The organism is Streptomyces sp. NBC_01294, from assembly GCF_035917235.1.
In the GTDB taxonomy this organism is placed as follows: Bacteria; Actinomycetota; Actinomycetes; order Streptomycetales; family Streptomycetaceae; genus Streptomyces; species Streptomyces caledonius.
In genome coordinates this window covers 2,235,001-2,350,343 of record NZ_CP108423.1, presented here as the reverse complement: position 1 = coordinate 2,350,343, position 115,343 = coordinate 2,235,001, and the positions used below count along the sequence as shown (strand labels likewise).

Annotated in this window: 100 protein-coding genes and 1 pseudogene; 70 read left to right on the top strand and 31 right to left on the bottom strand. The window is 71.7% G+C overall.

The features are described from left to right. Positions 1–248 precede the first annotated feature (248 nt). The 16 genes from rpsP to OG534_RS10250 all read left to right on the top strand — a co-directional run bounded on the left by rpsP (position 249) and on the right by OG534_RS10250 (position 12,211). Entirely contained in the window at positions 249–686 is a 438-nt protein-coding gene (gene rpsP, locus OG534_RS10325) for a 30S ribosomal protein S16 (RefSeq protein ID WP_008737511.1), read from the top strand. A gap of 2 nt (positions 687–688) precedes the next feature. Continuing rightward, entirely contained in the window at positions 689–928 is a 240-nt protein-coding gene (locus tag OG534_RS10320; RefSeq protein ID WP_030011889.1) for an RNA-binding protein, read from the top strand. Between the two features lie 125 nt (positions 929–1,053). After that, positions 1,054–1,614, top strand: coding sequence for a ribosome maturation factor RimM (gene rimM, locus OG534_RS10315; RefSeq protein WP_326587793.1), 561 nt, complete (start codon positions 1,054–1,056; stop codon positions 1,612–1,614). After that, positions 1,614–2,435 (top strand): tRNA (guanosine(37)-N1)-methyltransferase TrmD, encoded by an 822-nt coding sequence (trmD, locus tag OG534_RS10310; RefSeq protein ID WP_326587792.1) that lies wholly within the window; start codon positions 1,614–1,616, stop codon positions 2,433–2,435. Before rimM ends, trmD begins: the two co-directional genes overlap by 1 nt. A gap of 133 nt (positions 2,436–2,568) precedes the next feature. Then, complete coding sequence (gene rplS, locus OG534_RS10305) at positions 2,569–2,919, top strand: 50S ribosomal protein L19 (protein ID WP_030823745.1); 351 nt, start codon at positions 2,569–2,571, stop codon at positions 2,917–2,919. Positions 2,920–2,963: 44 nt separating this feature from the next. Further along, positions 2,964–3,707: a signal peptidase I gene (gene lepB, locus OG534_RS10300; RefSeq protein ID WP_326587791.1), complete on the top strand. Its 744-nt coding sequence runs from the start codon at positions 2,964–2,966 to the stop codon at positions 3,705–3,707. Continuing rightward, on the top strand, positions 3,700–4,575 hold the full coding sequence (gene lepB, locus OG534_RS10295) for a signal peptidase I (protein WP_442807054.1): 876 nt from the start codon (positions 3,700–3,702) through the stop codon (positions 4,573–4,575). The genes lepB (OG534_RS10300) and lepB (OG534_RS10295) overlap by 8 nt, the downstream gene beginning before the upstream one ends. A gap of 112 nt (positions 4,576–4,687) precedes the next feature. Continuing rightward, on the top strand, positions 4,688–5,587 hold the full coding sequence (gene lepB / locus OG534_RS10290) for a signal peptidase I (RefSeq protein WP_326587790.1): 900 nt from the start codon (positions 4,688–4,690) through the stop codon (positions 5,585–5,587). Positions 5,588–5,630: 43 nt separating this feature from the next. Next, complete coding sequence (gene lepB / locus OG534_RS10285) at positions 5,631–6,413, top strand: signal peptidase I (protein ID WP_326587789.1); 783 nt, start codon at positions 5,631–5,633, stop codon at positions 6,411–6,413. Further along, the gene (locus OG534_RS10280; protein WP_326587788.1) at positions 6,403–6,948 is read left to right on the top strand and encodes an NUDIX hydrolase; all 546 of its coding nucleotides are present in this window, start codon (positions 6,403–6,405) and stop codon (positions 6,946–6,948) included. The genes lepB (OG534_RS10285) and OG534_RS10280 overlap by 11 nt, the downstream gene beginning before the upstream one ends. A gap of 13 nt (positions 6,949–6,961) precedes the next feature. Next, positions 6,962–7,270, top strand: coding sequence for a DUF2469 domain-containing protein (locus tag OG534_RS10275; RefSeq protein ID WP_005311352.1), 309 nt, complete (start codon positions 6,962–6,964; stop codon positions 7,268–7,270). A gap of 107 nt (positions 7,271–7,377) precedes the next feature. After that, on the top strand, positions 7,378–7,749 hold the full coding sequence (locus OG534_RS10270) for a YraN family protein (RefSeq protein ID WP_326587787.1): 372 nt from the start codon (positions 7,378–7,380) through the stop codon (positions 7,747–7,749). Beyond that, a complete protein-coding gene (locus OG534_RS10265) occupies positions 7,749–9,383 on the top strand; it encodes a YifB family Mg chelatase-like AAA ATPase (protein WP_326587786.1) in 1,635 nt (544 codons plus the stop codon). The genes OG534_RS10270 and OG534_RS10265 overlap by 1 nt, the downstream gene beginning before the upstream one ends. After that, complete coding sequence (gene dprA / locus OG534_RS10260; protein WP_326587785.1) at positions 9,380–10,525, top strand: DNA-processing protein DprA; 1,146 nt, start codon at positions 9,380–9,382, stop codon at positions 10,523–10,525. Before OG534_RS10265 ends, dprA begins: the two co-directional genes overlap by 4 nt. A 239-nt stretch (positions 10,526–10,764) precedes the next feature. Continuing rightward, positions 10,765–11,601, top strand: a complete 837-nt coding sequence (whiG, locus tag OG534_RS10255; RefSeq protein ID WP_326587784.1) for an RNA polymerase sigma factor WhiG — start codon at positions 10,765–10,767, stop codon at positions 11,599–11,601. 52 nt (positions 11,602–11,653) lie between these two features. Beyond that, positions 11,654–12,211, top strand: coding sequence for a TetR/AcrR family transcriptional regulator (locus OG534_RS10250; RefSeq protein WP_326593544.1), 558 nt, complete (start codon positions 11,654–11,656; stop codon positions 12,209–12,211). Between the two features lie 31 nt (positions 12,212–12,242). Here the strand turns inward: OG534_RS10250 and OG534_RS10245 are convergent, their stop codons facing one another. Then, a complete protein-coding gene (locus OG534_RS10245; RefSeq protein ID WP_326587783.1) occupies positions 12,243–12,710 on the bottom strand; it encodes a M23 family metallopeptidase in 468 nt (155 codons plus the stop codon). Between the two features lie 249 nt (positions 12,711–12,959). On the opposite strand from OG534_RS10245, the gene rpsB reads away from it, so the two are divergent. The 9 genes from rpsB to OG534_RS10200 all read left to right on the top strand — a co-directional run bounded on the left by rpsB (position 12,960) and on the right by OG534_RS10200 (position 22,870). Then, positions 12,960–13,850: a 30S ribosomal protein S2 gene (gene rpsB, locus OG534_RS10240; protein ID WP_326587782.1), complete on the top strand. Its 891-nt coding sequence runs from the start codon at positions 12,960–12,962 to the stop codon at positions 13,848–13,850. Positions 13,851–13,985: 135 nt separating this feature from the next. Next, the gene (gene tsf, locus OG534_RS10235; protein WP_326587781.1) at positions 13,986–14,822 is read left to right on the top strand and encodes a translation elongation factor Ts; all 837 of its coding nucleotides are present in this window, start codon (positions 13,986–13,988) and stop codon (positions 14,820–14,822) included. A 162-nt stretch (positions 14,823–14,984) separates the two neighbouring features. Beyond that, a complete protein-coding gene (gene pyrH / locus OG534_RS10230; RefSeq protein ID WP_326587780.1) occupies positions 14,985–15,764 on the top strand; it encodes a UMP kinase in 780 nt (259 codons plus the stop codon). Between the two features lie 84 nt (positions 15,765–15,848). After that, positions 15,849–16,406, top strand: a complete 558-nt coding sequence (gene frr, locus OG534_RS10225; RefSeq protein ID WP_031144133.1) for a ribosome recycling factor — start codon at positions 15,849–15,851, stop codon at positions 16,404–16,406. Beyond that, positions 16,406–17,482 (top strand): phosphatidate cytidylyltransferase, encoded by a 1,077-nt coding sequence (locus OG534_RS10220; protein WP_326587779.1) that lies wholly within the window; start codon positions 16,406–16,408, stop codon positions 17,480–17,482. The genes frr and OG534_RS10220 overlap by 1 nt, the downstream gene beginning before the upstream one ends. Before the next feature lie 75 nt (positions 17,483–17,557). Beyond that, a complete protein-coding gene (rlmN, locus tag OG534_RS10215) occupies positions 17,558–18,670 on the top strand; it encodes a 23S rRNA (adenine(2503)-C(2))-methyltransferase RlmN (RefSeq protein ID WP_326587778.1) in 1,113 nt (370 codons plus the stop codon). A 251-nt stretch (positions 18,671–18,921) separates the two neighbouring features. Continuing rightward, positions 18,922–20,019 carry a thiamine ABC transporter substrate-binding protein gene (locus OG534_RS10210; RefSeq protein WP_326587777.1) on the top strand — a complete coding sequence of 366 codons (1,098 nt, stop codon included), beginning with the start codon at positions 18,922–18,924 and terminating at the stop codon, positions 20,017–20,019. Positions 20,020–20,156: 137 nt separating this feature from the next. Next, positions 20,157–21,773 (top strand): ABC transporter permease, encoded by a 1,617-nt coding sequence (locus OG534_RS10205; protein WP_326593543.1) that lies wholly within the window; start codon positions 20,157–20,159, stop codon positions 21,771–21,773. After that, complete coding sequence (locus tag OG534_RS10200) at positions 21,773–22,870, top strand: ABC transporter ATP-binding protein (RefSeq protein WP_326587776.1); 1,098 nt, start codon at positions 21,773–21,775, stop codon at positions 22,868–22,870. The genes OG534_RS10205 and OG534_RS10200 overlap by 1 nt, the downstream gene beginning before the upstream one ends. A gap of 180 nt (positions 22,871–23,050) precedes the next feature. Here OG534_RS10200 and OG534_RS10195 read toward each other — a convergent pair whose 3' ends face one another. From OG534_RS10195 to OG534_RS10150, 10 genes are all read right to left on the bottom strand, one after another. Further along, entirely contained in the window at positions 23,051–24,307 is a 1,257-nt protein-coding gene (locus OG534_RS10195; RefSeq protein WP_326587775.1) for a cytochrome P450, read from the bottom strand. Positions 24,308–24,368: 61 nt separating this feature from the next. Next, positions 24,369–25,775 (bottom strand): NAD(P)/FAD-dependent oxidoreductase, encoded by a 1,407-nt coding sequence (locus OG534_RS10190; protein ID WP_326587774.1) that lies wholly within the window; start codon positions 25,773–25,775, stop codon positions 24,369–24,371. Next, a complete protein-coding gene (locus OG534_RS10185; protein ID WP_326587773.1) occupies positions 25,772–26,029 on the bottom strand; it encodes a ferredoxin in 258 nt (85 codons plus the stop codon). The genes OG534_RS10190 and OG534_RS10185 overlap by 4 nt, the downstream gene beginning before the upstream one ends. 122 nt (positions 26,030–26,151) lie before the next feature. Then, entirely contained in the window at positions 26,152–26,793 is a 642-nt protein-coding gene (locus OG534_RS10180; protein ID WP_326587772.1) for a hypothetical protein, read from the bottom strand. Positions 26,794–26,891: 98 nt separating this feature from the next. Beyond that, positions 26,892–27,797 (bottom strand): hypothetical protein, encoded by a 906-nt coding sequence (locus OG534_RS10175; RefSeq protein WP_326587771.1) that lies wholly within the window; start codon positions 27,795–27,797, stop codon positions 26,892–26,894. Between the two features lie 80 nt (positions 27,798–27,877). Then, positions 27,878–28,969, bottom strand: a complete 1,092-nt coding sequence (locus OG534_RS10170) for an LOG family protein (protein WP_326587770.1) — start codon at positions 28,967–28,969, stop codon at positions 27,878–27,880. Between the two features lie 26 nt (positions 28,970–28,995). Then, entirely contained in the window at positions 28,996–30,069 is a 1,074-nt protein-coding gene (locus tag OG534_RS10165) for a hypothetical protein (RefSeq protein ID WP_326587769.1), read from the bottom strand. Then, positions 30,051–30,836 (bottom strand): ABC transporter ATP-binding protein, encoded by a 786-nt coding sequence (locus OG534_RS10160; RefSeq protein ID WP_326587768.1) that lies wholly within the window; start codon positions 30,834–30,836, stop codon positions 30,051–30,053. Before OG534_RS10160 ends, OG534_RS10165 begins: the two co-directional genes overlap by 19 nt. A 165-nt stretch (positions 30,837–31,001) precedes the next feature. Then, the gene (locus tag OG534_RS10155) at positions 31,002–32,381 is read right to left on the bottom strand and encodes an aspartate aminotransferase family protein (protein ID WP_326587767.1); all 1,380 of its coding nucleotides are present in this window, start codon (positions 32,379–32,381) and stop codon (positions 31,002–31,004) included. Then, positions 32,366–32,869 carry an Lrp/AsnC family transcriptional regulator gene (locus tag OG534_RS10150; RefSeq protein WP_266605461.1) on the bottom strand — a complete coding sequence of 168 codons (504 nt, stop codon included), beginning with the start codon at positions 32,867–32,869 and terminating at the stop codon, positions 32,366–32,368. Before OG534_RS10150 ends, OG534_RS10155 begins: the two co-directional genes overlap by 16 nt. 168 nt (positions 32,870–33,037) lie before the next feature. On the opposite strand from OG534_RS10150, the gene OG534_RS10145 reads away from it, so the two are divergent. The 3 genes from OG534_RS10145 to OG534_RS10135 all read left to right on the top strand — a co-directional run bounded on the left by OG534_RS10145 (position 33,038) and on the right by OG534_RS10135 (position 36,297). After that, a complete protein-coding gene (locus tag OG534_RS10145) occupies positions 33,038–34,477 on the top strand; it encodes a gamma-aminobutyraldehyde dehydrogenase (RefSeq protein ID WP_326587766.1) in 1,440 nt (479 codons plus the stop codon). Between the two features lie 92 nt (positions 34,478–34,569). Continuing rightward, positions 34,570–35,748: a polyamine ABC transporter substrate-binding protein gene (locus OG534_RS10140; RefSeq protein WP_326587765.1), complete on the top strand. Its 1,179-nt coding sequence runs from the start codon at positions 34,570–34,572 to the stop codon at positions 35,746–35,748. 84 nt (positions 35,749–35,832) lie between these two features. Next, positions 35,833–36,297: a hypothetical protein gene (locus OG534_RS10135; RefSeq protein WP_326587764.1), complete on the top strand. Its 465-nt coding sequence runs from the start codon at positions 35,833–35,835 to the stop codon at positions 36,295–36,297. A 3-nt stretch (positions 36,298–36,300) separates the two neighbouring features. On the opposite strand, the gene OG534_RS10130 is transcribed toward OG534_RS10135, so the two are convergent. From OG534_RS10130 to OG534_RS10110, 5 genes are all read right to left on the bottom strand, one after another. Beyond that, positions 36,301–37,506 carry a serine hydrolase domain-containing protein gene (locus tag OG534_RS10130; RefSeq protein WP_326587763.1) on the bottom strand — a complete coding sequence of 402 codons (1,206 nt, stop codon included), beginning with the start codon at positions 37,504–37,506 and terminating at the stop codon, positions 36,301–36,303. Between the two features lie 150 nt (positions 37,507–37,656). Further along, complete coding sequence (locus OG534_RS10125) at positions 37,657–38,325, bottom strand: response regulator transcription factor (protein ID WP_326587762.1); 669 nt, start codon at positions 38,323–38,325, stop codon at positions 37,657–37,659. Then, positions 38,322–39,503 carry a sensor histidine kinase gene (locus tag OG534_RS10120; RefSeq protein WP_442807053.1) on the bottom strand — a complete coding sequence of 394 codons (1,182 nt, stop codon included), beginning with the start codon at positions 39,501–39,503 and terminating at the stop codon, positions 38,322–38,324. Before OG534_RS10120 ends, OG534_RS10125 begins: the two co-directional genes overlap by 4 nt. Beyond that, on the bottom strand, positions 39,500–40,189 hold the full coding sequence (locus tag OG534_RS10115; protein ID WP_326587761.1) for a glycerophosphodiester phosphodiesterase: 690 nt from the start codon (positions 40,187–40,189) through the stop codon (positions 39,500–39,502). Before OG534_RS10115 ends, OG534_RS10120 begins: the two co-directional genes overlap by 4 nt. 36 nt (positions 40,190–40,225) lie before the next feature. Continuing rightward, the gene (locus OG534_RS10110) at positions 40,226–41,251 is read right to left on the bottom strand and encodes an adenosine deaminase (RefSeq protein WP_326587760.1); all 1,026 of its coding nucleotides are present in this window, start codon (positions 41,249–41,251) and stop codon (positions 40,226–40,228) included. A 111-nt stretch (positions 41,252–41,362) separates the two neighbouring features. Here OG534_RS10110 and OG534_RS10105 point away from each other — a divergent pair, with 111 nt between their 5' ends. Then, positions 41,363–42,058 (top strand): DUF4190 domain-containing protein, encoded by a 696-nt coding sequence (locus OG534_RS10105; RefSeq protein WP_326587759.1) that lies wholly within the window; start codon positions 41,363–41,365, stop codon positions 42,056–42,058. Positions 42,059–42,123: 65 nt separating this feature from the next. On the opposite strand, the gene OG534_RS10100 is transcribed toward OG534_RS10105, so the two are convergent. After that, a complete protein-coding gene (locus OG534_RS10100; RefSeq protein WP_326587758.1) occupies positions 42,124–43,713 on the bottom strand; it encodes a TROVE domain-containing protein in 1,590 nt (529 codons plus the stop codon). A gap of 528 nt (positions 43,714–44,241) precedes the next feature. Beyond that, positions 44,242–44,796 carry an NADAR family protein gene (locus tag OG534_RS10095; RefSeq protein ID WP_326587757.1) on the bottom strand — a complete coding sequence of 185 codons (555 nt, stop codon included), beginning with the start codon at positions 44,794–44,796 and terminating at the stop codon, positions 44,242–44,244. A gap of 194 nt (positions 44,797–44,990) precedes the next feature. Between OG534_RS10095 and OG534_RS10090 the strand changes: the two genes are divergently transcribed. The 8 genes and pseudogenes from OG534_RS10090 (at position 44,991) to OG534_RS10055 (ending at position 54,789) form a co-directional block, all read left to right on the top strand. Then, positions 44,991–46,508, top strand: a complete 1,518-nt coding sequence (locus tag OG534_RS10090; RefSeq protein ID WP_326593541.1) for a gamma-aminobutyraldehyde dehydrogenase — start codon at positions 44,991–44,993, stop codon at positions 46,506–46,508. Between the two features lie 69 nt (positions 46,509–46,577). Beyond that, positions 46,578–47,828: a polyamine ABC transporter substrate-binding protein gene (locus OG534_RS10085; protein WP_326587756.1), complete on the top strand. Its 1,251-nt coding sequence runs from the start codon at positions 46,578–46,580 to the stop codon at positions 47,826–47,828. 127 nt (positions 47,829–47,955) lie between these two features. Further along, on the top strand, positions 47,956–49,113 hold the full coding sequence (locus OG534_RS10080; RefSeq protein WP_326587755.1) for an ABC transporter ATP-binding protein: 1,158 nt from the start codon (positions 47,956–47,958) through the stop codon (positions 49,111–49,113). Beyond that, complete coding sequence (locus tag OG534_RS10075) at positions 49,110–50,039, top strand: ABC transporter permease (protein ID WP_326587754.1); 930 nt, start codon at positions 49,110–49,112, stop codon at positions 50,037–50,039. The genes OG534_RS10080 and OG534_RS10075 overlap by 4 nt, the downstream gene beginning before the upstream one ends. Continuing rightward, a complete protein-coding gene (locus OG534_RS10070) occupies positions 50,039–50,845 on the top strand; it encodes an ABC transporter permease (RefSeq protein ID WP_326587753.1) in 807 nt (268 codons plus the stop codon). The genes OG534_RS10075 and OG534_RS10070 overlap by 1 nt, the downstream gene beginning before the upstream one ends. Positions 50,846–50,868: 23 nt before the next feature. Beyond that, positions 50,869–52,287 carry an NAD(P)/FAD-dependent oxidoreductase gene (locus OG534_RS10065; protein ID WP_326587752.1) on the top strand — a complete coding sequence of 473 codons (1,419 nt, stop codon included), beginning with the start codon at positions 50,869–50,871 and terminating at the stop codon, positions 52,285–52,287. Positions 52,288–52,453: 166 nt separating this feature from the next. After that, positions 52,454–52,913 (top strand): annotated as a pseudogene (locus OG534_RS10060) (hypothetical protein). Positions 52,914–52,983: 70 nt separating this feature from the next. Further along, positions 52,984–54,789, top strand: coding sequence for a chitinase (locus OG534_RS10055; RefSeq protein WP_326587751.1), 1,806 nt, complete (start codon positions 52,984–52,986; stop codon positions 54,787–54,789). Here OG534_RS10055 and OG534_RS10050 read toward each other — a convergent pair. After that, complete coding sequence (locus tag OG534_RS10050; RefSeq protein WP_326587750.1) at positions 54,755–55,552, bottom strand: phosphatase PAP2 family protein; 798 nt, start codon at positions 55,550–55,552, stop codon at positions 54,755–54,757. The two genes, OG534_RS10055 and OG534_RS10050, sit on opposite strands and share 35 nt — an antisense overlap. Positions 55,553–55,706: 154 nt before the next feature. Then, positions 55,707–57,053: a 4-aminobutyrate--2-oxoglutarate transaminase gene (gabT, locus tag OG534_RS10045; protein WP_326587749.1), complete on the bottom strand. Its 1,347-nt coding sequence runs from the start codon at positions 57,051–57,053 to the stop codon at positions 55,707–55,709. Between the two features lie 378 nt (positions 57,054–57,431). Between gabT and OG534_RS10040 the strand changes: the two genes are divergently transcribed. From OG534_RS10040 to OG534_RS09990, 11 genes are all read left to right on the top strand, one after another. Then, complete coding sequence (locus OG534_RS10040; protein ID WP_326587748.1) at positions 57,432–59,741, top strand: ATP/GTP-binding protein; 2,310 nt, start codon at positions 57,432–57,434, stop codon at positions 59,739–59,741. A gap of 213 nt (positions 59,742–59,954) precedes the next feature. Continuing rightward, positions 59,955–61,535 (top strand): PucR family transcriptional regulator, encoded by a 1,581-nt coding sequence (locus OG534_RS10035; protein WP_326587747.1) that lies wholly within the window; start codon positions 59,955–59,957, stop codon positions 61,533–61,535. 155 nt (positions 61,536–61,690) lie between these two features. Next, positions 61,691–63,136, top strand: coding sequence for an aldehyde dehydrogenase family protein (locus OG534_RS10030; protein ID WP_326587746.1), 1,446 nt, complete (start codon positions 61,691–61,693; stop codon positions 63,134–63,136). A gap of 222 nt (positions 63,137–63,358) precedes the next feature. Further along, entirely contained in the window at positions 63,359–65,347 is a 1,989-nt protein-coding gene (locus OG534_RS10025) for an acyl-CoA dehydrogenase family protein (RefSeq protein ID WP_326587745.1), read from the top strand. 105 nt (positions 65,348–65,452) lie between these two features. Beyond that, a complete protein-coding gene (locus OG534_RS10020) occupies positions 65,453–66,778 on the top strand; it encodes a hypothetical protein (RefSeq protein ID WP_326587744.1) in 1,326 nt (441 codons plus the stop codon). Between the two features lie 19 nt (positions 66,779–66,797). Beyond that, entirely contained in the window at positions 66,798–68,051 is a 1,254-nt protein-coding gene (dxr, locus tag OG534_RS10015; RefSeq protein WP_326587743.1) for a 1-deoxy-D-xylulose-5-phosphate reductoisomerase, read from the top strand. Continuing rightward, positions 68,048–69,349, top strand: a complete 1,302-nt coding sequence (locus OG534_RS10010; protein WP_326587742.1) for a M50 family metallopeptidase — start codon at positions 68,048–68,050, stop codon at positions 69,347–69,349. Before dxr ends, OG534_RS10010 begins: the two co-directional genes overlap by 4 nt. Positions 69,350–69,525: 176 nt before the next feature. After that, on the top strand, positions 69,526–70,683 hold the full coding sequence (gene ispG, locus OG534_RS10005; RefSeq protein ID WP_326587741.1) for a flavodoxin-dependent (E)-4-hydroxy-3-methylbut-2-enyl-diphosphate synthase: 1,158 nt from the start codon (positions 69,526–69,528) through the stop codon (positions 70,681–70,683). Between the two features lie 138 nt (positions 70,684–70,821). After that, on the top strand, positions 70,822–71,667 hold the full coding sequence (locus OG534_RS10000; protein ID WP_326587740.1) for a GNAT family N-acetyltransferase: 846 nt from the start codon (positions 70,822–70,824) through the stop codon (positions 71,665–71,667). A gap of 62 nt (positions 71,668–71,729) precedes the next feature. Beyond that, positions 71,730–72,272 carry a GNAT family N-acetyltransferase gene (locus tag OG534_RS09995; protein ID WP_326587739.1) on the top strand — a complete coding sequence of 181 codons (543 nt, stop codon included), beginning with the start codon at positions 71,730–71,732 and terminating at the stop codon, positions 72,270–72,272. Between the two features lie 42 nt (positions 72,273–72,314). Continuing rightward, complete coding sequence (locus OG534_RS09990) at positions 72,315–74,012, top strand: proline--tRNA ligase (RefSeq protein WP_326587738.1); 1,698 nt, start codon at positions 72,315–72,317, stop codon at positions 74,010–74,012. Between the two features lie 155 nt (positions 74,013–74,167). On the opposite strand, the gene OG534_RS09985 is transcribed toward OG534_RS09990, so the two are convergent. Genes OG534_RS09985 through OG534_RS09970 form a run of 4 tightly spaced genes read right to left on the bottom strand, consistent with a single transcriptional unit; the run spans position 74,168 to position 77,119 of the window. After that, positions 74,168–75,133 carry a slipin family protein gene (locus tag OG534_RS09985; protein WP_326587737.1) on the bottom strand — a complete coding sequence of 322 codons (966 nt, stop codon included), beginning with the start codon at positions 75,131–75,133 and terminating at the stop codon, positions 74,168–74,170. A gap of 42 nt (positions 75,134–75,175) precedes the next feature. Further along, positions 75,176–76,078 carry an aminoglycoside phosphotransferase family protein gene (locus OG534_RS09980; RefSeq protein WP_326587736.1) on the bottom strand — a complete coding sequence of 301 codons (903 nt, stop codon included), beginning with the start codon at positions 76,076–76,078 and terminating at the stop codon, positions 75,176–75,178. Positions 76,079–76,094: 16 nt separating this feature from the next. Next, positions 76,095–76,562 carry a DUF4439 domain-containing protein gene (locus OG534_RS09975; RefSeq protein ID WP_326587735.1) on the bottom strand — a complete coding sequence of 156 codons (468 nt, stop codon included), beginning with the start codon at positions 76,560–76,562 and terminating at the stop codon, positions 76,095–76,097. Further along, a complete protein-coding gene (locus OG534_RS09970; RefSeq protein ID WP_326587734.1) occupies positions 76,559–77,119 on the bottom strand; it encodes a hypothetical protein in 561 nt (186 codons plus the stop codon). Before OG534_RS09970 ends, OG534_RS09975 begins: the two co-directional genes overlap by 4 nt. A 167-nt stretch (positions 77,120–77,286) precedes the next feature. Between OG534_RS09970 and rimP the strand changes: the two genes are divergently transcribed. The 9 genes from rimP (at position 77,287) to OG534_RS09925 (ending at position 89,497) form a co-directional block, all read left to right on the top strand. Further along, entirely contained in the window at positions 77,287–77,799 is a 513-nt protein-coding gene (rimP, locus tag OG534_RS09965) for a ribosome maturation factor RimP (protein ID WP_326587733.1), read from the top strand. Positions 77,800–77,801: 2 nt separating this feature from the next. Further along, positions 77,802–78,818: a transcription termination factor NusA gene (gene nusA, locus OG534_RS09960; protein ID WP_326587732.1), complete on the top strand. Its 1,017-nt coding sequence runs from the start codon at positions 77,802–77,804 to the stop codon at positions 78,816–78,818. Between the two features lie 145 nt (positions 78,819–78,963). Further along, positions 78,964–79,251 carry a YlxR family protein gene (locus OG534_RS09955; RefSeq protein WP_326587731.1) on the top strand — a complete coding sequence of 96 codons (288 nt, stop codon included), beginning with the start codon at positions 78,964–78,966 and terminating at the stop codon, positions 79,249–79,251. 148 nt (positions 79,252–79,399) lie between these two features. Continuing rightward, positions 79,400–82,543: a translation initiation factor IF-2 gene (gene infB / locus OG534_RS09950; RefSeq protein ID WP_326587730.1), complete on the top strand. Its 3,144-nt coding sequence runs from the start codon at positions 79,400–79,402 to the stop codon at positions 82,541–82,543. Positions 82,544–82,728: 185 nt separating this feature from the next. Beyond that, positions 82,729–83,022 (top strand): DUF503 domain-containing protein, encoded by a 294-nt coding sequence (locus OG534_RS09945; RefSeq protein WP_030030358.1) that lies wholly within the window; start codon positions 82,729–82,731, stop codon positions 83,020–83,022. 28 nt (positions 83,023–83,050) lie between these two features. Further along, the gene (gene rbfA, locus OG534_RS09940; protein ID WP_326587729.1) at positions 83,051–83,500 is read left to right on the top strand and encodes a 30S ribosome-binding factor RbfA; all 450 of its coding nucleotides are present in this window, start codon (positions 83,051–83,053) and stop codon (positions 83,498–83,500) included. Further along, complete coding sequence (gene truB, locus OG534_RS09935) at positions 83,497–84,405, top strand: tRNA pseudouridine(55) synthase TruB (protein WP_326587728.1); 909 nt, start codon at positions 83,497–83,499, stop codon at positions 84,403–84,405. Before rbfA ends, truB begins: the two co-directional genes overlap by 4 nt. 237 nt (positions 84,406–84,642) lie before the next feature. Continuing rightward, positions 84,643–88,413: a serine protease gene (locus OG534_RS09930; RefSeq protein ID WP_326587727.1), complete on the top strand. Its 3,771-nt coding sequence runs from the start codon at positions 84,643–84,645 to the stop codon at positions 88,411–88,413. Positions 88,414–88,540: 127 nt separating this feature from the next. Beyond that, entirely contained in the window at positions 88,541–89,497 is a 957-nt protein-coding gene (locus OG534_RS09925; protein ID WP_326587726.1) for a bifunctional riboflavin kinase/FAD synthetase, read from the top strand. A 108-nt stretch (positions 89,498–89,605) separates the two neighbouring features. Here OG534_RS09925 and OG534_RS09920 read toward each other — a convergent pair whose 3' ends face one another. From OG534_RS09920 to eccE, 3 genes are all read right to left on the bottom strand, one after another. Continuing rightward, positions 89,606–92,077, bottom strand: coding sequence for an SCO5717 family growth-regulating ATPase (locus OG534_RS09920; protein WP_326587725.1), 2,472 nt, complete (start codon positions 92,075–92,077; stop codon positions 89,606–89,608). 108 nt (positions 92,078–92,185) lie between these two features. Further along, positions 92,186–92,884 (bottom strand): hypothetical protein, encoded by a 699-nt coding sequence (locus OG534_RS09915; protein WP_326587724.1) that lies wholly within the window; start codon positions 92,882–92,884, stop codon positions 92,186–92,188. Continuing rightward, a complete protein-coding gene (gene eccE, locus OG534_RS09910) occupies positions 92,881–94,155 on the bottom strand; it encodes a type VII secretion protein EccE (RefSeq protein ID WP_326587723.1) in 1,275 nt (424 codons plus the stop codon). Before eccE ends, OG534_RS09915 begins: the two co-directional genes overlap by 4 nt. 258 nt (positions 94,156–94,413) lie before the next feature. Between eccE and eccB the strand changes: the two genes are divergently transcribed. The 4 genes from eccB to OG534_RS09890 all read left to right on the top strand — a co-directional run bounded on the left by eccB (position 94,414) and on the right by OG534_RS09890 (position 98,178). Then, positions 94,414–95,991, top strand: a complete 1,578-nt coding sequence (gene eccB, locus OG534_RS09905; RefSeq protein ID WP_326587722.1) for a type VII secretion protein EccB — start codon at positions 94,414–94,416, stop codon at positions 95,989–95,991. 11 nt (positions 95,992–96,002) lie between these two features. Further along, positions 96,003–97,265 carry a type VII secretion-associated serine protease mycosin gene (mycP, locus tag OG534_RS09900; protein ID WP_326587721.1) on the top strand — a complete coding sequence of 421 codons (1,263 nt, stop codon included), beginning with the start codon at positions 96,003–96,005 and terminating at the stop codon, positions 97,263–97,265. Positions 97,266–97,477: 212 nt separating this feature from the next. Continuing rightward, on the top strand, positions 97,478–97,831 hold the full coding sequence (locus tag OG534_RS09895) for a hypothetical protein (protein ID WP_326587720.1): 354 nt from the start codon (positions 97,478–97,480) through the stop codon (positions 97,829–97,831). Positions 97,832–97,872: 41 nt separating this feature from the next. After that, the gene (locus tag OG534_RS09890) at positions 97,873–98,178 is read left to right on the top strand and encodes a WXG100 family type VII secretion target (protein WP_326587719.1); all 306 of its coding nucleotides are present in this window, start codon (positions 97,873–97,875) and stop codon (positions 98,176–98,178) included. A gap of 81 nt (positions 98,179–98,259) precedes the next feature. On the opposite strand, the gene OG534_RS09885 is transcribed toward OG534_RS09890, so the two are convergent. Next, positions 98,260–98,505 carry a DUF397 domain-containing protein gene (locus OG534_RS09885; RefSeq protein ID WP_326587718.1) on the bottom strand — a complete coding sequence of 82 codons (246 nt, stop codon included), beginning with the start codon at positions 98,503–98,505 and terminating at the stop codon, positions 98,260–98,262. Positions 98,506–98,630: 125 nt separating this feature from the next. After that, on the bottom strand, positions 98,631–102,584 hold the full coding sequence (gene eccCa, locus OG534_RS09880) for a type VII secretion protein EccCa (protein WP_326587717.1): 3,954 nt from the start codon (positions 102,582–102,584) through the stop codon (positions 98,631–98,633). A 221-nt stretch (positions 102,585–102,805) separates the two neighbouring features. Here eccCa and eccD point away from each other — a divergent pair, with 221 nt between their 5' ends. The 6 genes from eccD (at position 102,806) to OG534_RS09850 (ending at position 109,958) form a co-directional block, all read left to right on the top strand. Then, positions 102,806–104,311, top strand: coding sequence for a type VII secretion integral membrane protein EccD (gene eccD, locus OG534_RS09875; protein ID WP_326587716.1), 1,506 nt, complete (start codon positions 102,806–102,808; stop codon positions 104,309–104,311). A 184-nt stretch (positions 104,312–104,495) separates the two neighbouring features. Further along, positions 104,496–104,783 (top strand): 30S ribosomal protein S15, encoded by a 288-nt coding sequence (gene rpsO / locus OG534_RS09870; protein WP_007266917.1) that lies wholly within the window; start codon positions 104,496–104,498, stop codon positions 104,781–104,783. Between the two features lie 314 nt (positions 104,784–105,097). After that, the gene (locus OG534_RS09865; RefSeq protein ID WP_326593540.1) at positions 105,098–107,320 is read left to right on the top strand and encodes a polyribonucleotide nucleotidyltransferase; all 2,223 of its coding nucleotides are present in this window, start codon (positions 105,098–105,100) and stop codon (positions 107,318–107,320) included. Continuing rightward, positions 107,317–108,696 (top strand): M16 family metallopeptidase, encoded by a 1,380-nt coding sequence (locus tag OG534_RS09860; RefSeq protein ID WP_326587715.1) that lies wholly within the window; start codon positions 107,317–107,319, stop codon positions 108,694–108,696. The genes OG534_RS09865 and OG534_RS09860 overlap by 4 nt, the downstream gene beginning before the upstream one ends. A 41-nt stretch (positions 108,697–108,737) precedes the next feature. Beyond that, positions 108,738–109,490 carry a 4-hydroxy-tetrahydrodipicolinate reductase gene (gene dapB / locus OG534_RS09855; RefSeq protein WP_326587714.1) on the top strand — a complete coding sequence of 251 codons (753 nt, stop codon included), beginning with the start codon at positions 108,738–108,740 and terminating at the stop codon, positions 109,488–109,490. 15 nt (positions 109,491–109,505) lie between these two features. Continuing rightward, positions 109,506–109,958, top strand: coding sequence for a hypothetical protein (locus tag OG534_RS09850; RefSeq protein ID WP_326587713.1), 453 nt, complete (start codon positions 109,506–109,508; stop codon positions 109,956–109,958). Positions 109,959–110,010: 52 nt separating this feature from the next. Here the strand turns inward: OG534_RS09850 and OG534_RS09845 are convergent, their stop codons facing one another. Together OG534_RS09845 and OG534_RS09840 are read right to left on the bottom strand one after the other, a co-directional pair. After that, positions 110,011–110,577: a PH domain-containing protein gene (locus OG534_RS09845; RefSeq protein ID WP_326587712.1), complete on the bottom strand. Its 567-nt coding sequence runs from the start codon at positions 110,575–110,577 to the stop codon at positions 110,011–110,013. 47 nt (positions 110,578–110,624) lie between these two features. Further along, on the bottom strand, positions 110,625–110,864 hold the full coding sequence (locus OG534_RS09840) for a hypothetical protein (protein WP_326587711.1): 240 nt from the start codon (positions 110,862–110,864) through the stop codon (positions 110,625–110,627). Positions 110,865–111,076: 212 nt separating this feature from the next. On the opposite strand from OG534_RS09840, the gene thyX reads away from it, so the two are divergent. From thyX to OG534_RS09825, 3 genes are all read left to right on the top strand, one after another. After that, a complete protein-coding gene (thyX, locus tag OG534_RS09835; protein WP_326587710.1) occupies positions 111,077–111,817 on the top strand; it encodes an FAD-dependent thymidylate synthase in 741 nt (246 codons plus the stop codon). A 232-nt stretch (positions 111,818–112,049) separates the two neighbouring features. Further along, positions 112,050–112,949: a 4-hydroxy-tetrahydrodipicolinate synthase gene (dapA, locus tag OG534_RS09830; RefSeq protein ID WP_326587709.1), complete on the top strand. Its 900-nt coding sequence runs from the start codon at positions 112,050–112,052 to the stop codon at positions 112,947–112,949. 125 nt (positions 112,950–113,074) lie between these two features. Beyond that, entirely contained in the window at positions 113,075–114,760 is a 1,686-nt protein-coding gene (locus OG534_RS09825) for a ribonuclease J (RefSeq protein ID WP_326587708.1), read from the top strand. Positions 114,761–115,343 lie beyond the last annotated feature (583 nt).

The window sequence follows — 115,343 nt, the reverse complement described above, 5'->3', positions numbered from 1 at the left end:
CGTGCAGCGGCACGCCCCCGTACCGGCGCGCGCACGGCCGCTCCGGCGATGAGTCGCGCCCGCTCGCAGGGAGCGGTCCTCCCCGCGCGGCGGCGCCGCAGGCGTATGGCACAATGGCTAGCTGTACTCGACAGTCGCATAGGACCCCTCTCTCCTCCGGCTGACGCGTCCATCGGGCACCCGAGTACCGCAACCCCACGTGGCATCTCATGTGCCCAACCACGTCAAGTTCAGGAGACACCACTCCAGTGGCAGTCAAGATCAAGCTCAAGCGCCTCGGCAAGATTCGCCAGCCGCACTACCGCATCGTCGTCGCCGACGCCCGCACCCGCCGGGATGGTCGCGCGATCGAAGAGATCGGTATCTACCACCCGACGTACAACCCGTCGCGCATCGAGGTCAACGCCGAGCGTGCGCAGTACTGGCTGTCCGTCGGCGCCCAGCCCACCGAGGCTGTGCTCGCCATCCTGAAGCTGACCGGTGACTGGCAGGCCCACAAGGGTCTCCCCGCCCCCGCGCCGCTCCTGCAGCCGGAGACGAAGGAGAGCAAGCGTCGCTCCTTCGACGAGTTCGCCAAGGCCCTCGAGGGCATCGGCGAGGGCAAGGGCGAGGCCATCACGCAGAAGAAGAAGGCCGACAAGAAGGCGGACGAGGCTGAGGCCACCGCCGAGTCGACCGAGGCCTGAGCATGCTCGAGGAGGCTCTTGAGCACCTCGTGAAGGGCATTGTGGACAACCCCGACGAAGTGCAGGTCGCCTCGCGCAACCTGCGCCGCGGGCAGGTGCTCGAGGTCCGGGTTCACCCCGACGACCTCGGCAAGGTGATCGGCCGCAACGGCCGCACCGCACGTGCTCTGCGTACCGTCGTGGGCGCCATCGGCGGCCGGGGGATCCGCGTCGACCTCGTCGACGTGGACCAGGTCCGCTGAGAAGTTGAATCACCGGCACGGGCCGGGGAGGGCGTTCGTCGCCCGCCCCGGCCCGAGTCGTTTCTGCCCGCGGGCAGGAGCCACCATGGATCTGAGCAACCACGCCGCAGCAAGGGAAGAGCACAGTGGAGTTGGTAGTCGCGCGGATCGGCCGCGCCCACGGCATCAAGGGTGAGGTCACCGTCGAGGTGCGCACGGACGAGCCGGAGCTGCGGCTCAGCCCCGGCGCCGTGCTCAAGACGGAGCCCGCGACGGTGGGACCGCTGACGATCGAGACCGGCCGCGTGCACAGCGGGCGGCTCCTGCTCCGCTTCGCGGGCGTCAAGGACCGCAGCGGCGCCGAGTCGCTGCGCAACACCCTCCTGATCGCCGAGGTGGACCCCGCCGAGCTGCCGGAGGAGGAGGACGAGTACTACGACCACCAGCTGATGGACCTGGACGTGGTCCTCGCCGACGGCACCGAGATCGGCCGGATCACCGAGATCTCCCACCTGCCCTCGCAGGACCTCTTCATCGTCGAGCGGCCCGACGGCTCCGAGGTGATGATCCCCTTCGTGGAGGAGATCGTCGCCGAGATCGACCTCGAGGAGCAGCGCTGCGTCATCACCCCGCCGCCCGGGCTGATCGACGAGCGCGAGGCGATCATCGACTCGACCCGTGACGAGGACGCCGGGGACGAGGCCTGATGCGTCTCGACGTCGTCACGATCTTCCCCGAGTACCTGGAGCCGCTGAACGTCTCCCTCGTCGGCAAGGCCCGCGCCCGCGGACAGCTCGACGTGCACGTCCACGACCTGCGGGACTGGACGTACGACCGGCACAACACGGTCGACGACACCCCGTACGGCGGCGGCCCCGGCATGGTCATGAAGACCGACCCGTGGGGGGAGGCCCTGGACGCGGCCCTGGCCGACGGCTACGAGGCGGGCGCGCACGGACCCGTCATGGTCGTCCCCACGCCCAGCGGCCGGCCCTTCACCCAGGAGCTGGCCGTGGAGCTCTCCGAGCGGCCCTGGCTCATCTTCACGCCGGCCCGGTACGAGGGCATCGACCGCCGGGTCATGGACGAGTACGCCACGCGCATGCCGGTGTACGAGGTCTCCATCGGCGACTACGTCCTGGCCGGCGGCGAGGCCGCCGTCCTGGTGGTCACCGAGGCCGTGGCCCGGCTGCTGCCCGGAGTGCTCGGCAACGCCGAATCGCACCGCGACGACTCCTTCGCGCCCGGCGAGATGGCCAACCTGCTGGAGGGGCCCGTCTACACCAAGCCCCCGGTGTGGCGCGGCCGGGACATCCCCGACGTGCTGCTCAGCGGCCACCACGGGAAGATCGCCCGCTGGCGCCGGGACGAGGCCTTCCGCCGGACCGCGCGCAACCGCCCCGATCTGATCGAGCGCTGCGAGGCCTCCGCCTTCGACAAGAAGGACCGGGAGATCCTCTCCATCCTGGGCTGGAAGCCGTCCGCCGACGGCCGATTTTGGTGCAGGCCGCAAGCCGTGGAAGAATAGGCGGCTGCTGTGTGCTCGCGGACGCCCCTGCCACAGGGGGACCGTCGTCCGCCGGGTCCCACGGCAACCGGATTCTCTACGGAAACCCGCACTGGCGACCTGTGGCGTCATGCGAAGAAAGCAGACGAAGAACATGTCTCACCTGCTCGATGGCGTCAACGCCGCCGCGCTCCGCTCGGACGTCCCGGCCTTCCGCCCGGGTGACACGATCAACGTGCACGTCCGCGTGATCGAGGGCAACCGCTCCCGTATCCAGCAGTTCAAGGGCGTCGTCATCCGTCGCCAGGGCGCCGGCGTCTCCGAGACCTTCACGGTCCGCAAGGTCTCCTTCAGCGTCGGCGTGGAGCGTACCTTCCCGGTCCACTCCCCGATCTTTGAGAAGATCGAGCTCGTCACCCGCGGTGACGTGCGCCGTGCCAAGCTGTACTACCTCCGTGAGCTCCGCGGCAAGGCCGCGAAGATCAAGGAGAAGCGCGACAAGTAAGGTCGCCTCCGGGTTCGGGGGGCGGCCGGATAGGCTCGCTCCCGATGGACACCGAAGCACCTCACACGCAGCGCGGCCACTCTTCCCCCGTCGAGGGGGAAGGGCGGCCGCGTTTTGCGTTCTCCCGGACCGGGCGGCCCGCGACCGGTCGGCCCCGCCCGCTGACCTGGCGCCGGGCCGGAGCGCTCGGTGTGATCTGCACCGTCTTCCTGCTGCTGTTCAGCAACTTCGTGGTCCAGCCCTTCCTGATCCCGAGCCGCTCCATGGAGCCGACGCTCCAGGTCGGGGACCGGGTGCTGGTCAACAAGCTGGCGTACCGTTTCAGCGATCAGCCGGGCCGCGGGGACCTGGTGGTCTTCGACGGCACGGGCTCCTTCGTACGGGAACGCCCCGACGGCAATCCGGTCGGCGCCCTGCTGCACGGCGCGGCCTCGGCGCTCGGGCTCGCCGAGCCGTCCGACACCGACTTCGTGAAGCGGGTGGTGGGCGTGGGCGGTGACGACGTGGTGTGCTGCGACGCGGGCGGGCGGGTCGCGGTCAACGGCGTCCCGCTGGACGAGCCGTACCTGTATCCCGGCGACGCGCCCTCGAAGGTGCCCTTCCGGATCGTCGTTCCGCTGGGAAGCCTGTGGGTGATGGGTGATCACCGCTCGCAGTCCCGGGACTCGCGGGACCACCTGGGAGAACCGGGCGGGGGGATGGTGCCGGTGGAGAAGGTGATCGGGCGGGCCGACTGGATCGGCTGGCCGGTCTCGCGCTGGGGTGCCGTCGGCGGCGGTCATGGGTAGCCGGGGACGGCCCCGGGGCGGACGTGAGCCGGAGCCCGAGCCCGAGCCGGAGCCGGAGCCGGAACCGGAGCCCGTGGTGCAGGGCGGCCGGGCCGAACGGCGCCGGCTGGCCCGCAGGGTGCGGCGGCGCCGCCGCACCCGCAGGGCGGGCGAGCTGCCCCTGCTGGTGGTGGTGGCGCTGTGCATTGCCCTGCTCCTCAAGACCTTCCTCGTACAGGCCTTCTTCATCCCGTCGGGCTCCATGGAGCAGACCATCCGGATCGGCGACCGGGTCCTCGTGGACAAGCTGACCCCGTGGTTCGGCTCCAAGATCGAGCGCGGCGACGTCGTCGTGTTCAAGGACCCCGGCGGCTGGCTCAAGGGCGAGGCGGCCCGCCCGGCCCCGGACCCGGTCGTGGTCAAGCAGATCAAGCAGGCGCTGACCTTCATCGGCCTGCTGCCCTCGGCCGACGAGCAGGACCTGATCAAGCGGGTCATCGGCGTCGGCGGGGACACGGTCAAGTGCTGCGACAGCAGGGGCCGGGTCACCGTCAACGGCTCGCCGCTCGACGAGCCGTACGTGAACCCGGGCAACAACCCGTCGGACATCACCTTCGAGGTGGAGGTCCCGGCGGGCCGGCTCTTCGTGATGGGCGACCACCGGGCGAATTCCGCCGACTCCCGCTTCCACCTCGACGAGGCCTTCCAGGGGACCATCGACGAGAACGGGGTCGTGGGGGAGGCCGTGGTGATCGCCTGGCCGTTCGGGCACTGGGACCGGCTGGAACAGCCCGCGACCTTCCGCATGGTTCCCGATCAGGCACGGCGCGAGGGACGCGGCCGCCAACGCGGCCGCCAACGGCGCCGTCGGGGCGCTCCGTTCGCATAGTGTGTCTTCGGTCTCCCGAGCCTTAGGGAACTCCCGCTCGTTAAGGGAGGGGAGGGCCCGTGTCCGATTCGACGCGGGCGGCGATCGCGAGTGAGGAGTGGATGTGGGGGATGTGGCGGTAGGCGCACGATCCGGGCCCGACGACGGCGGGGAGTGGCCGGACGATGCCGTCGAGGGCGCGGACGGCGCCGACGACGATGCCGAGGCCGGCAAGCACCGCTCGTTCTGGGTGGAGCTCCCGATCCTCATCGGCATCGCCCTGCTGCTGGCCCTGCTGATCAAGACCTTCCTGGTCCAGGCGTTCTCGATCCCGTCCGACTCGATGCAGAACACCCTGCAGCGCGGCGACCGGGTGCTGGTGGACAAGCTCACCCCGTGGTTCGGATCCGAGCCGGAGCGCGGTGAGGTCGTGGTCTTCCACGACCCCGCGGACTGGCTCTCGGGGGAGCCCACCCCGGAGCCGAACCTCGCTCAGCAGATCCTGAGCAAGATCGGCCTGATGCCGGACCCCGCCGAGAAGGACCTGATCAAGCGGACCATCGCCATCGGCGGGGACACGGTCGAGTGCAAGAAGGGGGGACCGGTCGTCGTCAACGGCAAGGAGCTCGACGAGCCGTACATCTACCCCGGCAACACGGCGTGCGACGACGCCCCCTTCGGCCCGATCACCGTGCCCAAGGGCAAGATCTGGGTGATGGGCGACCACCGGCAGAACTCCCAGGACTCCCGCTGGCACATGCAGGACTCCACCCAGGGCTTCGTGCCGGTCGACAAGGTCGTCGGGCGTGCCGTGGTGGTCGCGTGGCCGATCAGCCGCTGGTCCACGCTGCCGATCCCTGAGACCTTCGACCAGCCGGGCATCAACAACCAGGCGGCGGCGACCGCGATCGGCCTCGGGGCCTCCGGACTGGCACCGGTCGGGCTGGGACCGGCCGCGCTGGGGTTCGCGGGCGCGGTTCCGATCGTCATGTGGCGCCGGCGGAAGCTGACCACCGGTCGTACCGCCCGGTAGGGTGCCGCCCAGGTAGACGATCCCGAAGTGTGGGGGCGCTGGCATGGGCGGAACACAAGCAATACGCGGGGGCAAGGACGGCCGCGGCGGTCTCGGCAATGTGCTGTCGGGACTCGCCGTGGCCATCGGTTTTGCGCTCTTCCTCGGAGGCTTCGTGTGGGGGGCGTTCGTCTACCGGCCCTACACGGTGCCGACCGACTCGATGATGCCGACCGTGCGGCCCGGGGACCGGGTGCTGGCGCAGCGCATCGACGGCGGTGAGGTGCGCCGCGGCGACGTGGTCATCTTCACTGATTCCATGTGGAGCGACCTGCCCATGGTCAAGCGGGTCGTCGGCATCGGCGGCGACACCGTGAAGTGCTGCGGCGCGGGCGGCGAGCTGACGGTGAACGGCACCCCCCTGGACGAGCCGTACGCCGACACCACCGGGCCGGAGACGGGCCTGGCCATGCCGCCCGGACAGGCCCCTTCCCCCGGCACGCCCTTCGAGGTGACGGTCCCCGAGGGGAACCTCTTCCTGCTGGGCGACCGGCGCGCCGCCTCGCTGGACTCCCGGGCCCACCTTCAGGAGGCCGGGCAGGGGACGGTGCCCCGGTCGGCCGTCAGTGCCCGCGTCGACGCCCTGGCCTGGCCTTCCGTGACGATGCTGGACCGGCCGGCGACGTACGCCGACCTGCCCGGCGGAACCTCCCGGCCGGGCCCGCTGCGGCTCCAGCTGGCGGCGGTGGTGGCCGGAGCCGCCCTGGTGGTGCTGGGCGCCGCGTACGGGCCACTCGTACGGGCCCTGGGGCGCGGGCGGAAGCAGGAGCGGGCCGGTGTCCGCTGACCCGGCCGGGGCCGGCCGGCGGAAGGTGTCGCGGGTGATCCTGCTGGACCCGGCGGACCGGATCCTGCTGCTGCACGGCTTCGAGCCGGCGGACCCCTCGGACGACTGGTGGTTCACGCCGGGGGGCGGGCTGGAGGGGACGGAGACCCGGGAGCAGGCCGCACTGCGCGAGCTGGCGGAGGAAACGGGGATCACCGAGGTGGAGCTGGGTCCGGTGCTGTGGCACCGCTACTGCTCCTTTCCCTTCGACGGGCGGCGCTGGGAACAGGACGAGTGGTACTTCCTGGCCCGGACCACCCAGACGGAGACCGAGCCGGCCGGGCTCACCGAGCTGGAGCGGCGCAGCGTCAGCGGAGCCAGGTGGTGGACCTCCGAGGAACTTCTCGCGGCCCGTGAGACGGTGTACCCGACCAGACTCGCCGAGCTGCTCCGTACGCTGCTCGACGACGGTCCTCCGGGTGCGCCGGTGGTCCTGGCCCCGGAAATCGTTAAGGGGCGCATGGGCCTGGCGCACAATAGGGGGACGCACGGCTGAAGGGGAACATGCCATGAGCGCCGAGGACCTCGAGAAGTACGAGACCGAGATGGAGCTGAAGCTCTATCGGGAGTACCGCGACGTCGTCGGGCTGTTCAAGTACGTGATCGAGACCGAACGCCGTTTCTACCTCACCAACGACTACGAGATGCAGGTGCACTCGGTCCAGGGGGAGGTGTTCTTCGAGGTCTCGATGGCCGACGCCTGGGTCTGGGACATGTACCGGCCGGCCCGCTTCGTGAAGCAGGTGCGCGTGCTGACCTTCAAGGACGTGAACATCGAGGAGCTCAACAAGAGCGACCTCGAACTGCCCGGGAGCTGACCGTTCACCCGGAAGGGTGACGAGGTTGTCCACAACGGCCGGGTTGTCCACCAAGATCCACAAGGTGGGCGGGCGCGCGGGATCGTCGGTGCCGGAGGTGGTGCCGGATGAACGCGAAGGGCGTGGCACAGCAGGCATTGGGGCGGTACGGCGAGGATCTCGCGGCACGGCGGCTGACCGAGGCCGGCATGACCGTGATCGCGCGGAACTGGCGGTGCCGCAGCGGGGAGATCGACATCGTCGCGCGGGACGGGGACGCCCTCGTCGTGTGCGAGGTCAAGACCCGCCGGGCGGGTGCGTTCGAGCACCCGATGGCCGCCGTGCGGCCCGCCAAGGCCGAGCGATTGCGCGGGCTCGCCGGGCGCTGGCTCGCCGACCACGGCGGGCCACCCGCGGGCGGGGTGCGCATCGACCTCGTCGGAGTCCTGCTGCCCCGGCGCGGCGCGCCCCTGGTGGAACACGTCAGGGGGGTGGCCTGATGGGCTTCGCGCGAGCCTGCTCGGTGGCCCTCGTCGGGGTCGACGGCGTGGTGGTCGAGGTGCAGGCCGACCTGGAGCCCGGGGTCGCGGCCTTCACCCTGGTGGGACTGCCGGACAAGACCCTGGTCGAGAGCCGGGACCGGGTGCGTGCGGCCGTGGTCAACTCGGGGGCGGCCTGGCCGCAGAAGAAGCTCACGGTCGGGCTCAGCCCGGCCTCCGTCCCGAAATCGGGCGCCGGATTCGACCTGGCTGTCGCGGCTGCCGTGCTCGGGGCCGCGGAGGTGGTCGATCCGGGCGCGATCGCCGATCTCGTGCTCATCGGGGAGCTGGGGCTGGACGGCCGGGTGCGTCCGGTCCGCGGCATCCTCCCGGCGGTCCTCGCCGCGGCCGAGGCCGGATACCGGCAGGTGGTGGTGCCGCAGCAGTGTGCCGCCGAGGCCGCGCTCGTGCCGGACGTCTCGGTGCTCGGCGTGCGCAGCCTGCGCCAGCTCATCGCGGTCCTGACCGGCGGGGTGGTGCCCGAGGAGGAGGCCCCCGACCCTCCGGGCCGCCCGGACCCGATACTGGCCGGACTGCTCGTCCCGGGCGCGGGACTGGGCACCGGCCTCGCCCCGGGCCGCCCGGGGGGCGGGGACTGTACGGATTTCCCCGATCTCGCCGACGTGGCCGGGCAGCACACGGCGCGCCGCGCGCTGGAGGTGGCGGCCGCCGGAGGGCACCACCTCTTCCTCAGCGGGCCGCCCGGAGCAGGCAAGACGATGCTGGCCGAGCGGCTGCCCTGGATCCTGCCGCCGCTCACCCGCCAGGACTCCGTGGAGGTCACAGCCGTCCACTCGGTCGCGGGAATCCTCCCGCCCGGTGAACCGCTGGTCTCCAGGCCGCCCTACTGCGCACCGCACCACTCGGCGACGATGCAGTCCCTCGTGGGCGGCGGGACCGGGATCCCCAGGCCGGGAGCGGTCTCCCTGGCGCACCGGGGAATTCTCTTCTTGGACGAGGCCGCGGAGTTCCACAGCCGGGCGCTGGACGCACTGCGGCAGCCCCTCGAATCGGGACACGTGGTCATCGCCCGCGCCGCCGGAGTGGTCAGGCTGCCCGCCCGGTTCCTGATGGTGCTCGCCGCGAACCCGTGCCCGTGCGGCAGACACACCCTGCACGGAGCGGGGTGCGAATGCCCGCCCTCGGTGATCCGGCGCTATCAGGCGCGACTGTCCGGGCCGCTGCTCGACCGGGTGGACCTGAGGGTGGAGGTCGAGCCCGTGACCCGGTCCGATCTGCTGGGTCAGGGTGGCCGGGGGGAGTCCACCGCGGCCGTCGCCGACCGGGTGCGGGAGGCCAGGGAGCGCGCCGCCGTCCGGCTCGCCGACACCCCCTGGCGGCTCAACTCCGAAGTGCCCGGGCAGGAATTGCGGACCCGGTGGCAGGCCGGTCCGGGAGCACTGGCGCAGGCCGAACGCGATCTCGAACGGGGACTGCTCACCGCCCGCGGGCTGGACCGGGTCCTGCGGGTCGCCTGGACCGTGGCCGACCTGCGCGGGCGGGACCGGCCCGAGGCGCTGGACGTGGCCGTGGCGCTGGAGCTGCGGACCGGGATCGCCCGCGGGGCGATGCCGCAGACGGGGGACGGGAGATGACCGGGCCGGAGGAAGCGGACGTGCTGGCGCGGGCCGCGCTGACCCGGGTGCTGGAGCCCGGGGACGCGCACGGCGGGCGGTGGCTGCGGGAGTACGGCGCGGCGGGACTGATACGGCTGCTGACCGCGCCCGAGGACCCGTCGCACGCTCCGGGCGGGGTGCGGCCGGAGCGGCTCGCGGGCTACCGCAGACGGGCGGCCCTGGCCGACCCCCGGCGCGACCTCGCGCTGGCCGCCGAGTCGGGAGGCCGGTTCGTGTGTCCGGGATCGGCGGAGTGGCCGACCCAGCTCGACGACCTCGGCGACGAACGGCCCGTCGGGCTGTGGCTGCGGGGCCGGCCCAACCTGAGGACCTGGGCACTGCGTTCCGTCGCCCTGGTGGGCGCCCGGGCCTGCACCCCGTACGGCGCGCACATGGCCCAGACCCTGGCCGCCGGGCTCGCCGAGCGGGGCTGGGTCGTCGTCTCCGGCGCCGCGTTCGGGATCGACGGCGCCGCCCACCGCGGGGCCCTCGCCGCGGGCGGCGCCACCGCGGCGGTGCTGGCCTGCGGAGTGGACGTCGCCTACCCGCGCGGACACGCCGGGCTGCTCGGCCGGATCGCCGGCCAGGGGCTGGTCCTCGGGGAGCTGCCGCCCGGCAGCCATCCGACGCCGAGCCGGTTCGTGCTGCGCAACCGGGTCATCGCCGCCCTCACCCGGGGCACGGTCGTCGTGGAGGCCGCCCACCGCAGCGGATCCCTGGTCACGGCCCGGCGGGCCCAGCAGCTCGGGCGGTTCACGATGGGCGTCCCGGGACCCGCCACCAGCGGGCTCTCGGCCGGGGTGCACGAACTGCTGCGGGGCGAGGGAGTGCTCGTCACCGACGCGGCGGAGGTGGCGGAACTGGTCGGTTCCATCGGTGAGCTGGCTCCCGAGCGGCGCGGCCCGGTGCTGGCCCGGGACCTGCTGGACCGGGACACCGTGCGCGTGCTCGAAGCACTCCCGGCCGGGCGCCCGGTGGACGCGGCGGAGTTGGCACTTGCCTCCGGCACCGGCGCCGATGAAGTCATCGGCAGACTGTACGAACTTCACTCTCTGGGGTTCGTCGAACGGCAGGGCGACGGTTGGCAGTTGAGCAGACAAACGGCTGGAGGTGGCACATAAACCGATGCCACCCGGCGAGGCGGTCGTTGACCTGGGGTGTTCCGGTGAAAGAGTGAAACCGATGAGAGACGCGGTCTTCCCGGTGGCAGTCGTCGGGACCGTGCGCCAGGCGCCGGTCCCGGGTCGTGCGCGCGAGTCGGGACGCCCTTGTGCCCCCGCGCCATCCCGTACTCTTCGCGCACCGCGACACTTCCGTCACGCTACGCTCCCAAGGAATCCGGCTCCGGCAAAGGCGAAGCATGCCCCAGCACACCCCAGGGTCTGACCGCGCTGCGGTGCCCCCCGCTGCCCGCGGCGGCGTGCGGTCCACCGCGCCCTCGTCCCTGGAGGTGCTGTGGCGCTCGTACAAGGACTCCGGTGACGAACGGCTGCGGGAGCAGCTGATCCTGCACTACTCGCCCCTGGTGAAGTACGTCGCCGGCCGCGTCAGCGTGGGCCTGCCGCCCAATGTGGAGCAGGCCGACTTCGTCTCCTCCGGGGTCTTCGGCCTGATCGACGCCATCGAGAAGTTCGACATCGACCGGTCGATCAAGTTCGAGACGTACGCGATCACCCGGATCCGCGGCGCGATGATCGACGAGCTGCGGGCGCTGGACTGGATCCCCCGCTCGGTCCGGCAGAAGGCACGGGCCGTGGAGCGGGCCTACGCCACGCTGGAGGCCCAGCTGCGGCGCACCCCCACGGAGAGCGAGGTCGCCGGGGAGATGGGGATCGGTGTGGAGGATCTCCACACCGTCTTCAGCCAGTTGTCCCTGGCGAACGTGGTCGCCCTGGAGGAGCTGCTGCACGTCGGCGGGGAGGGCGGCGACCGCCTCTCGCTGATGGACACCCTGGAGGACACCGCCGCCGACAACCCGGTGGAGGTGGCGGAGGACCGCGAACTGCGGCGCTTGCTGGCTCGGGCCATCAACACGCTGCCCGAGCGGGAGAAGACGGTGGTGACCCTCTACTACTACGAGGGCCTCACGCTGGCGGAGATCGGCAACGTGCTGGGCGTCACCGAGAGCCGGGTCAGTCAGATCCACACCAAGTCCGTCCTGCAACTGCGCGCGAAGTTGGCGGATGTGGGGCGGTGAGGTTGCGGTACCTCCGTACAGTGGACGTGTGCCCAGGATTCGAGCGGCCTCCGTGGCCGAGCACCGGTCGATGCAGCGCGGCGCCCTCTTGGACGCTGCGCGTTCCCTGCTGTCCGAAGGCGGGACGGAGGCGCTGACCTTCCCCGCCCTCGCGGAGCGGACCGGCCTCGCCCGGTCCTCCGTGTACGAGTACTTCCGCTCCCGCGCCGCCGTGGTCGAAGAGCTGTGCGCCGTGGACTTCCCCGTGTGGGCCGCCGAGATCGAGGCGGCGATGGAGCAGGCGGAGTCGCCGGAGGCGAAGATCGAGGCCTACGTGCGGAGCCAGTTGGGGCTGGTGGGCGACCGGCGGCACCGGGCCGTGGTGGCGATCTCGGCGAGCGAGCTGGACGCCGGCGCGCGCGAGAAGATCCGCGCGGCCCACGGCGGGCTGGTGGCGATGATCGTCGAGGCGCTGAGTTCGCTGGGGCAGGCGGAGCCGAGGCTGGCCGCGATGCTCTTGCAGGGGGTTGTGGACGCGGCTGTGCGGCGGATCGAGCTCGGGGCCGCGGAGGATCCCGATGTGGTGACGGAGGCTGCCGTCGCCATGGCGCTGCGGGGCGTCCGGGGCTGAGCGCCCCGGGCTCCGCCCCGGACCCCGCGTCTCAAACCCCGGCGGGGCCGGGGTTCGGCAGGAGGCGGGGGGTGGGGCGCGGGAGGAGGGTGAGGGGGTTCAGGTAGACCTCGCCCGCCAGGAGGCCCCAGTGGAGGCACGGCGCCGGGCAGTGGGAGCCCTCCGTCAGGACCGCCACCACCTGGCCCGCCGTGACCTGCTCGCCCTCCGTGACCAGCGGGCGGACCGGCTCGTAGGTCGTGCGCAGCCCGCTCGGCAGGGCGAGCGAGAGGACACCGCGCCCCGCCACCTGGCCGGCGTGGTGGACCCGCCCGGACGCGACCGCCCTGAGCTCCGCGCCCACCGGGGCCGACAGGTCCACCCCGCGGTGGCCGGCCGCGTACGGGGTCGGGGGCGGGTCCCACCAGCGGGCCACCGACAGCGGCGCGGGCAGCGGGCGGATCCCGGGAACGGTCGCCTGGGCCAGGGCCAGGAGCAGGCTGAGCAGCAAGGTCGTCATGGGCCACAGCGTCCCGCGCACCGACCGCCCCGCGACCGGGCCTGTGGACAGTCCCGGCACTGTGGACAACGGCGTCACCCGGCATACCGCCGGGTCCCGTACACTTCTTGTGGCGATCCGGGTCACCGGGTCGACTTCGCACGCCCCGCCACCAGCCCGAAACGGCCAGGTGGCAGCGTCTCTCGGTCCCTCATGGGGCAGGGCGCGATGGGGCGTCAGGAACCAAACCGAGAAACCAAGGAGATGGCCATGGCCGTCGTCACGATGCGGGAGCTGCTGGAAAGCGGCGTCCACTTCGGTCACCAGACCCGTCGTTGGAACCCGAAGATGAAGCGCTTCATCTTCACGGAGCGCAACGGCATCTACATCATCGACCTGCTGCAGTCGCTGTCGTACATCGACCGCGCCTACGAGTTCGTGAAGGAGACCGTCGCGCACGGTGGCTCCATCATGTTCGTCGGTACCAAGAAGCAGGCCCAGGAGGCCATCGCCGAGCAGGCGACGCGCGTTGGTATGCCGTACGTCAACCAGCGGTGGCTGGGTGGCATGCTCACCAACTTCTCCACCGTCTACAAGCGCCTTCAGCGTCTGAAGGAGCTTGAGGCGATCGACTTCGAGGACGTCGCCGCCTCGGGTCTCACCAAGAAGGAGCTCCTGGTCCTCTCCCGCGAGAAGACCAAGCTGGAGAAGACCCTCGGTGGTATCCGCGAGATGTCGAAGGTCCCCAGCGCCGTCTGGATCGTCGACACCAAGAAGGAGCACATCGCCGTCGGTGAGGCGCGCAAGCTCCACATCCCGGTCGTCGCGATCCTCGACACCAACTGCGACCCCGACGAGGTCGACTACAAGATCCCGGGTAACGACGACGCGATCCGTTCCGTCACCCTGCTCACCCGCGTGATCGCCGACGCCGTCGCCGAGGGCCTCATCGCCCGCTCCGGCGCTGCGACCGGCGACTCGAAGCCGGGCGAGAAGGCCGCCGCCGAGCCGCTCGCCGAGTGGGAGCGCGACCTGCTCGAGGGCGACAAGAAGGCCGACGACGCCGCTGAGGCCGCTCCGGCCGAGGCCGTCGCCGCCGAGACCGTCGAGGCCCCGGCCGCCGAGGCTGAGGCCCCGGCCGCCGACGCCGAGCAGGCCTGACCCACTGAGAGCGCCCGGCGTTCACGCGCCGGGCACTCACAGCACGGACGATGACGGCGGGGGAGCCGCGCCACGAGCGCGGCGCCTCCGCCGTTCACCCGTAGATCTACGACTTCGAGAGAGAATCACAGACTCATGGCGAACTACACCGCCGCTGACGTCAAGAAGCTCCGCGAGCTCACCGGCGCCGGCATGCTGGACTGCAAGAACGCGCTCGTGGACGCCGACGGTGACGTCGACAAGGCCATGGAAGCGCTCCGCATCAAGGGTCAGAAGGGCGTCGCCAAGCGCGAGGGCCGCTCTGCCGAGAACGGTGCGGTCGTCACCCTCATCGCCGACGACAACACCTCCGGTGTCATCGTCGAGCTGAAGTGCGAGACCGACTTCGTCGCCAAGGGCGAGAAGTTCCTGGCCGTCGCCAACCAGCTGGCCGCCCACGTGGCCGCCACCTCCCCGGCCGACATCGAGGCGCTGCTCGCGTCCGAGATCGAGCCCGGCAAGACCGTCACCGCTTTCGTCGACGAGGCCAACGCCAACCTCGGTGAGAAGATCGTCCTGGACCGCTTCGCGCAGTTCACCGGCGGTTACGTGACCTCCTACATGCACCGCACGATGCCCGACCTGCCGTTCCAGATCGGTGTCCTGGTCGAGCTCGACAAGGAGAACGCCGACGTCGCCCGCGGTGTCGCGCAGCACATCGCCGCGTTCGCCCCGCAGTGGCTGTCCGCCGACGACGTCCCGGCCGAGAAGGTCGAGTCCGAGCGTCGCATTGCCGAAGAGGTCACCCGCGCGGAGGGCAAGCCCGAGGCCGCCATCGCGAAGATCGTCGAGGGTCGCGTCAACGGTTTCTTCAAGGAGGCCACCCTCCTCGGCCAGCCGTACGCGCTGGACAACAAGAAGTCCGTCCAGAAGGTTCTGGACGAGGCCGGTGTCACCCTGAAGCGCTTCTCGCGCATCAAGGTCGGCATCTGAGTCCGTCCGTACGCGACGGACACCGGACCCCGGTAGGGTCTGAAGCAGTCGTCCGTGCTTGCGCAGGACGACCGCAGATCTGACGAGGAGGCCATTGCCGTAGAGGGAACCGCAAGGACCCACCGGCAATGGCCTTCTTCGTATGTGCACGAGGAGATCTCCATGAATCAGGGCGTGGACCCCCACACCGCATCCGACGACAAGAGCGACCAGAACCAGAAGGGCCGCCGCTTCATGCTGAAGCTGTCGGGCGAGGCCTTCTCCGGTGGCGGAGGACTGGGCGTCGACCCCGACGTCGTCCACGCCATCGCGCGCGAGATCGCCGCGGTGGTCCGCGACGGCGCGGAGATCGCCGTCGTGATCGGCGGCGGCAACTTCTTCCGCGGCGCCGAACTCCAGCAGCGCGGCATGGACCGGGCCCGGTCCGACTACATGGGCATGCTCGGCACGGTCATGAACTGCCTCGCCCTCCAGGACTTCCTGGAGAAGGAGGGCATCGACTCCCGCGTGCAGACCGCCATCACCATGGGCCAGGTCGCGGAGCCGTACATCCCGCTGCGTGCCGTACGGCACCTGGAGAAGGGCCGTGTCGTCATCTTCGGCGCCGGCATGGGCATGCCCTACTTCTCCACCGACACCACGGCCGCCCAGCGTGCCCTGGAGATCGACGCCGAGGCCCTGCTCATGGGCAAGAACGGGGTCGACGGGGTCTACGACTCCGACCCGAAGAAGAACCCGGACGCGGTGAAGTTCGACGCGCTGGAGTACAGCGAGGTCCTCTCCCGCGACCTCAAGGTCGCCGACGCCACCGCGATCACGCTCTGCCGTGACAACAAGCTGCCGATCCTCGTGTTCGAGCTGCTGGCCGAGGGCAATATCGCCCGCGCCGTCAAGGGTGAGAAGATCGGGACGCTCGTCAGCGACCAGGAAACCCGGGCCTGAGCAGTCCGCTGCCGGACCGAGCCCGGACCGGCCCGCCCGGCCCGCCCGCCTGAACCATCCATTCAAGACATGCAGGAGCACGTGGTGACCGAAGAGATCCTCCTCGAGGCCGAGGAGAAGATGGAAAAGGCCGTCGTCGTCGCCAAGGAAGACTTCGCCGCGATTCGCACCGGCCGTGCGCACCCGGCGATGTTCAACAAGATCGTGGCGGACTACTACGGCGCCATCACGCCCATCAACCAGCTCGCCTCCTTCTCGGTGCCCGAGCCGCGCATGGCGATCGTGACCCCGTTCGACAAGAGCGCCCTGCGCAACATCGAGCAGGCCATCCGCGACTCCGACCTCGGTGTCAACCCGAGCAACGACGGCAGCATCATCCGGGTGACCTTCCCCGAGCTGACGCAGGACCGCCGCAAGGAGTACATCAAGGTCGCGCGCACCAAGGCCGAGGACTCCAAGGTCTCCATCCGCGCCGTCCGCCGCAAGGCCAAGGACGCCCTGGACAAGCTCGTCAAGGACAAGGAGGCCGGCGAGGACGAGGTGCGCCGCGCCGAGAAGGAGCTCGACGACACCACCGCGAAGTACGTCGCGCAGGTGGACGAGCTCCTGAAGCACAAGGAAGCCGAGCTCCTCGAAGTCTGATGAACGACTCTTCCTGGCAGCCGGAGCCGGTTCCGGCGGGTCCCGCATACGATGCGCAGGTGGGCCCGCACACTCGGCCCATGCCCATCGTGCCCGATGCCGCCGGCCGTGACTTCGACGACCGGGAAGCACGCGATCGGGGGGCCGCATCGGACGGCGGCCCTCTCTTCCGCGCCGATACGCCGTCGCAGGAGCCCATGCCCAGCCCCCCGCCTCCACACGCCCAGCAGCCGCAGGACGCCTCCCCACCGCCGCCGAAGAAGCGCGCGGGACGGGACCTGCGCGCCGCCATAGGGGTGGGCGTCGGTCTCGGCGCGGTGATCTTCGCCTCGCTGCTGATCGTCAAGGCGGTCTTCGTCGGCGTCATCGTCGTGGCGGTCGTCGTCGGCCTGTGGGAGCTCACCTCCCGGCTCCAGGAGAAGAAGGGCATCAAGGCCCCGCTGGTCCCGCTCGCGGTCGGCGGCGCGGCCATGGTCATCGCCGGATACGTCCGGGGGGCCGAGGGGGCCTGGGTCGCCATGGCCCTGACCGTGCTGGCGGTCCTGGTCTGGCGGATGACCGAACCGCCCGAGGACTACCTCAAGGACGTCACGGCGGGCGCCTTCGCGGCGTTCTACGTGCCCTTCCTCGCCACCTTCGTCGCGATGCTGCTCACCGCCGACGACGGCCCCCAGCGCGTGATCACCTTCCTGCTCCTCACGGTGGTCAGCGACACCGGGGCCTACGCGGTCGGCTGGCGCTTCGGGAAGACCAAGCTCGCGCCGCGCATCAGCCCCGGCAAGACCCGCGAGGGTCTGTTCGGCGCGGTGGCCTTCGCGATGGCGGCCGGCGCCCTGTGCATGGAGTTCCTGATCGACGGCGGCTCCTGGTGGCAGGGCCTGGTGCTCGGCCTCGCGGTCGCGGTCAGCGCCACCCTGGGCGACCTGGGCGAGTCGATGATCAAGCGGGACCTGGGCATCAAGGACATGGGCACGCTGCTGCCGGGCCACGGCGGCATCATGGACCGGCTCGACTCCCTGCTGCCGACCGCTCCGGTGGTGTGGCTGCTGCTGGCGGCGTTCGTCGGCACCGGCTGACCGGGCCCGGGCGGTTACTCTTGAAAGGCGCGCTGCTTCTGCGGCGCGCCTTTCGTCTTACAAGGAGTACCTGCCATGGCCCGCCCTGTTCCGGGAGAGCTCACCTTCGTCGCCCCGCGCGGAGCCAAGAAGCCGCCCCGGCACCTCGCCGACCTCACGCCGGAGGAGCGCCGCGAGGCGGTCGCCGCGATCGGTGAGAAGCCCTTCCGGGCCAAGCAGCTCTCCCAGCACTACTTCGCCCGCTACACGCACGACCCGGCCCAGTGGACGGACATCCCCGCGGGCTCCCGCGAGAAGCTCCAGCAGGAGCTCTTCCCGGACCTGATGAACGTCATCCGGCACATCAGCTGCGACGACGACACCACCCGCAAGACGCTGTGGAAGCTGCACGACGGCACGCTCGTCGAGTCCGTGCTGATGCGCTACCCGGACCGCGTCACCATGTGCATCTCCTCGCAGGCCGGCTGCGGCATGAACTGCCCGTTCTGCGCCACCGGCCAGGCCGGCCTGGACCGCAACCTCTCCACCGCCGAGATCGTGCACCAGATCGTCGACGGCATGCGCGCGCTGCGTGACGGCGAGGTCCCCGGCGGCCCGGCGCGGCTGTCGAACATCGTCTTCATGGGCATGGGCGAGCCGCTGGCCAACTACAACCGCGTCGTCGGCGCCATCCGCCGGCTCACCGACCCGGAGCCCGACGGCCTGGGCCTGTCGCAGCGCGGCATCACTGTCTCCACCGTCGGCCTGGTCCCGGCCATGCTGCGCTTCGCCGACGAGGGCTTCAAGTGCCGTCTCGCCGTCTCGCTGCACGCCCCGGACGACGAGCTGCGCGACACGCTGGTCCCCGTGAACACCCGCTGGAACGTCCGCGAGGTGCTCGGCGCGGCCTGGGAGTACGCCGAGAAGTCCGGCCGCCGGATCTCCATCGAGTACGCCCTGATCCGCGACATCAACGACCAGGCCTGGCGCGGTGACCTGCTCGGCAAGCTGCTCAAGGGCAAGCGCGTCCACGTCAACCTGATCCCGCTGAACCCGACGCCGGGCTCGAAGTGGACCGCCTCGCGGCCCGAGGACGAGAAGGCCTTCGTGGAGGCCATCGCCCGGCACGGCGTGCCCGTGACCGTACGGGACACCCGCGGCCAGGAGATCGACGGCGCGTGCGGCCAGCTCGCCGCCTCGGAGCGCTAGATTCCGGTCAGTGACGTTCACATTCGGCCACGGGGTACCCTGTGGCCGAACCAATTTCATATTCCGACAGGGGAGCGCCACAGCGCTGAGAGTGCGGTCCGTCACCGCAGACCCTCTGAACCTCGCCCCGGTCATTCGGGGTAGGAAGTTCGGTCATTCACTCAAGCTGTTGCGCCCTGCCCGGCGTCCGCTCCCACAGAGCGCCGGTCAGGGCCGCGTCTTCTCCTGGTCATCCCAGGAGGAATTCACCAGTGAGCACCACCAAGAAGATCGCGGGAGCCGCGCTCGCGGCCGCGCTGGGCGTCACCACGCTCAGCGCCTGCGGCGGCGCCGCCGAGGACAAGACCGCCGGCGCGAGCGACGCCCCGAAGTCCAAGACCGTCACCCTCGTCTCCCACGACTCCTTCAACGTGACCGACGCGGTCCTCAAGCAGTTCGAGCAGGAGAGCGGCTACACCGTCAAGGTGCTGAAGTCCGGGGACGCGGGCGCGGCGCTGAACCAGGAGATCCTCACCAAGGGCTCCCCGCGCGGCGACGTCTTCTTCGGTGTCGACAACACCCTCCTCTCGCGCGCCCTCGACAACGGGATCTTCACGCCGTACGAGGCCAAGGGCCTGGACGGGGTGAAGCCCGAGTACGTGCTCGACAAGGAGCACCGGGTCACCCCGATCGACTCCGGTGACATCTGCGTCAACTACGACAAGGCCTACTTCGCCGACAAGAAGATCGCCCCGCCGCAGACGCTGGACGACCTGATCAAGCCGGAGTACAAGAACCTGCTGGTCGTCGAGAACGCCGCGACCTCCTCGCCCGGCCTCGGCTTCCTGCTCGCCTCCGTCGGCAAGTACGGCGAGGACGGCTGGAAGGACTACTGGAGCAAGCTGAAGGACAACGGCGTCGAGGTCGTCGACGGCTGGGAGCAGGCCTACAACGAGCGCTTCTCCGGCTCCGCGGGCGGCAAGAAGGCCAAGGGCGACCGCCCGCTGGTCGTCTCCTACGCCTCCAGCCCGCCGGTCGAGGTGCTGTACGGCGAGCCGCAGCCGGCCGAGGCCCCGACGGGTGTCGCCACCGGCACCTGCTTCCGCCAGATCGAGTTCGCGGGTCTGCTGAAGGGCGCGAAGAACGAGGAGGGCGGCAAGGCCCTCGTGGACTTCCTGATCAGCAAGAAGTTCCAGGAGGACATGCCGCTCCAGATGTTCGTGAACCCCGTGGCCAAGGACGCCGCCCTGCCGGAGCTGTTCACCAAGCACGGTGTGGTGGTCGAGAAGCCCGAGAACGTCGCTCCGGAGACCATCGCCAAGAACCGTGAGCAGTGGGTCAAGGCATGGACCGCGCTCGTCGTGAAGTAGGCGGCACCAAGGGACCGGTCGCGGCGCCGGAAGGCGCCGCGCCGGTCCCCGGCCGCGGCCCGGTCGCCCCTTCGGGCGCGGGCGCGGCTCCCGGGACGCGCGAGGGCGTGCGGGCGACGGCCGTGCGGCTCGCCCTGATGGCCCTGCCCCTCGCCTTCTTCGGGCTGTTCTTCGCCTATCCCGTCGCCGCGATCGTCGGACGCGGCCTCAAGACCGACGACGGATGGCAGTTCGGCCGGTTCGGCGAGGTGCTGGCCCGGCCCGACATCGCCGACGTGCTGTGGTTCACCACGTGGCAGGCGCTCGCCTCCACCGTGCTCACGCTCCTGATCGCACTCCCCGGCGCGTACGTCTTCGCGCGCTTCGAGTTCCCCGGCAAGCAGCTGCTGCGGGCCGTGGTCACCGTTCCGTTCGTACTGCCGACCGTGGTCGTCGGCACCGCCTTCCTCGCGCTGCTGGGACGCGGCGGGCTGCTGGACGAACGCGTGGGCGTCCGGCTCGACACCACCGTCTGGGCCATCCTGCTCGCGCACGTCTTCTTCAACTACGCCGTCGTCGTACGCACCGTCGGCGGGCTGTGGGCCCAGCTGGATCCGCGCCAGGAGGAGGCCGCCCGGGTGCTGGGTGCCGGGCGGTTCGCCACGTGGCGGCGGGTGACGCTGCCCGCGCTGGCCCCGTCGGTGGCCGCCGCCTCGCTGATGGTGTTCCTGTTCACCTTCAGCTCGTTCGGCGTCGTGCTGATCCTGGGCGGACCCGCGTACTCCACCCTGGAGGTGGAGGTCTACCGGCAGACCGCGCAGCTCCTGGACCTGCCGACGGCCGCCGTACTGACGATGGTGCAGTTCGCCGCGATCGGCGGGATCCTCGCCGTGCACGCCTGGACGGTGCGCAAGCGCGAGACCGCCCTGCGGCTGGTGGATCCGGGCCGGACCACGCACCGGCCGCGCGGCTGGGCGCAGCGCACGCTGCTGGGCGGGGTGCTGCTGACCGTGGCGCTGCTGATCGTGCTGCCGCTGGGCGTGCTGGTCGAGCGGTCCTTCGACGTCCCGGGCGGATACGGATTCGGCTTCTACCGGGCGCTGCAGGACGCCGGCGCCGGCGGCGGGACCTTCCTGGTGCCGCCGGTGGAGGCGATCTGGAACTCCCTGCAGTACGCGCTCGCCGCCACCGCGATCGCCCTGCTCATCGGGGGACTGGCGGCCTCGGCGCTGACCCGGCGCGGGGGCCGCTTCGTACGCGGCTTCGACGCGATGCTGATGCTCCCGCTGGGGGTGTCCGCCGTGACGGTCGGCTTCGGATTCCTGATCACCCTGGACGAGCCGCCGCTGGACCTGCGGACCTCGTGGATCCTGGTGCCGCTGGCCCAGGCCTTGGTGGGCGTGCCCTTCGTCGTACGGACCATGCTGCCGGTGCTGCGCGCGGTGGACGGGCGGCTGCGGGAGGCGGCCGCGGTGCTCGGCGCCTCGCCGCTGCGGGCCTGGCGGGAGGTGGACCTGCCGCTGGTGCGGCGGGCGCTGCTGATCGCGGCCGGGTTCGCCTTCGCGATCTCGCTGGGGGAGTTCGGCGCGACCGTCTTCATCGCGCGAGCGGACCAGCCGACGCTGCCGGTGGCCGTGGCGCGGCTGCTCGGGCGGGCCGGCGAGCTGAACTACGGGCAGGCGATGGCCCTGAGCACGATCCTGATGCTGGTGTGCGCGGTGTCCCTGCTGGTGTTGGAGCGACTGCGACCCGACAAGACCTCCGGAGAGTTCTGATGACACTGCTTCAGCTGGAAGGGGTGTCGGTCCGCTTCGGTGAGCGCGCGGGCGGGTACGCCCTGGATCGCGTGGACCTGAGCGTCGCCGAACACGAGATCGTCTGCGTGCTGGGGCCGAGCGGCAGCGGCAAGTCCACCCTGCTGCGGGTGGTCGCCGGCCTCCAGCAGGTGTCCGCGGGCCGGGTCCTGCTGGGCGGCGCCGACCAGGCCGCCGTGCCCGTGCACCGGCGGGGCGTGGGCCTGATGTTCCAGGACCACCAGCTCTTCCCGCACCGCGACGTCGGCGCGAACGTCTCCTTCGGCCTGCGGATGCGGGGGGCCGGGCGGGCCTCGTACCCGGCCCGGGTCGCGGAACTGCTGGAACTGGTGGGGCTGCCCGGCGCCCAGGGCCGGGCGGTGGCCTCCCTGTCGGGCGGCGAGCAGCAGCGGGTCGCGCTGGCCCGGGCGCTGGCGCCCTCGCCGCGGCTGCTGATGCTGGACGAACCGCTGGGGCAGCTCGACCGCGGGCTGCGGGAGCGGCTCGTGGTGGAGCTGCGGGGGCTGTTCTCCCGGCTGGGGACGACGGTGCTGGCGGTCACGCACGACCAGGGGGAGGCCTTCGCGCTGGCCGACCGGGTGGTGGTGATGCGGGACGGCCGGATCGCGCAGGCAGGGACCCCGCTGGAGGTGTGGCAGCGGCCCGCGTCGGAGTTCGTGGCGCGGTTCCTCGGCTTCGAGAACGTGGTCCCGGCGACGGTGTCGGGCGCCGTGGCCGGGACCCCGTGGGGCAGGGTCCCGGTCCCGGCCGGGTCCCCCGAGGGGGAGCAGCGGCTGCTGATCCGCCCGGCGGGGGTCGTGCAGTGCGCGGCCGGCCTGCGGTGCGAGGTGGTGTCCCGCACCTTCCGCGGCACGCACGTCGCGCTGCTGCTGCGTCCGGAGTCGGGGCCGGTACTGGAGGCGGAGTGCGGGCTGGCCGGGGCCCCGGCCGTGGGTGACCGGGTCGCGGTGACCTTCAGCCCCGCCGAGGTGGTGGTCCTCCCGTCGGAGGATGCGCAGGCGTCGCAGGCTTCACGGGCCGCGGCGGCTTCGGAGGGTTCGCACGCCCGCGACGCCTAGGGCGCGTCTTTCGGATCCTGCCGGCCGAGCCCGCGTTGCCGGTGCCGTGCATCGCAAGGCGGAGGCGCTCCGCTCGTACCGGACGTACTGGGGAGCCCCGACAGCGCGGCGAGGTGCGGTGCCGGGCAGCGCGGGCCCGGCACGATCCGGAAGACACGCCCTGGACGGCCTGCCGGGTGGCTAGGCGGCCTGGGGAAGGATGCCGTCGCAGGCGATCGGCAGGTGCCGGGGGCCGCGCAGCACCGCGTTCTGGCGGTACTGCGGCGGGTCCTCCAGCAGCCGGGGGTTCTCCAGCCGGCGGGCCAGCTCGCTCAGCGCCAGCTGCGCCTCCTGCCGGGCCAGCGGAGCCCCGAAGCAGCTGTGGATGCCGCTGCCGAGGCCGAGGTGCTGGATGTCCTTGCGGTCGGGGTCGAAGCGGTCCGGGTTCTCGAACCGCTTCGGGTCACGATTCCCGGAGGCCAGGATCAGCCACAGCGACGCGCCCTTGGGGATGGTGACGCCGGCGACCTCGATGTCGGAGAGGGTGGTGCGCTGGGGCAGCAGCTGCACGGGCGGCTCGTACCGCAGCAGCTCCTCGACGATCGGGACGGACAGACCGGGGTCCTCGCGCAGCCGCTGGAGGACGTCCGGGTGGCGCAGCAGGGTCAGCATGCCGTTGGTGATCAGGTTGACCGTGGTCTCGTGGCCCGCGATCAGCAGCAGCGCGGAGGTGCTGAGCGCCTCCATGGTGGTCATCGCGCCGTCCGGGCCGTCCGCGGTCGCCAGCTGGGACAGCATGTCGTCGCCGGGGTTCTTGCGCCGCTCCTCGATCAGCCCGGCCAGGTACATGCCCAGTTCCATGCGGGCGTCCATGGCGCCCTTGCCGTGCTGGGTGGGGTCCGCGTCCGGGTCGGGGTCGAGGCTGGCCGCGAGGGTCTCCGCCCAGACGTGGAAGCGCGGCTCGTCCTCGTGGGGCACCCCGAGCAGCCGGCAGATGACCGTGACCGGGAAGGGGTACGCGAACTGGTCGACCAGGTCGACCCGGTCCAGGTTCCCGGTGGTGGCGATGCCGTCGATGAGCCCGGAGACCAGGCCGCCGAGCTCCTCGCGCATGTCGTGCACCCGGTGGGGGGTGTGCGGCGGCCCGAACGGCCGGTTCGTCATCCGCCGCAGGCGGTCGTGGTCCGGCGGGTCGAGCTTGAGGAAGGACGGGGGCAGGGTCGTGCCCTCGTCCTCGGCCGACTGGCCGAGAGGATCGTCACCGGTCGCCTTCAGGTTGCGCGCGTCGGAGCTGATCCGGGGGTCGTGGAGGAGGCTCTGGATCTCGTAGTACGTGCTGACGACGTACGGGCCGTCTCCGTCGTGGGACACCGGGGCCTTGCGGAGCTCCTCGTACAGCGGGTACGGATTCGCCCGGTTCGCGTAGTCGATGATCTCCCGCAGGAGGGCTTGTGTCATGACGGGTCCTCGTGATCCTCGTGATCCTCGGGGGAGTGGCCTGGTTGCGGTCGCGGTGCGGTCAGGGGCGCCCGGGGGTGAAGGTCATCTTCCGGTCGGCCGGCGAGTAGCCGCTGAGCGTGATCGTCGGCCCGTGCGTCGGCACCGAGGGGTCGGGGAAGTCCGCCGGCAGCGGCTTGTGCCCCTCCGGCCTGCGGTCCACCGTGGCGAACGGCGGCGGGAACGGCGCGGTGGTCTCGATCTGGTGCTCGTAGAACGGGAGCCAACGGCAGTTGTCGAAGGTGACGGCGGCGATGACGCGCCCCTGGTACCCGTACACGGCCGCGAACCGGCGCTCGCCGAGCGAGCCCTGCGTGACCAGGATCTCGGTCCCCATCGGCGGCACCCCGACCGACTTGATGTTCACACCGAACTGGGAGGACCAGAAGGCGGGCACCCACAGGTGCGGGCGGCGGTCGGCGCTCTCGCTGAGCATGTTGTGCGCGGCGGTGTCGGCCTGTGCGACGGCATTGCCCCAGTGCTCCAGGGACAGGAACTGGTAGCCGAACAGCGCGTGCGGGGAACGGGCCACGTCACCCGCCACGTAGATGTCGTCGGTGACGATGCCGCGGATGTCGAAGGCCCGGCAGCCCGCGTCGCACGCGATGCCGCGGGGTCCCGCGCCCAGTCCGGATCCGGCGAGCCACTCGGTGTTGCGCTGGGCGCCGAGCCCGACGACCACCACATCGGCCTCGACGGTGGACCCGTCGGAGAAGTGGGCGGCGCGGACCCGCCCCGAGGGGTCGCCCTCCAGCCCGGTCACCATCACCCCGGTGCGCAGGTCGACCCCGTGCTCGCGGTGCATCTCGGCGGCGACCTCGCCGATGACCCCGCCGAGCGCGCCGACCAGCGGCGCCGCGCCCCGTTCGGCGACCGTGACGTCCAGGCCGCGTTCCCGGCAGGCGGAGGCGATCTCGGACCCGGTGAACCCGGCTCCGATGACGAGCACCCGGCGGGGGCCGGCGGCGAGGGCCTGTTGCAGTCCTTCGCCGTCGTCGCGGGTGCGCAGGACGAAGACTCCCTTGAGGGCGCCCTCCTCCGCGTTGGGCCAGGGCCGCGCCCGGACGCCGGTGGCGATCAGCAGCCGGTCGTACTCGACCTCGTCGCCGTTGCCGAGCCGGACCCGGCGGGCGGACATGTCCAGGCCCGTGGCGGGGACCCCGAGGCGCCAGTCGGCGTCGATCGCCCGGCGGCGGGGCAGCGCCGTGTGGTCCGCGACGGCATTGCCCAGCAGCACCTGCTTGGACAGCGGGGGCCGGTCGTAGGGCTCGTACGGTTCGTCGCCGATCATCGTGAGCGAACCGGCGAAGCCCTTCTCGCGCATGGTCTCGGCGGCCCGCAGACCGGCCAGCGAAGCGCCGACGACGACGATCCGGCCCTCGCGCTTGAGGCGCTCCAGAGCCCCGTCCGACCTTCCTTCACCGGTCACCGCGCGCCCCCGGAACCGGCGCCGGCCACCGCATCCGGGGCCGCCATCTCCGCCATGTCCTCGTCCGTGAGCTCCAGGAGGATCGCGCCCACAGGACAGGCGGCCACGGCGCGCTCGACGTTCTCGCGCTGCTCGGCAGCGGCCTCCGGGTTGTAGAGCAGCGACTCGTCGCCGTGCATGGCGAAGACGTCGGGAGCGAGGAACGCGCACTGGGCGTACCCCTGGCAGCGGTTGAGGTCGACGACAAGCCTCATGACGGATCTGCCTTTCGCTCGGCTGTTCCTCCCCGTCACCCCCGCAGACCCCTGGGTCCTCCCCTTCCCACCAGCATGCACGCGGGACCGGGAGGCCGCCTGCCGGAGTATGGATCCCCAGCTCAGGAGGGTTCGGAGAGGGATGGACCGCGCCCGGCAGGTTCGCGCCGGGCGCGCAGGATGTACAGGCTGAGGACGAGGGCCCAGGCCGGGAACAGCAGTTCGGACCAGGGAACGCCGGACCCCAGTACGAGCAGGACCAGGCCGACGACGGTGCCCAGGAAGGCGAGCGGCCGGGGGAAGACGCCGAGCATCCGCCCGATGGTCGAGGTCGCGAAGACGAAGACGGCCGCCATCCGCATGGCGTACGTCGCGAGGAGCGTGTAGGCGTAGTGGCGGCCGAAATCGGAGGGCGTTTCCTCTTGCAGCACGGTGCCAGCCGCCGCGGCGGCGGCGAAGAGGGTGGCCACGAAGAGGAAGCCGCTGCCGAGGAACACGGTGGCGATGAAGCGGTCCTCGGCCTCACCCGTGTGTGCGCGCAGAGCGCCCATGAACCAGAGGAAGCAGATGCCCGCGAAGGGCACGATCTCCAGGGCCACTTGGACCGCCCAGCGCCGGTCCGGGTCGATGGGCGCGTCGGCGGCGTCGCCGGACGGGATGGCGATCCGCATCAGGACGATCGCCGCCCCGAGCAGCAGGGCGAAGGCGACTCCGGCCATCCCGGCCGCGCGCGGTGTCTTCAGCCGGTCGGTCGTGGGTTCCATGAACCCCTCGCTCTCTCCCCCGGTCCAGCAAGCGGCAGCCGGCGCCGCGCCACCACCGGGGGACGGCCGACCGGGTGATGCCCCGGTCGGCCGGCGGGTCAGCCGACCGGCTCCGGCACCGGGGTCGCGGCCTTCTCGTCGGCGCCTTCGTGCTTGCCGTACCAGGCGACCGCCACCGCGCCGGCGACCGCCAGGACGAAGCCGAGGACCGCCAGCCAGGCCAGGCCCGGACGGGACGCGTCACCGAGCCAGAGCACGCCGATCGCGCCCGGGAGGACCGTCTCACCGACGACCAGGGCCGCCGTGGCACCGTTCACCGAGCCGATCTGCAGGGCGACGGTGTGCAGGTACATGCCGCCGATGCCCGCCACCAGAATGGCGTAGAGGGCCGGGTCGGCGAGGAGGGTGCCGAGGTCGAACGGGTCGACGCCGTCCAGGATCCGTACGCCGACGCCGAGCGCGCCGAAGCCCAGGCCCGACAGCAGGCCCGCCAGGATCGCGGCCCCGCCGCCGAGGAGGCGTACGGCCACGGTGCCGCCCACCATCAGCAGCACGGTGATCCCCAGCAGCCACCAGTGCGTGGACATCGGCGCGTGGTGGCCGCCCTCGTGGCCGGCCGCCGTCGCCAGCAGCACCAGCGCGGTGCAGACGACCCCGATCGAGGTCCATTCCTTCCGGGTCAGCCGGATGCCCAGCATCTTCACGCTCAGCACGGCCGTGATCACGAGGTTGGCGCTGATCACCGTCTGGGAGAGGAACAGGGGAAGGAGGCGGGCGGCCAGGGCGCCGAGGCCGAAGCCCACGAAGTCCAGGATCGTGCCGACGATGAATTCCCAGGTCATCGCCGCTTTCGCGGTGGACGACAGGTTGGGTCCGCCGTGGGCGGTGACCCCGGCGGCGGTCGGGGACATCCGGGCGGCGCGACGCGATCCGACGGCTTGCAGCACGGATCCCGTGCCGTAGCAGATGGACGCCGCGACAGCGGTCAGCAGGCCTATGAGCACCAAGGGCTCCGTTCACGTCTGGCAGGTTGTGCGGTACCTCTGCCAGACGTGAGAATCGGCCGGGAAGTTGCCTCGGGAGCTCAGCTCATTGACGCGAGGACTCCGGGGACCTCGTCCACGGAGTCGACGAGCGCGATCCGGGACTCCATCGCACGGCCGCGGGCCAGTGCCTGGAGCAGGGGCCACGCCGGGAGGTGCTCGGTCCAGTGCGTGCGGCCGACCAGGACCATCGGAGCCGGCTCGCCCCGCGACCCGTAGTAGTTCGGCGTGGCGCAGTCGAAGATCTCCTGGACCGTGCCCGCCGCGCCGGGCAGGAAGACCACGCCCGCGTTGGACCGGGCCAGCAGCCCGTCCTCCCGGGTGGCGTTCGCGAAGTACTTCGCGATGTGGCCGGCGAAGGCGTTCGGCGGCTCGTGCCCGTAGAACCAGGTGGGGATGCCCACCGAGTCTCCGGCGCCGGGCCAGCGCTCGCGTACGGCGAAGGCCGCGCGCGCCCAGTCGGACACCGAGGGCGTGAAGGAGGGGGCCTTGACCAGCAGCTCCAGCGCTTCCACGAGGGCCTCGTCCGGGGCCGGGGCCAGGTAGGCGCCGAGGTTGGCGGCCTCCATCGCGCCGGGACCGCCGCCGGTGGCCACGGTCAGCCCGGACCGGGTCAGCGCCCGGCCCAGCTCCGCCGCGCCGCGGTAGTCCGTACCGCCGCGGGACATGGCGTGGCCGCCCATCACGCCCACGACCCGGGCACCGGCGAGGTGCTCGTCGAGGGCGTCGGAGATCGTGTCGTCGTGGATGGAGCGGAGCATGGAGGAGAAGACGTCGCCGTCGGCCTTGGTCTCCTGGAACCAGGCGTACGACTCGGCGTCGGGGGTGACCTCGTACCCGTCGGGCAGCCCGGCGAAGAGCTCCTCGGGCGTGTAGAGCAGGCCCCGGTACGGGTTGAACGGCAGGTCGGGGACGGGCGGGAAGACCAGCGCGCCGTCGGCGCGGACCTTCACCGAGGCGTCGGGCTCCATCGCGCAGCCCAGGAACACGGCCGCCGAGGTGTCGGCGGCCAGCAGGGCGAAGGTCCGCTCCAGCAGGTTGACCGACTGGATCCGGTAGCCGCTGAGCGAGCCGCGTGCCACGACCTGGTCGAATTCGGCGAGCGTCTCGATCTCGATGTCTGGGTTGACCATTCGGCCCACCCTAAGGGCTGCCCGCGTCAGCGGGTCAATGCCAGTGACGTCAGCTGCGCCACACCCCAGCTGAGCGGAACGCACACGGCGACGAGCGCGGTGGCCCGCAGACTGGCCGCCGTACGCAGGACCTTGGCGGGTGCGCCCAGGTCGAGCAGGGCCTCGTGTTCGGCGCTCCGGACCTGGCGGGCCGCGGCCGCGGATGTGAGAAGGGTCGCGGCGGCGCACAGGGCCACCAGCGCGGCGGCCGGCCCGGTCAGCGGGCCCAGCGGGACGAGCAGCCCGCCCCGGTCGCGCAGGGCGAGGGCGGTCAGGGCGCCCGCGCCGACCGAGCACAGCACCCCGAGCGGCGGGCCGATCCGGGGCGCCTCCTCCTGGAGGGCCCGCCCGGCCAGCAGCCGCAGCGCGCCCGGGCGCACGGCCTGCACCAGGCTCCCGCAGGCGTAGGCGAGGCCCGGCCCGGCGAGGGCCAGCCCGACCGCGGTCAGCGACCAGCCGATGAGCATCCCGGCCCCGCCCCGGCCCGCGAAGGCGAGGGCGGCGAGCCCGCAGGCACCCAGCGCGATGCCCCAGGGCAGGCCGGTCTGCGGCGCCAGCGGCGGGTGCGGCCGCAGGGCGAGGACGGTGGCGGCCGAGGCGGCCAGCGGAACCAGGACCAGAAGGGTGAGGGCGGCCGCCACGGGCAGCGGCTGCCCGGCGTGGAGCAGTTCGGCCCCGGCCCCGTCGAAGGGCAGCCCGGCCAGGTCCCCGCGCAGGTGGAGGAAGGCGGCCAGGGCCACGGCGCTGCCGAGCGTGCACGCGACGGCGGTGGAGACCGCGGCGACCAGGACGAGCCGTACGGGTCCCAGCCCGGCGGCGTCCAGTCCCTCGCGGGGACGGGTCGCGGGGTCGGCCCGGGCCACGGCGACGGCGAAGTGGACGGTGACGGCCAGCGGGATCAGGGCCCACAGCAGGCGAGGGAACGATCCGGCGGGCCGGGCCACGGCCCCCGCGAGTACGTAGAGCAGCAGGAAGCCGGTCGCGGCCGAGGCTGCGGCGACGAGGAGCCGCCGCAGCTGGACGAGGGGCCGGGAACCGCGGGCTAGGCGGAGAGCGAGCACGCGGCCTGGTCCTCCGTGGTGTCGGAGACGGGGGAGGCGGCGGCCGCGGCCCCCGCGCGGCGGCCGTCGAGCAGGGCCAGCCGGCGGTCCGCGACGGCCGCGGTGGCCTCTTCGTGGGTGGCCAGCAGCACGGTGATCTCGTGGGAGCGGGCGGCGGTGGTCAGCGTCCGCAGCAGCAGGGCCCGGTCGGCCCGGTGCAGCGGGGCCGTGGGCTCGTCGGCGAAGATCACCGCGGGCTCGTTGACCAGGGCCCGGGCCAGGGCGACCCGCTGGGACTCGCCGCGGCTCAGGGCGGCGGGGCGCTTGCGGGCGAGGCCGCCGATGTCGAGGCGGTCCAGCCATTCGCAGGCGGCGTGCTTGGCGCTGCGGTGGGAGGCACCGGAGAGCAGCAGCGGCAGGGCCGCGTTCTCCCAGGCCTTCAGCTCGGGCAGCAGCTGCGGGTCTGGGCCGATCCAGCCGAACCGGTCGCGGCGCAGCCGTTCGCGGGCCAGGGTGCCCATGGTGTGCACGGGGACGCTGTTGAACCAGACCTCGCCCTGCTCGGGCCGCAGCTGACCGGACAGACAGCGGAGCAGAGTGGTCTTGCCGCTGCCGCGGGGACCGGTCAGGGCCAGGATCTCGCCCTGGCGGACTCCTACGGAGACCCCGACGAGGGCCGGGGAACCTCCCCCAGACTTCGTCCGGGGGGACCCCCTGTGGGAGTAGTGAAGGGACCGTGCCCACAGGACGTCATTGTCAGGCGGGGCAGTGTCGGGTGGAGCCACCATGGCGTACACCTCCGTCCGGGGGAACGAAGCGGAGCCCGTCGAAGTCACTGGCGCCGCACTGAGATGTAAAGAGATGAACCGCTTGGATGGTGACAGCACACGGCCCGGACCACCGCGTTCTCACTCGAACGGAGGATCCGGGCCGTGTACGGGGACTGCTGCTGCCTACAGCTTCGTCCACGCCTCGGTGAGCACCGAGCGCAGGATGCCTTCGATCTCGTCGAAGGTGCCCTGGTCCGCGATCAGCGGCGGCGCGAGCTGGATGACCGGGTCACCGCGGTCGTCGGCCCGGCAGTACAGGCCGTTCTCGAAGAGCGCCTTGGAGAGGAAGCCGTAGAGCACGCGCTCCGTCTCCTCGTCCGTGAAGGACTCCTTCGTGACCTTGTCCTTGACGAGCTCGATTCCGTAGAAGTAGCCGTTGCCGCGGACGTCGCCGACGATCGGCAGGTCGTGCAGCTTCTCCAGCGTCGAGCGGAAGGCGTCCTCATTGTTCAGCACGTGCTGATTGAGGCCTTCCTTGTCGAAGATGTCGAGGTTGGCCAGCGCGACCGCCGAGGAGACCGGGTGGCCGCCGAAGGTGTAGCCGTGCAGGAAGGTGTTGTCGCCCTTGTAGAAGGGCTCCGCCAGGCGGTCGGAGATGATGCACGCGCCGATCGGGGAGTAGCCCGAGGTCATGCCCTTGGCGCAGGTGATCATGTCCGGCACGTAGTCGAACTTGTCGCAGGCGAACATCGTGCCCAGACGGCCGAACGCGCAGATCGTCTCGTCGGAGACGAGCAGGACGTCGTACTCGTCGCAGATCTCGCGGACCCGCTGGAAGTACCCGGGCGGCGGCGGGAAGCAGCCGCCGGCGTTCTGCACCGGCTCCAGGAAGACGGCGGCGACGGTGTCGGCGCCCTCGAAGAGGATCTCCTGCTCGATCTGGTCGGCGCACCAGCGGCCGTAGGCCTCGGGGTCGTCGCCGAAGATCGGGGCGCGGTAGATGTTCGTGTTCGGCACCTTGTGCGCGCCGGGGACCAGCGGCTCGAAGGGGGCCTTGAGGGCCGGCAGACCGGTGATGGACAGGGCGCCCTGCGGGGTGCCGTGATAGGCGACCGCACGCGAGATGACCTTGTACTTGGTGTGCTTGCCCTGCAGCTTGAAGTACTGCTTGGCGAGCTTCCAGGCGGTCTCGACGGCCTCGCCGCCACCGGTGGTGAAGAAGACCTTGTTCAGGTCGCCCGGTGCGTAGTGCGCGAGCCGCTCGGCGAGTTCGACGGCCTTGGGGTGCGCGTACGACCAGATGGGGAAGAACGCGAGTTGCTGCGCCTGCTTGTAGGCGACCTCGGCCAGTTCCTTGCGGCCGTGACCGGCGTTGACCACGAACAGGCCGGCGAGACCGTCGAGGTAGCGCTTGCCCTTGTCGTCCCAGATGTAGGTGCCCTCGCCCCGGACGATGGTGGGGACGGGGGAGTTCTCGTAGGACGACATGCGGGTGAAGTGCATCCACAGGTGGTCGTACGCGGTCTTGGAGAGGTCCTGGCTCACGGTTATCGGGTTCCCCACATGTAGGTCTGCTTCTTCAGCTTCAGGTAAACGAAGCTTTCGGTTGATCGCACGCCGGGGAGCGTGCGGATCTTCTTGTTGATCGTTTCGAGCAGGTGGTCGTCGTCCTCGCAGACGATTTCCACCATCAGGTCGAACGACCCGGCGGTCATCACGACGTACTCGCACTCGGCCATCGCGGTCAGCGCATCGGCCACCGGGTCGAGGTCTCCCTCGACGTTGATGCCGACCATGGCCTGGCGTCGCAGGCCCACGGTGAGCGGGTCCGTGACGGCGACGATCTGCATGACGCCCTGGTCGAGCAGCTTCTGGACGCGCTGTCGCACGGCCGCTTCGGACAGGCCGACGGCCTTGCCGATCGATGCATAGGGACGGCGACCGTCCTCCTGCAGTTGCTCGATGATCGCCAGGGACACAGCATCGACCGAAGGGGACGGTTGTCTGTTCCTGGAATCTGCGCTTCGACTGACCACGAGCTCACTGTGCACGAGGGTCGTCTGTTCCGCAAGGAGGAATCAATGAAATCCGTTGTTTGAGGACTCGGATCTCACTGATTTCGTAGTTGGTGGCCTATGGGTCTGTCGAAAGCCTCCGCCAAGAGGCTAGGCTTGGTAATCGTCTCAATCGTTGGACATGTGATCAGGAGTGTGGCTGTAGTGACCACCGAACTGCGTCGTCTGCGCAACTACATCGGCGGGGAGTTCAAGGACGCCGCCGACGGGCGGACCACCGAGGTGGTCAACCCGGCCACCGGCGAGGTGTACGCCACCGCCCCGCTCTCGGGCCAGGCCGATGTCGACGCCGCCATGGCCGCCGCCGCGGCCGCCTTCCCGGGCTGGCGCGACACCACCCCCTCGGAGCGTCAGAAGGCGCTGCTCAAGATCGCGGACGCCTTCGAGGCGCGCGCGGACGAGCTCGTCGCCGCCGAGTCGGAGAACACCGGCAAGCCGCTGGGCCTCACGGCCAGCGAGGAGCTGCCGCCGATGGTGGACCAGATCCGCTTCTTCGCGGGCGCCGCCCGCCTGCTCGAGGGCCGCTCGGCCGGCGAGTACATGAACGGGATGACCTCGATCATCCGCCGCGAGCCGGTCGGCGTCTGCGCCCAGGTCGCGCCGTGGAACTACCCGATGATGATGGCCGTGTGGAAGTTCGCCCCGGCCATCGCCGCGGGCAACACCGTCGTGCTCAAGCCCTCGGACACCACCCCGGCCTCGACGGTCCTGATGGCGGAGATCATCGACTCGGTCCTGCCCAAGGGCGTCTTCAACGTCATCTGCGGCGACCGCGAGACCGGCAAGGCCATGGTCGAGCACTCCACCCCGGCGATGGCCTCCATCACCGGCTCGGTGCGCGCGGGCATGCAGGTCGCCGAGAGCGCCTCCAAGGACGTCAAGCGCGTCCACCTGGAGCTCGGCGGCAAGGCCCCGGTCGTGGTCTTCGAGGACGCCGACATCGCCAAGGCCGTCGAGGACATCGCGGTCGCCGGCTACTTCAACGCAGGTCAGGACTGTACGGCCGCCACCCGCGTGCTCGTCCACGAGTCGATCCACGACGAGTTCGTCTCCGCGCTCGCCAAGGCCGCCGCCGACACCAGGACCGGCCAGCCGGACGACGAGGACGTGCTGTACGGCCCGCTGAACAACCCGAACCAGCTCAAGCAGGTCGCGGGCTTCATCGAGCGCCTGCCCGCCCACGCCAAGGTCGAGGCGGGCGGCCACCAGGTCGGCGAGAAGGGCTACTTCTACGCCCCGACCGTGGTCTCCGGCCTCAAGCAGGACGACGAGATCATCCAGAACGAGGTCTTCGGCCCCGTCATCACCGTCCAGTCCTTCACGGACGAGGCCCAGGCCCTGCAGTACGCGAACGGCGTCGAGTTCGCCCTCGCCTCCTCCGTGTGGACCAAGGATCACGGCCGCGCGATGCGGATGTCCAAGAACCTCGACTTCGGCTGCGTGTGGATCAACACCCACATCCCGCTCGTCGCCGAGATGCCGCACGGAGGCTTCAAGAAGTCCGGCTACGGCAAGGACCTCTCCGCCTACGGCTTCGAGGACTACACGCGCATCAAGCACGTGATGACCTCGCTCGACGGCTGATCGGTCGCATCGATCACCGCACAGTGTTGAAGGGGCGGGCAGTAGACAACATGTCTATTGCCCGCCCTTTCGCCTTCGCCGAGGCTGTGCCCATGCCTGAACTCGCCTTCTCCCGCCGTGCTGCGCTGTACGGCCTCGGTGCCGCGGGCCTGTCGGCCGCCCTCGCCGGCTGCGGCGTGCCCGCCGCGTACGTCCCCGAGGCGCGGCGAGGGGGCCCGGACCTCTCCGAGCGGGACCGCAGCGTCGCCTTCTCCAACTGGCCGCTGTACATCGACACCGACGAGGAGGACGAGGAGCGCCGCCCGACGCTGGACGCCTTCTCGGAGCGGACCGGCATCGAGGTGCGGTACAGCGAGGAGATCAACGACAACGACGAGTTCTTCGGCAAGGTCAGCCCGGCGCTGATGAACCGACAGGAGACCGGCCACGACCTGGTCGTGGTCAGCGACTGGATGGCCGCCCGCTTCGTACACCTGGGCTGGGCCCAGAAGATGGACCGGTCGGCCCAGTCCAACGTGGCCAGGCACCTCGACCCGCAGCTGCGTTCCCCCGCCTTCGACGAGGGCCGGCTGCACACCGTCCCCTGGCAGTCCGGGATCACCGGGATCGCCTACAACCGCAGGGCCCTGGGGCGGGAGATCAAGTCGGTCAAGGACCTGTGGCAGCCGGACCTGGCGGGCCGGGTCACGCTCTTCTCGGGCCTCGACGAGTCCTTCGCCCTGCTGATGCAGGGAGACGGCGTGGACGTCACCCGCTGGACCGAGTCCGACTTCCACCGGATGTGCGACCGGGTCGAGCACCTGGTGAAGAAGAAGCACATCCGCCGCTTCACCGGCAACGACTACACCTCCGACCTGAGCAAGGGTGACGTCCTCGCCTGCCAGGCCTACTCCGGCGATGCGATCCAGCTCCAGGCCGACAACCCGGACATCGAGTTCGTCGTCCCCGAGGAAGGTGCCGAGCTCTGGGCGGAGAGCCTGCTCGTCCCCAACCTCGCCCGGCACAAGGCCAATGCCGAGGCCCTCGTCGACCACTACTACGACCCGGAGGTGGCCGCGGAGCTCGCCGCCTCCGTCAACTACGTCTGCCCGGTCCCGGCCGCCCGCGAGGTGCTGGCCGCCTCCGACGACAAGGAGACCGCCGAACTGGCCGAGAACCCGCTGATCTTCCCGGACGACGAGATGCGGGGACGCCTCGTCGTGGCCCGGGACATCTCCTCGGCCGAGCGCCGGACCCTCGCCAAGCGCTGGAACGGGATCGTCGGGCTCTGAGTGGGGCCGGGGCTGGCCCCGCCTGACTGAACATGTTCAGAAAATTGGCTGAACGTGTTCAGAAACAGGCGTAGGCTTCCCTTCATGAGCGAGAGCAGTGCCCTTCAGCGGCGGATCCGTGCCTGGTTGACCGTGTTCCTCATCTGCCTGGTGGTCAGCGGCCTCACGGCCTTTCCCCTGGTCAGCGAACTTCGCTGGGCCAACGCCCTGGTCGACCATGAATGGCTCCGGCGGGTGGGCGACGGGCTGGACCGGGCCGATGCCGACTACCCCTTCCTCCTCTACGGAACCGACTGGCTGGCGTTCGCCCACCTCGTCATCGCCGTGTTCTTCTACGGCGTGTACCGCGACCCGGTCCGCAACATCTGGATCATCGAAGCCGGCATGATCGCCTGCGCCGGGGTGATACCCCTGGCCCTGATCTGCGGCCCGATCCGGGGCATCCCCTTCTGGTGGAGCGTCATCGACATGTCGTTCGGAGTCTTCGGGGTGATCCCCCTGCTCGCGCTCCGCCGCATGATCAGGCGACTTGAGGCCATGACCACGTGACGGCTACTCGGCGAACGCCGCCATCACGATGCCCAGAGCCACCTTGTTCATGTCCTGGCCCTTGGCGTCGGTGGAGTTCACCGAGTACACGAGGGTCCGGGACAGGTCGCGGGTCCCGCCGATCGCGGTGTTGTAGCCGTGGCGGCCACCGCTCTTGCCCCAGGCCACGGTGCCGTCGGGCAGGACGAGCTTCGACAGCCCCGCCGTCAGAGCGGCGGACTTGCCGCTTGTGAAGTCCTTCACCTCGGGCACCGTGAACATCTCCTCCAGCTGCGCCTCCGGCACGATCCGGCCGCTGAACAGGGCTATGGTGAACCGCTCCAGATCCGCCGTGGTCGAGATGATGTCGCCCGCCGCCCAGCGGTCCGAGGAGTTCCACTCGGTGACATCGCGCAGCTCGGTCGAGCCGTCCGCCCGCGGCACCGCCTGGTAGCCGCGGTTGTGCGGCCCGTGGATCTTCGTCTGGGTCCGGCCGGGGAAGGACGTGTGGCGCAGGCCCAGCGGCTTCAGGATCCGGCGGCCGACCGCGTCCTCGTAGGTCGTGCCCGTCAGCTTCTCGATCAGCACACCCAGCACCGTGTAGTTGATGTTCAGGTAGTGCTGGGCCGTGCCGGGTGCGAACTCCGGCTTCTTCGCGAGGGCGTTGGCGATCTGCTCGCGCACATCGGTCACGTCGAAGCGGTGATCCCACTGCGCCTCGAAGGCCTCCCCCGGCCCGTCGGCCGCCGGCATGCCGCTGGTGTGGTTGAGCAACTGCCGGACGGTGACCGTGCCGTACGCGTCGGGGACGGTCCCGGGCAGGTACTGCCGCACCGGCCTGTCCAGATCCACCCGGCCCTCGGCCGCCAGTTGGAGCACCACGGCCGAGGTGAACGCCTTGGTCACCGACCCGGCCCGGAACCGGCCCTGCTCGACGGCCTTGCGACCGGTACGGATGTCGGCGACTCCCGAGCTGCCCTGCCAGCTGCCGCTGGAACCGCCCACGCGCACCAGCGCGGCCGTCGCGTCCTTGTGCTGCGCGCCCAGTCCGGCGATCGCCTTCTCCAGCGCCACCGCGTCGGGTGGTGTGGAGACGACGGGAGCGGTGATCCCGGCCGCAGCGGGCACCGGCGCGGCGTGTGCGCCGTGAGCGTGCGCGGCGACCGCCGGCCCGGACGCGATTCCGAGCACCAGAGCGGCGGCGATCAGCGTGCGTGTACGTGCGTTCATGATGGTGTGCTCCCCCTGCGAGACCCCGGGGCCGTGCTGCCCCGATGACCTCAATGTTGCTGGTCAGAAGGGTGGTTGCGGATCACCAACAAGAGGGGTCTTCACCGGTACGACAACTCACCGGCGAGAGGGAGGCGACACGCCGTCCCCTCACTCCCCAGAGGGAGTACCCGCCGCGATCAGGCCGGTCTCGTATGCGCAGATCACCGCCTGGATCCGGTCCCGCAGCCCCAGCTTCGCCAGCACATTGCCCACGTGCGACTTCACCGTGTGCTCGCTCACCACCAGCGCCGCCGCGATCTCCGCGTTCGACAGCCCCCGCCCCAGATGCACCAGCGTCTCCCGCTCGCGCGCCGTCAGCACCTCCAGCCGGTCCGCCGGGAGGGAGGGCCGCGCCGTCGTCGCCGTGTACTCCTCGATCAGCCGCCGCGCCACCGAGGGCGCCAGCAGGGACTCGCCCGCCGCCACCACCCGTACCGCGTGCACCAGATCGTCCCGCCGTACGTCCTTCAGCAGGAACCCGCTCGCCCCCGCGTGCAGCGCCTCGTACACGTACTCGTCCGCGTCGAAGGTCGTCAGCATCACCGTCCGGCACGCGCTCCGGGCCGAGATCGTCCGGCACGCCTCGATCCCGTCCATCACCGGCATCCGGATGTCCAGCAGCGCCACGTCCGGCGCGAGCCGGGCCACCGCCTCGACCGCCGCCGCGCCGTCCCCCACCTCCGCCACGACCTCGATGTCCTCCTGGACGTCCAGGATCATCGCGAACCCGCTGCGCACCAGCTCCTGGTCGTCGGCGACCACCACACGGATCGTCAATTCCCCACCTCCGCCGGGGACGTTACTAGGTCCACGGCCACGCGGAAGCCCCGGCCGCCCGGACCGGGGCCCGTGCACGCCGTCCCCCCGTGGGCGGCCGCACGCTCCCTGATGCCGACCAGGCCGTGTCCGCCCCGCGGGCCGCCCCCCGAGCCGCCCAGCGGGCCCCGACCGTCGTCCGTGACCGTGATCCTCAGCGCCTCGGGTGCGTAGTCCAGGCACACCGTCACGCGCCGCGCCGCCGCGTGCTTCACGACGTTGGTCAGGGCCTCCTGCACCACCCGGTAGACCGTCGTGTCCACCGCCGCGGCCAGCGGGCGGATCCCGCCCGTCTCCTCGTACACCACCTCGGGCCCGCCGAGGCGTATCCGGTCCAGCAGGACGGGCAGCGCCGCCACGCCCGGCTGCGGCTCGCGCGGGGCCGGGCCGTCCTCCCGGAGCACCCCGAGCATCGCGCGCAGCTGCACCATCGCGTCCCGGCCGGTCTCCGAGATGGCCTCGAAGGCGGCCTCGGCCCGTTCCGGGGCGCGCCGTACCGCCACCGGACCCGCCTCCGCCTGCACGATCATGATGCTGACCGCATGGGAGAGGATGTCGTGCATCTCCCGGGCGATCCTGGCCCGTTCACGGGCCACGGCCTGTTCGGCCTCGATCCGGTTCGCCCGTTCCAGCTGCGCCGCGCGGTCCTCGACGGCCGCGGTATAGGCCTGCCGGGTGAACTGGAGCCGGCCCAGAACGTAGGCGGCGCACGCGCAGAACAGGGTGAAGGACAGCTCCCTGGCCGAACCGGTCTCCAGGCCCACCGATGCGGCGATGACCGCCACCGAGATCACCCCGACGGCCGCCCGGACGCGCGCCGGGCACTGCAGGGCGACCGTGTAGGCGGCGATCAGCCCGGCGTACGGCAGCGGCTGACCGGGCCCGTCGAGCGTCACCTTGTAGAGGCCGCCGACGAGCAGGATCACCACCAGGACGGTGACCGGCCGGCGCCGCCGCCACACCAGCGGCACCACCGCCGCCGTGGTGATCGCGTACGAGGCCCAGGTCACCGGCGGCAGTCCGGCCTCCCTCGGCAGCACGAACGGCATCGTGACGGCCAGCTGCACCAGCAGCGTCAGGCCCAGGTCCACGGCCCACGGATTGGCCCGGCTCAGCCGCCCGGCCAGCTCGCGTATCAACGGCCGAACTCGGCCCGTACGGCCGCCAGCGCGTCCAGCCGGTTCGTGGTGATCGAGTCGACGCCCGCCGCCATGAGCGTCCTCATCGTCCGCTTGGTGTCCGCCGTCCAGGCCGACACCAGCAGGCCGTCCCGGTGGAGGGCGTGCACCAGCTCCCGGCTCACCAGCCCGAAGCGGTAGTTGAGCCAGAGCGGGGCCACGGCGTCGATGAGCACCCGCCGCGGCGGCGACAGCGTGGTCCAGGTCAGCGCGATCGGCGCGGACGGATCGGCGGCGCGGACCGCGAGCATCGTGTCCGGGCCCGCGCAGTAGGACGTGCGCTCGCCCGCCCCGCACTCGCGGACCAGGCCCACGACGGTGCGCACCGCCTCGGCCGTGGCGCCCGGGAGGTCCAGCATCAGCTGTCCCGTCCCGGCCGCCATCAGGGCGTCGCGCAGCGTGGGCACCCCGCCCCGCGTCAGTTCCTGGAGCTGCGCGACCGTGACCTCGTCGAGGCGGACGTCGTAGCCCCACAGCCGCTGGAGCGACTCGTCGTGGAGCAGGACCGGCACCCCGTCGCGGGTCAGCCGTACGTCGATCTCGACCGCGTCCGCCCCGCGGGCGAAGGCGGAGCCGATCGAGGGCAGGGTGTTCTCACGGACACGGTAGGGATCGCCGCGGTGGCCGACGGCAGTCAGGGTGCGCATGGCCCCATTCTCACGGCCGACGGGCCCGACGGTGTGTCAGCGCGCCAGCCATTCGGCGGTGTACGTGTCGATTTCCGCGATGAGCCGCGCCTTGCCGGCCGGGTCCAGGAAAGACGCCTCGACGGCGTTCTTTGCGAGCTGCGCGAGCCCGCGCTCGTCGAGGTCGAGGAGGCGGGCGGCCACCGCGTACTCGTTGTTGAGGTCGGAGCCGAACATCGGCGGGTCGTCGCTGTTGATGGTGACGAGCACGCCCGCCGCGACCATCTCCTTGACCGGGTGCAGGTCGAGGTCGGTGACCGCGCGGGTGGCGATGTTGGAGGTCGGGCAGACCTCCAGTGCGATGCGGTGCTCGGCGAGGTACGCGAGGAGCGCGGGATCCTGGGTGGCGCTGGTGCCGTGGCCGATGCGTTCGGCGCCCAGCTCGCGGATGGCGTCCCAGATCGTCTCCGGGCCGGTGGTCTCGCCGGCGTGCGGCACGCTGTGCAGGCCCGCGGCCCGCGCCGCGTCGAAGTACGGCTTGAACTGCGGGCGCGGGACGCCGATCTCGGGTCCGCCGAGGCCGAAGGAGACCAGGCCCTCGGGGCGCAGGTCGACGGCGAGCCGGGCGGTCTCGGCGGCGGCTTCGAGGCCGGCCTCGCCGGGGATGTCGAAGCACCAGCGCAGGATGACGCCGAGTTCGGACTCGGCGGCCTTGCGGGCGTCCTCGATGGCCGCCATGAAGGCCTTCTCCTCGATGCCGCGGCGGGTGGAGGAGTACGGGGTGATGGTCAGCTCGGCGTAGCGGATGTTCTGCCGGGCCATGTCGCGGGCGACCTCGAAGGTCAGCAGCCGCACGTCCTCCGGGGTGCGGACCAGGTCGACGACCGACAGGTAGACCTCGATGAAGTGGGCGAAGTCCGTGAAGGTGAAGTAGTCGGCGATCGCCTCGGGGTCGCTGGGGACCTTCGAGTCGGGGTGCCGGGAGGCGAGCTCGGCCACGATGCGCGGGGACGCCGAGCCGACGTGGTGGACGTGGAGTTCGGCCTTGGGCAGCCCCGCGATGAAGGGGTGCAGGTCGGTCATGGGGGTGCCTCCGGGAGAACGCTGGTGCGGGCGGGTCGGGGATTCATCGTAGGCACGCCCGTGACTGTCGGTGGCAGCGCTTAGCATGGCTGTACGAGAGGGGGGCGCCGTATGACCGACAGCAGTCCCGAGCCGCGAGACCCGTGGGCGCCGCCGGAGCGGCCGGCGGTGGAACTGGGCAAGACGCAGGGAACGCACGGAGCGCCGGGCGTGTCCGTCCCGCCGTCCGTGCACGACCAGCCGACGCTCGCCGGAACGCCGGGCGACCAACTGCCCCCGTCCGCGCCGCACCTGTCCGCGCCGCACACGTCCACGCCACCACCGGCTGCGACCACGATGCCGATGACCGGGCCCCCGGCGTCCGCGGCGTACGGGTACCCGGCCCAGCCCCAGCCGGGCTACGGATACCCCGGCGACGCGGGCTACCCCGGCTACTCCGGGTACCCGGGATACCCGGGCCCCGGCGCGTACCCGCCGCCGTACGGGGCGCAGCCGAGCAACGGCTTCGGCATCACCGCGCTCGTCCTCGGCATCCTCGCGGTCGTCGGCTGCGTCACCAGCTTCATAGCGGTCGCGCTCGGCATCGGGGCGGTCGTCTTCGGCGTCCTGGGCAAGGGCAAGGCCAACCGCGGCGAGGCCGACAACGGCGGGATGGCGCTCGCCGGCATCATCCTCGGCGCGGTCGGCATCGTGCTGGGCGGCCTGCTCCTCGTGCTCATGTTCGGCGGACTCATGGACGGGGGGCCGCTCGACGACTCGCCGTACGACAGCCCGTACGACAACTCCCAGGTGCACGAGAAGGTCTGACGGCCAGGCTAGACCTGGGAGGCGCCTAGACCTGGGAGACCCCTCGACCTGCGAGACCCCTCGGCCTAGGAGACCCAGGGCCAGTCGGCGTTCCGGCCGGCCTCGATCAGGGACACCATCCGGAAGGCCCCGTCGGTGAGTCCGCCGAAGGCGTGCCGGTTCGCGGCGCCGGAGGGCGCGTGGCCCGCCCGGTAGCCGGCCAGGTTCCAGGTGTACACCGGAACGGCGGGCGGCACCTCCGCGGTCGGATCGCCTCCGTAGCCGTACGAGGCGGCCTGCTCGTCGGTGACGATCAGCACCCGGTCGTGGCCCCGGTAGTGCTTCTTCACGGCCGCGGCCGTGTAGGTGCCCCCGAGGTCCCCGAACCGCTCCAGCACCTTCAGCACGGACTCGCCGCGGGCGCAGCGGACCGCCTGGCTGGTCGTACCGAACTGCACCAGGTCGGCCTGCTCGGCCCGCAGCGCCAGCGCCGTCCCGAAGACGGCGGCGGCGTCCGCCCGGTTCAGCCTGGAACGGTCCGACAGCGGCGACCACATCGACCCGGACCGGTCGACGAGCACCAGCGTCCGGCCGGGCAGCGCCGGTACGTTGGCCAGCGAGTGGCCGAGCGCCTGCTCCAGCGGGTACGCCCAGCGCAGCGAGGGCGCGTGCTGATAGGCGGCCAGGTAGCGGAAGGGGAACTGCCGGGACCGGGCGACGGCCTCCGGGTCGGAGATCCGCGCCGCGACCTGCGCGGCCACCGCGTCCGAGACCCCGGCCTGGTCGAAGTTGCGCAGGTTGCGCAGCAGGGCCATCGCGCCCATGGACGGGATGACCGCCTCCCACGCGGCCGCGTCCATCGGCCCCTGCAGCCACCCGGCCAGCGCCTCCCAGGTCATGCCCGCCGCCGCGAGCCGCTCCGCGCCGTCCTCGGCGAGGACGACACCGCGCCGCTCGGAGACCGGCAGCTCCATCAGCGCCCGGTGGGCGGCGAGGGTGCGGTTGCCGGCGGGGACCTGCGCGTCGTCCGGATTGTGCCGGCGGTCGAGGGCGTGACGGAACAGCTCGCCCTGCCAGGGCTTGGCCGGGTCGGGGGAGGCGTGCACGAGGTTGAGGACGTCGCCGAAGCGGTAGGCCTTGGAATCGGTGTCGTACTTCAGCAGCGTGGTGCCGGAGTAGAGCCGGCGTACGGCGTCGGCGATGCCGCGCTTGACGGGCTTGGGCACGCTCCGTCCGTACGTCGCCGTCCAGTACGCCAGCAGCTCACCGGGCTCGTCCGCGCGCCGCAGTACGGAGTCCACGACCTGGCGGTTCGAGGGGCCTTCGGTGGCGCCCGCGTCGAGCCGCGCCTTGACGTACTCGGCCGCGCCGACGAGCGAGGCGGTCCGCATGTTCGCGTCCCCGCGGAGCCAGCCCAGCAGGCCGGCCGTCCACACGGGATCCTCGACGGCCAGGGTGCGTACGAGCGCGGCGAACCGGTCGTCGCGGGCCTCGCCGCTCTCGTACGCGGTGCGCTGCGTCACGAAGTTGGCGACGGCGAGCAGGAACAGCTCCGAGCGCGGGTCGCGCAGGTGGCCCGGTCCGCCCTGGTGGGTGCGGGCACGGCCGGCCGAGCGGACGGGCGAAGTGGGCGCGGCGGGCGCGGACTTGAGCGCGCGCAGGTTGAAACGAGCCATGTGAATCCCCCCGAATTCAAAGGAAGCGGGGGAGGCGTGACGTGCGGGATGCCCGAGATCAGAGGTCGGCGACGGACTAAGTCAGGTGCTCAATCCAGCTGAGCTACCGGCCTGGGCCGGGCGGGATTCGAACCCGCCACCTCCTGATCCGGAAGAAGTAACCGTTGCCTGCGCACCGGGCACCCCGCACGCGGCCTCCCGAGATCAAGGTGGCGGCGGCCTGGAGTTCTTTGCAAAAGAAGGAGCCGCAGCCTGCGCACCGGGAGGTGCGTGACGTAGGTGTCCAGAGAACAAGGCCGGCGAAACCACAAGGTGCTCTACCAGCTGAGCTACACCGGCCTGAAGCCGGTGACGGGACTCGAACCCGCGGCCGCCCGATTATGAGTCGAAGTAGGTCTCGCCTTCGCACCTGGACGAGGATCACGTTAGGCGGAGGGCCCGGGCCCCCGCCACGTATTTACCCTCCGTCCGGACCTCGCCGTCGTCAGCGGCCGGACCCTCGCCGTCGTCAGCGGCGTCGCCGCTCCGTCACGCGCCGTCCTCGCGCAGCCGCTTCCGGGCCTCCATCAGGGCGAAGCCCAGCAGGTTCAGCCCGCGCCAGCGCGCCGGATCCAGGGCGCGCTCGTCGTCGGCGGCCAGCCCGATGCCCCAGATCCGGTCCATCGGGCTCGCCTCGACCAGCACCCGGTCCCCGGTGCCCAGCAGGTACGCGCGCAGCGCCGGGTCGGAGCCGAACTTGTGCACGCTGCCCTCCACCACCAGGGCGAAGCGCTCCCGCTCCCATGTCGCGTTGTCGAAGCCGCGCACGAGGCGCCCGGCCTTCTTCGCCTGCGCCGGGCTCTTCGCCTCCAGCGCGGCCTGCTCGGCCTCGGGGTCCGCGAACAGCCGCGCCTTGCCGGCCATCATCCAGTGCTCGGCCGTGGCGTAACGGACGTCACCGACAGTGAAGGCGGACGGCCACCACTGGCTCAGGCAGCTCGGGCCGAGCTTTCCGTCCGGCCGCGGCCGGTGCCCCCAGAACGGCAGGTACTTCACTCGCTCACCGCGGCTGACCTGCTTGATCAGGCTGTCGATCATCTCCATGCACGCGAGTCTGGCAGTCGCCACTGACACTTCGTACGGGATTTTCGGTGTGCCTCGACACATGGTCGACCGATTCCGTCGCGTAATCAAAAGGCAACAACGGAATCACTTGGCCGAGGGCACTGCCTCTGTCAGGATCGGCACTCAATTCGAGCTGTAGCTCGAACTGTAGCTACGGAGAGCGTGAGAGCGTGATGGGCAACCGCTTCCAGGTCAAAGACCGCTTCGCGGACGGCGCGCAGTATATCGACGGGCACCTGAGGCCGGGCACGTCCGGCCGGTCACACACGGTGATCGATCCGGCGACCGGCGACGAGGTCCTCACCTATGAGCTCGCGAGCACCGCGGACGTCGACGCGGCCGTCGCCGCCGCCAAGCGGGCCTTCCCGGCCTGGTCCGGCGCCACCCCCGGCGAGCGCTCGGACGCCCTGCACCGGCTGGCGGCCGTACTGGCCGAGCAGGCGGAGGAGTTCGCGTACGCAGAGTCCCTCCAGTGCGGCAAGCCGATCAAGCTGTCCACGGAGTTCGACGTGCCGGGGACCATCGACAACACCGCCTTCTTCGCGGGAGCCGCCCGTCACCTCCAGGGACAGGCGGCCGCCGAGTACTCCGGCGACCACACCTCGTACGTACGCCGTGAGGCCATCGGGGTCGTCGGCTCCATCGCGCCCTGGAACTATCCGCTCCAGATGGCCGCCTGGAAGATCCTCCCGGCGATCGCCGCGGGCAACACCATCGTCCTCAAGCCCGCCGAGCTCACCCCGCTGACCTCCCTGATGTTCGCGCAGGCGGCCAAGGACGCGGGCCTGCCCGACGGCGTGATCAACATCGTCACCGGCGCCGGCCGCGAGGCCGGCGAGCACCTGGTCGGCCACCCCGACGTGGTGATGACCTCCTTCACCGGCTCCACCGCCGTCGGCAAGCGCGTCGCCGAGATCGCCACCGCCACCGTCAAGCGGCTCCACCTGGAACTCGGCGGCAAGGCTCCCTTCCTCGTCTTCGACGACGCAGACCTGGAGGCCGCCGCGCACGGCGCCGTCGCCGCCTCCCTCATCAACACCGGCCAGGACTGCACCGCCGCGACCCGCGCCTACGTCCAGCGCCCCCTCCACGACGCCTTCGTCGCGCGGGTGGCCGAGCTGATGGAGACCGTCCGCCTCGGCGACCCCTTCGCGCCCACCACCGACCTCGGCCCGCTGGTCTCCCACGCCCAGCGCGACCGGGTCGCCGGCTTCGTCGAGCGCGCCCGGGCCTACGCCACCGTCGTCACCGGCGGCGAGGTCCCGGCGGGCGACCTGGCCGGGGGCGCGTACTACCGGCCCACCCTCATCGCCGGCGCCGCCCAGGACAGCGAGGTGGTCCAGTCCGAGATCTTCGGTCCGGTCCTCGTCGTCCTGCCCTTCGACACCGACGACGAGGGCATCGCGCTGGCCAACGACACCCCGTACGGACTCGCGGCCTCCGCCTGGAGCCGCGACCTCTACCGGGCGAACCGCGCCACCCGCGAGATCAAGGCGGGCTGCGTCTGGATCAACGACCACATTCCGATCATCAGCGAGATGCCCCACGGGGGCTACAAGGCGAGCGGATTCGGAAAGGACATGTCTGCCTACTCCTTCGAGGAGTACACGCAGGTCAAGCACGTCATGTACGACAACACGGCGGTAGCCGCGAAGGACTGGCACCGCACGATCTTCGGGGACCGACCGTAACCATTCGCGGCCATCGCCGCGTGGGCCCACCGCCTGACCAGCGGTACACCTCCCGAAAGGGCACAGCGCATGGAGCAGTTCGAGCCCGACCGCCTCTCGGCGGCGCAACTCGCCGCGATGCGGCGCAGCCTCACCAGCGGGCGCGGCGCCCTCACCCGCCGCTCGCTGTTGCGCGCCTCCGGAGTCGGAGCGCTCACCCTCGCAGGCATGTCCACCCTCGCCGCGTGCGGAATCCCGCCCGCCAAGCGTGCGGGGGACGCGGCCGTGGCCTCCGACGACCACTCGGACCGGGAGAAGGAGATCAACTTCTCCAACTGGACCGAGTACATGGACACCAGCGAGGACGAGAAGACCCGTCCCACGCTGGAGGAGTTCACCAAGCGGACCGGGATCAAGGTCAAGTACACCGAGGACATCAACGACAACGTCGAGTTCTTCGGCAAGATCAGGCCGCAGCTCGCGGCCGGCCAGGACACCGGCCGCGACCTGATCGTCGTCACCGACTGGCTTGCCTCCCGCATCATCCGCCTCGGCTGGGCGCAGAAGCTGGACCCCTCGCACCTGCCGCACGCCTACGCGAACCTGTCCCCGCAGTTCCGCAGCCCCGACTGGGACCCGGGCCGCGCGTACAGCTACCCCTGGACCGGCATCTCGACCGTCATCGCCTACAACACCAAGGCCACCGGCGGGAAGAAGGTCGACTCCGTCACGCAGATGCTCGACGACCCCACCCTCAAGGGCCGCGTCGGCTTCCTCACCGAGATGCGCGACAGCGTCGGCATGACCATGCTCGACCAGGGCAAGGACCCGGCGGCCTTCACCACCGCCGACTTCGACGCGGCGGTCGGCCGGCTCCAGAAGGGCGTGGACACCAACCAGATCCGCCGCTTCACCGGCAACGACTACACCTCGGACCTCGACAAGGGCGACCTCGCGGCCTGTCTGGCCTGGGCGGGCGACGTCATCCAGCTCCAGGCCGACAACCCGGACATCCAGTACGCGATACCGGCGGCCGGCTACATCACCTCCAGCGACAACCTGCTGGTCCCGGTCAAGGCCCGGCACAAGGCGAACGCCGAGAAGCTCATCGACTACTACTACGAGCTTCCGGTCGCCGCCCAGCTGGCCGCGTACATCAGCTACGTGTGCCCCGTCGAGGGGGTGCAGGAAGAGCTCGCGAAGATCGATGCCGAGCTCGCGGAGAACACCCTGATCGTCCCGGACAAGGCGATGACCGCCAAGTCCCACGCCTTCCGCTCCCTCAGCAGCGAGGAAGAGACGGCGTACGAGGAGAAGTTCGCCAAGCTCATCGGCGCGTAGCCACGGCGTCCGGCGTCCGGCGTCCGGCACCCTGCGTCGGCTTTCCGGCTTCCGGCCTCCGGCTGCGGCGCCTCGCGGCGAACCCCTCCCTTGTCCTCTTCGCCTACCCAACCCCCGGGACCCATCCATGACTGACAAGACCGCGGGCGGCGACGTCCGCCTCTCCGGGATCAGCAAGCACTACGGAACCTTCACCGCCGTGCACCCGCTGGATCTCACCATTCCCCAGGGCTCCTTCTTCGCCCTGCTCGGCGCCTCGGGCTGCGGGAAGACCACCACCCTGCGCATGATCGCCGGCCTGGAGGAGCCCTCCACCGGCACGGTCCACCTCGGCGACCGGGAGGTCACCGACCTGCAGCCGTACAAGCGCCCGGTCAACACGGTCTTCCAGAGCTACGCCCTGTTCCCGCACCTGAACATCTTCGAGAACGTCGCCTTCGGACTGCGCCGCCGCGGCATCAAGTCGGTCAAGAAGCAGGTCGACGAGATGCTGGAGCTGGTCCAGCTCGGCCAGTTCGCCCAGCGCAAGCCGCACCAGCTTTCCGGCGGCCAGCAGCAGCGCGTCGCCGTCGCCCGCGCCCTGATCAACCACCCGCAGGTGCTGCTCCTCGACGAGCCGCTCGGCGCCCTCGACCTCAAGCTGCGCCGCCAGATGCAGCTGGAGCTCAAGCGGATCCAGACCGAGGTCGGCATCACCTTCGTGCACGTCACGCACGACCAGGAGGAGGCCATGACCATGGCCGACACGGTCGCCGTGATGAACGGCGGCCGCGTCGAGCAGCTGGGCGCCCCCGCCGAGCTCTACGAGAACCCGGGCACCACCTTCGTCGCCAACTTCCTCGGCACCTCGAACCTCATCGAGGCCTCGGTGGAGTCCGCCGGCGGCTCGTCCGGCGACGTGGTCGTCTCCGCCTCCGGCACGACACTCCGGCTGCCCGCGTCCCGCTGCGCGACCACCCCCAGCACGGGCGGAAAGCTGCTGGTCGGGGTGCGCCCGGAGAAGATATCCCTGGTCCACGCGGACGAGGAGCACACCATCGCGGCCGGCCGCAACAAGGTCCCCGGCCGGATCGCGGCCTCCTCCTTCATCGGCGTCTCCACCCAGTTCGTCATCGACAGCCAGGTCTGTCCGGAGCTGGAGGTGTACGTGCAGAACATCGAGCGCGACAGCCGCCTGGTCCCGGGCGCCGAGGTGATCCTGCACTGGAACGCGGAGCACACGTTCGGCCTGGACGCCTCTCAGGACATCGACGCCGGTGTCGAGACGGTGGAGGACGGCGCATGACCACCACCGCCGCGCCGCCCAAGGCGCCCGCCCCGGCCGAACCCCCGGTGCACAAGCCGTCGGTACGCAAGCGGATGGTCCCGTACTGGCTGCTGCTCCCCGGCATCCTGTGGCTGCTCGTCTTCTTCGTGCTGCCGATGGTCTACCAGGCCTCCACCTCGGTGCAGACCGGCTCCCTCGAAGAGGGCTTCGAGGTCACCTGGCACTTCCGGACCTACTGGGACGCCTTCACCGAGTACTACCCGCAGTTCCTGCGCTCCCTGCTCTACGCCGGCACCGCGACCGCGCTGTGCCTGCTGCTCGGGTACCCGCTGGCCTACCTGATCGCCTTCAAGGCGGGCCGCTGGCGCAACCTGCTGCTCGTGCTGGTCATCGCCCCGTTCTTCACCAGCTTCCTGATCCGCACGCTGGCCTGGAAGACGATCCTGGCCGACGGCGGCCCGGTGGTCGGTGTCCTCAACAGCATCGGCTTCCTCGACGTCACCAGCTGGCTCGGCATGACCGAGGGGGACCGGGTGCTGGCCACGCCGCTCGCGGTCGTCTGCGGTCTGACCTACAACTTCCTCCCCTTCATGATCCTGCCGCTGTACTCCTCGCTGGAGCGCATCGACACCCGCCTCCACGAGGCGGCCGGGGACCTGTACGCCCGCCCCGCCACGGTGTTCCGGAAGGTGACCTTCCCGCTCTCCATGCCGGGCGTGGTCTCCGGGACCCTGCTCACCTTCATCCCGGCGAGCGGCGACTACGTGAACGCCGAGCTGCTCGGCTCCACGGACACCCGGATGATCGGCAACGTCATCCAGTCGCAGTACCTGCGGATCCTCGACTACCCGACGGCGGCCGCGCTGTCCTTCATTCTCATGGCCATCGTGCTGATCATGGTCACCATCTACATCCGCCGAGCGGGGACGGAGGACCTGGTCTGATGCGCAGTCCCCTCAGCTGGCTCCGGCGCAATCTGATCGTCATCGCGGGCCTCTGCACGCTCGCGTACATGATCCTGCCGAACGTCGTCGTCACCGTCTTCTCCTTCAACAACCCCACCGGGCGGTTCAACTACGCCTGGCAGGAGTTCTCGCTCGACGCGTGGAAGGACCCCTGCGGCGTCGCCGACCTGTGCGGCTCCCTCTCGCTCTCGCTCCAGATCGCCCTGTGGTCCACCCTCGCCGCGACCGCCCTGGGCACCGCGATCGCCTTCGCCCTGGTGCGCTACCGCTTCCGGGCGCGCGGCGCGGTCAACTCGCTGATCTTCCTGCCCATGGCCATGCCGGAGATCGTGATGGCGGCCTCGCTGCTCGCGCTCTTCCTCAACATGGGCATCCAGCTGGGCTTCTGGACGATCCTGATCGCCCACATCATGTTCTGCCTCAGCTTCGTCGTCGCCGCGGTCAAGGCGCGCGTCCTGTCCATGGACCCGCGGCTGGAGGAGGCCGCCCGCGACCTCTACGCGGGCCCGGTGCAGACCTTCATACGCGTGACGCTGCCGATCGCGGCGCCGGGCATCGCGGCGGGCGCGCTGCTGTCCTTCGCGCTCTCGTTCGACGACTTCATCATCACCAACTTCAACTCGGGCAACACCGTCACCTTCCCCATGTTCGTGTGGGGATCGGCCCAGCGCGGTACGCCCGTGCAGATCAACGTCATCGGCACGGCGATGTTCGTCATCGCGGTGCTGGTGGTCCTCGTCGGCCAGATGGCCGGCAACCGCCGCAAGAAGGCACAACCGAAGTAGACCCCTGTAGGGAGTTGGAAGACATGGCCCCAGTCGCCATGCGTAGTGTTGCGAAATCCCTTTCGGAAGCGAAGCCGGTCTCGTACTGGCTGGACGACCCCGGCAAGCCCGCCCCCCGGCCGGCGCTGACCTCCGACGAGCGCTGCGACCTGCTGGTCATCGGAGCCGGTTACAGCGGGCTGTGGACCGCGCTGATCGCCAAGGAGCGCGACCCCGAGCGGGACGTCGTGGTGATCGAGAGCAAGGAGGCGGGCTGGGCCGCCTCCGGCCGCAACGGCGGCTTCTGCGCCGCCTCCCTCACCCACGGGCTCGGCAACGGGCTGGCCCGCTGGCCCGGCGAGCTGGCGAAGCTGGAGGAGCTGGGCGCCCGCAACCTCGACGCCATCGAGGAGGCCGTCGCCCGTTACGGCATCGACTGCGACTTCGAGCGGACCGGCGAGATCGACGTGGCCACCGAACCGCACCAGGTCGAGGAGCTGCGCGAGCTGCACGAGGAGGCGCGGCGCCTGGGCCTGGCCGACGGCTCCGAATGGCTCGACCGCGACGCGGTGCGCGCCGAGGTCGACTCCCCGACCTTCCTCGCGGGCCTCTGGGACCGCGACGGCGTCGCCATGCTCAACCCGGCGAAGCTGGCCTGGGGCCTCAAGCAGGCCTGCCTGGACCTCGGGGTGCGGATCTACGAGAACACCCGCGGCCTGAAGATGGCCCCGGCCGGACCCGGCATGACCGTGCAGACCCCCTACGGCACGATCCTGGCCCGCCGGGTCGTCCTGGGCACCAACATCTTCCCGTCGCTGGTCAAGCGGATCCGCCCGTTCACCGTCCCGGTCTACGACTACGCGCTGATGAGCGAGCCGCTGGACGAGGCCCAGCTGGCCGCCATCGGCTGGAAGAACCGGCAGGGGCTGGGGGACAGCGCCAACCAGTTCCACTACTTCCGGATCACCCGCGACCACCGGATCCTGTGGGGCGGCTACGACGCGATCTACCCCTACCGGGGCAAGCTCGACTCCGAGTACGACCACCGCCCCGAGACCTACCTCAGGCTCGCGGAGCACTTCTTCACCGCCTTCCCGCAGCTGGAGGGGCTGAAGTTCAGCCACGCCTGGGGCGGCGCGATCGACACCTGCTCGCGCTTCTCCGCCTTCTTCGGCACCGCGCACTCCGGGAAGGTGGCCTACGCCGCCGGCTACACCGGCCTCGGGGTGGGCGCCACCCGGTTCGGCGCCGAGGTGATGCTGGACCTGCTGGACGGGCTCTCCACCGAGCGCACCCGGCTGGAGATGGTGAAGTCCAAGCCGATGCCGTTCCCGCCCGAGCCCTTCGCCTGGACCGGGATCGCGCTCACGAAGTGGTCGCTGGCCCGCGCGGACGCCCGCGGCGGCCACCGGAACCTGTGGCTCAAGGTGATGGACAAGCTCGGTCTCGGTTTCGACAGCTAGCGGCCGGCCCTCACCGCACACCTCACCGCACGCCCCCGGCGCACACGGCCGGTCACCGCGTGACCCGGTTCACTACTACGGAGTAACGAAACCCGCGTCATACCCGCGCCCGGCCCCGCTCTCTCCAGGTGAGGACCCCTCACCTACGGCGAACGGAGGCCGGGCGATGACGATCCCGGGGGCCAGGACGGCAGTGGAGTGGCTGGTGTCGGTGGCGCCGGACCCCGATACCTGCCGGTGGGAATGGGAGCGCAGCCCCCTCGGGGTCGTCCTCCTGCCCGCCGGCCGGTACTGGGACGTGCTGATCCTGCCCGGGGAGCTGGGGCAGACCACCCTCGACGTGCTCCGTCTGCTCCTCGACCGGCCCGGTGCTCGCCGACTTCGGTGACTCGCGGCTGGGCTTCTTCGTGCCCGCGGGCACCGCGTCCCGCTGGCTGGGGACGGGCGTACGGGGCGCCGGGCCCGGGACCTGGATCGTCGTTCCGTACCCGGGCCGGGCGACCGGCGGGGTGCGCTGGCTGGTGCTCCCGGACGGGCGGGGCACCCTCACCGACCCGGCGGTGCTGGAGCTCGCGATGCACGAGGCGGCCGCGCGCGTGGTGGCGAAGGAGGGCCGGAAGTCTTGACAAGGGCATTGGTCTGGACCATCTTGGGCGCCGCTGACCCCCTCCATCCCCCCATGCACCGGAGGCAGTTGTGCGCAGAGCCTGGTCCTTCCTTACGGCCGCCGCACTCGCGGTGGCCGGCTTCCTCGCCGCGGGCCCGCCGGCCGCGGCGGCGGACGCCGACCTGATACGCAACGGCGGCTTCGAAGCCGGCCTCGACGGCTGGAGCTGCTCGGGCGGCAGCGGAGCCACCGTCACCACGCCCGTGCACGGCGGGGTTTCCGCCCTCCGGGCCACCCCGGCCGGCCAGGACAACGGCCGTTGCTCCCAGAGCGTCACCGTCAAGCCCGACGCGACGTACACGCTCGGCGCCTGGGTGCAGGGTGCGTACGTCTACCTCGGCGCGACCGGGACCGGCACCACCGACGTGTCGACCTGGACGCAGACCCCGGGCGCGTGGAAGCAGCTGACGACCACCTTCCGCACCGGCCCGTCGACGACCTCGGTGACCGTCCACACCCACGGCTGGTACGGCCAGCCCGCCCACTTCACCGACGACCTGACCCTGGTCGGTCCCGACCCCGGCGGCCCCGGCCAGCCCCAGCCCCCGGCCGCCCCCACCGGCCTGACGGCCTCCGCGACCTCGTCGAGCTCGGTCTCCCTGGCCTGGTCGGCGGTGCCCGGGGCCACGTCGTACACCGTCCACCGGGACGGCGCGGGGCCCCTCTCCGTCACCTCCGCCTCGGCGACGGTCACCGGCCTCGCCGCGTCCACCGCGTACACCTTCCGGGTCAGCGCCTTGAACACGGCGGGCGAGTCCCCGAAGAGCGCGCCCGTCTCCGCGACCACGACCGGCGGCGGGGGCGGAGGCGGCGGAGGCCTCCCCGCGCACGCGCTGGTCGGCTACCTGCACGCGAGCTTCGCGAACGGCTCGGGCTACGTCCGGATGGCCGACGTCCCCGCCTCCTGGGACATCGTCAACCTCGCCTTCGGCGAACCGACCTCGGTGACCTCCGGCGACATCCGCTTCCGGCTCTGCCCGGTCGCCGAGTGCCCGAACGTCGAATCCCCGGCCGAGTTCAAGGCGGCGATCAAGGCCAGGCAGGCCGCGGGCAAGAAGGTGCTGATCTCCATCGGCGGCCAGAACGGCCAGGTGCAGCTCGCGACGACGGCCGCCCGCGACGCCTTCGTCTCCTCCGTCGGCGCGATCATCGACGAGTACGGCCTCGACGGCCTCGACATCGACTTCGAGGGCCACTCCCTCTCCCTGGCCACCGGGGACACCGACTTCCGCGCCCCCACCACCCCCGTCGTCGTCAACCTGATCTCGGCCGTGAAGACCCTCAAGGCCCGGTACGGCCCGGACTTCGTTCTGACCATGGCCCCGGAGACCTTCTTCGTGCAGCTGGGCTACCAGTTCTACGGCTCCGGCCCGTGGGGCGGCCAGGACCCGCGCGCCGGCGCGTACCTCCCCGTCATCCACGCCCTGCGCGACGACCTCACGCTGCTGCACGTCCAGGACTACAACTCGGGCCCGATCATGGGCCTCGACAACCAGTACCACTCCATGGGCGGCGCGGACTTCCACATCGCCATGACCGACATGCTGCTCACGGGCTTCCCGGTCGCCGGCAACACCGCTCGCGTCTTCCCGGCCCTGCGCCCGGACCAGGTGGCCATCGGCCTCCCGGCCACGGCCAACGCGGGCAACGGCCACACCGCGCCCGCCGAGGTGAACAAGGCCCTGAACTGCCTGACGAAGAAGACCGACTGCGGGACCTACCAGACCCACGGCACCTGGCCCGGCCTGCGCGGCCTGATGACCTGGTCGATCAACTGGGACCGCTTCGGCGGCTGGGAGTTCAGCCGGAACTTCGACGGGTACTTCGGCGGCTGACCGGCCCGCGCCGGACGGCCAGGCCCACGCCGAGCAGCAGCGGCGCGCACAGCAGCAGACTGGCCAGCACGTCCAGCGGCCAGTGCCACCCCCGCAGGATCAGCCCGACGGCCGTCGCCCCCGTGAGCACCAGGGCGACGGCCGTCGGCCATGCCCGGTGGGTGTACGGGCGCACGAGCAGCGCCGCGCCGATGTACGCGACGGCCGCCGTGGCCGTGTGGCCGGAGGGGAAGTAGCCGGCGGCCCAGGGCTCCAGGGGGCCCGGCCGGGCGGTCCACAGCTTGAACGGGATGACCACGGCCGGCACCAGGGCCATCGCCAGGCCTGCGGCGCCGGCGGCGAGGAGCCGGCCGCGCCGGGCGGCGTAGGCCATGGCCAGCGCCAGGACGGGCAGGGCGACCGGGATGTTGCCGAGGTCCGACAGGCGTTCGGTGACGGAGTCCGGGACCGTGCTCACCAGCGCGCGGCTCAGGGCGCGATCCGGCGCCAGCAGCGGGCCGGAGACCAGCACCTGCCAGGTGACCAGGGAGAAGAGGAGGCCGCAGAGCGCGGCGATCAGGAGAGGAGTGGCCGGCCGTCCCGGAACAGGGGGGATGGTTCCGGGACGGCCGCCCGGATCGGGTTGCCGCGCGCCCCGGGGGGTTTGGGGCGGGCGGCTGTCCGATCGGTGAGGAGTGTGCGCGAACGCATGCCCAGTACGGCGCTGGGGAAGCCCGGTACTGGTGTCGCCCTCGGTTTCCCGTGAGCGGGGTGTCTCACTCATCTGCAGAAACCGTACGGCAGCGAAAGGGGGACCGACAGCAGGATCGCGCTCCCGCCATCGGCCCCCCACAGCTTCTTCACAGTGCCCGCCCGTTACCGCCGGTATGGACCGGGCGCTGCGTGCGGACGTTCTAGCCGTTCGATCAGGTGGCCGCTCAGATGTCCGTGCCGATGGCCGCGAACGCGGCCTCGATGAGGTCCAGGCCCTCGTTCAGCAGGTCCTCGCCGATGACGAGCGGCGGGAGGAAGCGGAGCACGTTGCCGTAGGTGCCGCAGGTGAGGACGAGCAGGCCCTCGGCGTGGCAGGCCTTGGCGAGCGCGCCGGCCGCCTCCGGGAACGGGGTCTTGGAGACCGGGTCCTTGACCAGCTCGATCGCGACCATGGCGCCGCGGCCGCGGATGTCGCCGATGATCTCGTACTTCTCCTGCATGGCCGCCAGGCGGGACTTCATGACGGACTCGATCTTCTTCGCCTTGGCGTTGAGGTCGAGCTCCTTCATGGTCTCGATGGAGCCGAGCGCGCCGGCGCACGCCACCGGGTTGCCGCCGTAGGTGCCGCCGAGGCCACCGGCGTGGGCGGAGTCCATGATCTCGGCGCGGCCGGTCACGGCGGCGAGCGGCAGACCGCCCGCGATGCCCTTGGCGGTGGTGATCAGGTCCGGGACGATGCCCTCGTCCTCGCACGCGAACCACTGGCCGGTGCGGCAGAAGCCGGACTGGATCTCGTCGGCGACGAAGACGATGCCGTTCTCGTTGGCGAACTTCACGATCTCGGGCAGGAAGCCCTTGGCCGGCTCGATGAAGCCGCCCTCGCCGAGGACCGGCTCGATGATGATCGCGGCGACGTTCTCGGCGCCGATCTGCTTGGAGATCTGGTCGATCGCCTGGGCGGCGGCCTCGGGGCCGCAGTTCTCGGCGCCGGTGGGCCAGCGGTAGCCGTAGGCGACCGGGACGCGGTAGACCTCGGGGGCGAACGGCCCGAAGCCCTGCTTGTACGGCATGTTCTTCGCGGTCAGCGCCATGGTGAGGTTCGTACGGCCGTGGTAGCCGTGGTCGAAGACGACGACGGCCTGGCGCTTGGTGTACGAACGGGCGATCTTGACGGCGTTCTCGACGGCCTCGGCGCCGGAGTTGAACAGGGCCGACTTCTTCGCGTGGTCACCCGGGGTCAGCTCGGCGAGGGCCTCGCACACCTCGACGTAGCCCTCGTACGGCGTGACCATGAAACAGGTGTGGGTGAAGTCGGCGAGCTGCGCGGACGCGCGGCGCACGACGGCCTCGGCGGAGGCGCCGACCGAGGTCACGGCGATGCCGGAGCCGAAGTCGATCAGGCGGTTGCCGTCGACGTCCTCGATGATGCCGCCGCCCGCGCGGGCCGTGAAGACGGGCAGGACGGAGCCCACGCCGCCGGCCACGGTCTGCAGGCGGCGGGCCTGCAGCTCCTGCGACTTGGGGCCGGGGATCGCGGTGACGATCTTGCGCTCCTGCGGGACAGCGGTCATGGAGGGCTCCTGGGGGTGTTTTCGGACGCACTTGTGTCTTTGTCCGCAGGCTAGGCCCGGGAGCGGTGGTCCTGCATGCTCCGTTCGGTAGTGATCACCGCGTGTCCTTGTCCGCGACGGCCATAGGAAGGGCGCGGCGCGCATCTCGCGGATCATGGCCGGGTGCGGGCAGCCGGACGGCGGGGGCCACTAGATTGACCACGCAGCGCAAGGCGGTAACGGGCAGGGGGCAGCGTTTTCATGGACACCGATGGCATGCACGGCGGTCATGGCCGAAACCAAGACCACGGCGGACACGGTGGACCGCCCGAGACGGCGGCGGGCCCTCACGTGCCCCACCCCGCGGGGCCGCTGCCTTCGCTGCCGCCCCGGCCTGCCATGGCCCCGGTACTGCCGCCCCTGCCCGCCTACGCACCCGGAGCGGCCCCGGGAACCGCCGCAACCGGGGTCGAGGGCCCGGTCGACACCCCCTTCACGGCATGGCTGCGCGTCCCCCGGCCTGAGGTGGAGCCGGGCTTCTGGCGCCTCACATACACACCGGTCGCGCCGAAGGCCGGTTCCGGCTGGTGGATGCTGACCCGAGTCGTGGTTGCCTTCCTCGTCTTCTTCGTGTGCTGGCGGGCCTTCAGGGAGGGGAAGCTTCCCTTTCTCGGCGCTCCGCTCTACTACTTCACCCCGGAAAGCTGGTGGACGGGTGGGTCCGCCAAGGTCGCGGCCGACCACCGGGGGCAGGCGGCTGTACAGCTCTACGAGCTGCTGGGCACGGTGGGCCTGTTCCTCGGCTTTGCCAAGCTCGGCGGCTGGAGGGCCGTGTTCGACGACCTGATCGCCGCGCGAGGACCTTGGTACCGCGCGGCGGGCGCCGTGGCTGGAGCCTTCGTGACCGTCCTGCTGATCCAGAACCAGGTACTGACGGTCTATCCACTGGCCTTCGGGCACCTTCCGTACGGCGAGCTCGGCAGGGTGACCGGTTCTCTGGTCACCTACGTCATCTACGCGCTGATCTACGCCCCGCTCTTCCTCGTCTTCGCCCGCCTCGGCGGCTGGGCCGCCCTCCTGGCCGGCCTCCGTACCCCCACCCGGCCCGCCGATACCTCTCCTTCCCCGAGCGAGCCGGCCCCCGACGACCCCGCCGGCTGGCCACAGCTGCGCGCCGCAGGGCTGGGGGAGTCCGCCGACCGGCTGGCCGCCGAAGCCGCAGCCGGGCGGATGAACGACGTGGACCACGTACGGATCCGGCGCGCCTGGGATTCCGTTCTGGTGGACCCCGCCCGACGTACGGCCTTCGCCAAGGCCGTACGGGACCAGGGCGCAGCCGCCTGCGGCCACCCCTCCGGAGCCCGCGACCTGCCCGTCCGAACCGCCCGGCACGACCTCGTCGTCGCCCAGCTCCGGCTCGGCAGCGTCACAGACGCCGAATCCAACCCCCACGAGCGCCGGGGAACGGGCTTCGCCCTGGACCCGGGGGTGCTGGGGACCTCGATGCTCGCCGTCGGACCTTCCGGCGCCGGCAAGACCGGCCGGCTGGTCCGGCCTGTCGTCGAATCGCTGCTGCTCCAAGCGCTGGCGGGCGAGGCCGCGGTGATCGTCGTCGCAGCAGCTGGAACGCAGCTCGGTCCCGATGACGCCTACGACATCGTCGTACGCCTCGGTGACCCGTCATCCATCCATGACCTCGACCTCTACGGCGGCGCCGCCGACCCCGACGAGGCGGCCTCCCTGCTCGCCGAGGCATTCGTCGGAGACATCCCGGGCATTGACGTACGCCGATCCGCGACGGCCCTTGCCCAGCTCATCGGCCCCTTCCGGCTCGCCCACGGCCGTTTCCCCACCGTGCCCGAGCTGCGCGAACTCCTCGAAGGACTGCCGTCCGCGCTCGGCGCCCTGCGCCAGGCGTTGGAGAGGGCCGATCGCCAGACCATGCTGCGCGAGCTCGATACCCGGATCCGGCAGTCCGGGGTCCAAGGCGACCCCGGGCCTCTCCTCGCCGATCGTGTCGCACTGCTCGACCGGCCTGCCTTCCAGGGCTTCTTCGACACCACCGGCGCCGGGAGGCCCTTCTCCCTGCGTGCCCTCGAACACCCCATCCGGGTCCGTGTGGACCTCCCGGAGCGCGCCCACGCCGACGCTTCCCGACTGCTGGCCCGGCTACTGCTCGCCCAGTTCAACGGCTCGGCCGCGGCGCGCGCCGACCGCTCCCTCTTCGCCTTCCTCGTCTTCGACGATGCCTCGCAGACCCTGACGCCCGCGACCGTCCGTGGCGTTCAGCGGCTGCGCTCGGCGAACGCGGGCGTCCTGCTCACCCTGCGCACCCTGGACGACGTCCCGGAACCGCTGCGCACCCCGCTGCTCGGGTCGGTCGGCTGCCGGGTGGCCTTCTCGGGGGTGACCACCTGGGACGGCAAGTGGTTCGCGGACGCCTGGGGGACCGAGCTGGTCGAGACCCGCGACGTCACGAACCGGACGATCTACGCCGACCAGCCCATGACCCGCTTCATCCACAGCGTGCGCAAGGTGATCACCGGCAAGGCGGTCACCACCGAGGCGGTCACGGTGCGGCAGGTGGAACGGGAGCGCTGGTCGGCTTCCGCTCTCGCCAACACCGTGCCCCCCGGCCACGCCGTCCTCTCGCTCACCTCCGTCCGCGGAGAGCGGGCCGCTCCGCTGCTGGTGAGGCTCGGGGAGTGAGCCGAGCGGACCGGGCCGAGTGGGCCCGGTCCGGTACCCCCTGTCGCGTGGGCCCGACTGAGCGGATCACGTGAGGCGACCCGTACGGGATGGCAGAATCAAGGTGAGCCGTTCGTACGCCACGGCGAAGTCCGCGGTAGCGGTCCACGGCGAGAATCTCGCGTCGGCACCTCGCCGCCGCACTCCTCCTCCCCCTAAGGTGCCCCGGTATCCATGCCGCTCACCCTCGCCTCACTCGTCCAGCACTCGGCGCTCAAGCTCAGCGTCCGGGCGGGGGAGGGCCGCCTCGACACCCCGGTGCGCTGGGCCCACGTCAGCGAGCTCGCCGACCCCGTCCCCTACATGGAGGGCGGGGAGCTGCTCCTGATCACCGCGATGAAGCTGGACGCGGGGGACCCGGAGGAGATGCGCGCCTACGTACGCCGCCTCGCCGCGGCCGGGGTCGTCGGCATCGGCTTCGCGATCGGCGTCAACTACGAGGAGATCCCCGAGGCGCTGGTCGAGGCCGCGAGGACCGAGGACATGCCGCTGCTGGAGGTTCCGCGGCGGACCCCCTTCCTCGCGATCAGCAAGGCCGTCTCCGCGGCCCTCGCGGCGGACCAGTACCGGGCCGTGACCGCCGGTTTCGAGGCCCAGCGGGAGCTGACGCGCGCCGCCCTGTCCGTCGACGGGCCCGCCGAGCTGCTGGCGAGGCTGGCCGCGCACGTGCACGGCTGGGCGGCGCTCTACGACACCTCGGGCGCGGTCGTCGCGGCCGCCCCCGACTGGGCCGCGCGGCGCGCCGCCCGGCTGACCCCCGACGTGGAGCGGCTGCGGGAGCGGCCGGCGCCCGCGAGCGCCGTGGTCGGCGGCTCGGAGGACCGCGTCGAACTCCAGTCCCTCGGCACGGGACGACGGGCCCGCGGCGCCCTCGCCGTCGGCACCGGAGCCCCGCTGGGCACGGCCGAGCGCTACGCCGTCCACTCCGCGGTCGCGCTGCTGACCCTCACCACCGAGCGGTCGCGCTCGCTGCACGACGCCGAGTCCCGGCTGGGGGCGGCGGTGCTGCGGATGCTGCTGGCCGGCGAGGCGGACCACGCCCGGTCGGTGGCCGGGGACCTGTACGGGGTCCTGCTGGAGGCGCCGTTCCGGCTGATCGTGGCCGAGCCGGCGCTGCCGGGAACGGCGCAGCCGGAAGGCCTGGCCCTGCTCGCCGACACGGTGGAGTCGGCGGCCGCCCGCACGGGGGAGGCACTGCTGGTGGTCCCGGAGGCGGGCCGGCTCGTGGTCCTGGCCTCCGACGGGGGCTCGGGCGTCCAGGCGTGCGTGGACCACGCGGAGACCCTGGAGGCACGGCGCGGCCGGGACGCGGCCGGTCCGGAGCCGGACGAACTGGTGGTCGGCCTGTCCGCACCGGCCGGGCCGGGCGGCGTGGCGGCGGCCCTCAAGCAGGCCGACCAGGCGCTCGCCGTGGCCCGGCGACGGGGGCGGCCGCTGGTGGAGCACGAGGACATGGCGGCGGGCTCGGTCCTGCCGCTGCTGGCCGACGACGCGGTACGGGCCTTCGCGGACGGCACCCTGCGCGCGCTGCGGGACCACGACGCGACCGGGCGCGGCGACCTGGTGGCCTCGCTGCAGGCGTGGCTCTCCCGGCACGGCCAGTGGGACGCGGCCGCCGCCGACCTCGGCGTGCACCGGCACACGCTGCGCTACCGGATGAAGCGCGTCGAGGAGATCCTCGGCCGCTCGCTGGAGGACCCGGACGTCCGGATGGAACTGTGGCTCGCCCTCAAGGCCACCTCGACCCCGTCGTAGCGGAGCCCCTGCGGTGGGCCGCGGGGGGCGACAGTGACAAACCGGCGCGACGTCGACGGCACGTACTACACGCCGGATAAACGCCGAAACGCCGACCGAGTCCTACGGTGGAGGGGTCAGGACCCACCGCACACTTCCGAAGGGCCGGGATTCGCATGACTTCCACCCACGCCTTCTGGCTCGCCGGCCGCCAGGCCACCGGCGAGGACAGCTTCGACGTCCACTCCCCGTGGGACGGCCGGGTGGTCGGCACCGTCAGCGTGCCGACCGACGAGCAGGTCGAAGAGGCCGTGGCCGCGGCGTACGCGGTGACGGCGGAGTTCTCCGCGACGCCCGCCCACGTACGGGCCGCGGCCCTGGACCACGTGTCCAAGCGGCTCGCCGAGCGCACCGAGGAGATCGCCCAGCTGATCTCCGCCGAGAACGGCAAGCCCGTGAAGTGGGCCCGCGGTGAGGTCGGCCGTGCGGTGTCCGTCTTCCGCTTCGCCGCCGAAGAGGCCCGCCGCTTCAACGGCGGAGAGGCCCAGCGCCTCGACACCGACGCCGGCGGCGTCGGCCGTCTCGCGCTGACCCGCCGTTTCGTCAAGGGTCCGGTCCTCGGCATCGCGCCGTTCAACTTCCCGCTGAACCTGTGCGCACACAAGGTGGCCCCGGCCATCGCCGTCGGCGCGCCGATCATCCTCAAGCCCGCTCCGGCGACGCCGCTGTCCGGGCTGATCCTGGGTGAGCTGCTCGCCGAGACCGACCTCCCGGCCGGCTCCTGGTCGGTCCTGCCGGTCGCGAACGACAAGATGCCGGCCCTGGTCAAGGACGAGCGACTCCCCGTCATCTCCTTCACCGGCTCCGACACCGTCGGCTACGCCATCCAGCAGTCGGTGCCCCACAAGCACTGCACCCTGGAGCTCGGCGGCAACGCGGCGGCCGTGGTCCTCGACGACTGGTCCTCCGAGGCCGACCTCGACTGGGCCGCGACCCGCATCGCGACCTTCTCGAACTACCAGGCCGGCCAGTCCTGCATCTCCGTGCAGCGCGTGATCGCCGACGCCTCCGTCTACGACCGCCTCGTCGAGAAGGTCGTCGCGAACGTCCAGGCGCAGGTCACCGGCGACCCGTCCGACTCCGCCACCGACGTCGGCCCCCTCGTCTCCGAGGCCGCCGCCCAGCGCGTCGAGTCCTGGGTCGACGAGGCCGTGTCGGCCGGCGCCAAGCTGCTCGCCGGCGGCAAGCGCGAGGGTGCCTCGTACGAGCCCACCGTCCTCGCGAACGTCCCGGACGGCGTCAAGCTCGCCACCGAGGAGGTCTTCGGCCCGGTCCTGACCCTGCAGCGGGTCGAGAACACCGACGAGGCCTTCGCCGCGGTGAACGAGTCGAAGTTCGGTCTGCAGACCGGCGTCTTCACCCGCAACGTCCAGACCGCGTTCCGCGCCCACCGCGAGCTCGAGGTCGGCGGCGTGATCATCGGCGACGCGCCGTCCTACCGCGCCGACCAGATGCCGTACGGCGGCGTCAAGCAGTCCGGTGTGGGCCGCGAGGGCGTCCGCTACGCGATGGACGACTACACGTACGAGCGGGTCCTGGTCCTGACCGGCCTCGACATCTGATCTCGTACGGCCAAAAGCCGACGGCCGGAGCCTACTGTGCGGGGGCTCCGGCCGTCCCCCTTTTCCCCGTCCGGACGGGGGGCGAGGCACCCCCGGGCCCCCGGTTCGCCCGACTGGACCGCCCCGGCTTTTCCGGTGGAGCCGGACGGGGTACGACTCACAGGTAGCACCGGCTGGTAATCCGGTGAGCCAACCGACTCCGGCGGCGAGGTGGGTCCCCTCATGTCCGCAACACAGCCCGCACAGCCTGCACAGCCCGCACGGCCCGTACAGGCCGGCGGTACACAGCCCAAGGTGACCGAGCGCGAGGCGCGGCAGGTCGCGGAAGCGGCCCGGGAACAGGACTGGCGCAAACCCAGTTTCGCCAAGGAACTCTTCCTCGGACGCTTCCGGCTCGACCTGATCCATCCACACCCGCTCCCCGCGGACGAGGACGTCCGGCGCGGCGAGGCCTTCCTCGCCCGGCTCCGGGTTTTCTGCGAGACCGAGATCGACGGTGCCCGCATCGAGCGCGAGGCGAAGATCCCCGACGAGACCGTGCGCGGGCTCAAGGAGCTCGGCGCCCTCGGCATGAAGATCGACCCCAAGTACGGGGGCCTCGGTCTCACCCAGGTCTACTACAACAAGGCGCTCGCCCTCGTCGGCTCGGTCAGCCCGGCCATCGGGGCCCTGCTCTCCGCACACCAGTCGATCGGCGTGCCCCAGCCGCTGAAGATGTTCGGCACGCAGGAGCAGAAGGACGCCTACCTGCCGCGCTGCGCCACCAGCGCGATCAGCGCCTTCCTGCTCACCGAGCCCGACGTGGGTTCGGACCCGGCGCGCCTGGCCACCACGGCGGTCCCGGACGACGACGCGGGCGAGTACGTCCTCGACGGCGTGAAGCTGTGGACCACCAACGGGGTCGTCGCGGACCTGCTCGTCGTGATGGCCCGGGTGCCGAAGTCAGAGAACCACCGCGGCGGCATCACCGCCTTCGTCGTGGAGGCCGACTCGCCGGGCATCACCGTCGAGCACCGCAACGCCTTCATGGGCCTGCGCGGTCTGGAGAACGGGGTCACCCGCTTCCACCGGGTACGGGTCCCCGCGGGCCAGCGCATCGGCGCCGAGGGCGCCGGCCTCAAGATCGCCCTGACCACGCTCAACACGGGCCGGCTCTCGCTGCCCGCCATGTGCGTAGGCGCCGGGAAGTGGTGCCTGAAGATCGCCCGCGAGTGGTCCGGCGTACGCGAGCAGTGGGGCCGGCCGGTCGCGAAGCACGAGGCGGTCGGCGCCAAGATCTCCTTCATCGCCGCCACCACCTTCGCCCTCGAAGCGGTCGTCGACCTCGCCTCCCAGATGGCCGACGAGGACCGCAACGACATCCGTATCGAGGCCGCCCTCGCCAAGCTCTACGGCTCCGAGATGGCCTGCCTGATGGCCGACGAGCTGGTCCAGATCCGCGGCGGCCGCGGCTTCGAGACCGCCGAGTCCCTGGCCGCCCGCGGCGAGCGCGCCGTCCCCGCCGAGCAGATGCTCCGCGACCTGCGCATCAACCGGATCTTCGAGGGCTCGACGGAGATCATGCACCTGCTGATCGCCCGCGAGGCCGTCGACGCCCACCTGTCGGTCGCGGGCGACCTCATCGACCCGGACAAGGCACTCGGCGACAAGGCCAGGGCGGGCGCCCGCGCCGCCGGCTTCTACGCCCGCTGGCTGCCCAAGCTGGCCACCGGCGCCGGGCAGGTCCCCGGCACCTACCGGGCCTTCCACCCGAGCGGCCACCCCGACCTCGCCACCCACCTGCGCTACGTCGAACGCAGCGCCCGCAAGCTCGCCCGGTCCACCTTCTACGCCATGTCCCGCTGGCAGGGCCGCATGGAGACCAAGCAGGGCTTCCTGGGCCGGATCGTCGACATCGGCGCCGAGCTCTTCGCGATGAGCGCGGCCTGCGTCCGGGCCGAGCACCTGCGTGCCACCGGCGAGCACGGCCGCGAGGCCTACCAGCTGGCCGACGCCTTCTGCGAGCAGTCCCGGCTGCGTGTCGAGGAGCTCTTCGGCCGGCTCTGGGCCAATACCGACGACCTCGACCGCAAGGTGGTCGCGGGCGTCCTCTCCGGCACGTACGCCTGGCTGGAGGAGGGCGTCCTCGACCCCTCCGGCGACGGCCCCTGGATCGCGGACGCGGCCCCGGGACCCTCCGTTCAGAAAAACGTGCACCGCCCCATCCGCTGACCTGCAATCATCGCCGAACGTCGGACAGACGTACGAGGATGAGTACGAGTGCGCGTACGTACAGGTACGCGTACGTACGGGCACAGCGCGAGGCGGACGAGAACGATGCCGACGGCCGAGCAGGACCGCACCAGCCGACGGCTGGCCTGGTGCGTGGCGCACCTGTTGCGCCACGCACCGGACCACGTCGTCTCCGACATGATCGGCCGCCTCGACGGGCCGGCCCGCAAATACCTCTGCCGGGACGAGTGGCTGTCGGCCTCGACCGTCACCCTGCTGCTGCGCCACGGCGGCGCTGCCGACCGGACCTACATCGCCCGCAACCCCCGGGTCGTGGGCCGGCCCCTGCCCGGTCTCCCCGGCCCCGCCCGGTACGCCCGCCGCCGGACGCCGGCGGAACTCCTGCCCGTGCTCCGCGCCGAGCTCGGCCGCGACCCCGACGGGGAACCGCTCACCGCCGCCGAGCTGACCGGCCTGCTGCGCCGGCACGGCCGGCGCGGGCCGCGGGTCCCGCTGGACATCCTGGCGCTGCCGTACCGGCCGGACCCGGAGCGGCTGCTCGCCGAGCACGTCCGCGACCCGCTGCCGACCGGCGCGGTCGAGGCCCTGCTGCTCGTCGCCGACCTGCCCCCGCAGACCGTCCGCGCGTTCCTGGCCACCGGGGCGGCGCAGGACGGGCGCTCGTGGCACCGGCCGGCCGTCCGGGCCGTGCGCATGGGCCGGGTCACGCACGAGGAACTCGTCGCCCACGTCGCGCCCGCGCACCGCACGCTGCTGCTGGCCCGCCTTCCCGGGGCCGACGGCCTGCGCTGGACCCTGCCCGAGCAGGCCGGCATGCAGACGGCCGTGCAGCGGGCCCTGCGCCCGCTGGGGGACGATCCGCGCCTGTGGGCGGAGCTGCTGCGGCACGCCCCCGGTTACCCGGGCCCGCTGCCCGCGCTGGTGGCCGCCGTGGCCGACGGCACCGCGCCCGAGCCCGCCGACGAGGCCGAGCCCGGCCCCGAGCTGGTCCGGGCGGTGCGCCGGCTGGCTCCGGCGGCCCCCGAGCCCTTCGGGGGCGTGGAGCGCGAGCTGGCCCTGGCGAGCCTCGCCGTGCCGATGGAGAGCGTCGAGGAGGACATCCGCTGGGTGCGCGACTGCCTCGACCGCGGCCTGCTCACCGGCATCGACGTGATCCGGCACAAGCTGCCGGCCTGCTGGGCCCTCGACGAGGACCACTGGCTCGGCGACGTGGACCATCCCGACCGGCACGACCGTCCCGAGGCCGTCCTGGCCGCCCACGCCGAGGCCGACCGGCTGCTGGCCCTGGCCCTGGGCGACGACCCCGAGGCCTGGTGGCGGGTCGCCCGCACCCTCCCGGACTTCGCCGGAACGCTCCCGCACCTCCTGCTGCGGGTCACTGAAGGGGGCTCCGTGTCCGGCCGCTCCTGACTTCCGGCACCATGGGGGCATGAGCGACCGCCCAGCCCCCCTCGCCGATCCGCACCTCCTCTTCGACCCCGCGGCCGGCCTCCGGGACATCGTCATCCTCGGGTCCACCGGGTCCATCGGCACCCAGGCCATCGACCTGGCCCTGCGCAACCCGGACCGGTTCCGGGTCACCGCCCTGTCCGCCGCCGGCGGGCGGGTCGGGCTGCTGGCCGAGCAGGCCCGGCTGCTGCGGGTCGAGAAGGTGGCCGTCGCCCGCGAGGACGTCGTACCGGCCCTGAAAGAAGCGCTGAGCGCCCAGTACGGTCCGTCCGAGCCGCTGCCCGAGATCCTGGCCGGACCGGACGCCGCGACCGAGCTCGCCGGCTCCGAGTGCCACACCGTCCTCAACGGCATCACCGGCTCCATCGGCCTCGCGCCGACCCTCGCCGCCCTGCGGGCCGGCCGCACCCTGGCGCTGGCCAACAAGGAGTCGCTGATCGTCGGCGGCCCGCTGGTCAAGGCCCTCGCGCGGCCCGGCCAGATCATCCCGGTCGACTCCGAGCACGCCGCGCTCTTCCAGGCGCTCGCCGCCGGAACCCGCGCCGACGTCCGCAAGCTCGTGGTCACCGCCTCCGGCGGGCCCTTCCGCGGCCGCACCCGCGCGGAGCTGGCCGCGGTCACGGTCGAGGACGCCCTCGCCCACCCCACCTGGGCCATGGGCCCGGTGATCACCGTCAACTCGGCGACCCTGGTCAACAAGGGACTGGAGGTCATCGAGGCGCACCTGCTCTACGACATCCCGTTCGACCGCATCGAGGTCGTCGTCCACCCGCAGTCCTACGTGCACTCGATGGTCGAGTTCACGGACGGTTCCACGCTCGCCCAGGCCACCCCGCCGGACATGCGGGGCCCCATCGCGATCGGCCTCGGCTGGCCCCAGCGGATCCCGGACGCGGCCCCCGCCTTCGACTGGACCAAGGCCTCCACCTGGGAGTTCTTCCCGCTGGACACGGAGGCCTTCCCCGCGGTGGGCCTGGCCCGGCACGTGGGCACCCTCGGCGGCACCGCCCCGGCCGTGTTCAATGCGGCCAACGAGGAGTGCGTGGAGGCGTTCCTGGCAGGTCGGATGCCGTTCACAGCAATCATGGATACGGTCTCTGCCGTGGTCGATGAGCACGGGACGCCGGAGTCGGGAACTTCCCTGACCGTCCAGGACGTCCTTGAAGCGGAGGCCTGGGCCAGGGCCCGGGCGCGGGAGATGGCGGCTCGGGCCGCCGCGGAGGCGCGCGCATGACACTACTGATGACGGTGCTCGGGGTCGTGGTCTTCGCGGTCGGCCTGCTGGTCTCCATCGCCTGGCACGAGCTGGGGCACCTCTCCACGGCCAAGTTCTTCGGCATCCGGGTGCCGCAGTACATGGTGGGCTTCGGCCCGACCATCTGGTCGCGGAGGAAGGGCGAGACCGAGTACGGGATCAAGGCCATCCCGATGGGCGGCTACATCCGCATGATCGGGATGTTCCCGCCCGGCGAGGACGGCAAGGTCACCGCCCGCTCCACGTCGCCGTTCCGGTCGATGATCGAGGACGCGCGCTCCGCCGCGTACGAGGAGCTCCAGCCCGGAGACGAGAGCCGGCTCTTCTACACGCGCAAGCCGTGGAAGCGCGTGATCGTGATGTTCGCCGGCCCCTTCATGAACCTCGTCCTGGCCGTGGCGATCTTCCTCACCACCCTGATGACCTTCGGGCTCAACACCCAGACCACCTCGGTCGCCACCGTCTCGGACTGCGTCATCCAGCAGAGCGAGAAGCGCACCAAGTGCCTGCCCGAGGACCCGGCCGCCCCCGCCAAGGCGGCGGGCCTGAAGCCGGGCGACAAGATCGTCGCCTTCAACGGCCGCCCGGTCGACGAGTGGTCCGCCCTGCAGAAGGACATCCGCGCCACCGTCGGCCCGGCCGAGATCACCGTGGAGCGGGCCGGCGAGCGCGTGGACCTCACGGCGAACCTGATCGAGAACAAGGTCGCCAAGACGGACAGCAGCGGCAAGTACGTCAAGGACGAGTACGTGACCGCCGGCTTCCTCGGCTTCGGCCCCGCCACCGGCTACGTCCCGCAGTCCTTCGGCCAGTCCGGCGAGCGCATGGGCGAGATGATGCAGGCCGGCGTGCAGTCGTTGATCGAACTGCCGTCCAAGGTCCCGGGCCTGTGGGACGCGGCCTTCAACGGGGCCGAACGCAAGCAGGACAGCCCGATGGGCGTCGTCGGCGCGGCGCGGGTCAGCGGTGAGATCTTCACCCTCGACATCCCCGCCCAGCACCAGCTCGTGTTCTTCCTCAACCTGCTGGCCGGTTTCAACCTCTCGCTGTTCCTGTTCAACATGCTGCCGCTGCTCCCGCTCGACGGCGGGCACATCGCCGGAGCCCTGTGGGAGTCGGTCCGGCGCAAGCTGGCGCGGCTCTTCCGGCGCCCCGACCCCGGCCCGTTCGACGTGGCGAAGCTGATGCCCGTCGCGTACGTGGTCGCGGGCCTGTTCATCTGCTTCACCCTGCTGGTGATGGTGGCGGACGTGGTGAACCCGATCAAGATCACCTAGTCCTCGCGGACCTTCACCGCGGTCGTACGGGAGCCGGGCACACATCGTGCCCGGCTCCCTACGTTCGGGTGGGACACCCCCTCGGATGCGAGGGCAGCGCATGGTTTGCCGTAATCTCGAAGCCTGGAGCCCGCCGAATTCGGGACCTTGATCCACACCTTGGGGTTGCACAGCAGATGACTGCCATCTCTCTCGGAATGCCGGCCGTGCCGACGAAGCTTGCCGACCGCAGGGTCAGCCGCAAGATCCAGGTCGGATCGGTGGCCGTCGGCGGCGACGCGCCCATCTCGGTGCAGTCGATGACCACCACCCGCACCTCCGACATCGGCGCCACGCTCCAGCAGATCGCCGAGCTGACCGCCTCCGGCTGCAACATCGTCCGCGTGGCCTGCCCGACCCAGGACGACGCCGACGCGCTCGCCGTGATCGCGAAGAAGTCGCAGATCCCGGTCATCGCCGACATCCACTTCCAGCCGAAGTACGTGTTCGCCGCGATCGACGCCGGCTGCGCCGCGGTCCGCGTGAACCCGGGCAACATCAAGCAGTTCGACGACAAGGTCAAGGAGATCGCGCACGCCGCCAAGGCCGCGGGCACCCCGATCCGGATCGGCGTCAACGCGGGCTCGCTCGACGCCCGCCTGCTGAAGAAGTACGGCAAGGCCACCCCCGAGGCGCTGGTCGAGTCCGCGCTGTGGGAGGCCTCCCTCTTCGAGGAGCACGGCTTCGGCGACATCAAGATCTCGGTCAAGCACAACGACCCGGTCGTCATGGTCAACGCCTACCGCCAGCTGGCCGCCGCCTGCGACTACCCGCTGCACCTGGGCGTCACCGAGGCCGGCCCCGCGTTCCAGGGCACCATCAAGTCCGCCGTCGCCTTCGGCGCGCTGCTCTCCGAGGGCATCGGCGACACCATCCGCGTCTCCCTCTCCGCCCCGCCGGTCGAGGAGATCAAGGTCGGCAACCAGATCCTGGAGTCGCTGAACCTCAAGCCGCGCCGCCTGGAGATCGTCTCCTGCCCGTCCTGCGGCCGGGCCCAGGTCGACGTCTACAAGCTGGCCGAGGAGGTCACGGCGGGCCTGGAGGGCATGGAGGTCCCGCTGCGCGTCGCGGTCATGGGCTGCGTCGTCAACGGCCCGGGCGAGGCCCGCGAGGCCGACCTCGGCGTCGCCTCCGGCAACGGCAAGGGCCAGATCTTCGTGAAGGGCGAGGTCATCAAGACCGTCCCCGAGTCGAAGATCGTGGAGACCCTCATCGAGGAGGCGCTGAAGATCGCCGAGCAGATGGAGAAGGACGGCGTGATGAGCGGCGAGCCCACGGTCGCCATCGGCGTCTGAGGCTCCCGAGGAGTGCCCCGGCCCCGTTCCCGCAGCTCGCGGGCGGGGCCGGGGCTTTTTCGTGACCTGCGGACGCGGCATCGTCCGGCGCCTCCGGGTACAGTGCGGAGATCAGCAGACTTGCATGGTGAGGCCCCAGTGTTGACGCAGACCACCACCCGGGTCCTTGAGCCCAGTGATCTCGACGCCGCGCTCGACATCCTCGGACGCGACCCGGTCGAGAACGCGTTCGTCACCTCCCGGGTCCAGGTGGCCGGACTCGACCCCTGGCGCCTGGGCGGCGAGATGTGGGGCTGGTACGCCGACGGCGAGCTCCGTTCGCTCTGCTACGCGGGCGCCAACCTGGTCCCCGTCTGCGCCGAACCCGACGCCGTGCGCGCCTTCGCCGACCGCGCCCGCCGCACCGGCCGCCGCTGCTCCTCCATCGTCGGCCCCGCCGAGGCCACCCGGCTGCTGTGGCAGCTCCTGGAGCCCAGCTGGGGGCCGGCCCGCGAGGTCCGTTCCCACCAGCCGCTCATGGTCATCGAGCGTCCGTCCACCACGGTCCGGGCCGACCCGCGGGTCCGCCGGATCCGCAAGGACGAGATGGACCTGATCATGCCCGCCTGCGTGGCCATGTTCACCGAGGAGGTCGGCATCTCGCCGATGGCCGGCGACGGCGGGCTGCTCTACCAGGCCCGCGTCGCCGAGCTCGTCGCGAGCGGCCGCTCCTTCGCCCACGTCGAGGACGGCATGGTCGTCTTCAAGGCGGAGATCGGCGCCGCCACCGCCCGCGCCTGCCAGATCCAGGGCGTGTGGGTGGACCCCGAGTTCCGCGGCCGCGGGCACTCGGAGACCGGCATGGCCGCCGTCGTCGCCTACGCGCTGCAGGACGTGGCCCCCGTGGTCAGCCTCTACGTGAACGACTACAACACCGCCGCGCGGGCGGCGTACCGGCGCGTCGGCTTCCGCGAGGTCGGCGCTTTCATGAGCGTGCTGTTCTGAACCGGTACGCCGCCCCGGCGGCGGCATTCCGGCGCGACCGTACCGCGAAGTAAGGTCGCCGCATGCTGCCATCCGGAGTCCGCATCGGCCCCCTCGACCTCGCCGCCCGCGTGGACGAGGCCCTGCGCGTGCAGGCCGTCGCCTTCGGCCTCAGCGAGGAGGAGGTCGGCATCCGGCGCTACATCGTCCAGCGCCACATGGCCTGCCGCGGCGCCCGCGCCCTCGGGGCGTTCGCCGAGGACGGGGCGCTCACCGGGTTCGTGTACGGGATGCCGAACGACCGGACGCACTGGTGGTCCACGATCGTCGAGCCCTACCTGCGCGCCGGCGGGCACGAGGCCTGGCTCGACGGCTCCTTCGTGATCACCGAACTGCACGTCCACCCCGGCTTCCAGGGCCACGGCGTCGGCCGCGGCCTGATCACCGCCCTCACCGACGACGCCGCCGAACCCCGCTCGATCCTCTCCGCCATCGACACCGAGAGCCCCGCCCGGGGCCTCTACCGGGCCCTCGGCTACACCGACCTCGCCCGCCAGGTCCACTTCCCGAGCGCGAGCCTCCCGTACGCCGTCATGGGCGCCACCCTGCCGCTGAGCAGGCCCTGAATTGATTACCGGGGCCCGCGCGGCCCCCGGTAACCTCCCCGCATGTCTACGCAACACGTGCAGCGCATGTCCCGCCTGATGGCCAAGACACTCCGCGAGGACCCGGCCGACGCCGAAACCCTCAGCCACCGGCTTCTGGTCCGCGCCGGCTACGTCCGGCGCAGCTCGGCCGGGGTGTGGACGTGGCTGCCGCTCGGCAAGCGCGTCCTGGACAACGTCTCGCGCGTCGTCCGCGAGGAGATGGACGCGATCGGCGCCCAGGAGGTGCTGCTCCCGGCCCTGCTGCCGAAAGAGCCGTACGAGGTCAGCGGACGCTGGTCGGAGTACGGGGACCTGCTGTTCCGGCTCAAGGACCGCAAGGGCGCGGACTACCTGCTCGGTCCCACGCACGAGGAGATCTTCACCCTGGTGGTGAAGGACCAGTGCACCTCGTACAAGGACCTGCCGGTCATGCTGTACCAGATCCAGACCAAGTACCGCGACGAGGCGCGGCCGCGCTCCGGGGTGCTGCGGGGGCGCGAGTTCCAGATGAAGGACTCGTACTCCTTCGACGTGTCCGACGAGGGGCTGGAGGAGTCGTACCGGCTCCACCGCGAGGCGTACGTCCGCATCTTCGAGCGGCTCGGCCTGGACCACCGGATCGTGTCGGCGGTGTCGGGGGCGATGGGCGGCTCGGCGTCGGAGGAGTTCCTGGCCCCGGCCGGGGCGGGCGAGGACACGTTCGTGGACTGCCCGTCCTGCGACTACGCGGCGAACACCGAGGCCGTGACGTTCGCCCTGGCACCGGTGTCCGCGGAGCACCCGGCGCTGGAGGAAGTGGACACCCCGGACACCCCCACGATCGAGACCCTGGCGGCGCACCTGGGCGTCCCCGCCTCGGCGACGCTGAAGAACCTGCTGGTCAAGGTGGACGGCGAGATCGTGGCCGTGGGCGTGCCGGGTGACCGGGAGGTCGACCTCGGCAAGCTGGGCGAGCACCTGGCCCCGGCGGTGGTGGAGCTGGTGACGGCCGAGGACTTCGTCGGCCGGCCCGACCTCGTACGCGGCTACGTGGGCCCGCAGGGCCTGGAGAAGGTCCGCTACCTGGCCGACCCGCGGGTCGCGCCGGGCACGGCCTGGGTGACGGGCGCCAACCGGGCGGACACCCACGCCCGCAACGTGGTCTGCGGCCGCGACTTCGAGGTGGACCAGTACCTCGACGTGGTGGTCGTCGAGCCCGGTGACCCCTGCCCGAACTGCGGCGCCGGACTGCGCCTGGACCGGGCCATCGAGATCGGCCACATCTTCCAGCTGGGCCGCAAGTACGCCGACGCCTTCGGCCTGGACGTGCTGGGCCGCGAGGGCAAGCCGGTCCGCGTCACCATGGGTTCCTACGGCATCGGCGTCTCCCGCGCGGTGGCGGCGCTCGCCGAGCAGACGGCGGACGAGCGCGGGCTGTGCTGGCCGGCGGCGGTGGCCCCGGCGGACGTCCACGTGGTGGCGGCGGGCAAGGCGGTGCCGCTGGCCCTGGCGGAGGAGGCGGCGACGGCCCTGGCGGGCTCCGGCCTGCGGGTCCTGCTGGACGACCGTCCGGGGCTCTCCCCGGGTGTGAAGCTCACGGACGCGGAGCTGATCGGCGTGCCGTGGATCCTGGTGGCGGGGCGGCGGTCCGCGGAGCAGGTGGTCGAACTCCAGAACCGCGCGACGGGCACCCGCGAGGAACTCCCCCTCCCCGAGGCCCTCGCCCGCCTGACGCGCTGACCCGGCCGAACTCCCGGGGCTCCGCCCCGAACCCCGCGCCTCAAACGCCGGCACCATCCAGCCCCTCCGGCGTTTGAGGAGCGGGGTCTGGGGCGGAGCCCAGGTCTTTCAGCCCGTCCGGCGTTGAGGACGGGGGGACGGCTCCGCGCAGCGGCCTACCCGCGCGTCCCGTCCGGGTCGTCCACCGGCGGGGGCGCGCCGTCCAGGAGCAGGGCCTCCGCCGGGCCGCCGAGCGCGGGCGGCGGCGCTGCACCGTCGACCTCGGCCGGCGGCACCGCTCCGTCGACCTCGGCCGGCCCGGGGCCTTCGGAAGCCGGGCCGGCCGGGGCCGGTTCTTGGGGCGCGGCCGACGCCGGAGGCGAAGGGGCCGCGCGCTCCAGGAAGCGCAGCAGCTCCACCGGGAACGGCAGCACCAGCGTGGAGTTCTTCTCGGCGGCGACCGCCACGACCGTCTGCAGCAGGCGCAGCTGAAGCGCCGCCGGCTGCTCCGACATGACCTCCGCCGCCTCGGCCAGCTTGTGCGAGGCCTGCAGCTCCGCGTCCGCGTTGATCACACGGGCCCGGCGCTCGCGGTCCGCCTCGGCCTGCCGGGCCATCGACCGCTTCATCGTCTCCGGCAGGGACACGTCCTTGATCTCGACCCGGTCGATCTGCACGCCCCAGCCCACCGCCGGGCTGTCGATCATCAGCTCCAGGCCCTGGTTCAGCATCTCCCGGTTGGACAGCAGATCATCCAGGTCGGACTTTCCGATGATCGACCTGAGTGAGGTCTGCGCCATCTGCGAGACGGCGAAGCGGTAGTCCTCCACCGCCACGATCGCGCTCGCCGGGTCGACGACCTTGAAGTACACGACCGCGTCCACCCGCACGGTGACGTTGTCCCGGGTGATGCCCTCCTGCGCGGGCACCGGCAGCGTCACGATCTGCATGTTCACCTTGTGGAGGCGGTCGAGTACCGGAACGATCATCGCGAAGCCGGGCGCCCGTATCTCCTCGCGCAGCCTGCCGAAGCGGAAGACCAGGCCCCGCTCGTACTGCTTCACCACTCGGGCCGCGGCGCCCACGTAGACCGCGACGCCCACAGCCGCGGCGATCGCCGCTGTCAGCAGTTCTTCGACCATGACGGCCCCCTGCCGGACATACCTTCCTACCTACGGTATGCCCTACAGCCAGGCCGCGAACTCCAGCAGCAGCTCCGCGTCCCGGCGCCGTCCGGCGGCCAGCGCGCGGTTGCCCGACTCCACCGCCCGGAAGAGCGTCCAGCCCCGCAGCCGGTCCCGGTCCACCTCCAGCGCGTCGGCCAGCTTGTTCACCCGGCGCCGGGCGCCCGCCGCCCCCGCAGAGGAGGCCACCTGGTCCTCCAGCCGGTCCCGGACCAGCCGCGCCAGGTCGTACGCCCGCTCGCCGACCAGCGGGTCGGGGCCCACGGTCAGCCACGGCGCGCGCTCGCCCGCCAGCACCTTGCCCTGCCGGAAGTTCCCGTGCAGCAGCAGTTCCTCCGGCGCGGCCGCCAATAGCTCCTCGCGCACCGCCAGAGCCGTGTCGGCCAGCGCCCTGGTCTCCTCCGGGGCCGCCCGCAGGGCCGCCGACTGCTGCCCGGTGCGCTCCGCGACCGTCTCCCACCCGTGCACGGCGGGCGGCGCCACCCACAGCCTGCGCAGCGTGCCGCTGGCCTCCAGCAGCGCCTTCGCCTCCGGCAGCGACCGCAGCGACACCTCCGGGTGCAGCCGCTCCAGCAGCAGCGCCCCGTCGTCCTCGTGATGCCGCGTGTCCAGGACCCGTACGGCCCCGAAACCGCCCCAATGCGCCAGCGCGGCCAGTTCCCGGTCGGGCCGGGCGTGCGGCGGCGCCAGTTTCAGCGCGGCCGGGGTGCCGTCGGCGTACGTGACGAGGACGACCAGGCTGCTGCGGCCGCCCGGGGCCTGCACCCGCACGGCCCCTACTCCTCGCCGGGACAGCGCGGCCTCGGTGAGTCGGGGCAACTGCCCCAGCCAGTCCGCGTCCTGCGCCGTTTCCGGCATCTCGCCGAGCGCCCGTACAAGCCGCTGCGGCGGTTCGAAAGCCATGCGTGCGTGGTCCCTTTCAGCTGTGCTGGGCCCGTTGCGCTTCGTCCGCGCGTTCCGAGAGCCCAGGGAAGGCTACGCCGACACCACGCCAGCGTGCCGCGCGCACGGCCGCGGCGCTCAGCGCGTCGGCCGCCTCGCGGCGCAGCGGACCCTCCGCCGCGCGCACCAGATCGGAGTACGCGCCCGCCACCCGGTCCTCGACCACCGCGGCCAGCCGCTCGGCGTCGGAGGGGGTGCGCACCTGGAACGGCAGGGCGTACGCGGCCTCCGAGGGCCGGGGTGCCCCGCCCAGCTCCCGTACGGTCCGGGCGAGCGCGTCACGCCGCGCGAGGTGGGCGCCGTAGGCCTCGCGGGCCTGCGTCGCGCGGGCGCCGACGGTCCGGGCGCCGATCACCCCGTAGGCGTACGCGGCCGCGTGCTCGGCGGCGAGTGCGGCCTGGGCGGCCTCCAGGGGACGGCCGGCGGGGGAGGGTTCGGGCTTCACGACGCGGCTCCCGGGTTCGAGGTCAGCAGGTGCACGTGCACGGCGCCGCAGGCCGCCACCGAGGCCAGCATCCGGGCCAGTTCCCCCGGGGCCCCGGCGAGGTCGATGGTCCGTGCCTCGGACAGGCTGCGCTCGGCGTCCGCGAGCGCGGTCAGGGCGTCGGCGGGCTTCGGCGGCACCGGCTCGGCGCTCGCCGCGGGCCCGGCGGCCCCCGTACCGCCGGACGGGGACGCGGACGGGGACACGGACCGGGACGGCGACGGAGAGCCCGCGGGGTCGGGGGACAGGGCGGCAGCGTGCGCCGCGACGGCGGCGCGCAGCGGAGCCAGCCGCGCGGCCAGGGCCGCATGGGCGGCGGCCGTGGCGTCGTAACGTTCCAGCAGCCGCGCACTGTCACGAACGGCCGCCTCACGCATCCGCCGTTCGAGTGGAATCGCGGCATCGCCGCCGTTCGGGCCGTCGTCGGAGCACCCCGTGAGCAGCGCGGCGCCGGCCGCGCCGGCGGCACCGGCGAGCAGGCTCCTGCGCGAGGGTCTCGAAGGCAGTGTCCAGGGCACGGCGACGTCCTCCGGGTGTAGACGGGGCTGTGGGCGGGGCAGGGTGTGATCACGGTACCCGGGGCCCCGTCCACAGGGCGGACGGCAACACCCCCTGACACCGGATACCCTTTGACCTGACACACGACGGAAATCACAACAGCACACGCGGCCGAGGAGTCACCCGGATGAGCACCACCCAGAGCGACAGGCTGCGCGGACTGCTGGAGCCGCTCGTCGCCGCCAAGGGCCTGGACCTCGAGGAGATCGAGATGTCCCGGGCGGGCAAGCGCCGGATGCTGCGGATCATCGTGGACTCCGACGAGGGCGTGGAGCTGGACGCGTGTGCAGAGCTGAGTCGCGAGGTCTCCGACAAGCTCGACGAAACCGATGTGATGGGTGAGGACGAGTACGTCCTCGAAGTGAGCTCGCCGGGCGCAGACCGCCCGCTGACCGAGCACCGTCACTACGTACGGGCGATCGGCCGTCTCGTGAAGTTCCAGCTTTCCGCCGAGGGCGAGAAGGGTGCCGGGGAACTGATCGCCCGCATCATCGACGCCGACGACGAGGGCCTGGACCTCGAAGTCCCGGGCGTGAAGGGCCGCAAGGCGACCGCCCGCCGTATCGCGTTCACCGACATCGCCAAGGCGCGTGTCGAGATCGAGTTCAACCGCAAGGACAAGAAGGAAGAGGAGGCGTAGCCGTGGACATCGACATGAGTGCCCTGCGGGGTCTGGTCCGGGAGAAGGAGATCTCCTTCGACCTGCTCGTCGAAGCGATCGAGTCGGCCCTCCTCATCGCGTACCACCGGACCGAGGGGAGCTTCCGCCGCGCTCGCGTCGTGCTGGACCGCACCAACGGTCACGTGGTCGTGTGGGCGACGGAAGACCCGAGAGACCTCGAAGAGGGCCAGGAGCCCAAGGAGTTCGACGACACCCCGTCGGACTTCGGCCGGATCGCCGCGACGACCGCCAAGCAGGTGATCCTGCAGCGTCTGCGCGACGCCGAGGACGACCTGACCTTCGGCGAGTTCGCCGGCCGTGAGGGCGACGTCATCACCGGCGTCGTCCAGCAGGGCAAGGACCCCAAGAACGTCCTCGTCGACATCGGCAAGCTGGAGGCCATCCTGCCGGTGCAGGAGCAGGTCCCCGGTGAGGAGTACACGCACGGCCTGCGCCTGAAGGCGTACGTCGTGCGGGTGGCGAAGGGTGTCCGCGGTCCGTCCGTGACCCTCTCCCGCACCCACCCCAACCTCGTGAAGAAGCTCTTCGCGCTGGAGGTCCCGGAGATCGCCGACGGCAGCGTCGAGATCTCGGCCATCGCACGTGAGGCCGGTCACCGCACCAAGATCGCGGTGCGGTCCACCCGCTCGGGCCTGAACCCGAAGGGCGCCTGCATCGGCCCGATGGGCAGCCGCGTGCGCAATGTCATGGCCGAGCTGCACGGCGAGAAGATCGACATCGTCGACTGGTCGGACGACCCGGCGGAGATGGTCGCCAACGCGCTGTCACCCGCCCGGGTGAGCAAGGTCGAGGTCGTCGACTGGGACTCCCGCTCCGCCCGGGTGACCGTGCCCGACTACCAGCTGTCGCTGGCCATCGGCAAGGAGGGCCAGAACGCCCGCCTCGCCGCGCGGCTCACGGGCTGGCGCATCGACATCCGTCCCGACACCGAGGCGTCCCCGGACGCGGACCGGGACCGGGACCGGGACGGGGAATAAAACCGGTACCGGCCGGGGCTACCCCGACGGTAGACAGGTGCACGCCGCCGTTTTCGGGCGGCGGATCAAGACAACACAACAGCCGTTCGATTTTTCGCCCGCCACTTGTCGGGAGAGAGGTCGGTGCGGGGAGGTAGACTTAGGCGTGTCTGGCCGGACGCAAGCCCGCCCACGCCCCGAACGCACCTGTGTGGGGTGTCGGGAGCGAGCGGCCAAGAGCGATCTGCTGCGGATCGTGGCGATCGAGGACGAATGCGTCCCCGATCCTCGCGGTACGCTGCCCGGCCGGGGTGCCTATGTGCACCCTGCCGTGGTCTGCCTCGACCAGGCGGTCCGCCGCCGAGCGTTCCCCCGGGCCCTTCGGTCCGCCGGAGCACTCGACACGGCGGAACTGCGCAAAGCCGTGGCCGCCCAGGCCGTGGCCACACCGTAAGACGTAGAACGGCACGGATGCCCCGTGCGGTCAGGTACCTCGCGAGTTGGAAGTAGGTCGAGATTGCGATGAGCACTCGATGAGTACGCGATGAGTACGCCCATGAAGTAGCAACGGTCCGGCGTAACCCGGACCTAAAAGGAGCGAAGTGGCTAAGGTCCGGGTATACGAACTCGCCAAGGAGTTCGGAGTTGAGAGCAAGGTCGTCATGGCCAAGCTCCAGGAACTCGGTGAGTTCGTCCGTTCGGCGTCCTCGACGATCGAGGCGCCGGTTGTACGCAAGTTGACTGACGCACTGCAGGGCCCCGGCGGCAACGCCGGCAAGTCCGCTGCGAAGCCGGGTGCGCCCCGCAAGGCCGCCCCCGCCAAGCCCGGGGCTCCCACCCCGGGTGCCGTTGCACGTCCCGGTGCGCCGAAGCCCGGTGCACCGGCCCCCAAGCCGGTCGTCGCGGAGGCTCCGGCCGCCGCAGCGCCCGCCCCGGTGACTCCGGCCGCCTCCGGCCCGCGTCCCGGCCCGAAGGCCCCGGCCGCCCCGAAGCCCGCTCCGGCGGCGCCCGTGGTGACCGAGTTCTCCGCGCCTCCGGCGGCTCCGGCCGCCACCCCGGCGCGCACCGAGCGTCCCGCCGCCGCGGCTCCGGGCCCCCGTCCGGCGCAGCAGCGTCCGGCGCAGGGTCAGGGTGGCCAGGCCGGCGCCCGTCCCGGCGCCCCGCGCCCGGCCGGCACCGCTCCCGGTGCCCAGGGTCAGCGTCCGGCCGGTGGCCCCGGCCAGGGTGCTCCGCGTCCCCAGGGCGCCCGTCCGGCGGGTCCCCGTCCGGGCAACAACCCCTTCACCTCTGGTGGCTCCACCGGCATGGCGCGCCCGCAGGCGCCCCGTCCGGCCGGCGCTCCCCGTCCCGGTGCCCCCGGCGCCGGTGGCGGCCAGGGTGCTCCCCGCCCGCAGGGCGGTCCCGGCGGCGCTCCGCGTCCGCAGGGCCAGGGCGGCGCTCGTCCGACCCCGGGCGGTATGCCGCGTCCGCAGGGTGGTGCCCCGCGTCCCGGTGGTGCTCCCGGTGGTAACCGTCCGAACCCGGGCATGATGCCGCAGCGTCCCGCTGCCGGTGGTCCCGGTCCCCGTCCCGGTGGCGGCCCCGGTGGCCGTGGTCCCGGTGCCGGTGGCGGCGCAGGTCGTCCCGGCGGTGCCGGTCGTCCCGCGGGCGGCGGCTTCGCCGGTCGTCCGGCCGGTCCGGGCTCGCGTCCCGGCGGCGGTGGCGGCTTCGGCGGCCCGCGTCCCGGTGGCGGCGGCTTCGGCGGCGGTCCGGCCGGTGCCGGTGGCGGCGGTCGTCCCGGCTTCGGTGGTCGTCCCGGCGGTCCCGGTGCCCGTGGTGGCACGCAGGGTGCCTTCGGCCGTCCCGGTGGTCCGGCGCGTCGTGGTCGCAAGTCCAAGCGTCAGAGGCGCCAGGAGTACGAGGCCATGCAGGCCCCGTCCGTCGGCGGCGTGATGCTGCCTCGCGGCCAGGGCGAGACCGTTCGCCTGTCGCGCGGTGCCTCCCTCACCGACTTCGCGGAGAAGATCAACGCCAACCCGGCGTCGCTCGTCGCCGTGATGATGAACCTCGGCGAGATGGTCACTGCCACGCAGTCCGTCTCGGACGAGACGCTCGAGATGCTGGCCGGCGAGATGAACTACACGGTTCAGATCGTCAGCCCGGAGGAAGAGGACCGCGAGCTCCTCGAGGGCTTCGACATCGAGTTCGGCGAGGACGAGGGCGGCGAGGAATACCTCATGCCGCGTCCGCCGGTCGTGACCGTCATGGGTCACGTCGACCACGGTAAGACCCGACTGCTCGACGCCATCCGCAAGACGAACGTCGTTGCGGGCGAGGCCGGCGGCATCACGCAGCACATCGGTGCGTACCAGGTCTCCACCGAGGTCAACGACGAAGAGCGTCGCATCACCTTCATCGACACCCCCGGTCACGAGGCGTTCACCGCCATGCGTGCCCGTGGTGCCAAGTCGACCGACATCGCGATCCTCGTGGTCGCGGCCAACGACGGCGTCATGCCGCAGACGATCGAGGCGCTCAACCACGCCAAGGCCGCCGGCGTCCCGATCGTCGTCGCGGTCAACAAGATCGACGTCGAGGGTGCCGACCCGGTCAAGGTGCGCGGTCAGCTCACCGAGTTCGGTCTGGTCGCCGAGGAGTACGGCGGCGACACGATGTTCGTCGACATCTCCGCCAAGCAGGGTCTGCACATCGACTCCCTGCTCGAGGCCGTCGTCCTCACCGCCGACGCCTCGCTCGACCTGCGCGCCAACCCGGAGCAGGACGCTCAGGGTATTGCGATCGAGTCCCACCTCGACCGCGGCCGCGGTGCCGTCGCCACCGTCCTCGTCCAGCGCGGTACCCTCCGCGTCGGCGACACGATGGTCGTGGGCGACGCCTACGGCCGAGTGCGCGCCATGCTCGACGACAAGGGCAACAACGTCGAGGAAGCGGGTCCGTCGACCCCCGTCCTGGTCCTGGGTCTCACCAACGTCCCCGGCGCCGGCGACAACTTCCTCGTCGTCGACGAGGACCGTACGGCCCGTCAGATCGCCGAGAAGCGTGCTGCGCGTGAGCGCAACGCCAACTTCGCCAAGCGCGTCCGTCGTGTGTCCCTCGAGGACCTCGACTCCGTGCTCAAGGCCGGTCTGGTCCAGGAACTCAACCTCATCATCAAGGGCGACGCGTCCGGTGCGGTCGAGGCTCTCGAGTCCTCGCTGCTCCAGCTCGACGTCGGTGAAGAGGTCGACATCCGGGTCCTGCACCGCGGTGTGGGTGCGGTCACCGAGTCCGACATCTCGCTGGCGATGGGCTCCGACGCCATCGTCATCGGTTACAACGTCCGTGCGGCCGGCCGTGCCGCGCAGATGGCGGACCGCGAGGGCGTCGACGTTCGCTACTACTCGGTGATCTACCAGGCCATCGAGGAGATCGAGGCGGCCCTCAAGGGTCTCCTCAAGCCGGAGTACGAAGAGGTCGAGCTCGGTACGGCGGAGGTCCGCGAGATCTTCCGCTCGTCCAAGCTGGGCAACATCGCCGGTGTCCTCATCCGGTCCGGCGAGGTCAAGCGCAACACCAAGGCGCGGCTCCTGCGCGATGGCAAGGTCATCGCCGAGAGCCTCACCATCTCCGGTCTGCGCCGCTTCAAGGACGACGTCACCGAGATTCGCGAAGGCTTCGAGGGCGGTATCAACCTCGGCAGCTACAACGACATCAAGATCGACGACGTCATCGCGACGTACGAGATGCGCGAGAAGCCCCGCGCGTAAGCGCGAGGCGGTTCGCACCGTGTCGTAACTCGTAACACCGGGGCCGGTCGGCGGAATATCCGTCGATCGGCCCCGGCCGTTGCGTGTACGGTTCTGGTGACCCGGCCGCGCGAGCGCCGGGTGATCCTGCCGGGCGAGGGCCCGGCAGGCCACCGAACCCGCACCGGCGGGATATCCGGAACTGCATGTACGTGGGGACTCTGTCCTTCGACCTGCTCCTCGGCGACGTCCACTCGCTGAAGGAGAAACGCTCTGTCGTCCGGCCCATCGTCGCCGAGCTCCAACGAAAGTTCTCCGTGAGCGCGGCTGAAGTGGGCGACCAGGACCTGCACCGCAGGGCCCGTATAGGGGTCGCCCTGGTGAGTGGGGACGCGGGGTTCCTCTCGGATGTACTGGACCGCTGCGAGCGGCTGGTCGCGGCGCGTCCGGAAGTGGAGCTGCTGTCCGTACGACGGCGCTTCCACGGTGATGAAGACTGATAGCAAGACATAAGAAGGAGACGGACCAGTGGCCGACAATGCGCGGGCGAAGAAGCTGGCGGACCTCATCCGGGAGGTGGTGGCGGAGAAGCTGCAGCGTGGTGTCAAGGACCCCCGCCTCGGTACGCACGTGACCATCACGGACACCAGGGTCACCGGCGACCTGCGGGAGGCCACGGTCTTCTACACGGTCTACGGTGACGACGAGGACCGTGCCAGCGCGGCAGCGGGCCTGGAGAGCGCCAAGGGCGTCCTGCGCTCCGCGGTCGGCCGGGCGGCGGGCACCAAGTTCACGCCCACCCTGACCTTCGTGGCGGACGCCCTCCCGGAGAACGCGAAGACCATCGAGGACCTCCTCGAAAGGGCGCGCACCTCCGACGCCCAGGTGCGTGAGGTCTCCTCCGGCGCCCAGTACGCCGGCGAGGCCGACCCGTACAAGAAGCCGGGCGAGGACGACGAGGACGCAGCCGCGGAATGAGCACCAACGCAGGGAAGACTCCGGACGGCCTTGTCATCGTCGACAAGCCGTCCGGCTTCACTTCGCACGACGTGGTCGCCAAGATGCGCGGGATCGCCAGGACCCGCCGCGTCGGCCACGCCGGCACGCTCGACCCGATGGCGACGGGCGTGCTGGTCCTGGGCGTCGAGAAGGCCACCAAGCTCCTCGGCCACCTCGCGCTCACGGAGAAGGAGTACCTCGGCACCATCCGGCTGGGCCAGAACACCCTGACGGACGACGCCGAAGGCGAGATCACCTCCTCCACGGACGCCACCGGGGTCACCCGGGAGGCCGTGGACGCGGGCGTCGCCAAGCTGTCCGGCGAGATCATGCAGGTCCCGTCCAAGGTCAGCGCGATCAAGATCAAGGGCGTGCGCTCCTACAAGCGCGCGCGGGACGGCGAGGACTTCGAGATCCCTGCCCGGCCGGTGACCGTCTCGTCGTTCCAGGTGTACGACATGCGGGAAGCCGAGGCCGAGGACGGCACCAAGGTCGTCGACCTCGTCGTCTCCGTCGTCTGCTCCAGCGGTACGTACATCCGCGCCCTCGCCCGTGACCTCGGCGCCGACCTCGGCGTCGGCGGGCACCTGACCGCGCTGCGGCGCACGCGGGTGGGCCCGTACAAGATCGACCGGGCGCGGACGCTGGACCAGCTTCAGGAGGAGCTGACCGTCATGCCCATCGGCGAGGCGGCCGCCGCGGCCTTCCCGCGCTGGGACCTGGACGCCCGGCGGGCCTCGCTGCTCGCCAACGGCGTGCGGATCGACATGCCGGAGGAGTACGCGGCCGGCGCCACGGTCGCGGTCTACGGGCCGAAGGGCGAGCTGCTCGGGCTCGTCGAGAGCAAGAACGGGAAGGCGAAGTCCCTCGCGGTCTTCGTCTGATCGTTGACGTGGAGCGGTGAGCGCACATGGACTGCTGCTCACCGCTCCACGACCCCCCTCGGGTAGGTCTCTATCCACCCGGACCCCGGTATTCACCCGTCCGAGCAGGCGCTCGGAGTGAATGGAGGGAGCGTAAGGGGGCGCAATCGCCTCGCGTGCTTTTCGTGCTGATCTTCACCTGCCTACCGTCGTGAACACGGGGCGTTGCGGGGGAGTGGTGCGGGGAGTGGTGCGGCCATGGCGGAGCTCGTCAAAATCTGCGATCCGGCCGGGCGGCCGCGCGGCAGCGGATTCGTCGCCGACGACCGCGGGACGGTGGTCACCAGCCACGAGGCCGTCGACGGCCTGACCCGGGTGGTGCTGCACGGACCGGGACCGGCCGGGCGGACCTGGCTGGCCGAGGCGGCGGACGTGACCGCGTTGCCGGGGCTCGCGCTGGCGCTGGTACGGACCGACGGGCTCGGGATGCGACCGCTGCCGGTCGCGCTGCGCGAGGTGATCGACCCGGGGACGTACGTACGGCTGCCCGCGCGGGGATGGCGGCAGGCGCGGGTGCTGGGGGGCGCGGCGGTCACGTACGCGGCGGCGGACAGCGTCCACGCGGTGCCGGCGGGTCTGGCGGTGGAGCTGGCGATCGGGACGGACGGCCGCGACGCGCTCCTGCTGGGCGGGGAGGCCTGCGGGGGCCCGGTCCTGGACGCCGCCACCGGAGCGGTGCTCGCGGTACTGGGCACTGCTCTGCGGGCGGAGCACCGTGCGGGAGGCTTCGCGGTGACCCTGCGCGCGGCGGCCGCGACCGACCCGTACGGCCCCCTGGCAACGCTTCTGGAACGCAATGCCGCCACCGTGCCGGGCCACGGCTCCGACCTGAACCTGGCCGGAGCGCTGGAACTGACGGCGACAACCGTCGGGGCCGCCTTCCCCACGGCCGCCCACACACCCGCCCCCGCAACCGGCCCCACCCTTTCCCTCGGCGCGGGCACCGGCCTCGACCCCGGCCTCGACCCCGACCCCGGCCTCGGCTTCGGCGGAGCCGGCTCGGAGCCCGACCGCGGACCCGGCTCCGGCAGGGCCTTCGGGCCGGGCGCCGGGGAGGGATCCGGTCAGGACTCCGAGCCCGGCTTCCGTCCGGGCCACGGTCCGGGTTCCGAGGCGGTCTTCGGCGGGGCCTTCGAGGGGGTGGAGCGGCCGGGGACCGCGGCCGAGCTGGATACCTTCATCGCCGGGGACCGGCCGGTTCTCGGGCTTGTGGGAGACCCCGGGACGGGCCGTACGACGGTCCTGGCGGCCCTGGCCGTGCGCCGCGCGCGGGGGGACCGGCCCGCGCCGACGCTGTGGCTGCGCGGTGCGGACCTGTGTGCCGGGGACACCTCGCTCTCCGACGCGGTGACGCGCGCGCTGGAGACGGCGGCCCGGATGATCGTCGCGGCGGACGACACCGTCCAGCCCCGCCGGCGTCCGGGGCCCGGGGACCCGGGGGCAGAACCCCCGGGAGCGGCGTCGCACCCCACGAAACCACCCGCACCGGCCACGGGTACCGGGCACGCCGACGGGCCACGGAGTCCCGGCACCGACGCACCGCGGCCAGCCGGCACCGCCGCGCAGGGCCATGGCACCGCCGCGGCGGACCACGGCATCGCCGAGCACCTGGCCCAGGTCGTCGCCCGGGCCGGGAGGCCGCTGCTCGTGGTGCTCGACGCTCCGGAGGAGATGCCGCCGGAGCTTGCGCACGGGCTCGCGCCCTGGACCGAGGCCACCGCGGACTGGCTGCGCGCCACCGCGGCCCGGCTGGTCGTCGCCTCCCGGCCCGAGTATTGGGAGCGGGCCGGCGCCCTCTATCCGCCCGAGGCCCTGCACACCCCGGACCGCCCGGCCCGGCGCCTGCCGCCCGCCCTCCCGCTCGCGGACCTCACCCCCGCCGAGGCCGAGACCGTCCGGGCCCGCCTCACGATCCCCGCCGACGCCGTCCGCGAGGCCGACGCCCGGCACCCGCTCACCCTGTGCCTGCTCGCCGGGATCCGCGCCGCCGGGGTCACCGCCGGCCGCCCCGGCCGCGACGAGGTCTTCGCCGCCCACCTGGACCTGCTGTGCCTGCGCGCCGCCGTCCGGATCGCCGCCGCCTGCTCCGACGCCGGGGGCTCCCGTGTGCACGGCCCGGGGGTCCGGCGGCTCGCGGCGCGCGTGGCCGGCCGGGTGCACGAGGCCGCGCGGCGCTGTCTGGGGCCCGGGCAGGGACAACTGGACCGGGCCTCCTTCGAGGAGTTGTTCCCGTGGCGCACCGGCTGGGCCTCCGCCGTGCTCACCGAGGGGCTGCTGGTGCCCGCCGGGCCCGGCTACCGCTTCGCCCACGAGGAACTGTCCGACTGGATCCAGGCCGGCCACCTAGACGTCCCGACCGCCCTCGGTTCCCTCGTCCACGGCCCCGCCGGACCGGGGCTGCCTGTGCCCCGGCACCGGATCGGGCCTGTCCTGGAGGCCCTGCGCAGACTGCCCCCGGACCGGCTCCGGAGCGAGCTCACCGCGCTGGTCCACCGCCTCAACCACTGCGCCGAGGAGCCGGAACAGGCCGGTCCGGACCGCGTGTGGTGGGCGGCCCGGCTGCTGCGCGAGACCCTGCTGCGGGCTCCCGACGCGTCCCCCCACCTCCCCGTCCTGCACGCCCTCGCCGAGCACGTGGCCCGCGCCGGCCCGGGCGAGTTCGGCGGCTGGTTCTGGAACCGGCTGCGGCTGCCCGAGCCCGACCGCCTCGACCTGCTGCGCCGCCTGCTGCCCGCCGACCCCGCCGAGGCGGTCCCCGGAGACCGCTTCCTGGACGCCGCGGCCCGCCGCCTCGTCCGGGACCCGCATCGCGCGCAGCCGCTGCTCTGCTCTTGGTTCACCGACGGCCGCCGGCTGCGCGGCCGCCCCGGGGCCACCGTCGCCACCGCCGCGCAGGCCCTGCTGCACACCCACCGCCGTCTCGCCGTGGACGACCTCACCGAGGCGCTCGTCAACGCCGCGCACCCGTGCGCCGACGAGCTGCTCGCCGTGCTCGCCGAGGAGGAGCCCTCCGCCCTGTGCCGGGCGGTGGACCGCTGGTCGCACGACGAACGGCCCGGCCGCCGGGTCGCGGCCGCCGCCTACGGGCTCGCCACCGCCCCGCACGTGCGCACCCCCGCCGACCGCGAGCTGCTGCGCTACGCCGCCCAGGCGCTGCTCGCCCGCCCCGCCGACGCCACCCTGCACGGCAGCGCCCTGGGGATGCTGCTCCGCGACCCTCAGGTGCGCGGCCGCTACCTGCCCGACGCCCTCGCCTGCTTCCGCGATCCCGATCGGGGCTCCCGGCTGCCCGCGGCGGCGCTGGTCGCCGCGCTGCCCGTGCTGCCCGACCCGGACGCGGTGTTCGCCGCCCTGCGGGCCCGGGCCGACGGGGAGGTGGTGCGCGCCCTGGCCGCGCTGACCACGCCGGGGCTGGCCCGGCGCGCGGGTGACCTCGTACGGGAGCACCTCGCGCGGTGCCCCGAGGACGCGGCCCACGCCGCCGTCTTCGTGGACCGGCGGCTCGAACAGGGCCCGGCCGCGGCTCCGGTGCTGCGCCCGCTGGTCCTGGACCTTCTCCGCGGCGCCCCGGCCGGGGTCAGGGCGGAGCTGGCCGGCGTACTGGCCGCGCCGGGCGGGGAGCCCTCGTACCCGCTGCGGGGCGAGCTGGCCGACGTACTCCTGCGCGAGGAGACCGATCCGCAGGTGCTCGACGCGTTCCTCCGGGCCCTCGCGGCAGGGACCGCAGGCCGCCCGGAGGGCCGTGCGCGTGAACTGCTGCGGCGCACCGGGCGGCAGCTGCTCGGGGCCCCGGGCGGGCCCGCGGTCTTCGAGCGGCGGACGGTGGAGCTGGCCCGGTCCGAACCGGCCTTCGGCGCCCTGGTGGCCCGCTGGGTGGCGGCGGCGGGGGCGGAGGCCGCGGCCCTGCTGGGGCCGAGCGCCCGGCGCACGGTGGAGACCCTCAGCAGGGCGGCCCCGGACGTGACGTGACGAGAGGGCACGGCAGCCGTCCCTCGCCGATGCCGATGCGGGGCAGCGGCCACCGGCATGGCAGTCTTAGACCTGCAATCGGCAATCAGTTCAAGGACCAACCGGGTTCGGGCGAGGAGCGGTCACAGTGCAGCGCTGGCGTGGCTTGGAGGACATCCCCCAGGACTGGGGACGCAGCGTCGTCACCATCGGCTCCTACGACGGCGTGCACCGGGGACATCAGCTGATCATCGGACGGGCGGTGTCCACGGCGCGTGCGCTCGGCGTCCCGTCCGTCGTGGTCACCTTCGACCCCCACCCGAGCGAGGTCGTGCGCCCCGGCAGCCACCCGCCGATCCTGGCCCCGTACGACCGGCGCGCCGAACTCATGGCCGGGCTGGGCGTGGACGCGCTGCTGATCCTGCCGTTCACGGCGGAGTTCTCGCAGCTGTCGCCGGCCGACTTCATCGTGAAGGTGCTCGTCGACAAGCTGCACGCGCGCGCCGTCATCGAGGGTCCGAACTTCCGCTTCGGCCACCGGGCCGCCGGGAACGTCGACTTCCTGCACGAGATGGGCTCCACCTACGACTACCAGGTCGAGGTCGTGGACCTGGTCGAGCGGGGCGAGGCGGGCGGCGGCGTGCCGTTCTCCTCGACGCTGGCGCGCAGGCTGGTCGCCGAGGGCGACATGGAGGGCGCGGCCGAGATCCTGGGGCGCCCGCACCGGGTCGAGGGCGTGGTGGTGCGCGGTGCGCAGCGCGGGCGCGAGCTCGGCTACCCGACGGCGAACGTCGAGACGGCGCCGCACACCGCGATCCCGGCGGACGGGGTCTACGCGGGCTGGCTGACGGCGGACGGCGAACGGATGCCCGCGGCGATCTCGGTCGGGACGAACGTGCAGTTCGACGCCACCGAGCGGACCGTGGAGGCGTACGCGATCGACCGCATCGGGCTGGACCTGTACGGGATGCAGGTGGCCGTCGACTTCCTCGCCTACGTGCGGGGGATGGCGCGGTTCGAGTCGCTGGACGGGCTGCTGGAAGCGATCGCGGACGACGTGAAGCGGGCGCGGGTGCTCACGGACGCGTACGACATGCAGCGCTGACGGCCATGCGGCCGGCCGGCTGGTCGGCTGGACGAACGAACGGGCGAGGGCCCGTACCGCCCCGGATCTCGATCCGATCCCGGGTGGTACGGGCCCTTCCTGTTGCGGTCAGCCGAGGCGCGGGTCGCGCGGGGGGTGCTGGGGCTGGGGCGGTTGCTGCTGCGGCTGCTGCGGGGCCGGGGGCTGCTGCCAGGGCTGGCCGGGCTGCGGGTAGGGCTGACCGTAGGGCTGCGGCTGCGGCTGCGGCTGCTGCGGAGGCTGCTGGTACGGGGGCTGCTGGCCCTGGGGCTGTCCGTACGGCTGCTGCGGCGGCATCTGCTGCTGGTGGTGCGGCTGGTGGGGCTGCTGAGAGCCCTGCGGCTGCTGAGGCGCACCCCAGTGACCCTGCGGTGCCTGCTGCTGCGCCCGCAGGAAGTCCTCGGCCACCAGCGCGGAGAGGTTGAAGTAGGCCTCGCGCGTCTTGGGCCGCATCATGTCGAGGTCGACCTCGGCGCCGGCCGCGAGGTGCTCGTCGAACGGCACCACGACGACACCGCGGCAGCGGGTCTCGAAGTGCTGCACGATGTCCTCGGTCCGGATCATCTTGCTCGTCTCGCGCACCCCGGAGATGACGGTGAGGGAGCGGGAGACGAGGTCGGCGTACCCGTGCGCGGAGAGCCAGTCGAGGGTGGTGCTGGCGCTGCTGGCACCGTCCACGGACGGCGTCGAGATGATGATCAGCTGATCGGCCAGGTCCAGGACGCCGCGCATGGCGGAGTAGAGGAGGCCGGTGCCCGAGTCGGTGAGGATGATCGGGTACTGGCGGCCCAGCGTCTCGATGACGCGGCGGTAGTCCTCGTCGTTGAAGGTCGTGGAGACGGCCGGGTCCACGTCGTTGGCGATGATCTCCAGACCGGAGGGCGCCTGCGAGGTGAACCGGCGGATGTCCATGTACGAGTTCAGGTACGGGATCGCCTGGACCAGGTCCCGGATCGTGGCACCGGTCTCGCGGCGGACACGGCGGCCGAGCGTGCCGGCGTCGGGGTTCGCGTCGATGGCCAGGATCTTGTCCTGGCGCTCGGTGGCGAGGGTGGCGCCGAGGGCGGTGGTGGTCGTGGTCTTGCCGACGCCGCCCTTGAGGCTGATGACGGCGATGCGGTAGCAGGACATGACCGGGGTGCGGATCAGCTCCAGCTTGCGCTGGCGCTCCGCTTCGGCCGCCTTGCCGCCGAAGCGGAAGCGTCCGCCGACACCGCCGTTGTTGTTGTTCTTGGGCTTCTGCTTGTTGCGCAGCAGGCGGTCGGAGGACAGCTCGACGGCGGCGGTGTAGCCGAGCGGCGCCCCGCCGCCGGCCTGGCCGGCCGAGTAGCGCGGGTCGTGCGGCTGCGGCGGCTGCTGTTGGCCTGGGCCGACGGGCCACTGTCCGGCGGAGCGCGGGTCGTACTGCTGGGGCTGCGGCTGCGGCTGCGGTTGGGGCTGCTGCTGCTGCGGAGCCGGCGGCGGGAACGGGTAGGCGTCCTGAGGCTGAGCCGCGAACGTGGGCGGCAGCGGCGGCAGTTCGCCGGAGGGTCCCCCGAACGGGGTCTCCCCGGCGGCCTGGGGTACGTCCGCGGGCGCGGCCGGAGCCGCCGCCTGCTCGGCGGGAGGCAGCAGGGGAGTCCCCTCGGCGGGGGTGCCCTGCGGGCCGGCCCAGCCGCCGGGGCCGGACTCGGCCACCGGGCCGGGGCCGTCGGTGACAGGGTCCGGGGCGGAGGCGGCGGCGTCCTCGGCCGGTACCGGAGCGGGAAGCGCGTACGACTGCGCCGCCTCGACGGGAGCCGCGAACGGCGCGACCGGGGCGACCGGGGCCGCCCCTTCGAGCGCGGGCACCGCGGCGTCAGCCGGAGCCTCGGCGGGGCTCGACGCGAACGCAGGCGGAGCCTCGGCCGGGGCAGGGACCGGGGCAGGGACCGGGGCAGGGACCGGGGCATCGAACGGGGCCGGAGCCTCGACCGGGCCCGGAGCCGCAGCCTCGCCCGGAACGGAAGTCTCGAACGGGGCCGGAGCCGAGAACGGGGCCGGCGCCGTGATCGGGGCAGGGGCGGCAGCCTCGGCCGAGGCCTCGCTGGGGGCCGGGACCGGAGCCTCGAAGGGGGCCGGAGCCGCGAACGGAGCCGGGGCGGCGGGGTCGGCCGGGGCGGGAGCCTCGAACGGGGCCGGAGCCGGAGCCGCGAACGGAGCCGGAGCCTCGATCGGGGCCGGAGTGGAGTAGGGGAGCGCCGGAGGCGTGATCGCCTCGGGCTCGGCCGGCGCCGGCGCCGGGGCCGGAGCAGCGGCCGGGAACGGGGCGGGCAGGCCCGCGCCGTCGGACGGGGTCCGCGGCGCCGGCGGAGCGATCCGCATCGTCGAGGGCGAGTCCAGGTCCGACGGGCGGTGGGGCTCAAAGCCGCTGCCCTCGGGGAGTCTCGGCACCTGCGCGGCCGGCGGAGCGTCCTGCGTGTACCAGGCCGGCGGGGTGTAGTCGATGGTGAACTCGCCCGTCAGTTCGGGCTCCGCGTCGGACTGATCGTCCGTCGGGACGTCCCACGTCCCGCCGCGCCTCTCGTTCCGATCGCCGCTCACTGGTCCTCCTGGTCTGTCGAACACCGGTCCGGCGCCCACCTCGCCGCGCCCGTACCCAGCCTAATCGCGCCTTGACACCCCTGTCCGCCCGCCCTCGGGGGGCCGCGGTCAGTCGATGCGCCGGGCCCCGCCCAGCAGGCCCGTCTCCGCGTCCGTCCCCTGGGTCATCACGAACTGCCGGTCCCGTGGCGTACACCACAGCGTCACCCCGTCGCCCAGCGTCGGCAGCGCATCCACCGCCTGCCGCGGCAGTTGCATCAGGCGGCCGATCTGCTCCGCCTCGTCCGGGGACACCCGCTGCACGCCCACCAGCGACGACTGCTGCAGCAACCGCGGCGCCGTCGGGCTCAGATACGGCAGCAGGGTCAGCACCGACTGCCAGGGCCCGGCCACCACGCGCCCGCGCGGCGGCCGCATCCCGCAGTCGCGGATCACGAGCACCGGGCTGCCCGCCGACGCACCCTGCGGTGGGATCCTGCCCACCTCGTGCAGGGTCACGCACTGCTGCCCGCCGCCGGCCGCCTGGGCCAGCCCGGACCACACCTGGCCGCGCCCGGTCTCCACCGCGACACGCGCGCCCGTGGCCGCCGCACGCAGCGCCAGTACCTGCGCCGTCCACAGACCGCCGATCAGCGTCACCTCGTACGGCGTCGGCCGGTTGATGCCGAGCACCGCCGAGCGCCCCTCGGCGTCGACGCCGATGACGACCCCGTCGTCCCCGACCGGCAGCGCCAGCAGGTCCATCTCCGCCGCGGGCACCACATGCCGCTCCCGCCGCGGGCCGACCAGCCCGAAACCGCCCCTCATCGCGCCCCTCCCAGCGGCAGCGAAGCCAGCAGCCCCGGCACCTGTTCACGGTCGAGCCGGACCAGCCCGGTCTTCACGCCCCGCGCCGTCCTCTCCAACTCCCTGCGCGCCGCGACCAGTTCCTCGTCGCTGCGCCCGGTCACCCGTACGTGTCCGGTCAGGGTCACGCCCTGCCGCTCCGCGGGGGCCATCGTCAGGCTGAAGTTCGTCGCGAGCGCGGGCAGCGAGGTCAGCAGGGCCACGAACTGCGGGAGCGACGCCGACCCGGTGCCGCCCAGCTGCGGCCAGCGGCCTATCCAGTACGTCGTGTGGCGCCGGTCGTCGCAGCGCCAGATCCGCGAGGTCTCCTCGGTGCGCCGCCCGGTGCTGGCCGACCGGCCGGCCTGGGTGATCGCCATCGGGTTCGCGCACGAGGACGTGGCCAGCGCCGCCGTCAGCTCCTGCTCGGTCAGCACGGTGGCCTTGAACCCGGCCCCGGCCAGCCGGCTCGCCAACTGGTCGGCCGCGCGCACCACGCACCGCTGCGCGCCCGCGAGCCCGCCGCCGCGCGCGGCGACCGCCTCGGGGCACAGCTCCGGGTCGAGCTTGAGCGCGATCCAGGTCAGCCGCACCGCCGGGGTGCCCGTCCGGGCCTGCAGCGGCGCGTAGTTGCGGGTGGCCATCGACTGGGCCGGCAGGTGCGGGGCCGGCGCCGGCTGGGTGTGCTGCACCAGCTGCGCGGACTCCAGCCGGATGCCGTCCACTTCGAGGATGTCGCGGACGAGGGCCAGCGGCAGCGGCCGCGCGCCCCGGTCGGGCCGCAGCGCGGTGGCGTCCGTGTCGACCTGGACGACCGCGGTCAGGAAGGTCCCGTCGCCGATCATCCCGACCGGCCGGCGGTCGCGGTCGCTGAACGTCAGCGTGCGCAGCGCCGGATCGGCCTCGACCAGCGGGGCCAGCCCGGGCTCGGTGCCCGCGGGCACGACGAGGGACGCGGCCCGCCTGCGCCGCGCGCGCAGCGCCAGCGCGCTGCCGATCCATTCCGGCAGGGAGCGCTGGTGGCGGCGTACGACCGCGAGCACCACGAGGACGAGCGCCAGTACACCGGTGGGAACCAGCAGGAGCGGTTCGACCACCCAGGCCGCCAACAGGGCGGCGGACGCGACCTGAAGCAGTACGAGCTGTTGCAGTCGGAACGGACCGAAGCGGCCGGGGCTCGACTTCGGATGCGGCGTGACCCCACCACGTGCGGGTGCCGGCGAGCCGGTCTGCGGCTCCGTCGCGGTGGCCATCACTCGCGCACTTCCCCTTTCCGGGGCCAGACCCCATGAGTCCCGGCGCTGCGCGAACCTTGCCGCACGGCCCCGGAATCTCCCCAATCCACCCCAACAAGCCCTGATTACCCCGGTGCGGAAGGCGCTGAGCGGCAGCCTCACCCTACCCGGCCCCTGCATACCGTCCGTCAAGAGGCATAGTAGGTGCCCGGTCCGACAATCGAGGCCCGGGGACCGTACTCACCGGCCGGGCCGTGCGGGGAGAAGCAGGCGGTCATGGCATCACGACGTGATGAGCTCAACGCGTACACCTTTGCGAAGCGGCGCACGGTGGCCGCGTTCCTTCAGCCATCCGCCACGGGTACCGAGGAGGGCGCTCCCCGCCCGCTGCGCGCGGTCCTTCCGGGACTGATCGTCGGCGCCGTCGTGCTCGCCGGATTCGGCGCCTGGGGCATGTTCAAGCCGACGGCTCCCAAGGGCTGGGCGGAACCGGGGACCAGGGTCATCGTCGGCAAGGACTCGACGACCCGCTACGTGGTCCTGACGACGAAGGTCAACGGCAAGGACCAGACCCGGCTGCACCCGGTGCTGAACCTCGCCTCCGCCCGACTCCTGCTGGACCCGAAGAAGTTCAAGGTGGTCCAGGTCCAGGACAAGGTCCTGGACGCGGGCAAGCCGCCGCGCGGCCCCATCATCGGCATCCCGTACGCCCCCGACCGGCTCCCCTCCAAGGAGGACGCCGGCAAGGCCAAGCGCTGGGCCGTCTGCCAGCAGCCGGGCGGCAACGGACGCGGCGTGCAGACCGCCACCTTCGTCCTCGCCGACCGCGAGGCGGCCAGGACGGACGACGCCCACAGGCTCGCCGACACCCAGTCGCTGTACGTGCAGAGCACCGGCGCGGGCCAGGAGCGCTACCTGATCGACGCGAGCGGGAGGAAGTACAAGTTCCCGGAGGGCACCCCGGCCGCCGGAACGATGACCACCGCCCTGGTCGGCACCGGCGCGACCCCGCAGCAGGTCACCCCGGAATGGCTCGGGACCCTCAACTCCGGTGACGACCTTGCCTTCCCCGCGCTCCCCGGCAAGGCCGGCGCCGACGCCGGGGTGGGCGGCCTGGCCACCGCCGACAACAAGGTCGGCATGGTGCTCAAGGCGCAGACCGGCTCCGGCGCGCAGCACTACGTGGTGCTGCCCGGTAAGGTCGCGCCCGTCTCCGACTTCGCCGCCTGGCTGCTCATCTCGGCGCCCGCGACCGACGGCCTCAACATGCACGGCAAGGCCCGCGAGATCGACCTCCAGTCGCTCGACCCGGACGCCACCCCGTTCGCCGGCGACATCAAGTGGCCGCAGAAGAAGACCGACCGGATCAACCAGACGGCGCCGCCCGCCGGCACGCAGTCGAGCGGCGGGAACGAGCGCGACACCGTCTGCAACGTCCTGCGCTCCGTCGACGGCCAGGGCAACCAGACCCTGAGCACCTGGGCCGGCACCGGCTTCCCCATCGACATCACGGCCAGCGGCACCAGCGCGTACGTCACCCCGGGCTCGGGCCTGCTCTACACCCAGGTCCAGGGCAAGCAGACCACCGCGGGCGGCTCCCTCTTCCTGGTCACCGACACCGGTCTGCGGTACGCCGTCCAGGCCAACGGCGACAGCGACGCCGAGCAGTCCAAGATCGGCGCCGCCGACCAGTCGAAGGGCGCCACGGACGCCCGCCCCGAGGCCAGCCAGGCACAGGTCAGGCTCGGCTACGGCACCGTCAACCCGGCCATGGTGCCCATCGCCTGGTCGGAGTTCCTCTCCAAGGGCCCGCGCCTGGACACCAACTCGGCCCGCCAGCCGCAGGGTTCGTGAGGAAGCCGCCGATGCCCCAGTCCCCGCAGTCCCGGCGCGTGCTGCTCACCGCCGGCTTCGCCCTCACCCTGGTCTCCGCAGGCGCGGCCGCGGGCCCGGCCTCCGCGGTGGAAGCGGCCCCGCCGCACCCCCCGTACGCCGTGCGCCTCGACGGCGCGGGGGAGTGCACCTTCCCCATGAAGAAGCAGATCGCGGACCGCCCCTGGGCCCTCCAGCGACTCCTGCTCGACGAGCTGTGGGCGCAGACCAAGGGCAAGGACAAGAACGGCGGCAGCGTCCGGGTCGCCGTCATCGACACCGGCGTGGACCGGGCGAACCCGCAGCTCAGCGGCGCCATCGACACCGGCGCCGGCAAGGATTTCGTCGACCCCAAGGGCGGCGACGGCACGAACGACACCGTCGGCCACGGCACCAAGGTCGCGGGGCTGATCGCGGCCCGCCCCCAGGAGGGCACCGGCTTCGTCGGCCTGGCCCCCGACGCCACGATCATCCCGATCCGGCAGAACGACGGGCAGGGCAAGGGCAACGCGCTGTCCCTGAGCCAGGCGATCGACCACGCGGTGGCCAAGGGCGCCCACGTGATCAACATCTCCCAGGACACCGACGTGCCGCTGTCCGCGGACTCCGACCTCGCCAAGGCGGTCCAGAAGGCCGTCGCCGCCAACGTCGTGGTCGTGGCCTCGGCGGGCAACGACGGCATGAGCGGCGAGAAGCGCAAGACCTACCCGGCGGCCTTCCCCGGCGTGCTCGCGGTGGGTGCCTCGGACCGCAACAACGAGCGCGCCGCGTTCTCCCAGCCCGGCGACTTCATCGGGGTCGCCGCGCCCGGCGTCGACATGGTCTCCACCGTCCCGGGCTACGGCCAGTGCATCGACAACGGCACCAGCTTCTCCGCGCCGTACGTCGCCGGGGTTGCCGCCCTGCTGCGCGCCGAGCACGGCGACTGGTCCGCCCAGCAGATCGTCTGGCAGATCCAGAACACCGCCGAACGCTCGGTCAAGGGCCGTGACGACTACGTCGGTTGGGGCATTGTCGACCCGGTTCGCGCGCTCAGCCACGACCAGCAGGCCCCGAAGGCCCCGGTACCGGACCCGGGCCCGCCCCCGGCCGCCGCTCCCGAGGCGGCGGAGCTGCCGCTCACCGAGACGGCGCAGGAGCGCGAGGAGCGCTTCGGGACCTACGCTCTGGGCATCGGCGCCGTCCTCATCGCCGTCATCGCGGGTACCGCGACGGTCGTGCGGGACGCCCGCGGCCGCCGACGCCGTTTGCAGTGAACGGCCGCGGTTCATCCACGCAAGCGGCCTGCCGGTGTTGGGCCTGTCCGATGAACTGGCTAGAGTGACACCAGGCTTCACGAGTGTGATCGGGGGATCGCGTGAAGCGGAGGGGGACAGCCCGGGGCGCGTGGCTCACATCGCGCCAGGCACGTCCGCTCCGCTGCGCAATCCGCCGGTTCTGCCGGCGAATTGAGAAGTGAGGAGCTTCGATGAGCACGAACACCTTCGGACTTGCGGACGATCCGGTCGTCAAGGCGAAGAACAAGATCGAGGAGACGGCCAACGCCGTCACCAGGCAGGCCCGTGAGCTCGCCGACATCCTCGCGACCGTGAGCGCCGGCTGGACGGGTGTGGGTGCCCAGGGCTTCGTTATCGCGCAGGGCACCCTCAACGAGAGCCACGACGAGATCCGCAGGCTGCTCACCGTCCTGCACAACGCAGTGGCGCAGACCAAGAACCTCAGCAACGCCCAGGACGAAGAAGTGCGGGCCGCGTTCAACGCCGCCCAGTCGTCCCCGTCCGGATCCGCCCCCGGCCCCCGTTCGGGCCTCGAGTCCGTCTGACAAGCCGCTTCCCAGCCGGCCGCAGCGAGAAGGAGAAGAACATGTCGGGCAACGAAGGCACCCGGGTACGGTACGAGACCGTTCAGCAGATGGCGGACCGCATCCGCGTCGTCTCCGGGAACATCCTCAGGGACCTGGACGCGATGGGCACCGCCCTGAAGGTCGTCACGGACACCTGGGACGGTGAGGCGCACCGCGAGTACGTCAACCTCCAGACCAAGTACAAGGGCAAGGCCGACCAGATGCACCAGGATCTGGAGAAGATTGCCAAGCAGATCGAGCAGGGCAAGAGCGAGTACCGCGCCACCGACGTGAAGGCCTCGCGCCTGTTCACCGAGGCCTACTGAGCCCGGTACCCACGTCGGTCCGCACGTGCCGAAGGGGCGCGCCCGCACCGGGCGCGCCCCTTCGGCGTGGCGTGCGGCCCCTCAGGCCTCGTGGCGGTCGAGGTCGAACTCGCCGTCCCTGGCCCCGAGTACGAAGGCCTCCCACTCGGCGGCGGTGTAGCGCAGCACCGTGTCCCGGTCCAGCGAGGACCGCATGGCCACCGCCCCCTCCGGAAGCCGGGCGATCTCGACCCGCTCCTCGTCCGGGCTGGTCCCGGGCGGCCCTTCCCACTCCACACCGCTGATGTCGAGCGCGTACAGCTGGTCCTTCTCCTGCTGGGTGCCCATGGGCGGCCTTTCCCTCGGTGGCGCGGTCTTCACCGCCGATTATCGGGGCTGCGCCGCCAGCCGGGACGGGTTTCCACCCGAAACCGCCCGGTGGCCGGCGCTGCGGCCGGCCACCGGGCAGCGGCTCACAGACCCGGCATCCGGCCGAGCTGGACCAGCGAGGTACCCCGCCTGCGCGAGGCGAAGTAGGCCCGGCCCGGCGGCATCGGACGCGGCCGCACGTTGCCGACCAGGTCGCCCTCGGAGGGATCGCCGGACAGGACGAGGCCCTGCGCGCCCAGCTCCTTGATCCGCTGGATGAACGGCTCGTACAGCGAGCGCGAGGCACCCGCCGAGTTGCGCGCGATGATGAAGCGGACACCCGTGTCACGGGCGAAGGGCAGGTACTCCACCAGCGGCGCCAGCGGATTGCCCTGGCTGGTCGACACCAGGTCGTAGTCGTCGATGACGATGAACACGTCCGGGCCCGTCCACCAGCTGCGGTCGCGCAGCTGCTGCGGGGTGACGTCGGTCGGCGGCTGCCGCCGCGAGAACACCCCGCCCAGCGCCTCCATGTGCATCTGCAGGGAGCTCACCATCGGCGCGTACTCCAGCAGGTGCTCCTCCGGCAGCGCCCCGAGCAGGCTGCGCCGGTAGTCGCCCACGACCAGGCGCGCCTGGTCCGGCGTGTAGCGCTCCGCGATCTGCTTGGCGATGAGCCGCAGCAGGTTCGTCTTGCCCGACTCGCTCTCGCCGAAGACGAGGAGGAAGGGGTCGGACTCGAAGTCGACGAACACCGGCTCCAGATCGGTCTCGTCGATACCGATCGCGATCCCGCGCTCGGGGTACTCCCCGCCCTTGGGCAGCTGGTCGGAGTGGAGCAGCCGCGGCAGCAGCCGTACGCCGGGAGCCGCCTGCCCCGCCCAGTTCCGCTTCACCGCGTCCACGAAGGCCGCCGTGGCCTCCGACAGGTCCCCCGCCTCGTGCGAGCCGTCGATCCGCGGGAGCGCGCCCAGGAAGTGCAGCTTCTCCGCCACCTGGCCGCGGCCCGGCATCCCCGTGGGGACGTTCGCCGCGACCTTGCGGTCGAACTCGGAGTCCATGGTGTCGCCGAGCCGCAGTTCCAGCCGGCTGAGCATCTGGTCCTTGAGGGCGGCCCGGACCTCCATGTACCGCGCCGCGGTGATCACCACGTGGATGCCGTAGCCCAGACCGCGGGACGCGATGTCCGTGACGATCTGCTCCAGGCCCTCGTACTCGCCCCGGAAGGTGCCCCAGCCGTCGACGATCAGGAACACGTCGCCCCACGGCTCGCCCGGCAGGTCGCCCGCCGCGCGCCGGCGCCGGTAGGTGTTGATCGAGTCGATGTTGTTCGAGCGGAAGAACTCCTCGCGGCGGTTGAGGATGCCCCCCACCTCCGCGACCGTACGCCGTACCCGCTCCGGGTCCAGGCGCGAGGCGATCCCGCCCACGTGCGGCAGCTCCGCGATCGACGACAGGCTGCCACCACCGAAGTCCAGCCCGTAGAACTGCACTTCGCGCGGGGTGTGCGTGAGCGCGAACGAGGAGATCAGCGTCCGCATCAGCGTCGACTTGCCCGACTGCGGACCGCCGACCACCATCAGGTGGCCCGCCGCACCCGAGAAGTCCCGGTACAGCACCTCGCGCCGCTGCTCGAAGGGCTTGTCGATGAGGCCGAGCGGTACGACGAGCCCGCCGGGCCGGGTGTACCCGTCCGCGTGCAGCCCGCGCTCCGCGCTCGGCGCCAGCGCCGGCAGCAGCTGGTCCAGCGGCGGAGCCTGGTCCAGCGGCGGCAGCCACACCTGGTGCGCCGGCACCCCCTGACCCTCCAGCCGGCTCACGATCACGTCCAGCACCGTGTCCGCGAGCGCGTCGTCCTCCCGCCCCGACTGCGCCGCCAGGTACGCCGGGTCCGGGGCCGCGTACACCACCGGCACCGGGGCCGCCGTGAACAGCGCGGGCCGCCGCTCCACCGGGAACAGGCCCACCGACAGGTCCGGCCCGCCCGAGCGGTAGGTGCCCGAGACGTACGCCGCCTTGAAGCGGGTCATCTCGTCCGTACCGAACTTCAGGTAGCCCGAACCGGGCACCGACGGCAGGTGGTAGGCGTCCGGCACACCGATCGCGGTCCGCGACTCCGCCGCCGAGAAGGTCCGCAGACCGATCCGGTACGACAGGTACGTGTCCAGCCCGCGCAGCTTGCCCTCCTCCAGGCGCTGCGAGGCCAGCAGCAGGTGCACGCCCAGCGACCGGCCGATGCGGCCGATCTGGATGAACATGTCGATGAAGTCCGGCTTCGCCGTCAGCAGCTCGGAGAACTCGTCGATGACCAGGACCAGCGAGGCCAGCGGCTCCAGCGGGGCGCCGGCCGCACGGGCCTTCTCGTAGTCGTGGATGTTCGCGTAGTTGCCCGCCGAACGCAGCAGCTCCTGACGGCGCTGCAGCTCACCGCGGATCGAGTCGCCCATGCGGTCCACGAGCGTGAGGTCGTCCGCCAGGTTGGTGATGACGGCCGCGACGTGCGGCATCTGCCCCATGCCGGTGAAGGTCGCACCGCCCTTGAAGTCGGCGAGGACGAAGTTCAGCGTCTCCGAGGTGTGCGTGACCGCGAGCCCCAGCACCAGCGTGCGCAGCAGCTCCGACTTGCCGGAACCGGTCGCGCCCACGCACAGGCCGTGCGGGCCCATGCCCTCCTGCGCGGCCTCCTTGAGGTCCAGCATGACCGGGGCGCCGCCCTCGCCGACACCGATCGGCACGCGCAGCCGCTCACCGGCCGACCGCGGCCGCCAGGTCCGCGCCACGTCGACCGCGGCCGCGTCGCCCAGGTTCAGCAGGTCGGTGAAGTCCAGATTGGCCAGCAGCGGCTCGTCGTCGTCCCCGCCGCCCGTGCGCAGCGGCGCCAGCTGCCGGGCGAGGGCCTCCGCCGCGGGCAGCGACAGCGCGTCCGGGACGCCCTCGTACGCGACCCCCGCGCCCGACTCCAGCCGCAGCCGGCCCGGCCGCACCACGACCGACAGCCCGCCGCGCGGCTCGTCCAGCTCGCCCGCGACCACCTCGACGATGGTGACGCCCTGCAGCCCCTCGGCCGCCGCGAACACCGAGTCCGGCGGGACCATGCCGCCGTCCAGCACGACCACCAGGTGCGGCTGGTCCAGCACCGGGGACACCTCCCGGCTGAACCGCGGCCGGCCCTCCAGCCGCGACGCCAGCAGCGCCTCCAGCTCGGCGAGGTCGTCGCCGAACAGCCGCTTCGTGCCGGCCCCGTCGACCTGGCCCGGGACCTGCGTGTGCGGCAGCCACTTCGTCCAGTCCCACGAGGGCACGGCGCCCGGCGCGGCCACCACGGCCACCATCAGGTCCTCGGGGGAGTGCAGCGTCGCCAGCTGCGCGACCATCGCCCGCGCGGTACTGCGCGCCGACTCCGGCTCCCCGGACACCGTCACGTGGTAGAAGGCGCGTATGGACAGCGCCACCGGCAGCCCGTCCAGCGAGGAGTGCACCTTCAGGAAGCGCTGCATCGCGCCCGCCGTCAGCGGCTCCAGCTCGTCCACCGGCGCCGTCTCCGGCGCCACCAGTGTGGTCGCCAGGCGCTGCGCACCCAGCCCGAGCCGGGCCTGCCCGAAGTCCTGGTCGCCGACCCGCCGCTCCCACAGCCGCGAGCCCTCCGCCACCACCGACCACAACTGCTCGGGCGCCGGGTGCAGATACAGCTGCGCGTCGCGCTGCGCCCGCGCGGTCCGGCGTACCTGACGACGCGTCTGTGCAAGGTATTTGAGGTAGTCCCGGCGCACATCGGCCATTTGCCCCTGCGTACCGCGCCGGTGGCGCACCAGCTGGGCGATGACCATCGCCACCGTCGACACCAGCATCAGCACACCCATGATGCGCATGAACGGCGCCGCACCCGGCATGAAGAAGAAGACGACGGAAGAGCCCATGCCGAGCATCGGCAGGAGCTGCATCAGCATGCCCTCCTGCTGCCCGCGCGGAAGTTCCGGCGGAGCCTCCAGCCGCAGCTCGTCCGAAGGCACTTCGGGCGGCAGGGACCGCGGTGGGCGTTTGACGACGATCTGGCTCACCGGCGCATCAATCCCTCGAAAACGGATGGGAGGTCGCAACCGGCGCCCCCAAGTCCCGGGCGCGAAGGGGGTCTCCCCCACGCGACCGTGATCCTACTTGCCGACCGTCGGCCGTACTCCCCCAGCCACCGCTGGGAGGCGCCCCCTGTAGGGTGGCGCGCGCAGCATGCGCATCCGCGAATCGTCCGCCGGTGCGGGCATCAACCAGGGGGATCACACAGGTGAGTACGGCCGGTACGACGGGTTTCTGCAGGGTCACCGTCGTCGCTCCCGACAGCCGGATCGACGTCGCCCTCCCCGAGGACATCGCCGTCGCCGACGTCTATCCGGAGCTGCTGCGCCTCACCGGTCAGACCCAGCCCGTCGGCGCCCCGACCGGCTTCCACCTCGTACGCCGCTCGGGCACCGTCCTCGACGGCGCCCGCACGCTCGCCGGCCAACAGGTCCTCGACGGCGAGGTGCTGAGCCTGCGCCCGTTCGCGGAGTCCCTGCCGCCCGCCGTGTTCGACGACGTGTCCGACGCCGTCGCCTCCGCCGTCGTCCGCGACCGGCACCGCTGGAGCGACGACATGCTGCGCGGCGCGGGCCTGGCCGGCGCCGCCCTGCTGCTCGTCATGCTGGGCTTCGTCCTCTGGTACGCCGACCCGGTCCGCCACGACATGCACGGCCTGCCCGGCATCATCGCCGGCGCCGTGGGCGTCCTGCTGACCGGCGTGGCCGGCGTGCGCGCCCGCGTCTACCGGGACCGCGGCTCCGCCGTGGCGCTCGGCCTCGGCGCCCTCCCGCACCTGCTGATCGCCGGCTCCGGGATCATCGCCCCGGCCGCGGGCCAGGGCCCCGGCCGGCTCCAGTTCCTGCTCGGCTGCGTCTGCGTCCTGGTCGCCTCCGTCGCCCTGGTCGCGCTCACCCCCAGTGGCGACGCCCCCTTCGTCGCGGCCACCTTCGTCGCCGCCACCGGCACCCTCGCCACCTTCGTCGGCATCGCCACCGAGGCCTCCGCCACCTACACCGCGGCCGTCTGCGCCCCCGTCGCGATCGGCCTCGTCGCCTTCCTCCCCGGCCTCTCCGCCCGCTTCGCCCGCCTGCCGATCGGCTACGCGGCCCCGCAGAGCGCCACCGAGGATTACGAGACCCCGGACCGCTACGAGGCCGAGCCGTACGGTGACCAGTCCGGCTCCGACCAGCAGGACCCGGGCACCCCGCTCGACGCCGAGGCCATCGCCGCCCAGGCCCGCCGCGGCCACGAGATGCTGCTCGGCCTGGTCGGCGGCTGCGCCGCCGTCGCCGTCGGGTCCGCCGCGGTCCTCGGCTTCTCCGACAACACCTGGGGCCGACTGCTGGCCCTCGCCACCGGCCTCGCCATGCTGCTGCGCGCCCGTCTCTTCCGCTACACCTCCCAGGTGGTGTGCGCCCTGACCGCCGGCCTCGCCGCCGTCGCGCTGCTGATCCTGGGCATGGCCCTGAACCCGCCGACCGACCTGCTCGAAGCCCTCGTCCTGGAGCAGGACCGCAGCGGTCTGGACCTCCGTACGATCTGGCTGACCGCCGCCGTCGCGGGCGGAGCGGCCCTCCTCGCCGGAATTGCGCTGGTCATTCCCCGCAAGGGTCTGTCACCCTTCTGGGGGCGGCTGCTCGACCTCACCGAGGCGGCGGTCCTGCTCAGCCTGGTGCCCCTGACCCTGGCCGTCCTGGACGTCTATTCCAGGGCCCGGTCTCTCACCAGCTGAGACGGGGCCGAGCGGCAGCCTGGTACGCTGTGTGACGGCCGTTTGTGTACGCGTCCCCGGGACTCCTTTTCCAAGGATCTGTGGACTGCGCTCAGCGGACCCCGCCTCCCGAGTTACGGAAGCTCCCCAGAGATTCAGACCTGGGGCACTCGGTGGCAGACGAAGACCTAAACGAGGAGTACGCGTGCCGCTCGACGCCGCTACGAAGAAGCAGATCATCGCAGAGTTTGGTGCCAAGGAGGGCGACACCGGCTCCCCCGAGGTCCAGGTTGCGATGCTCTCCCGCCGCATCTCGGACCTGACCGAGCACCTCAAGACGCACAAGCACGACCACCACTCCCGTCGTGGTCTGCTGATCCTGGTCGGCCAGCGTCGCCGCCTGCTGCAGTACCTGGCCAAGAAGGACATCCAGCGCTTCCGTACGCTGGTCGAGCGCCTCGGCATCCGCCGCGGTGCGGCCGGCGCCAAGTAACACGCCGTGAAGGGAGCGGTTCCCACATCCGGGGGCCGCTCCCTTTGCTGTACGTGCGGACCGGACCGGACCCTTTGTAGTCTGGAAAGGACGCACGTGTACGTCTGATGAAGACGTACGAAGACGTGCACAACAGAAGAGGAGGAGCGCCCTCCCTACGCCGCCGGTCCTCGGTAGTGGCACCCGGAATGCCCCCGCGGGCACCGAACCGGATGCTTCGATCGAAGACCGGCCCCAGGCCAGGAGCGCTTCTCCGCAACCGTCCACCGCCACACGGGCGACGGACGGAGACGACGAAAATGGAGAAAACGCTAGTGGAGAACGAGACCCACTACGCCGAGGCCGTCATTGACAACGGTTCCTTCGGCACCCGCACCATCCGCTTCGAGACGGGCCGTCTGGCCCGCCAGGCCGCCGGCTCCGCCGTTGCCTACCTGGACGACGACACGATGGTGCTGTCCGCCACCACCGCGTCGAAGAAGCCCAAGGACCAGCTCGACTTCTTCCCCCTGACGGTGGACGTCGAGGAGCGGCAGTACGCGGCCGGCAAGATCCCCGGCTCCTTCTTCCGCCGTGAGGGCCGCCCCTCCGAGGACGCGATCCTCACCTGCCGCCTGATCGACCGCCCGCTGCGCCCGTCCTTCAAGAAGGGCCTGCGCAACGAGATCCAGGTCGTCGCCACGATCATGGCGCTCAACCCCGACCACCTGTACGACGTCGTCGCGATCAACGCCGCGTCCGCGTCCACCCAGCTGGCCGGCCTGCCCTTCTCCGGCCCGATCGGCGGCGTCCGCGTCGCGCTGATCCGCGGCCAGTGGGTGGCCTTCCCGACGCACACCGAGCTCGAGGACGCCGTCTTCGACATGGTCGTCGCGGGCCGTGTCCTGGACGACGGCGACGTCGCGATCATGATGGTCGAGGCCGAGGCCACCGAGAAGACCATCGCCCTCGTCAAGGGCGGCGCCCAGGCGCCGACCGAGGAGATCGTGGCCTCGGGCCTCGACGCCGCGAAGCCGTTCATCAAGGTCCTGTGCAAGGCCCAGGCCGACCTGGCCGCCAAGGCCGCGAAGCCCGAGGGCGAGTTCCCGGTCTTCCTGGACTACCAGGACGACGTGTACGAGGCCCTCGCGGCCGCCGTCAAGGGTGACCTCTCCCAGGCGCTGACCATCGCGGGCAAGCAGGACCGCGAGGCCGAGCTGGACCGCGTCAAGGAGATCGCCGCCGAGAAGCTCCTCCCGGCCTTCGAGGGCCGCGAGAAGGAGATCTCCGCCGCCTACCGCAGCCTGACCAAGGCCCTGGTGCGCGAGCGCGTCATCAAGGACAAGGTCCGCATCGACGGCCGCGGGCTCACGGACATCCGTACCCTCGCCGCCGAGGTCGAGGCCATCCCGCGCGTGCACGGCTCGGCGCTGTTCGAGCGTGGCGAGACCCAGATCCTGGGCGTCACCACCCTGAACATGCTCCGCATGGAGCAGCAGCTGGACACCCTCTCCCCGGTGACCCGCAAGCGCTACATGCACAACTACAACTTCCCGCCGTACTCCGTCGGTGAGACCGGCCGCGTCGGTTCGCCGAAGCGCCGCGAGATCGGCCACGGCGCGCTCGCCGAGCGCGCGATCGTGCCGGTCCTCCCGACCCGCGAGGAGTTCCCCTACGCGATCCGTCAGGTGTCCGAGGCCCTCGGCTCCAACGGTTCGACGTCCATGGGCTCGGTCTGCGCCTCCACCATGTCGCTGCTGAACGCCGGTGTGCCCCTCAAGGCCCCCGTCGCCGGTATCGCCATGGGTCTGATCTCCCAGGAGATCGACGGCAAGACGCACTACGTCGCCCTCACCGACATCCTCGGTGCGGAGGACGCCTTCGGCGACATGGACTTCAAGGTCGCCGGCACCAAGGAGTTCGTGACCGCCCTCCAGCTGGATACCAAGCTGGACGGCATCCCGGCCTCCGTCCTGGCCGCGGCCCTCAAGCAGGCCCGCGACGCCCGCCTCCACATCCTCGACGTGATGATGGAAGCGATCGACACGCCGGACGCCATGTCCCAGTACGCCCCGCGGATCATCACCGTCAAGATCCCCGTGGACAAGATCGGCGAGGTCATCGGGCCCAAGGGCAAGATGATCAACCAGATCCAGGAGGACACCGGCGCCGAGATCACGATCGAGGACGACGGCACCATCTACATCGGTGCCTCCGACGGCCCGGCCGCCGAGGCCGCCCGCGCCACGATCAACGCCATCGCCAACCCGACCATGCCGGAGGTCGGCGAGCGTTACCTGGGTACGGTCGTCAAGACCACCACCTTCGGTGCCTTCGTCTCCCTGATGCCCGGCAAGGACGGCCTGCTGCACATCTCGCAGATCCGCAAGCTCGCCGGTGGCAAGCGCGTGGAGAACGTCGAGGACGTGCTCGCGGTCGGCACCAAGGTCCAGGTGGAGATCGCCGAGATCGACCAGCGCGGCAAGCTCTCCCTGATCCCCGTGATCGACGGCGAGGCCGCCGGCGACGACGCTGACAAGGACGACTCCGACAAGTGATGTCGCGTAGTTCCCGTGTGACGGCCCGCCCCTCTTCGGAGGGGCGGGCCGTCGCCCGTACCCAAACCCTCCTCCAGGGCAGCAACGGCATCGGCACCGTCCGGCGCACGGTCCTGCCCGGCGGGCTGCGCATCGTCACCGAGACGCTGCCCTCCGTCCGCTCCGCCACCTTCGGCATCTGGGCGCACGTCGGCTCCCGCGACGAGACGCCCACGCTGAACGGCGCCACGCACTACCTGGAGCACCTCCTCTTCAAGGGCACCGAGAAGCGCAGCGCCCTCGACATCTCCTCCGCGATCGACGCGGTCGGCGGCGAGATGAACGCCTTCACGGCGAAGGAGTACACCTGCTACTACGCCCGGGTGCTCGACACCGACCTGCCGCTGGCCATCGACGTGGTCTGCGACATGCTCACCGGCTCGCTGATCCGCGAGGAGGACGTCGACGCCGAGCGCGGGGTCATCCTCGAAGAGATCGCGATGACCGAGGACGACCCGGGCGACATGGTCCACGACCTGTTCGCGCAGACCATGTACGGGGACACCCCCCTGGGGCGTCCGGTCCTCGGCACCGTCGACACGATCAACGCACTCGGCGCCGACCGGATCCGCCGCTTCTACAAGAAGCACTACGACCCGACGCACCTGGTCGTGGCCGCCGCCGGCAACGTCGACCACAACAAGGTCGTGCGCCAGGTACGTGCCGCCTTCGAGAAGGCCGGTGCGCTGACCCGCACCGACGCCGAGCCGATCGGCCCGCGCACCGGCACCAAGCGCATCCGCACCGCCGGCCGCGTCGACCTGGTGAACCGCAAGACCGAGCAGGCCCACGTGGTCCTCGGCATGCCCGGCCTCGCCCGCACCGACGAGCGCCGCTGGGCGCTGGGCGTACTGAACACCGCCCTCGGCGGCGGCATGTCCTCCCGCCTCTTCCAGGAGGTCCGGGAGAAGCGCGGCCTCGCCTACAGCGTGTACTCGTACACCTCGGGCTTCGCCGACACCGGTCTCTTCGGCGTGTACGCGGGCTGCCGGCCCAACCAGGTCCACGACGTGCTCCGGATCTGCCGCGACGAACTCGACAAGGTCGCCTCCGAAGGACTGGCCGACGACGAGATCAGGCGGGCCATCGGCCAGCTCTCCGGCTCGACCGTCCTCGGCCTGGAGGACACCGGCGCGATCATGAACCGCATCGGCAAGAGCGAGCTGTGCTGGGGCGACCAGATGTCGGTCGACGACATGCTGGCCAGGATCGCCGCCGTGACCCCGGACGACGTCCGGTCGGTCGCACAGGATGTACTGGCCCAGCGCCCCTCGCTCGCGGTGATCGGCCCGCTGAAGGAGAAGCAGGCCGCCCGCCTCGACGAAGCGGTCGCCTAGTTCCCACGGCAAGCAAGTCTGTGTTGATTTAAGGACGGAATATGAGCAAGCTGCGCGTGGCGGTCCTCGGGGCCCAGGGCCGCATCGGCTCCGAGGCGGTCAAGGCCGTCGAGGCCGCCGAGGACATGGAACTGGTCGCCGCGCTCGGCCGCGGCGACAAGCTGGAGACGCTGGCCGAGGCCGGCGCCCAGGTCGCGGTCGAGCTGACCACCCCGGCCTCGGTGATGGAGAACCTGGACTTCCTCATCCGCCACGGCATCCACGGAGTGGTCGGTACCACCGGCTGGACCGAGGACCGTCTCGCCCAGCTGAACACCTGGCTCGCCGGTTCGCCGAAGACCGGTGTGCTCATCGCCCCGAACTTCTCCATCGGCGCCGTCCTCACCATGAAGTTCGCCGCCCAGGCCGCCCGCTACTTCGAGTCCGTCGAGGTCGTCGAGCTGCACCACCCGAACAAGGTCGACGCCCCCTCCGGCACCGCGACCCGTACGGCGCAGCTCATCGCGGCCGCCCGCGCCGAGGCCGGCCTCGGCGCGCAGCCCGACGCGACCGCCACGGCACTCGACGGCGCGCGCGGCGCGGACGTCGACGGCGTCCCGGTGCACGCCATCCGCCTGCGCGGCCTGCTGGCCCACCAGGAAGTGCTCCTCGGCGGCGAGGGCGAGACCCTGACCATCCGTCACGATTCCCTGCACCACAGCAGCTTCATGCCGGGCATCCTGCTCGGTGCGCGCCGCGTCACGCAGACCCCGGGCCTCACGTTCGGCCTGGAACACTTCCTCGACCTGGGCTGACCGGACTGATTCACGATGCGCGCGAAGATCACGTACTTCCTCACGGCCGCCGTCCTGGTCGTGTACTTCGTCCTGGTCGGCAGCCGGGGCCTGATGCTGATCCGGCACGGCACCTGGCTCACCGTCACCTTCGGGGTGGCCGTGCTGATCCTGCCGGTCATCGGCGTCTGGTTCCTCTGGAAGAACACCCGCTTCGTCACGCGGGCCCACCACCTCGCGGCCGAGCTGGAGGCCGAGGGCGGCCTGCCCGTCGACGAGCTGGAGCGGGACCAGTACGGGCGGATCCTGAGGGACTCCGCCGACGAGGTCTTCGCGCGCCGCAGGGCCGAGACCGAGGACGCGCCGGGGGACTGGCGCAGCTGGTTCCGGCTCGCCGTCGCCTACCACGACGCCCGTGACACCCCGCGGGCCCGCAAGGCCATGCTGCGCGCGATCGCCCTGCACGACAAGAAGCCCGTACAGGTCTGATTCCTGCACGGGCTTCCCGTGGCGTGCTCCGCCGTACCTCGCGACCCGTGGGTCAGGCGGGCACCGGGCCGTACTCGTCGGCCCAGTCCGCGAGCGCGTCGGCGGCCCGGTCGAAGGCTTCCGCCCGCGACAGGAAATCCGCGTTGTGGTCGGTCAGCAGCACCGGCGGCTCCGCGCCGCCGGTCCCGGACATCGTGAGCGCCTGTCCCTGCACGGTCCTCGGCAGTCCCAGCCAGCGGACCGGCTGCTGCACCGTACGGATCCCGGTGACCTCGCTCCACGCGACCGTGCGGGTCACGAAGAACCCCACCCGGCGCAGCCCCGCAGGGCTCACCCACACGCCCACGCGCAGCGTCTGCACCGCCGACCCGACGACCACGAGGGCCGCGGCCAGGCAGAATCCGGCCCCGGCCCACCCGCCGGCGAAGGCGACGATCATCGTGGCCAGCAGCATGAAGGCGGACAGCAGGAGCAGCAGCGCGGAGATGGCCACGCGCCAGGGGCCGGGCCGGTAGGGCCGCCGCCAGCGGTCCTGGTCGGCATGGGCCAGGATCTCGTCGCCGTCGCCGTCGTCATCCACATCGGATACGCCGTCGGCCGTCAGGAAGGGCAGGGGCACGGCTGGACCTCACTCACATGCACGTTCGGTTGGGCTGTGCCGTGAGGCTACCGCCCCTGGGACGCCTCCGACTGCTGCGACTTCTCCGGCGCCTTGCTCGGCTGCAGTGCGGGCATACCGAAGAGCAGTGAGCCCGCGAGCCCCGCCACCACGGTCAGTCCGACCAGACTACGGGCGGCCAGCTGGGTCTTGCCCAGACGCTCGCGCGGCGGGGGAGTGACGTTGCTTCGGAATCGGTCGGACTCGGCGACGAAGGCGAACGGGACGGGTTCGCGCCGGAGGAACATCAGGAGAATCTCCTCGGGATCGGTAAGTGTGCGTTCTCTGGGGTTAGGACGTCCGAGCCGCCCAATCGGTGCCGGATTTCGGGACATTCGCCAAAATTCGTGGCGGTGCGTCAGCTGTGGGGGCGCCCGGGGCGGACGTGCGTCTGCATCGGGCCCGCGAGGGGCGCCGTAGAGTGGGCGCGCCCCAGGACGCACGTTTGGAAGGACTTCCGGTGAGCGACACCGCCGCTTCAGATCTGAAACCCAGCTTCCGCAGTGACGTGACGGTGGAGCTGGTGAAGCACTCCGCCGCCGACTCCGACGTGCTGTGGGCCGCTCGCGTCTCCACGGCCGGCGAGCAGTCCCTGGAGGAGCTGCAGAAGGACCCGGAGCGTTCCAAGGGCCTGATCAACTACCTGATGCGGGACCGCCACGGCAGCCCGTTCGAGCACAACTCGATGACCTTCTTCATCAGTGCCCCGATCTTCGTCTTCCGCGAGTTCATGCGCCACCGCGTGGGCTGGTCGTACAACGAGGAATCGGGCCGCTACAGGGAGCTCGAGCCGGTCTTCTACGTCCCGGACGCCGAGCGCAAGCTGGTCCAGGAGGGCCGCCCGGGCAAGTACGTCTTCGTCGAGGGCACCCAGGCGCAGCAGGAGCTGACCGGCCGCGTCATGGAGGACTCCTACGTGCGGGCGTACGAGGCCTACCAGGAGATGCTCGCCGCGGGCGTGGCCCGGGAAGTTGCCCGTTCGGTCCTGCCGGTCGGTCTTTTCTCCTCGATGTACGCCACCTGCAACGCGCGCTCGCTGATGCACTTCCTCGGCCTGCGGACGCAGCACGAGCTCGCGGCCGTCCCGTCCTTCCCGCAGCGGGAGATCGAGATGGTCGGCGAGAAGATGGAGCAGCACTGGGCCAGGCTCATGCCGCTCACGTACGCGGCCTACAACGGCAACGGCCGCGTTGCCCCGTAAGGCCTGCTGAGCCCGGAGCGTACGGATGTACGGCGTCAAGTCCCAAGTGTCCGTATTGCGACGTTTCATAAACTTCATCTAGGCTGATCAAACGGACCCGGCACTGCTTGAACCCCCGAGCAGGCAGTGCCGGCGTCCAAGACCTCTCCCGGCCGCCGCTGGGACGGACGCACCCCCTGTTGACGTCCCCCGAGGGGACACCGCGAGCATGGCAGCGAGTAGCGTGTTACCCATGGCTCCGATCTCGACTCCGCAGACCCCCTTCGGGCGGGTCCTCACCGCCATGATCACGCCGTTCACGGCGGATGGCGCACTTGACCTCGACGGCGCGCAGCAGCTCGCCGTCCACCTGGTGGACGCAGGCAACGACGGCCTGATCATCAACGGCACCACCGGTGAGTCGCCGACCACCACCGACGCGGAGAAAAACGACCTCGTACGAGCCGTACTCGAAGCCGTCGGAGACCGGGCCCACGTGGTCGCCGGCATCGGCACCAACGACACCCGCCACACCCTCGAGCTGGCCCGCCAGGCCGAGCGCACCGGCGCCCACGGCCTGCTCGCCGTGACTCCCTACTACAGCAAGCCGCCGCAGGAGGGCCTCTTCCGGCACTTCACGGCGATCGCCGACGCCACCGAGCTGCCGGTCATGCTCTACGACATCCCCGGCCGCAGCGGTGTCCCGATCGAGACGGAAACCCTCGTCCGGCTGGCCGAGCACCCCCGTATCGTTGCCAACAAGGACGCCAAGGGCGACCTCGGCCGCGCCAGCTGGGCCATCGCACAGAGCGGACTGGCCTGGTACTCGGGCGACGACATGCTGAACCTGCCCCTCCTGTCGGTGGGCGCGGTCGGCTTCGTCTCCGTGGTCGGCCACGTGGTCACCCCGGACCTGCGCGCCATGCTGGAGGCCCACCTGGGCGGAGACGTCCAGAAGGCCGCCGAGATCCACCAGAAGCTGCTCCCGGTCTTCACCGGCATGTTCCGCACCCAGGGCGTCATGACCACCAAGGGTGCGCTGAACCTGCAGGGACTGCCCGCGGGCCCGCTGCGGCTCCCGCTGGTCGAGCTGACCGCCGAAGAGACGGCCCAGCTCAAGAGCGACCTCGCCGCCGGCGGGGTACAGCTCTGACAACAGACTTCACAACTAAATAAGAACGAACAAACGAATACAGAAACAGACAAGAACAAGTGCACGAATGACATGCGCGCCACGTGCCTTCCGGGGTACGTGGCGTGCGTGGTGAGGAGACACTTTTGAGCCATCCGCATCCGGAACTCGGTCCGCCGCCGAAGCTGCCCAAGGGCGGCCTCAGGGTCACCCCCCTGGGTGGTCTCGGCGAGATCGGCCGCAACATGACCGTCTTCGAGTTCGACGGCCGCCTGCTCATCGTCGACTGCGGCGTCCTCTTCCCCGAGGAGGAGCAGCCGGGCATCGACCTGATCCTTCCGGACTTCTCGTCCATCCGGGATCGCCTCGACGACATCGAGGGCATCGTCCTCACGCACGGCCACGAAGACCACATCGGCGCCGTCCCCTACCTCCTCCGGGAGAAGCCGGACATCCCGCTGATCGGCTCCAAGCTGACGCTGGCCCTCATCGAGGCGAAGCTCCAGGAGCACCGCATCCGCCCCTACACCCTCGAGGTGAAGGAAGGCGAGCGCGAGAACCTCGGCCCCTTCGACTGCGAGTTCATCGCGGTCAACCACTCCATCCCGGACGCCCTGGCCGTGGCGATCCGCACCGGCGCCGGCATGGTCGTCTGCACCGGCGACTTCAAGATGGACCAGCTCCCGCTGGACAAGCGCCTCACCGACCTCCACGCCTTCGCGCGTCTGAGCGAAGAGGGCATCGACCTCCTCCTCTCGGACTCGACGAACGCCGAGGTCCCGGGCTTCGTGCCGCCCGAGCGCGAGATCTCCAACGTCCTGCGCACGGTGTTCGCGAACGCCCACAACCGGATCATCGTGGCCAGCTTCGCCAGCCACGTGCACCGCATCCAGCAGATCCTCGACGCCGCCCACGAGTACGGCCGCAGGGTCGCCTTCGTCGGCCGCTCGATGGTCCGCAACATGGGCATCGCCCGCGACCTGGGCTACCTGAAGGTCCCGGCCGGCCTCGTCGTGGACGTCAAGACCCTCGACGACCTGCCGGCCCACGAGGTCGTCCTGGTCTGCACGGGTTCCCAGGGCGAGCCGATGGCGGCCCTGTCCCGCATGGCCAACCGCGACCACCAGATCCGGATCGTCCCCGGCGACACCGTGATCCTGGCGTCGTCCCTCATCCCGGGCAACGAGAACGCGGTCTACCGCGTGATCAACGGCCTGACCCGCTGGGGCGCCAACGTCGTGCACAAGGGCAACGCCAAGGTGCACGTCTCGGGCCACGCCTCGGCCGGCGAGCTGCTGTACTTCTACAACATCTGCAAGCCGCGGAACCTGATGCCGGTCCACGGCGAATGGCGCCACCTGCGCGCCAACGCCGAGCTCGGTGCCATGACGGGCGTCCCCAAGGACCGCATCGTCATCGCCGAGGACGGTGTGGTCGTCGACCTGATCGACGGCAAGGCCCGGATCTCCGGCAAGGTCCAGGCCGGCTACGTGTACGTGGACGGCCTCTCGGTCGGCGACGTCACGGAAGTCCACCTCAAGGACCGCAAGATCCTCGGCGACGAGGGCATCATCTCGGTCTACGTCGTGGTGGACAGCACCACCGGCAAGGTCGTCAGCGGTCCGAACATCCAGGCCCGCGGCTCCGGCATCGATGACGGGGCCTTCGGCCCGGTCATCGCGAAGATCGAGGAGGCCATCGCACGCGCGGCCTCCGACGGCGTCGCGGAGCCCCACCAGATCCAGCAGCTCATCCGTCGCACGATGGGCAAGTGGGTCTCGGACAGCTACCGCCGCCGCCCGATGATCCTCCCGGTCGTCGTCGAGGTCTGACCCTCGCCGTAGCGACCGCACGGGAGCGGGGCAACCGGATTTGCATCCGGGGGCCCCGCTCCAGTACGTTTACGTCTCCACCTCGCACGACACCCGGGCACACACGTGTGTCCGGACGGGTCGTGCGGGCGGGTGGGAATCAAGACCCAGGGAGACCTGATAAAGTCTGATCCGCCCGAAAGGGAAAGGCCCTCCGAAGGCCATCGGAATTCGAATCCCTCCGGAAACGGAGCGGAAATGAATCTGGTAGAGTCGGAATCGTCGGAAAGGGAAACGCGAAAGCGAGAACCTGGAAAGCGCCGAGGAAGTCGGACATGAAAGAGTCTGATAGAGTCGGAAACGCAAGAACAGAACGAAAGCCCGGAGGAAAGCCCGAGAGGGTGAGTACAAAGGAAGCGTCCGTTCCTTGAGAACTCAACAGCGTGCCAAAAATCAACGCCAAAAGTTGATACCCCGTCCATTTCGGTGGATGAGGTTCCTTTGAAAAAGACCTGCGGGGTCGTCTTCGGACGGTACCTGTAGGCAATTACACAGCGAGGACGTTGTGGCGCGTCGGTCTTATTCCGACCTGACGTGCCCGCTC

Bases quoted from the DNA above. Each gene is read 5' to 3' on its own strand.
- OG534_RS10320 (WP_030011889.1), top strand. From the start codon at position 689: ATGCTCGAGGAGGCTCTTGAGCACCTCGTGAAGGGCATTGTGGACAAC.
- trmD (WP_326587792.1), top strand. From the start codon at position 1,614: ATGCGTCTCGACGTCGTCACGATCTTCCCCGAGTACCTGGAGCCGCTG.
- rplS (WP_030823745.1), top strand. From the start codon at position 2,569: ATGTCTCACCTGCTCGATGGCGTCAACGCCGCCGCGCTCCGCTCGGAC.
- lepB (WP_326587791.1), top strand. From the start codon at position 2,964: ATGGACACCGAAGCACCTCACACGCAGCGCGGCCACTCTTCCCCCGTC.
- lepB (WP_442807054.1), top strand. From the start codon at position 3,700: ATGGGTAGCCGGGGACGGCCCCGGGGCGGACGTGAGCCGGAGCCCGAG.
- lepB (WP_326587789.1), top strand. From the start codon at position 5,631: ATGGGCGGAACACAAGCAATACGCGGGGGCAAGGACGGCCGCGGCGGT.
- OG534_RS10275 (WP_005311352.1), top strand. From the start codon at position 6,962: ATGAGCGCCGAGGACCTCGAGAAGTACGAGACCGAGATGGAGCTGAAG.
- OG534_RS10270 (WP_326587787.1), top strand. From the start codon at position 7,378: ATGAACGCGAAGGGCGTGGCACAGCAGGCATTGGGGCGGTACGGCGAG.
- OG534_RS10265 (WP_326587786.1), top strand. From the start codon at position 7,749: ATGGGCTTCGCGCGAGCCTGCTCGGTGGCCCTCGTCGGGGTCGACGGC.
- dprA (WP_326587785.1), top strand. From the start codon at position 9,380: ATGACCGGGCCGGAGGAAGCGGACGTGCTGGCGCGGGCCGCGCTGACC.
- whiG (WP_326587784.1), top strand. From the start codon at position 10,765: ATGCCCCAGCACACCCCAGGGTCTGACCGCGCTGCGGTGCCCCCCGCT.
- OG534_RS10245 (WP_326587783.1), bottom strand. From the start codon at position 12,710: ATGACGACCTTGCTGCTCAGCCTGCTCCTGGCCCTGGCCCAGGCGACC.
- rpsB (WP_326587782.1), top strand. From the start codon at position 12,960: ATGGCCGTCGTCACGATGCGGGAGCTGCTGGAAAGCGGCGTCCACTTC.
- tsf (WP_326587781.1), top strand. From the start codon at position 13,986: ATGGCGAACTACACCGCCGCTGACGTCAAGAAGCTCCGCGAGCTCACC.
- pyrH (WP_326587780.1), top strand. From the start codon at position 14,985: ATGAATCAGGGCGTGGACCCCCACACCGCATCCGACGACAAGAGCGAC.
- OG534_RS10220 (WP_326587779.1), top strand. From the start codon at position 16,406: ATGAACGACTCTTCCTGGCAGCCGGAGCCGGTTCCGGCGGGTCCCGCA.
- rlmN (WP_326587778.1), top strand. From the start codon at position 17,558: ATGGCCCGCCCTGTTCCGGGAGAGCTCACCTTCGTCGCCCCGCGCGGA.
- OG534_RS10205 (WP_326593543.1), top strand. From the start codon at position 20,157: ATGGCCCTGCCCCTCGCCTTCTTCGGGCTGTTCTTCGCCTATCCCGTC.
- OG534_RS10200 (WP_326587776.1), top strand. From the start codon at position 21,773: ATGACACTGCTTCAGCTGGAAGGGGTGTCGGTCCGCTTCGGTGAGCGC.
- OG534_RS10195 (WP_326587775.1), bottom strand. From the start codon at position 24,307: ATGACACAAGCCCTCCTGCGGGAGATCATCGACTACGCGAACCGGGCG.
- OG534_RS10185 (WP_326587773.1), bottom strand. From the start codon at position 26,029: ATGAGGCTTGTCGTCGACCTCAACCGCTGCCAGGGGTACGCCCAGTGC.
- OG534_RS10180 (WP_326587772.1), bottom strand. From the start codon at position 26,793: ATGGAACCCACGACCGACCGGCTGAAGACACCGCGCGCGGCCGGGATG.
- OG534_RS10170 (WP_326587770.1), bottom strand. From the start codon at position 28,969: ATGGTCAACCCAGACATCGAGATCGAGACGCTCGCCGAATTCGACCAG.
- OG534_RS10160 (WP_326587768.1), bottom strand. From the start codon at position 30,836: ATGGTGGCTCCACCCGACACTGCCCCGCCTGACAATGACGTCCTGTGG.
- OG534_RS10140 (WP_326587765.1), top strand. From the start codon at position 34,570: ATGCCTGAACTCGCCTTCTCCCGCCGTGCTGCGCTGTACGGCCTCGGT.
- OG534_RS10135 (WP_326587764.1), top strand. From the start codon at position 35,833: ATGAGCGAGAGCAGTGCCCTTCAGCGGCGGATCCGTGCCTGGTTGACC.
- OG534_RS10130 (WP_326587763.1), bottom strand. From the start codon at position 37,506: ATGAACGCACGTACACGCACGCTGATCGCCGCCGCTCTGGTGCTCGGA.
- OG534_RS10115 (WP_326587761.1), bottom strand. From the start codon at position 40,189: ATGCGCACCCTGACTGCCGTCGGCCACCGCGGCGATCCCTACCGTGTC.
- OG534_RS10110 (WP_326587760.1), bottom strand. From the start codon at position 41,251: ATGACCGACCTGCACCCCTTCATCGCGGGGCTGCCCAAGGCCGAACTC.
- OG534_RS10105 (WP_326587759.1), top strand. From the start codon at position 41,363: ATGACCGACAGCAGTCCCGAGCCGCGAGACCCGTGGGCGCCGCCGGAG.
- OG534_RS10100 (WP_326587758.1), bottom strand. From the start codon at position 43,713: ATGGCTCGTTTCAACCTGCGCGCGCTCAAGTCCGCGCCCGCCGCGCCC.
- OG534_RS10095 (WP_326587757.1), bottom strand. From the start codon at position 44,796: ATGGAGATGATCGACAGCCTGATCAAGCAGGTCAGCCGCGGTGAGCGA.
- OG534_RS10090 (WP_326593541.1), top strand. From the start codon at position 44,991: ATGGGCAACCGCTTCCAGGTCAAAGACCGCTTCGCGGACGGCGCGCAG.
- OG534_RS10085 (WP_326587756.1), top strand. From the start codon at position 46,578: ATGGAGCAGTTCGAGCCCGACCGCCTCTCGGCGGCGCAACTCGCCGCG.
- OG534_RS10080 (WP_326587755.1), top strand. From the start codon at position 47,956: ATGACTGACAAGACCGCGGGCGGCGACGTCCGCCTCTCCGGGATCAGC.
- OG534_RS10075 (WP_326587754.1), top strand. From the start codon at position 49,110: ATGACCACCACCGCCGCGCCGCCCAAGGCGCCCGCCCCGGCCGAACCC.
- OG534_RS10070 (WP_326587753.1), top strand. From the start codon at position 50,039: ATGCGCAGTCCCCTCAGCTGGCTCCGGCGCAATCTGATCGTCATCGCG.
- OG534_RS10065 (WP_326587752.1), top strand. From the start codon at position 50,869: ATGGCCCCAGTCGCCATGCGTAGTGTTGCGAAATCCCTTTCGGAAGCG.
- OG534_RS10050 (WP_326587750.1), bottom strand. From the start codon at position 55,552: ATGAGTGAGACACCCCGCTCACGGGAAACCGAGGGCGACACCAGTACC.
- gabT (WP_326587749.1), bottom strand. From the start codon at position 57,053: ATGACCGCTGTCCCGCAGGAGCGCAAGATCGTCACCGCGATCCCCGGC.
- OG534_RS10040 (WP_326587748.1), top strand. From the start codon at position 57,432: ATGGCCCCGGTACTGCCGCCCCTGCCCGCCTACGCACCCGGAGCGGCC.
- OG534_RS10035 (WP_326587747.1), top strand. From the start codon at position 59,955: ATGCCGCTCACCCTCGCCTCACTCGTCCAGCACTCGGCGCTCAAGCTC.
- OG534_RS10030 (WP_326587746.1), top strand. From the start codon at position 61,691: ATGACTTCCACCCACGCCTTCTGGCTCGCCGGCCGCCAGGCCACCGGC.
- OG534_RS10025 (WP_326587745.1), top strand. From the start codon at position 63,359: ATGTCCGCAACACAGCCCGCACAGCCTGCACAGCCCGCACGGCCCGTA.
- OG534_RS10020 (WP_326587744.1), top strand. From the start codon at position 65,453: ATGCCGACGGCCGAGCAGGACCGCACCAGCCGACGGCTGGCCTGGTGC.
- dxr (WP_326587743.1), top strand. From the start codon at position 66,798: ATGAGCGACCGCCCAGCCCCCCTCGCCGATCCGCACCTCCTCTTCGAC.
- OG534_RS10010 (WP_326587742.1), top strand. From the start codon at position 68,048: ATGACACTACTGATGACGGTGCTCGGGGTCGTGGTCTTCGCGGTCGGC.
- ispG (WP_326587741.1), top strand. From the start codon at position 69,526: ATGACTGCCATCTCTCTCGGAATGCCGGCCGTGCCGACGAAGCTTGCC.
- OG534_RS09995 (WP_326587739.1), top strand. From the start codon at position 71,730: ATGCTGCCATCCGGAGTCCGCATCGGCCCCCTCGACCTCGCCGCCCGC.
- OG534_RS09990 (WP_326587738.1), top strand. From the start codon at position 72,315: ATGTCTACGCAACACGTGCAGCGCATGTCCCGCCTGATGGCCAAGACA.
- OG534_RS09985 (WP_326587737.1), bottom strand. From the start codon at position 75,133: ATGGTCGAAGAACTGCTGACAGCGGCGATCGCCGCGGCTGTGGGCGTC.
- OG534_RS09980 (WP_326587736.1), bottom strand. From the start codon at position 76,078: ATGGCTTTCGAACCGCCGCAGCGGCTTGTACGGGCGCTCGGCGAGATG.
- rimP (WP_326587733.1), top strand. From the start codon at position 77,287: ATGAGCACCACCCAGAGCGACAGGCTGCGCGGACTGCTGGAGCCGCTC.
- OG534_RS09945 (WP_030030358.1), top strand. From the start codon at position 82,729: ATGTACGTGGGGACTCTGTCCTTCGACCTGCTCCTCGGCGACGTCCAC.
- truB (WP_326587728.1), top strand. From the start codon at position 83,497: ATGAGCACCAACGCAGGGAAGACTCCGGACGGCCTTGTCATCGTCGAC.
- OG534_RS09930 (WP_326587727.1), top strand. From the start codon at position 84,643: ATGGCGGAGCTCGTCAAAATCTGCGATCCGGCCGGGCGGCCGCGCGGC.
- OG534_RS09915 (WP_326587724.1), bottom strand. From the start codon at position 92,884: ATGAGGGGCGGTTTCGGGCTGGTCGGCCCGCGGCGGGAGCGGCATGTG.
- eccE (WP_326587723.1), bottom strand. From the start codon at position 94,155: ATGGCCACCGCGACGGAGCCGCAGACCGGCTCGCCGGCACCCGCACGT.
- eccB (WP_326587722.1), top strand. From the start codon at position 94,414: ATGGCATCACGACGTGATGAGCTCAACGCGTACACCTTTGCGAAGCGG.
- mycP (WP_326587721.1), top strand. From the start codon at position 96,003: ATGCCCCAGTCCCCGCAGTCCCGGCGCGTGCTGCTCACCGCCGGCTTC.
- OG534_RS09895 (WP_326587720.1), top strand. From the start codon at position 97,478: ATGAGCACGAACACCTTCGGACTTGCGGACGATCCGGTCGTCAAGGCG.
- OG534_RS09890 (WP_326587719.1), top strand. From the start codon at position 97,873: ATGTCGGGCAACGAAGGCACCCGGGTACGGTACGAGACCGTTCAGCAG.
- OG534_RS09885 (WP_326587718.1), bottom strand. From the start codon at position 98,505: ATGGGCACCCAGCAGGAGAAGGACCAGCTGTACGCGCTCGACATCAGC.
- dapB (WP_326587714.1), top strand. From the start codon at position 108,738: ATGAGCAAGCTGCGCGTGGCGGTCCTCGGGGCCCAGGGCCGCATCGGC.
- OG534_RS09850 (WP_326587713.1), top strand. From the start codon at position 109,506: ATGCGCGCGAAGATCACGTACTTCCTCACGGCCGCCGTCCTGGTCGTG.
- OG534_RS09840 (WP_326587711.1), bottom strand. From the start codon at position 110,864: ATGTTCCTCCGGCGCGAACCCGTCCCGTTCGCCTTCGTCGCCGAGTCC.
- dapA (WP_326587709.1), top strand. From the start codon at position 112,050: ATGGCTCCGATCTCGACTCCGCAGACCCCCTTCGGGCGGGTCCTCACC.